At 49.4% G+C, this 115,343-nt stretch carries 99 protein-coding genes and 2 tRNA genes (1 of these 101 only partly in view); 41 read left to right on the top strand and 60 right to left on the bottom strand.

Going from position 1 to position 115,343, the window contains the following annotated elements; genetic code table 11:
- Nucleotides 1-55: 55 nt before the first annotated feature.
- Together BD749_RS01490 and BD749_RS01495 are read right to left on the bottom strand one after the other, a co-directional pair.
- A tRNA-Asp gene (locus tag BD749_RS01490) sits at nt 56-129 on the bottom strand.
- Nucleotides 130-188: 59 nt separating this feature from the next.
- Nucleotides 189-262 (bottom strand) — tRNA-Asp (locus BD749_RS01495).
- Nucleotides 263-485: 223 nt separating this feature from the next.
- Here BD749_RS01495 and BD749_RS01500 point away from each other — a divergent pair.
- The 6 genes from BD749_RS01500 to BD749_RS01525 all read left to right on the top strand — a co-directional run bounded on the left by BD749_RS01500 (nt 486) and on the right by BD749_RS01525 (nt 5,038).
- The gene (locus tag BD749_RS01500) at nt 486-1,436 is read left to right on the top strand and encodes an acetyl-CoA carboxylase carboxyltransferase subunit alpha (protein WP_101442611.1); all 951 of its coding nucleotides are present in this window, start codon (nt 486-488) and stop codon (nt 1,434-1,436) included.
- 220 nt (nt 1,437-1,656) lie between these two features.
- A complete protein-coding gene (locus BD749_RS01505; RefSeq protein WP_101442612.1) occupies nt 1,657-2,499 on the top strand; it encodes an MBL fold metallo-hydrolase in 843 nt (280 codons plus the stop codon).
- Nucleotides 2,499-3,263, top strand: a complete 765-nt coding sequence (locus BD749_RS01510; protein ID WP_101442613.1) for a patatin-like phospholipase family protein — start codon at nt 2,499-2,501, stop codon at nt 3,261-3,263. Before BD749_RS01505 ends, BD749_RS01510 begins: the two co-directional genes overlap by 1 nt.
- A 106-nt stretch (nt 3,264-3,369) precedes the next feature.
- Entirely contained in the window at nt 3,370-4,038 is a 669-nt protein-coding gene (locus BD749_RS01515) for a hypothetical protein (RefSeq protein WP_101442614.1), read from the top strand.
- Nucleotides 4,039-4,131: 93 nt separating this feature from the next.
- Entirely contained in the window at nt 4,132-4,683 is a 552-nt protein-coding gene (locus BD749_RS01520) for a 1-acyl-sn-glycerol-3-phosphate acyltransferase (RefSeq protein ID WP_101442615.1), read from the top strand.
- A 4-nt stretch (nt 4,684-4,687) separates the two neighbouring features.
- Nucleotides 4,688-5,038 (top strand): MmcQ/YjbR family DNA-binding protein, encoded by a 351-nt coding sequence (locus tag BD749_RS01525; RefSeq protein ID WP_101442616.1) that lies wholly within the window; start codon nt 4,688-4,690, stop codon nt 5,036-5,038.
- 134 nt (nt 5,039-5,172) lie between these two features.
- On the opposite strand, the gene smc is transcribed toward BD749_RS01525, so the two are convergent.
- Nucleotides 5,173-8,715, bottom strand: a complete 3,543-nt coding sequence (gene smc / locus BD749_RS01530) for a chromosome segregation protein SMC (RefSeq protein WP_101442617.1) — start codon at nt 8,713-8,715, stop codon at nt 5,173-5,175.
- Between the two features lie 141 nt (nt 8,716-8,856).
- On the opposite strand from smc, the gene BD749_RS01535 reads away from it, so the two are divergent.
- Nucleotides 8,857-9,408, top strand: coding sequence for a hypothetical protein (locus tag BD749_RS01535; RefSeq protein ID WP_101442618.1), 552 nt, complete (start codon nt 8,857-8,859; stop codon nt 9,406-9,408).
- Between the two features lie 114 nt (nt 9,409-9,522).
- Here the strand turns inward: BD749_RS01535 and BD749_RS01540 are convergent, their stop codons facing one another.
- The 3 genes from BD749_RS01540 to pckA all read right to left on the bottom strand — a co-directional run bounded on the left by BD749_RS01540 (nt 9,523) and on the right by pckA (nt 12,679).
- Nucleotides 9,523-10,188, bottom strand: coding sequence for a DUF4159 domain-containing protein (locus tag BD749_RS01540; RefSeq protein WP_101442619.1), 666 nt, complete (start codon nt 10,186-10,188; stop codon nt 9,523-9,525).
- 18 nt (nt 10,189-10,206) lie between these two features.
- Complete coding sequence (locus tag BD749_RS01545) at nt 10,207-10,923, bottom strand: 16S rRNA (uracil(1498)-N(3))-methyltransferase (protein ID WP_101443573.1); 717 nt, start codon at nt 10,921-10,923, stop codon at nt 10,207-10,209.
- Nucleotides 10,924-11,062: 139 nt separating this feature from the next.
- Nucleotides 11,063-12,679 carry a phosphoenolpyruvate carboxykinase (ATP) gene (pckA, locus tag BD749_RS01550; RefSeq protein WP_101442620.1) on the bottom strand — a complete coding sequence of 539 codons (1,617 nt, stop codon included), beginning with the start codon at nt 12,677-12,679 and terminating at the stop codon, nt 11,063-11,065.
- Between the two features lie 209 nt (nt 12,680-12,888).
- Here pckA and BD749_RS01555 point away from each other — a divergent pair, with 209 nt between their 5' ends.
- Both BD749_RS01555 and BD749_RS01560 read left to right on the top strand, forming a co-directional pair.
- A complete protein-coding gene (locus tag BD749_RS01555; RefSeq protein WP_101442621.1) occupies nt 12,889-14,475 on the top strand; it encodes a peptide MFS transporter in 1,587 nt (528 codons plus the stop codon).
- Nucleotides 14,476-14,646: 171 nt separating this feature from the next.
- Nucleotides 14,647-15,243, top strand: a complete 597-nt coding sequence (locus tag BD749_RS01560) for a hypothetical protein (RefSeq protein WP_245868603.1) — start codon at nt 14,647-14,649, stop codon at nt 15,241-15,243.
- A gap of 83 nt (nt 15,244-15,326) precedes the next feature.
- On the opposite strand, the gene groL is transcribed toward BD749_RS01560, so the two are convergent.
- From groL to BD749_RS01620, 12 genes are all read right to left on the bottom strand, one after another.
- A complete protein-coding gene (groL, locus tag BD749_RS01565) occupies nt 15,327-16,964 on the bottom strand; it encodes a chaperonin GroEL (RefSeq protein ID WP_101442622.1) in 1,638 nt (545 codons plus the stop codon).
- Between the two features lie 36 nt (nt 16,965-17,000).
- Complete coding sequence (groES, locus tag BD749_RS01570; protein WP_101442623.1) at nt 17,001-17,291, bottom strand: co-chaperone GroES; 291 nt, start codon at nt 17,289-17,291, stop codon at nt 17,001-17,003.
- A 244-nt stretch (nt 17,292-17,535) separates the two neighbouring features.
- Nucleotides 17,536-17,916: a preprotein translocase subunit SecG gene (gene secG / locus BD749_RS01575; protein ID WP_101442624.1), complete on the bottom strand. Its 381-nt coding sequence runs from the start codon at nt 17,914-17,916 to the stop codon at nt 17,536-17,538.
- Between the two features lies 1 nt (nt 17,917).
- A complete protein-coding gene (locus BD749_RS01580) occupies nt 17,918-19,291 on the bottom strand; it encodes a hypothetical protein (RefSeq protein WP_101442625.1) in 1,374 nt (457 codons plus the stop codon).
- Between the two features lie 29 nt (nt 19,292-19,320).
- Nucleotides 19,321-19,839, bottom strand: a complete 519-nt coding sequence (locus BD749_RS01585) for an LptE family protein (protein ID WP_245868605.1) — start codon at nt 19,837-19,839, stop codon at nt 19,321-19,323.
- Nucleotides 19,829-21,103: a sigma-54 interaction domain-containing protein gene (locus BD749_RS01590; protein ID WP_101442627.1), complete on the bottom strand. Its 1,275-nt coding sequence runs from the start codon at nt 21,101-21,103 to the stop codon at nt 19,829-19,831. Before BD749_RS01590 ends, BD749_RS01585 begins: the two co-directional genes overlap by 11 nt.
- A gap of 88 nt (nt 21,104-21,191) precedes the next feature.
- A complete protein-coding gene (miaB, locus tag BD749_RS01595; RefSeq protein ID WP_101442628.1) occupies nt 21,192-22,631 on the bottom strand; it encodes a tRNA (N6-isopentenyl adenosine(37)-C2)-methylthiotransferase MiaB in 1,440 nt (479 codons plus the stop codon).
- Nucleotides 22,632-22,720: 89 nt separating this feature from the next.
- Nucleotides 22,721-24,034: an anthranilate synthase component I family protein gene (locus BD749_RS01600; protein ID WP_245868608.1), complete on the bottom strand. Its 1,314-nt coding sequence runs from the start codon at nt 24,032-24,034 to the stop codon at nt 22,721-22,723.
- On the bottom strand, nt 24,024-25,499 hold the full coding sequence (locus BD749_RS01605; RefSeq protein WP_245868611.1) for a tetratricopeptide repeat protein: 1,476 nt from the start codon (nt 25,497-25,499) through the stop codon (nt 24,024-24,026). The genes BD749_RS01600 and BD749_RS01605 overlap by 11 nt, the downstream gene beginning before the upstream one ends.
- A 47-nt stretch (nt 25,500-25,546) precedes the next feature.
- Complete coding sequence (locus tag BD749_RS01610; protein WP_101442630.1) at nt 25,547-26,278, bottom strand: zinc ribbon domain-containing protein; 732 nt, start codon at nt 26,276-26,278, stop codon at nt 25,547-25,549.
- A 4-nt stretch (nt 26,279-26,282) separates the two neighbouring features.
- Nucleotides 26,283-27,392 carry a Nif3-like dinuclear metal center hexameric protein gene (locus tag BD749_RS01615; RefSeq protein ID WP_101442631.1) on the bottom strand — a complete coding sequence of 370 codons (1,110 nt, stop codon included), beginning with the start codon at nt 27,390-27,392 and terminating at the stop codon, nt 26,283-26,285.
- Between the two features lie 56 nt (nt 27,393-27,448).
- A complete protein-coding gene (locus tag BD749_RS01620; RefSeq protein WP_143741210.1) occupies nt 27,449-27,829 on the bottom strand; it encodes a hypothetical protein in 381 nt (126 codons plus the stop codon).
- 200 nt (nt 27,830-28,029) lie between these two features.
- On the opposite strand from BD749_RS01620, the gene lpxK reads away from it, so the two are divergent.
- The 3 genes from lpxK (at nt 28,030) to miaE (ending at nt 31,681) form a co-directional block, all read left to right on the top strand.
- Nucleotides 28,030-29,103 carry a tetraacyldisaccharide 4'-kinase gene (lpxK, locus tag BD749_RS01625; protein WP_101442633.1) on the top strand — a complete coding sequence of 358 codons (1,074 nt, stop codon included), beginning with the start codon at nt 28,030-28,032 and terminating at the stop codon, nt 29,101-29,103.
- 66 nt (nt 29,104-29,169) lie between these two features.
- On the top strand, nt 29,170-31,062 hold the full coding sequence (locus tag BD749_RS01630; RefSeq protein WP_101442634.1) for a putative porin: 1,893 nt from the start codon (nt 29,170-29,172) through the stop codon (nt 31,060-31,062).
- A gap of 13 nt (nt 31,063-31,075) precedes the next feature.
- On the top strand, nt 31,076-31,681 hold the full coding sequence (miaE, locus tag BD749_RS01635; protein ID WP_101442635.1) for a tRNA-(ms[2]io[6]A)-hydroxylase: 606 nt from the start codon (nt 31,076-31,078) through the stop codon (nt 31,679-31,681).
- 152 nt (nt 31,682-31,833) lie between these two features.
- Here miaE and BD749_RS01640 read toward each other — a convergent pair whose 3' ends face one another.
- Nucleotides 31,834-33,102 carry an asparagine synthetase B gene (locus BD749_RS01640; RefSeq protein WP_101442636.1) on the bottom strand — a complete coding sequence of 423 codons (1,269 nt, stop codon included), beginning with the start codon at nt 33,100-33,102 and terminating at the stop codon, nt 31,834-31,836.
- Nucleotides 33,103-33,231: 129 nt separating this feature from the next.
- On the opposite strand from BD749_RS01640, the gene BD749_RS01645 reads away from it, so the two are divergent.
- Entirely contained in the window at nt 33,232-34,476 is a 1,245-nt protein-coding gene (locus BD749_RS01645; RefSeq protein WP_101442637.1) for an ABC transporter permease, read from the top strand.
- A 270-nt stretch (nt 34,477-34,746) separates the two neighbouring features.
- On the opposite strand, the gene BD749_RS01650 is transcribed toward BD749_RS01645, so the two are convergent.
- The 3 genes from BD749_RS01650 to BD749_RS01660 all read right to left on the bottom strand — a co-directional run bounded on the left by BD749_RS01650 (nt 34,747) and on the right by BD749_RS01660 (nt 38,753).
- Nucleotides 34,747-35,388 carry an OmpH family outer membrane protein gene (locus BD749_RS01650; protein ID WP_245868614.1) on the bottom strand — a complete coding sequence of 214 codons (642 nt, stop codon included), beginning with the start codon at nt 35,386-35,388 and terminating at the stop codon, nt 34,747-34,749.
- A gap of 73 nt (nt 35,389-35,461) precedes the next feature.
- Complete coding sequence (gene mtaB / locus BD749_RS01655; protein WP_101442639.1) at nt 35,462-36,781, bottom strand: tRNA (N(6)-L-threonylcarbamoyladenosine(37)-C(2))-methylthiotransferase MtaB; 1,320 nt, start codon at nt 36,779-36,781, stop codon at nt 35,462-35,464.
- Between the two features lie 133 nt (nt 36,782-36,914).
- Nucleotides 36,915-38,753 (bottom strand): LTA synthase family protein, encoded by a 1,839-nt coding sequence (locus BD749_RS01660; RefSeq protein WP_143741211.1) that lies wholly within the window; start codon nt 38,751-38,753, stop codon nt 36,915-36,917.
- Between the two features lie 266 nt (nt 38,754-39,019).
- Here BD749_RS01660 and BD749_RS01665 point away from each other — a divergent pair, with 266 nt between their 5' ends.
- Nucleotides 39,020-41,212 carry a glutamine synthetase III family protein gene (locus BD749_RS01665; RefSeq protein ID WP_101442641.1) on the top strand — a complete coding sequence of 731 codons (2,193 nt, stop codon included), beginning with the start codon at nt 39,020-39,022 and terminating at the stop codon, nt 41,210-41,212.
- A 49-nt stretch (nt 41,213-41,261) separates the two neighbouring features.
- Here the strand turns inward: BD749_RS01665 and BD749_RS01670 are convergent, their stop codons facing one another.
- Nucleotides 41,262-41,633: a hypothetical protein gene (locus BD749_RS01670; protein ID WP_101442642.1), complete on the bottom strand. Its 372-nt coding sequence runs from the start codon at nt 41,631-41,633 to the stop codon at nt 41,262-41,264.
- A gap of 284 nt (nt 41,634-41,917) precedes the next feature.
- Between BD749_RS01670 and ispG the strand changes: the two genes are divergently transcribed.
- The 4 genes from ispG to BD749_RS01685 all read left to right on the top strand — a co-directional run bounded on the left by ispG (nt 41,918) and on the right by BD749_RS01685 (nt 45,269).
- Nucleotides 41,918-43,891: a (E)-4-hydroxy-3-methylbut-2-enyl-diphosphate synthase gene (gene ispG, locus BD749_RS01675; protein ID WP_101442643.1), complete on the top strand. Its 1,974-nt coding sequence runs from the start codon at nt 41,918-41,920 to the stop codon at nt 43,889-43,891.
- Between the two features lie 87 nt (nt 43,892-43,978).
- Nucleotides 43,979-44,143: a DUF6728 family protein gene (locus BD749_RS19290; RefSeq protein ID WP_180336291.1), complete on the top strand. Its 165-nt coding sequence runs from the start codon at nt 43,979-43,981 to the stop codon at nt 44,141-44,143.
- A 12-nt stretch (nt 44,144-44,155) separates the two neighbouring features.
- Complete coding sequence (locus BD749_RS01680; RefSeq protein WP_101442644.1) at nt 44,156-44,506, top strand: MmcQ/YjbR family DNA-binding protein; 351 nt, start codon at nt 44,156-44,158, stop codon at nt 44,504-44,506.
- A 256-nt stretch (nt 44,507-44,762) separates the two neighbouring features.
- Complete coding sequence (locus tag BD749_RS01685; protein ID WP_101442645.1) at nt 44,763-45,269, top strand: MarR family winged helix-turn-helix transcriptional regulator; 507 nt, start codon at nt 44,763-44,765, stop codon at nt 45,267-45,269.
- 164 nt (nt 45,270-45,433) lie between these two features.
- Here the strand turns inward: BD749_RS01685 and leuS are convergent, their stop codons facing one another.
- Nucleotides 45,434-48,205, bottom strand: a complete 2,772-nt coding sequence (leuS, locus tag BD749_RS01690; RefSeq protein WP_101442646.1) for a leucine--tRNA ligase — start codon at nt 48,203-48,205, stop codon at nt 45,434-45,436.
- 279 nt (nt 48,206-48,484) lie between these two features.
- On the opposite strand from leuS, the gene BD749_RS01695 reads away from it, so the two are divergent.
- Nucleotides 48,485-49,129, top strand: a complete 645-nt coding sequence (locus tag BD749_RS01695) for a DsbA family protein (protein WP_101442647.1) — start codon at nt 48,485-48,487, stop codon at nt 49,127-49,129.
- A 102-nt stretch (nt 49,130-49,231) separates the two neighbouring features.
- Complete coding sequence (locus BD749_RS01700) at nt 49,232-49,927, top strand: DUF1003 domain-containing protein (protein ID WP_101442648.1); 696 nt, start codon at nt 49,232-49,234, stop codon at nt 49,925-49,927.
- Nucleotides 49,928-49,934: 7 nt separating this feature from the next.
- On the opposite strand, the gene BD749_RS01705 is transcribed toward BD749_RS01700, so the two are convergent.
- On the bottom strand, nt 49,935-50,708 hold the full coding sequence (locus tag BD749_RS01705; RefSeq protein ID WP_245868617.1) for a spheroidene monooxygenase: 774 nt from the start codon (nt 50,706-50,708) through the stop codon (nt 49,935-49,937).
- 83 nt (nt 50,709-50,791) lie between these two features.
- Nucleotides 50,792-51,286 (bottom strand): pyridoxamine 5'-phosphate oxidase family protein, encoded by a 495-nt coding sequence (locus tag BD749_RS01710; RefSeq protein ID WP_101442649.1) that lies wholly within the window; start codon nt 51,284-51,286, stop codon nt 50,792-50,794.
- A 136-nt stretch (nt 51,287-51,422) separates the two neighbouring features.
- On the opposite strand from BD749_RS01710, the gene BD749_RS01715 reads away from it, so the two are divergent.
- Complete coding sequence (locus BD749_RS01715) at nt 51,423-52,010, top strand: acyl carrier protein phosphodiesterase (protein ID WP_101442650.1); 588 nt, start codon at nt 51,423-51,425, stop codon at nt 52,008-52,010.
- 236 nt (nt 52,011-52,246) lie between these two features.
- Here the strand turns inward: BD749_RS01715 and BD749_RS01720 are convergent, their stop codons facing one another.
- The 4 genes from BD749_RS01720 to BD749_RS01735 form a co-directional block, all read right to left on the bottom strand.
- Complete coding sequence (locus BD749_RS01720; RefSeq protein WP_101442651.1) at nt 52,247-52,762, bottom strand: FKBP-type peptidyl-prolyl cis-trans isomerase; 516 nt, start codon at nt 52,760-52,762, stop codon at nt 52,247-52,249.
- Nucleotides 52,763-52,884: 122 nt separating this feature from the next.
- On the bottom strand, nt 52,885-54,825 hold the full coding sequence (locus tag BD749_RS01725; RefSeq protein WP_101442652.1) for an AAA domain-containing protein: 1,941 nt from the start codon (nt 54,823-54,825) through the stop codon (nt 52,885-52,887).
- A gap of 162 nt (nt 54,826-54,987) precedes the next feature.
- On the bottom strand, nt 54,988-55,572 hold the full coding sequence (locus tag BD749_RS01730) for a coiled-coil domain-containing protein (protein ID WP_101442653.1): 585 nt from the start codon (nt 55,570-55,572) through the stop codon (nt 54,988-54,990).
- A 60-nt stretch (nt 55,573-55,632) separates the two neighbouring features.
- A complete protein-coding gene (locus BD749_RS01735) occupies nt 55,633-57,888 on the bottom strand; it encodes an efflux RND transporter permease subunit (protein ID WP_101442654.1) in 2,256 nt (751 codons plus the stop codon).
- Nucleotides 57,889-57,998: 110 nt separating this feature from the next.
- Between BD749_RS01735 and BD749_RS01740 the strand changes: the two genes are divergently transcribed.
- Nucleotides 57,999-58,283, top strand: coding sequence for a hypothetical protein (locus tag BD749_RS01740; protein ID WP_101442655.1), 285 nt, complete (start codon nt 57,999-58,001; stop codon nt 58,281-58,283).
- Between the two features lie 195 nt (nt 58,284-58,478).
- On the opposite strand, the gene BD749_RS01745 is transcribed toward BD749_RS01740, so the two are convergent.
- Nucleotides 58,479-59,858: a DEAD/DEAH box helicase gene (locus tag BD749_RS01745; protein WP_101442656.1), complete on the bottom strand. Its 1,380-nt coding sequence runs from the start codon at nt 59,856-59,858 to the stop codon at nt 58,479-58,481.
- A gap of 206 nt (nt 59,859-60,064) precedes the next feature.
- Between BD749_RS01745 and BD749_RS01750 the strand changes: the two genes are divergently transcribed.
- Both BD749_RS01750 and BD749_RS01755 read left to right on the top strand, forming a co-directional pair.
- On the top strand, nt 60,065-61,168 hold the full coding sequence (locus BD749_RS01750; protein WP_101442657.1) for an AI-2E family transporter: 1,104 nt from the start codon (nt 60,065-60,067) through the stop codon (nt 61,166-61,168).
- A 204-nt stretch (nt 61,169-61,372) separates the two neighbouring features.
- Nucleotides 61,373-61,933, top strand: a complete 561-nt coding sequence (locus BD749_RS01755) for a DUF2062 domain-containing protein (protein ID WP_101442658.1) — start codon at nt 61,373-61,375, stop codon at nt 61,931-61,933.
- Nucleotides 61,934-62,041: 108 nt separating this feature from the next.
- Here the strand turns inward: BD749_RS01755 and BD749_RS01760 are convergent, their stop codons facing one another.
- From BD749_RS01760 to BD749_RS19295, 4 genes are all read right to left on the bottom strand, one after another.
- Nucleotides 62,042-62,899 carry an OmpA/MotB family protein gene (locus BD749_RS01760; protein ID WP_101442659.1) on the bottom strand — a complete coding sequence of 286 codons (858 nt, stop codon included), beginning with the start codon at nt 62,897-62,899 and terminating at the stop codon, nt 62,042-62,044.
- Between the two features lie 43 nt (nt 62,900-62,942).
- Nucleotides 62,943-63,662 carry a tetratricopeptide repeat protein gene (locus BD749_RS01765; RefSeq protein WP_101442660.1) on the bottom strand — a complete coding sequence of 240 codons (720 nt, stop codon included), beginning with the start codon at nt 63,660-63,662 and terminating at the stop codon, nt 62,943-62,945.
- 83 nt (nt 63,663-63,745) lie between these two features.
- A complete protein-coding gene (locus tag BD749_RS01770; protein ID WP_101442661.1) occupies nt 63,746-64,459 on the bottom strand; it encodes a tetratricopeptide repeat protein in 714 nt (237 codons plus the stop codon).
- Nucleotides 64,460-64,462: 3 nt separating this feature from the next.
- Entirely contained in the window at nt 64,463-64,600 is a 138-nt protein-coding gene (locus BD749_RS19295; RefSeq protein ID WP_180336292.1) for a hypothetical protein, read from the bottom strand.
- A gap of 92 nt (nt 64,601-64,692) precedes the next feature.
- On the opposite strand from BD749_RS19295, the gene parS reads away from it, so the two are divergent.
- The gene (gene parS, locus BD749_RS01775; RefSeq protein WP_101443577.1) at nt 64,693-65,121 is read left to right on the top strand and encodes a type II RES/Xre toxin-antitoxin system antitoxin; all 429 of its coding nucleotides are present in this window, start codon (nt 64,693-64,695) and stop codon (nt 65,119-65,121) included.
- The gene (locus BD749_RS01780; protein ID WP_101442662.1) at nt 65,118-65,579 is read left to right on the top strand and encodes an RES family NAD+ phosphorylase; all 462 of its coding nucleotides are present in this window, start codon (nt 65,118-65,120) and stop codon (nt 65,577-65,579) included. Before parS ends, BD749_RS01780 begins: the two co-directional genes overlap by 4 nt.
- 5 nt (nt 65,580-65,584) lie before the next feature.
- On the opposite strand, the gene BD749_RS01785 is transcribed toward BD749_RS01780, so the two are convergent.
- On the bottom strand, nt 65,585-66,964 hold the full coding sequence (locus BD749_RS01785; RefSeq protein ID WP_101442663.1) for an MBL fold metallo-hydrolase RNA specificity domain-containing protein: 1,380 nt from the start codon (nt 66,962-66,964) through the stop codon (nt 65,585-65,587).
- A 154-nt stretch (nt 66,965-67,118) separates the two neighbouring features.
- Between BD749_RS01785 and BD749_RS01790 the strand changes: the two genes are divergently transcribed.
- Nucleotides 67,119-68,378, top strand: coding sequence for an alkaline phosphatase family protein (locus BD749_RS01790; protein WP_101443578.1), 1,260 nt, complete (start codon nt 67,119-67,121; stop codon nt 68,376-68,378).
- 72 nt (nt 68,379-68,450) lie between these two features.
- On the opposite strand, the gene BD749_RS01795 is transcribed toward BD749_RS01790, so the two are convergent.
- From BD749_RS01795 to BD749_RS01840, 10 genes are all read right to left on the bottom strand, one after another.
- Nucleotides 68,451-69,059 (bottom strand): hypothetical protein, encoded by a 609-nt coding sequence (locus tag BD749_RS01795; RefSeq protein ID WP_101442664.1) that lies wholly within the window; start codon nt 69,057-69,059, stop codon nt 68,451-68,453.
- A gap of 353 nt (nt 69,060-69,412) precedes the next feature.
- On the bottom strand, nt 69,413-70,510 hold the full coding sequence (locus BD749_RS01800) for an N-acetylmuramoyl-L-alanine amidase family protein (protein ID WP_101442665.1): 1,098 nt from the start codon (nt 70,508-70,510) through the stop codon (nt 69,413-69,415).
- Nucleotides 70,511-70,661: 151 nt separating this feature from the next.
- A complete protein-coding gene (locus tag BD749_RS01805; protein ID WP_101442666.1) occupies nt 70,662-71,282 on the bottom strand; it encodes a hypothetical protein in 621 nt (206 codons plus the stop codon).
- 112 nt (nt 71,283-71,394) lie between these two features.
- On the bottom strand, nt 71,395-72,447 hold the full coding sequence (locus tag BD749_RS01810) for an FUSC family protein (protein ID WP_101442667.1): 1,053 nt from the start codon (nt 72,445-72,447) through the stop codon (nt 71,395-71,397).
- Between the two features lie 87 nt (nt 72,448-72,534).
- Nucleotides 72,535-73,275 carry a TonB family protein gene (locus tag BD749_RS01815; RefSeq protein ID WP_101442668.1) on the bottom strand — a complete coding sequence of 247 codons (741 nt, stop codon included), beginning with the start codon at nt 73,273-73,275 and terminating at the stop codon, nt 72,535-72,537.
- Nucleotides 73,276-73,336: 61 nt separating this feature from the next.
- Nucleotides 73,337-76,237: a PD-(D/E)XK nuclease family protein gene (locus tag BD749_RS01820; RefSeq protein ID WP_101442669.1), complete on the bottom strand. Its 2,901-nt coding sequence runs from the start codon at nt 76,235-76,237 to the stop codon at nt 73,337-73,339.
- A gap of 122 nt (nt 76,238-76,359) precedes the next feature.
- A complete protein-coding gene (locus BD749_RS01825; protein WP_101442670.1) occupies nt 76,360-76,782 on the bottom strand; it encodes a VOC family protein in 423 nt (140 codons plus the stop codon).
- A gap of 62 nt (nt 76,783-76,844) precedes the next feature.
- Nucleotides 76,845-77,399, bottom strand: a complete 555-nt coding sequence (locus tag BD749_RS01830) for a DUF4287 domain-containing protein (protein WP_101442671.1) — start codon at nt 77,397-77,399, stop codon at nt 76,845-76,847.
- Between the two features lie 83 nt (nt 77,400-77,482).
- A complete protein-coding gene (locus BD749_RS01835) occupies nt 77,483-80,881 on the bottom strand; it encodes a UvrD-helicase domain-containing protein (RefSeq protein WP_101442672.1) in 3,399 nt (1,132 codons plus the stop codon).
- Between the two features lie 174 nt (nt 80,882-81,055).
- Nucleotides 81,056-81,586: a hypothetical protein gene (locus BD749_RS01840; RefSeq protein WP_101442673.1), complete on the bottom strand. Its 531-nt coding sequence runs from the start codon at nt 81,584-81,586 to the stop codon at nt 81,056-81,058.
- A gap of 659 nt (nt 81,587-82,245) precedes the next feature.
- On the opposite strand from BD749_RS01840, the gene BD749_RS01845 reads away from it, so the two are divergent.
- Nucleotides 82,246-84,090: a DEAD/DEAH box helicase gene (locus tag BD749_RS01845; RefSeq protein WP_101442674.1), complete on the top strand. Its 1,845-nt coding sequence runs from the start codon at nt 82,246-82,248 to the stop codon at nt 84,088-84,090.
- A 343-nt stretch (nt 84,091-84,433) separates the two neighbouring features.
- On the opposite strand, the gene BD749_RS01850 is transcribed toward BD749_RS01845, so the two are convergent.
- From BD749_RS01850 to BD749_RS01860, 3 genes are all read right to left on the bottom strand, one after another.
- The gene (locus tag BD749_RS01850; RefSeq protein ID WP_101443579.1) at nt 84,434-84,877 is read right to left on the bottom strand and encodes a ferritin-like domain-containing protein; all 444 of its coding nucleotides are present in this window, start codon (nt 84,875-84,877) and stop codon (nt 84,434-84,436) included.
- Between the two features lie 80 nt (nt 84,878-84,957).
- Nucleotides 84,958-86,187 (bottom strand): BaiN/RdsA family NAD(P)/FAD-dependent oxidoreductase, encoded by a 1,230-nt coding sequence (locus BD749_RS01855; protein WP_101442675.1) that lies wholly within the window; start codon nt 86,185-86,187, stop codon nt 84,958-84,960.
- Between the two features lie 81 nt (nt 86,188-86,268).
- Nucleotides 86,269-87,096 (bottom strand): SDR family oxidoreductase, encoded by an 828-nt coding sequence (locus BD749_RS01860; RefSeq protein WP_101442676.1) that lies wholly within the window; start codon nt 87,094-87,096, stop codon nt 86,269-86,271.
- An 81-nt stretch (nt 87,097-87,177) separates the two neighbouring features.
- On the opposite strand from BD749_RS01860, the gene BD749_RS01865 reads away from it, so the two are divergent.
- Both BD749_RS01865 and BD749_RS01870 read left to right on the top strand, forming a co-directional pair.
- Nucleotides 87,178-88,632, top strand: coding sequence for a phytoene desaturase family protein (locus BD749_RS01865; RefSeq protein ID WP_101442677.1), 1,455 nt, complete (start codon nt 87,178-87,180; stop codon nt 88,630-88,632).
- 187 nt (nt 88,633-88,819) lie between these two features.
- Nucleotides 88,820-89,707 carry a DNA/RNA non-specific endonuclease gene (locus BD749_RS01870; protein ID WP_101442678.1) on the top strand — a complete coding sequence of 296 codons (888 nt, stop codon included), beginning with the start codon at nt 88,820-88,822 and terminating at the stop codon, nt 89,705-89,707.
- A gap of 65 nt (nt 89,708-89,772) precedes the next feature.
- Here BD749_RS01870 and BD749_RS01875 read toward each other — a convergent pair whose 3' ends face one another.
- Nucleotides 89,773-90,177, bottom strand: coding sequence for a nuclease A inhibitor family protein (locus BD749_RS01875; protein WP_101442679.1), 405 nt, complete (start codon nt 90,175-90,177; stop codon nt 89,773-89,775).
- 122 nt (nt 90,178-90,299) lie between these two features.
- Here BD749_RS01875 and BD749_RS01880 point away from each other — a divergent pair, with 122 nt between their 5' ends.
- Nucleotides 90,300-91,169, top strand: coding sequence for an SDR family oxidoreductase (locus BD749_RS01880; protein WP_101442680.1), 870 nt, complete (start codon nt 90,300-90,302; stop codon nt 91,167-91,169).
- 315 nt (nt 91,170-91,484) lie between these two features.
- Here BD749_RS01880 and BD749_RS01885 read toward each other — a convergent pair whose 3' ends face one another.
- The 5 genes from BD749_RS01885 to BD749_RS01905 form a co-directional block, all read right to left on the bottom strand.
- A complete protein-coding gene (locus tag BD749_RS01885; protein WP_180336293.1) occupies nt 91,485-92,141 on the bottom strand; it encodes an SCO family protein in 657 nt (218 codons plus the stop codon).
- A 10-nt stretch (nt 92,142-92,151) separates the two neighbouring features.
- Complete coding sequence (locus BD749_RS01890; protein ID WP_101442682.1) at nt 92,152-92,958, bottom strand: formylglycine-generating enzyme family protein; 807 nt, start codon at nt 92,956-92,958, stop codon at nt 92,152-92,154.
- Between the two features lie 18 nt (nt 92,959-92,976).
- Complete coding sequence (gene nirK, locus BD749_RS01895) at nt 92,977-94,455, bottom strand: copper-containing nitrite reductase (RefSeq protein WP_245868620.1); 1,479 nt, start codon at nt 94,453-94,455, stop codon at nt 92,977-92,979.
- A 400-nt stretch (nt 94,456-94,855) separates the two neighbouring features.
- Nucleotides 94,856-97,183, bottom strand: a complete 2,328-nt coding sequence (locus BD749_RS01900; protein WP_101442683.1) for a S46 family peptidase — start codon at nt 97,181-97,183, stop codon at nt 94,856-94,858.
- Nucleotides 97,184-97,478: 295 nt separating this feature from the next.
- Entirely contained in the window at nt 97,479-97,928 is a 450-nt protein-coding gene (locus BD749_RS01905) for a YkvA family protein (RefSeq protein ID WP_101442684.1), read from the bottom strand.
- 198 nt (nt 97,929-98,126) lie between these two features.
- Here BD749_RS01905 and BD749_RS01910 point away from each other — a divergent pair, with 198 nt between their 5' ends.
- Complete coding sequence (locus BD749_RS01910; RefSeq protein ID WP_101442685.1) at nt 98,127-98,708, top strand: SRPBCC family protein; 582 nt, start codon at nt 98,127-98,129, stop codon at nt 98,706-98,708.
- Nucleotides 98,709-98,744: 36 nt separating this feature from the next.
- Here the strand turns inward: BD749_RS01910 and BD749_RS01915 are convergent, their stop codons facing one another.
- Nucleotides 98,745-100,160: a PhoH family protein gene (locus BD749_RS01915; RefSeq protein WP_245868624.1), complete on the bottom strand. Its 1,416-nt coding sequence runs from the start codon at nt 100,158-100,160 to the stop codon at nt 98,745-98,747.
- A gap of 264 nt (nt 100,161-100,424) precedes the next feature.
- On the opposite strand from BD749_RS01915, the gene BD749_RS01920 reads away from it, so the two are divergent.
- On the top strand, nt 100,425-100,904 hold the full coding sequence (locus BD749_RS01920) for a toxin-antitoxin system YwqK family antitoxin (protein ID WP_245868627.1): 480 nt from the start codon (nt 100,425-100,427) through the stop codon (nt 100,902-100,904).
- Between the two features lie 492 nt (nt 100,905-101,396).
- On the opposite strand, the gene BD749_RS01930 is transcribed toward BD749_RS01920, so the two are convergent.
- Both BD749_RS01930 and BD749_RS01935 read right to left on the bottom strand, forming a co-directional pair.
- The gene (locus BD749_RS01930) at nt 101,397-102,017 is read right to left on the bottom strand and encodes an AlbA family DNA-binding domain-containing protein (protein WP_101442687.1); all 621 of its coding nucleotides are present in this window, start codon (nt 102,015-102,017) and stop codon (nt 101,397-101,399) included.
- Nucleotides 102,018-102,158: 141 nt separating this feature from the next.
- Nucleotides 102,159-102,536 (bottom strand): DUF3127 domain-containing protein, encoded by a 378-nt coding sequence (locus BD749_RS01935; RefSeq protein WP_101442688.1) that lies wholly within the window; start codon nt 102,534-102,536, stop codon nt 102,159-102,161.
- 168 nt (nt 102,537-102,704) lie between these two features.
- Between BD749_RS01935 and BD749_RS01940 the strand changes: the two genes are divergently transcribed.
- On the top strand, nt 102,705-103,631 hold the full coding sequence (locus BD749_RS01940; RefSeq protein ID WP_101442689.1) for an isoaspartyl peptidase/L-asparaginase family protein: 927 nt from the start codon (nt 102,705-102,707) through the stop codon (nt 103,629-103,631).
- Here the strand turns inward: BD749_RS01940 and BD749_RS01945 are convergent.
- A complete protein-coding gene (locus tag BD749_RS01945; RefSeq protein ID WP_101442690.1) occupies nt 103,628-104,524 on the bottom strand; it encodes a cyanophycinase in 897 nt (298 codons plus the stop codon). The genes BD749_RS01940 and BD749_RS01945 overlap by 4 nt on opposite strands.
- Before the next feature lie 350 nt (nt 104,525-104,874).
- Here BD749_RS01945 and BD749_RS01950 point away from each other — a divergent pair, with 350 nt between their 5' ends.
- Nucleotides 104,875-105,378, top strand: coding sequence for a YciE/YciF ferroxidase family protein (locus BD749_RS01950; RefSeq protein WP_101442691.1), 504 nt, complete (start codon nt 104,875-104,877; stop codon nt 105,376-105,378).
- A 147-nt stretch (nt 105,379-105,525) separates the two neighbouring features.
- On the opposite strand, the gene BD749_RS01955 is transcribed toward BD749_RS01950, so the two are convergent.
- Nucleotides 105,526-107,427: a M1 family metallopeptidase gene (locus BD749_RS01955; RefSeq protein WP_245868629.1), complete on the bottom strand. Its 1,902-nt coding sequence runs from the start codon at nt 107,425-107,427 to the stop codon at nt 105,526-105,528.
- 330 nt (nt 107,428-107,757) lie between these two features.
- Here BD749_RS01955 and BD749_RS01960 point away from each other — a divergent pair, with 330 nt between their 5' ends.
- From BD749_RS01960 to ccoN, 6 genes are all read left to right on the top strand, one after another.
- Entirely contained in the window at nt 107,758-109,497 is a 1,740-nt protein-coding gene (locus BD749_RS01960) for a L,D-transpeptidase family protein (RefSeq protein ID WP_101442692.1), read from the top strand.
- A 52-nt stretch (nt 109,498-109,549) separates the two neighbouring features.
- Nucleotides 109,550-110,068 carry a plastocyanin/azurin family copper-binding protein gene (locus tag BD749_RS01965; RefSeq protein ID WP_245868632.1) on the top strand — a complete coding sequence of 173 codons (519 nt, stop codon included), beginning with the start codon at nt 109,550-109,552 and terminating at the stop codon, nt 110,066-110,068.
- Nucleotides 110,069-110,238: 170 nt separating this feature from the next.
- On the top strand, nt 110,239-110,943 hold the full coding sequence (locus BD749_RS01970; protein ID WP_101442694.1) for a Crp/Fnr family transcriptional regulator: 705 nt from the start codon (nt 110,239-110,241) through the stop codon (nt 110,941-110,943).
- A 315-nt stretch (nt 110,944-111,258) separates the two neighbouring features.
- Entirely contained in the window at nt 111,259-113,667 is a 2,409-nt protein-coding gene (locus BD749_RS01975; protein ID WP_101442695.1) for a heavy metal translocating P-type ATPase, read from the top strand.
- A gap of 221 nt (nt 113,668-113,888) precedes the next feature.
- Nucleotides 113,889-114,068, top strand: a complete 180-nt coding sequence (gene ccoS / locus BD749_RS01980; protein WP_101442696.1) for a cbb3-type cytochrome oxidase assembly protein CcoS — start codon at nt 113,889-113,891, stop codon at nt 114,066-114,068.
- Nucleotides 114,069-114,218: 150 nt separating this feature from the next.
- On the top strand, nt 114,219-115,343 hold the 5' portion of the coding sequence (gene ccoN / locus BD749_RS01985) for a cytochrome-c oxidase, cbb3-type subunit I (protein WP_101442697.1). It continues 1,059 nt past the right edge of the window; only the first 1,125 of its 2,184 coding nucleotides appear in the window; the start codon lies at nt 114,219-114,221; its stop codon lies off the right edge, out of view.

Consider the following 115,343-nt stretch of genomic DNA (forward strand, 5'->3'; position numbering starts at 1 on the left):
TTTTAAATGGATCAGAGTCGTACACTCTGAAAGATAAACCGCAGTTTATATGCTGCGGTCCGGACGGGACTCGAACCCGCGACCTCCGCCGTGACAGGGCGGCATTCTAACCAACTGAACTACCGGACCAAAAATTTTAATTTGTAAAGCCTACCGCTTTACTTTGTTAACCGCAGGGGTTTAAACTGCGGTCTGGACGGGACTCGAACCCGCGACCTCCGCCGTGACAGGGCGGCATTCTAACCAACTGAACTACCAGACCAATCTGTTTTCGTTAACGCTAACCGTTAAAGTGTCACAAATGTAGAGGGTAAATTTCGATTCTGCAAGAGCATTGCTATATTTTGCCCCTATATTTTTAGCCTGAAATCATAACTCGCTCAAAACCAAATATTCTTTTTTTGCAATAGACGATAATTTTTCAAGATTCGTCATTCAGTAACTGTAAACTATTAAATTTGTGCTTCAATCAGCAATGAGGATTTATGCTTTTGGATTTTGAACAACCTATAGCGGCCCTGGAGGGCAAACTGCAGGAAATGAAAAAACTGGCCACAGAAAGCCAGGTAGACGTTTCGGAAGCAGTAAAAGCGCTTGAAGAAAAAATAAAGACGCTCAAGAAGGAGACCTATGCCAATCTAACCCGTTGGCAGCGTGTGCAGCTTTCCCGCCACCCGGATAGACCCTACACCCTGGATTACATTGCGGGCATCACCTCTACATTTGTAGAGCTGCACGGCGACCGCACCGTGAGCGACGACAAAGCCATGGTAGGTGGTTTTGGTGACATAGATGGTCGTAGCGTGATGTTTATCGGGCAACAGAAAGGACGCAATACGAAACAACGCCAGCTGCGCAATTTCGGTATGGCCAATCCGGAGGGTTACCGCAAAGCACTTCGCCTGATGAAAATGGCCGAAAAGTTTGGCCGACCTATCGTTACTTTTATTGATACGCCAGGTGCATTTCCAGGACTGGAGGCAGAGGAACGCGGACAGGGTGAGGCCATTGCCCGTAACCTGAAAGAGATGTTTATGCTAAAAGTGCCTGTCATCTGTATCATCATTGGTGAGGGGGCCTCGGGCGGAGCCTTGGGTATAGCTATCGGCGACCGCGTGATGATGCTGGAGAACACCTGGTACTCTGTTATTTCCCCTGAGTCCTGCTCGTCTATCTTGTGGCGCAGCTGGAACTACAAAGAGCAGGCCGCTGAAGCACTTAAACTGACCGCGACCGATATGTTGCAGCATAAGCTGATTGACGGCATCATTAAAGAGCCGCTTGGAGGCGCTCACACCGAGCCAGATAAAATGATGCGCACGCTCAAAAAAGAGATCTGCAAAATGCTGGATGAGCTGGAGACAATTGATGCTGAGGAGCGTATTATGCAGCGCATCGAGAAGTTCTCTGCCATGGGTGTTGTGCAGGAAAGTTAAGAGAAGAAGAAAGGTAGGAAGCAGACTATTTTTAAAGTTTCATCTCTTTCGGGATATAAGAGGTGGTCAAGTGTTTTGCTTGACCACCTCTTTTCGTTTTACTACCTTTAGTCCCTAGGTGAATTAGGAAAATGGAGATGAGGTTACGTGCGTATAATTACACGCGTAAATTACATTTCTTAACTTTCTACCATTCTAACTTTTTAACTTTCTAACTCAAATGAAACTACACGTAATCGATACCGGATTCTTTAAATTAGACGGAGGAGCCATGTTCGGCGTCGTGCCTAAATCGCTGTGGCAGCGTACGAATCCGGCCGATGAAAACAACCTGTGTACCTGGGCCATGCGCTGCCTGCTGATCGAAGACGGTGACCGACTTATTCTAATCGACAACGGTATAGGTGATAAGCAGGATGCCAAATTCTTCAGTCACTACTACCTGCACGGGGACGCTACTCTTGAGAAATCATTGCATGCGGCCGGCTTTTCACATCAGGACGTGACAGACGTATTTCTTTCCCATCTTCACTTCGATCATTGTGGTGGGGGTGTAAAGTATAAAAACAGCGAGGGTGCCCTGGAACTTGTATTCCCGAACGCAACTTACTGGTCTAATGCCGACCACTGGAAATGGGCAACGGAACCTAATGTGCGCGAAAAGGCTTCATTCCTGAAAGAGAACATTCTTCCGATGCAGGAGAGTGGCCAGTTGGCTTTTGTAGATCCTTCTAAACCTTCTCCTTTTCCGCAGTTTGATATTTTCTATGCCGATGGCCATACCGACAAAATGATGGTGCCGATCATTCCTTACAAAGGGCGTAAGGTGGCGTTCATGGCCGATCTGCTGCCCTCAACGGGCCATATCCCGCTTCCCTACGTCATGGGCTATGACACACGCCCCCTGCTAACCATGGATGAAAAAGCCCGTTTCCTGAATATGGCCGCCGACGAGAACCTGGTGCTATACCTGGAGCATGATGCAGTAAATGAATGCTGCACTGTGCAGCAGAGCGAGAAAGGCATACGACTGGCTGCCACTTTTTCTCTAAACGAACTTTAATGAAGTCAGTTGGGCTGGCACTGTCGGGGGGCGCAGCCAGAGGTATCGCCCATTTGGGAGTACTGAAGGCCTTTGACGAATTAGGTATAAAGCCGGCTATACTTTCGGGTGTAAGCTCAGGAGCAATTGTAGCTGTATTCTATGCCGCTGGCTTTAACCCGGATGATATACTGCGCCTTATCAAGGGACTTCGCATCTACCGCATTATGCGACTCGCTATCGGGCAGGTGGGCATTTTGCACCTCGATGAAGTGGAGAAACTGTATTACCGCTACCTGGGCAAACAAGCCACTTTTGAGGACCTGCGCTTGCCTGTTATCATCGGAGCCACCGACATGCACGCTGGTGTTACCGTCCATTTTTCCAGCGGAGAACTGATCAAGCCTTTAATTGCCTCATCGGCAGTCCCTGTGCTGTATAGGCCTGTCCATTATAAAGGGATGTTGCTTAACGACGGTGGTCTGCTCGATAATCTTCCTATAGAAGCATTGGAAGGCAAGTGCGAGTTTAAAATTGGCGTACATAGCAATCCGCTTAACCATGAGGCACGCATAACCAGCCTGCGAAGCATGATCGAGCGAACTGCCCACCTGGCGATCAATAACAACGTGCAATTGCGCCGTCACCAATGCGATTATTTTATAGAACCTCCCGAGCTAAAGTACTACAGGCTCATGAGTTTCAGTAAGGCGGATGCCATGTTTGACATAGGATATAGCTACACCATGAGCATAAAAGAAGAGTTGCTGAAATTAGTTGGGTAATGATGGCATATTTGGACGAAAAAATTTTCTTTATCTAATTTTATTTTCCTAATATTAGCATAGAAAAATCAATCTGTTTTTTCGTTTTGCCCGTACAATCCTTCAAATGCAACTGAACACGACCATGCTACAACGCACCCTTACCCTTATTGTAGCCCTTTTCTTTTTTGCCATTCTTTCTGTTAGGGCGCAGGAAAACGAAAGCTCGCTTATCAGGGCTAAAATCAAACACGGCTCTCTGCTGTTAGGCGGCAACCTGCAGGGCAGTTACCAGCTGACCACAAGCGAGTTAAACAGCACGGGCCAGAAAGTTGACGGCCGGCGGATCGACTTTAACCTGCGCAGCAAAAATGGCTATTTTGTTTTTGAAGACTTTGCAGTGGGCCTCGACGTGAGTGTGTTGCATCAGAGCAGCAAAATTACGGAAGTGTCGGATACCGAGCGTGAAGCAAGCAGGGAAACGTTTGTAATGGCGGGTCCTTTTGTGCGCTATTACATGCTCAACGGTGTATTTGGGGAATTAACCATGCTGGCCGGTCTGAATAACTTTAACGACGTTAACAGGAAGTATAAAGCTCTGGAAGGTGGGGCAGGACTGGGGTATGCCTTTTTCGTAAACAGGCAGTTCTCGCTCGAGCCTGTCATTTCGATGCGCTATTTCCGTAAAGTGGATAGAGACGGTAGAGCTTACAGTGAGTTCGGTCCTATGATTGGCTTTGGTTTGCAGGCCTACTTGCTCCGTCAGAAATCGCATGTAATCAAACGGGCGCTCTAAGATTCTGTTTTTACAGAGAATACACTATATTTGAGATGCTAATCCATTTGCTCTTGCTGAGACATGGATTAGCATTTTTTTATAGCCTCTTATATGTTAGCAAAAGCGATCTCTAAACTTATTTTCAAAATTGCAGGCTGGAAGTTAAACGGCAATCTGGCACCGGACCAGCGCCGCTGCGTTATGGTAGCCGCTCCGCATACCAGCAACTGGGATTTCATATTTGCCCGTGCCGCCTTTTACATGATGGAAGCACCCATCCGGTTCACGATAAAAAGTGAATTCATGAAATTCCCGTTTGGCGGGCTGCTCAGAGCCATGGGTGCTCTCCCCATCGACCGCTCCAAAAACACTCGCATGGTAGATGCCATGATCAAGATCATCAAAGAGACACCCGGTGATATGTGCGTGCTTGTAACACCAGAAGGCACCCGCAAGTACCAACCGCGCTGGCGTATGGGTTTTTACCATGTGGCCATTGGGGCAGGTGTTCCTATCGTGCTTGGCTATGTAGATTATGCTAAGAAAGAGGCAGGTATAGGCCCAACTATTCACCCAACTGGAGATGTGGAAGCAGATCTGGAAAAGATAATGGCTTTTTACAGAACCAAAAAGGGCAAGTTTCCGGAGCAAGGTGTTCGGTAATTAGATGAATATAGAGGAACTAAGAAGCTTCTGCCTGAACCTGAAGGGTGTGACAGAAGATGTGAAATGGGGAAATGATCTCTGCTTTTTGGTAGGGAACAAAATGTTTTGCGTAACAAGCCTGGATGGTGAACCGAGCGTATCTTTTAAAGTAACAGATGCTGAGTTTGATGTGCTGTCGACTTCCATAGGGATAGTACCAGCCCCGTACATGGCGCGTAACAAATGGATACAGGTACAGTCTTGGGAGCGTTTGTCAAGGCTGGAGTGGGAAAATTATGTTAAGCAGTCTTATGAGCTCGTAAAGGCAAAGCTTACAAAGAAGTTACAGCGAGAGATAGAAGAAAGTATTTAAGGGAGGCGCTATGTCACGCCCCACTTTAAAATTTTATGACAATATGCTGTCATAACAGCCATAGATAAAATTAAATGCAAAAGGAGCCGCTTGAATAGAGTGGCTCCTTTTGCGTTTAAGGTATAGCAGTTCGGCTAGGCGATCTGTCTCAGGTCTACAGGTATTACCCTCGATATACCTGCCTCGATCATCGTGATACCGTACATCACGTCTGTTGAAGCCATAGTGCGCTTGTTGTGTGTTACCACAATAAACTGCGACTCGTTGGAGAAAGTGCGGATGATGTTGTTGAACTTGTCAATGTTGGCATCATCCAATGGCGCGTCTACTTCGTCGAAGATACAGAACGGGGCTGGCTTGAGCAGGTAAATGGCAAAGAGGAGAGAGATCGCCGTCAAGGTTTTCTCACCACCCGACAACTGGTTGATCGTCAGCGGTCGCTTACCCTTAGGTTGCGCCATGATTTCGATCCGAGACTCCAGCGGGTTCTTTGGGTCAGTGAGCACCAGGTCACAATTGTCCTCTTCTGTAAACAAGCTGCGGAATACACGGATAAAGTTCTGCTTGATCTCGTTGAAGGAGGCCAGGAACTTCTCTTTCGCCACAGTATCGATCTCGTTGATGGTGTCGATCAGAGCGTTCTTCGCATTTACCAGGTCGTCACGCTGCTCCGTGATGAATTTGTTGCGCTCTTCGATCTCTACATAAGCCTCTGCTGCCATGGCATTTACCGGGCCCATTCTGTCCAGCGAAGACTTAATTTCAGAGATATTCTTGCTTAGTTCCTCATTGCTCAACTGAAACAGACCATCGTGCTCCATTTCAGGTATAGGCTGCTCCAGTTCTTCGGTGGCAATGTTAAATTCGGCGCCCAGACGCTCCTGTACCGACACGAGTTTGATGCGTGTATCGTTGATGGTTTGTTGCATGCGCATCAGGAGCTCGTCAGCGTTCTGGCGCTTACGCTGTAGTTCCCGTATGGTCTTGTCCTTTTCGTCAAGTTCTCCGCGCAAACTGAAGTATTTTTTCTCAACGGCATCCAGTTCGTGGCCAAATTCACGGCGGGCTTCCACCATGGTCTGCACCAGCGCCTCGTTTTCCTCTATAAAGTCAGTCGCTTCAACAGTTTCCTCTTCTGACTTCTGCAGTTCCTGTCGCAGGCCAGCAATGCGTTCCTGGTTCGTTTCCACTGTCTTCTGCTTGTAGCTGATCTCCTGCTGCAGGGAGCCAAAGCGGTTTTTGAGTTGGTGAAACTGAATGTTTTCCTGGTTATACATACCGGAAATCACCGTGATCTGCTCCTGCTGCTGGTTTATCTGCGAGGTAAGAACTGCCAGTTGTTCCTCCAGCTGCTTTAGCTCCTGCATGTCTTCCTCCGCCTGCGGCGAAACCTGCTGGCTCTGCACGTACAGGTCGTCGAGGCGCTGCTGCAATTCTTGCTGTTTATGGACGAAATTTTTGCGGTTCTGCTGGTGCTGCTCGTTCTTAATGCGAACCGTGAGCAGGTCCTGCTGTAATTTAGCTACTTCTTTTTCCAGCTGCTTGATCGCTTCTTTCTGCGATTCACTACGGTAGTTGAGGAGGATCTGCTGCTGTGCGTTAATGCGGCTCTGCATCAGCTCCACTTCCTGCTGCAATTGCTCCAATTCTTCGGCCAGCTGCTCCAGGTTTTGCTTACGACCCAGGCGACTGCCATCAAACAGGCCGACAGAACCGCCTGATAAACTAAGTGGTTTCTTAATAGCCGAGCCGTCTTTCAGAATGATCGTACGGTAATCCTCTTCCGAGAAATCCTCTTCTGATTCGTCGCTGATATAGACATTTCGGAGCATGTACTTGAGCAGGCTGCTATACCTCTTGTCAGCCTTTACGACTTCAAAGGCAGCTTTCAATGCACCGTCACTAAAAGTAGCAGTTGGTTCCAGTTCTTCTATCTCGGAGAGAATGATAAAGTTTGCCCGGCCTTTGTTGTGCAGCTTGAGCAGTGCAATGGCCTCTACGGCATCCTGCAGTTCCTCTACCACAAAGAAGTTCATGTAAGGCTCGAGGTAGCTTTCGATAAGCGATTTATACTCAGGCTCACATACGATGATGTCGGAGAGGAGAGGGGCTGGCCTGCTCCACTCATCTGATTGCGCCAGGTACTTGATCGCCTCCGGAAAACCTTCCATGTTCTCCACCAACGATCTGGTGAGGTTATACTGGTTTTGTCTGGCATCACGCTTACGGTTTAGCGCTACCAGTTGCTCTTTCAAGCCTTCAATGTCAGCTTCTGTCTTCTCAATGTTTTGCAGCAGCGACTCCTCCTTGGCTTGCAGGCTCACCAGAGTAGAGGTTTTATCTTCCAGTTCGGCCTGCGCTTCCTGCAGCTGCTCCTGTAGAATGGCCGCGTCTTCGTCGGCTGTCAGCTGTTGCTGGCGCAGTTGCTCCAGGTCCTGTGTCAGGTTTTGGATTTGTACCTGGCTGATCTCAAGTGATTTGTTGAGCTGGAATACCGCGTTCTGCTTGCTGCGCTGCTCCTGCGACAGCTCCTGAAAGGCCTCCTGCAGGCTTAACTTCTGCTCGTTGGCCTCCTGTAGCTGCTCCTTTAAGGCATTTACCTGTTCTTCGGCGCCTGCAAAGCTGTCCTGTACCTGCATCAATTCATCGCGCAGCTCCACGATGCTTTCCTGGGTATGCTCCAGGTTGGCTGTGTCCTGACTGATCTGCTGACGTAGCTGCGTCATACGTTCTTTCAGGAAGTTGCTGCGTTCCGATTTCAGTTTGATGTCGTTTTCCAGCTGGCGCAGTTTGGCAGTCTGTACCTGCATGGTTTTCTGCATCTCGGCCAGCTGCTCCTGTGTCTGGTTCAGCTCAGCTTTCTGGTCGGCAATGGCATCCTCGGCCTCTGTCACGGCCAGCACATAGCCTTCCTTTAGTTCTGTCTCACGCTGCACATCCTGATCCAGTCGCTCCAGTGTTTGCTGGTACTGGTTGATGTTACGGCGGGCATACTCCAGGCTGAATTTCTTATAGTCATCCTTTAACTGAAAGTACTTAATGGCCTGTTTTGCCTGACGTTCCAGCGTTTTCATGTTCTTACCGATCTCGAAGAGCACGTCTTCTACCCGTTCCAGGTCGGCATCGGTTTCTTCCAGCTTTTTGAGCGTCTGCTTCTTGCGTACCCGGAACTTAGAGATACCGGCGGCCTCTTCGAACAGCAAACGACGCGAGTTCTCCTTGTCATTCAGGATCTCGTCCACCATTTTGAGCTCAATGATAGCGTAACTGTCGGAGCCTATACCTGTGTCCAGAAAAAGCTCGTTGATGTCCTTGAGGCGGCAGGTCACGCCATTGAGCATGTATTCGCTGTCGCCGTTGCGGTAATACTTGCGGGTAACCGTTACCTGGGAGTACTCAGTCGGGAGGATGCCCTTGTTGTTGTCGAAGGTGATGGATACCTCGGCCATCTGTACCGGCTTGCGGGTTTTGGAGCCGTTGAAGATCACATTCTCCATCTTATCGGAGCGCAGGTTTCGCGTCTTCTGCTCACCTAACACCCAACGTATAGCATCCACGATGTTAGACTTGCCACAGCCATTGGGTCCCACTATACCTGTAATTCCCTCATCAAAATTAATGACGACACGGTCGCCAAAGCTTTTGAATCCTTTAATCTCTAATCTTGATACTTGCATTCGCGTCAGCGGAATCTATTCAAACCAAACTCAAAAATAAGACTAATTTGTTTACCACAGCGCAACGGAGCAGTATAAATATGCAGGAAGTATGCAGGCGAAATACATTAATTCTGGTATATTTGGTAAGAGACCGATCGCATGGAAGATTTTAAGCTTATTCTATACATTCTGGCAATTGTGGCCTACTTTATCTATACGGCCTGGCGCAAAGCCTTTAAAACGCCTGAGGACGATGGCCGTCCGCCTGCACCACATAACCAGCCCCCTCGTGAGCGACCCGATCCACGGCCCATGCCAGCTTCACAGCCACAAACAAGGCAGCAAAGACCAGCAGTTCCTGCCACTTCTTTTGAGGATATTTTAAAAGAAATGCAGCGCAAAATGGAGCGGGCAAATGAGACCGAAAGACCATCTGTAGAAAGTCCGAAACCTGTGTTACAGCCTGTAACGCAACCTGTGGCGAAGGATCGTGAGCCCAGACGTACTGCTCTATCCCTTGAAAACCCTGAGCAAGCTAAATTGTATAATCAACAGCGCAGAGAGCGTCAGGCCGCTGCTGACGCCCTGTTTGATGCTAAAAAGTATGAGAGAAAGACAGTTCCTAATGTTTATGGGGAGCTGCTTCATAATCCGCAGTCTGTACGTCAGGCTTTTATTTTATCTGAGATTTTTAACAGAAAGCAATATTAGGATAGCTATACCTGATCAGGTGTGCTAGCAGAGCAGCTGATGAGTATTGACACAGTTGCGTCCTGTTTTTTGAACAAAGTAATTCAAAAAAAGGGTCAGTTAATTAAATTAAAGCTACAGATACTGCGTGAGGGCGTATGCCAGAATGTTGGCCCCCATTTGCAATGCTTCACGTCTTTTGTTTTCAGGGTCGTTGTGCACTTCAGCATCTTCCCATCCATTTCCTAAGTCTGTCTCGTAACTGTAGAAGCAAACTAATCTGCCTTTGTGGATGATGCCAAAACCTTGAGGCGGTTTGTTGTCGTGCTCGTGTATTTTGGGAAGGCCGTTTTTAAAAGTGTATTTCTGATTATAGATAGGGTGGTCGAAGGGAAGCTCCACAAACTCATACTCGGGAAACACTTTTTTCATCTCTTTCCGGATGTACTGATCCAGTCCATAATTGTCGTCGATATGCAGGAAGCCGCCGCTAATTAGGTAACTGCGCAGATTCTGGGCCTCGGCATCAGAAAAAACCACATTGCCGTGTCCCGTCATGTGCACAAAAGGGTAGGCGAATAGCTCCGGGCTCCCAACTTCCACCACACTTTCTTCCGGGGCAATGTTCATGTTGAGGTTTTGGTTACAGAACTTGATCAGGTTTGGCAACGATGTTTTGTTCGCATACCAGTCACCACCCCCATTGTATTTGAGCTTGGCTATTTTAAAACTGTGTTTCTGCTGCGCGGTTAGCACACCACAAAACAGGATCAGGTATAGCAACAGGAGGGAGCGCTTCATGTGTGGTCTTTTTAAGGTTTATAACGGGGCATAGATATCGTGTAGTACGTGCAAGGTATGGCAGGCGACCAGCGCGGCCGTCTCCGTGCGCAAACGACTCTGCCCCAGCGTGACTGGTTTTATACCTAGTTCATAGGCAGCCTTTATTTCATTAATCGAAAAATCGCCCTCCGGACCGATGAGGATGCAATGCTGCCGGTGTGGCTGGTAGTAATCCCTGATCGATTTGGTGGCGTCATCTTCCAGGTGCGCAATAAAAGTGTCCTCAGGTACGCAGGTTTTAATAAAATGCTGGTAAGACGTGAGCTCGTTCAGCAACGGCAGATAACCTTTCTGTGACTGTTTCATGGCGCTGACGGCGATTTTTTCAATGCGGTCCAGACGTAGCTGCTTGCGCTCGGAGTGTTCGCATTCCAAAAACGTGATCGCGCTAACACCGATCTCCACAGCTTTCTCTACAAACCATTCCATCCGATCCATGTTCTTTGTCGGGGCCACGGCAATATGCACATAATAAGGGAGTTTGCCGTACTCAAGATGCTTGTCTATGATCTGTAACTGACAGCGTTTCTGGTGCGCATCCTGAATAATGGCCGTATACCTGCCACCTTTCCCATCAACCAGGTATACCGTGTCCCCTTGATTCAAACGCAGCACGCGGGTGCAGTGCTTCGATTCATCTTCGGCTAAGGTATAGATATCGGAGTGGATGTCGGGGGTGTAAAATAAATGCACGTTGTTGTGGGTTGAATTTGATTTGCCTGTTACAGGTATACGAAAGTAGTCATTTTTGTAACAAGGATGTCGGTTGAAGATCATAAAAAAAGCCTTTCCGCTACCAGCAGAAAGGCTTTTTTGTAGGTATAAAGATTACTTAGTCGATGGATACCTCTACCTGAGGGGCACCAGCCATGATGTCTTCGCTTGCAAAATCAGCGTATTTGCTGAAGTTCTTCACGAATTTAGTGGCCAGGTCAGTTGCCTTCGCATCATACTCTTCTTTATTTGCCCAGGTATTGCGAGGGTTCAGCACTTCGTTAGGTACATTAGGGCAAGAGTTAGGCATTTCTACCCCGAACACTGGGTGCTTCGTGTACTCTACGTTGTCCAGCTCACCGTTAAGTGCGGCAGTAATCATGGCGCGGGTATAAGGCAGCTTCATGCGTGAGCCGATGCCATAAGGACCGCCTGTCCAGCCTGTGTTTACCAACCACACGTTTACATTATTCTCGTTCATTTTCTGACCGAGCATCTCTGCGTATTTTGTTGGGTGCAGCGGCAGGAAGGCAGCGCCAAAGCAGGCAGAGAAAGTTGTCTGAGGTTCTGTTACACCTACTTCAGTACCGGCTACTTTAGCGGTATAGCCAGAAATGAAGTGATACATGGCCTGGCTGGTGTTCAGTTTCGAGATTGGAGGCAGTACGCCAAAGGCATCTGCTGTCAGGAAGAAAATGTTCTTCGGAATGTCAGCTCTGGATGGCTCAACTGCATTATCGATGTGGTTGATAGGGTAGGCGGTACGAGTGTTCTCAGTTACTGATTTGTTCTCGTAGTCAACCGTGCGTGTTCCTTCCACAAAGCGTGTGTTCTCCACGATGGCGCCAAACTTAATGGCATCCCAGATTTGTGGCTCTTTTTCGCGAGTCAGGTCAATCACTTTAGCATAGCAACCGCCTTCGAAGTTGAATACGCTGTCTTCTGTCCAGCCGTGCTCGTCGTCTCCAATCAAGCCGCGGTTCGGGTCAGCTGACAAAGTTGTTTTGCCTGTGCCGGAAAGACCGAAGAAGATCGCCGTGTCACCTTCTTGGCCAACGTTGGCAGAGCAGTGCATCGACAGGGTGTTTTTCTCTTCTGGTAAGATATAGTTCAATACGCCAAAGATACCTTTCTTCATCTCACCTGCGTAGCCTGTGCCACCGATCAGGATGATGCTGCGGGTAAAGTTGATGATGGCAAAGTTAGGCTGACGGGTGCCGTCCACTGCCGGATCTGCTTCAAATTCAGGGGCGCAGATAATCGTGAACTCCGGGTTGTGGTTTTGAAGCTCTTCTTTCTCCAGCCGCAGGAACATGTTGTTACAGAAGAGGTTATGCCATGCCTGCGTGTTAACAATGCGCAGGTTCAGGCGGTAGTCTGGGTGAGCTCCTGCATAGGCATCGCGCACATACAGGCGACGGTCTTTCAGGAAGTCGATCATTTTGTTGTACAGGTTGTCGAACTTCTCCGGGTCGAAGGCAATGTTGATATCACCCCACCACACGGTGTTTTCGGTTTTGGCATCCTTCACCACGAAGCGGTCCTTCGGAGAACGGCCGGTAAATTTGCCTGTGTCACACATCAGGGCGCCAGTGTCAGTGAGTACGCCTTCTCCATTTTTCAGAGCCTCTTCCACTAGCTCGGCAGGCGTGAGGTTCCAGAGCACTTCTTTCGCTTCTTTGATGCCCAGGCTCTCCAGACCTACTGTACCTGATTTAATACCAGATTCTTTCATTTGAAAATAAAGGGTTTAAGTGAACTGTTTGTTTCACAACGGTGCTACAAAAATATAAAATATTAGATATTAAAATAAGATTAGTCGCTTTAATTAAAAAAGAGGTTGTAATGGCGTTCCACCAAAAAAATTTGTCTGTAAGCGTTTAAACCGATATATTTACCTTCTTTGTATGCTCAACTAAACTAAACAATCAACTAATTAACCCTATGTCTTATCAAGATCATACGCTTACTGACCAGGTAAGTGAGCAAAACGCACCGATCGGCGCTGACCCAACCGGACCAGAGATGTTCGGGCATCCGAAGGGACTGTTCTATCTTTTCTTTGCCGAACTCTGGGAGCGCTTCAGCTTCTACGGCATGCGCGCCCTCCTGGTGCTTTATATGGTGAACAACTTGTTTGAGTCGTTCGCCAACCGGGATGAGATCGCAATTGGTATCTACGCAGCTTATGGCGCCTTAGTTTATGCGACTCCTGTAATTGGCGGTATGATTGCCGATAGATTACTGGGTTACCGCAAAGCCATTATGCTGGGAGCCGTGTTGATGGCGCTGGGACACTTTGCGCTCGCGATTGAGCACCCTGTTTTCTTCTACGGTTCGCTGGCCCTTTTGATTGTAGGTAACGGTTTTTTCAAGCCAAATATTTCTACGCTGGTTGGTACGCTTTACAGAGAGGGTGATACACGCCGTGATGCCGGTTTTACTATTTTCTACATGGGCATCAATATCGGAGCCATGGTGGCGCCACTTATCTGCGGTTGGTTAGGTATGGAGTATGGCTGGCACTACGGTTTCGGCGCTGCAGGCGTTGGCATGTTGTTCGGCCTGATCATGTTCTGGCAAGGTGGTCGCAGCGGTGTATTCGGTAACAATGGCTTGCCGCCGGAGCCTGCTGTTATTAAAGAGCGCGTGGCTGGTATCACAAAAGAGGCCTGGGTAACGATCCTGAGCTTCCTGTCACTTCCTGTTTTTGGTCTGTTGCTGTTCAATGGCACACTCGACCTGCCAGGTTTTGGTGAGACTGTGTTCGATGGTTCTATCATGCACATCGTGATGAACTACATTTTGCTTCCTGTTATCACGCTGGTATTGATCTACAACCTGGTGAAGGTGGACAGTGTAGAGCGTCAGCGCCTGTTTGTGGTGATCTTGTTGACCTTCTTTATTACCGTGTTCTGGTCCTTTTTTGAGCAGGCGGGTTCTTCCCTCACGCTATTTGCAGAACGTAACGTGAACTTGACGTTCATGAACGCGGCACAGACAAACTCCATTAACCCATTCTTCATTATTCTGTTCGCATTGCCATTCTCGGCCATGTGGGTGTTCCTATCCAAGCGCCGTGTTAACCCATTCACACCTGTTAAGTTTGCCCTAGGTATAGCGCAGCTTGGTTTGGGCTTCCTAATCTTCGCCTGGAGTGCCAATTATGCTGATGCGGAAGGAAAAGTTTCCATCTGGTTCCTGATCCTGGGTTACATGTTCATCACGACGGGTGAGCTTTTTGTTTCACCGGTAGGCCTTTCAAAGGTTACAGAGCTTTCTCCTAAGAAAATCGTGGCCTTTATCATGGGTATTTGGTTCCTGTCATCATCTTTTGCGCACTACATCGCAGGTCTTATCGCTAAGCTGACTGCAGTGAGCGGTGGTGAAGGAGAAGCTGCTTCGGGTATGGCTTCCCTGATGGTATACACAGGCGTATTCGAGCAGATTGCCTATGTAGCCTTTGGATTTGCTGTATTGGCCCTGTTGCTTACCCCGATCATGCGTAAGTGGATGCACGGTATCCACTAAGCTAAAATATAACATTCATCAAAAAGCCCGCGCCATACCTGGTGCGGGCTTTTTGTTTTTATAGTACAATTTAGGATATTGCGGAAATTTGCGAATCAGCCTCCAAATTCCTGTTATATAGCGATTTGGTATGGTTCGTAGACTTATACTTTTAGCCATATTTCAATTTTAATGCAATTTAAAAATTGGCGTTTCATCTCAGCTGCCGCATTACTGCTGTTATCCTCCTCTTGCGAGGTTGAAACGACTACCACTACTCAAACAGATGCTGCTATACCTGAGCCTCTCAGTACGGTTTACATCATAAAAAAAGGGGAGCACAGTACTCAGAGCCAATTTAAATTTGTCAACACCTCTTCTATCCGATTTGAGGCAACATTTGACAGTTCGGCTATCTATCAAACCACTATAACAAATAATCAGGCTGACATTAACAAGCTGTACGGCCTCTCTGACTGTGACACGGAGCACCATACTAACAGCGCCCGTTACGGGTGGCGCTGGTTTGAAGGTCGACTCGAAATACATGCTTATACCTACAACAACAAGATTCGTAACACGAGCTATATCACCTCGGTGCAGCTTGGCCAAGCCAACAGGTATGAGCTCGAGATGGGAGAGAAGGAATATACTTTCAAAGTAAACGACCAGCAGGTTAGGTTACCACGCTCGTGTGCCACAGCAGGCAGTCACTATCAACTGTACCCATATTTTGGTGGCGATGAAAAGGCGCCCCATGATATCACCATCAAGATAAGAGATCTATAATACCACTGTTCCGACTGAAATAAAACACAAAGCCCCGGACCAAATGGCCCGGGGCTTTGCTATTATCAGACTATGGGAGTCAATTACATCATGCCGCCCATTCCGCCCATGCCACCTGGCATACCGGCAGGAGCAGCCCCTTCTTCAGCAGGCTCTTCAGAAACTACACACTCTGTAGTAAGCAGCAGGCCAGCGATAGAAGCAGCATTCTCAAGCGCAAGACGCGTTACCTTCGTTGGGTCGATGATGCCGGCCGCAAACATGTTCTCGTACTTATCGTCGCGGGCGTTATAGCCATAGTCAGCCTTACCTTCGCGCACAGCCTGTACAACCACAGAACCCTCGCCACCAGCATTGGCAACGATCGTGCGAAGCGGAGCCTCCAGGGCAGTTTTGATGATGCTTACACCTGTCTGCTCGTCGGCGTTGTACACGTCCACGTTGTTCAGTGCATCCAGTGCACGGATCAGGGCAACGCCACCACCGGCTACGATACCTTCTTCCACGGCAGCTCTTGTAGCGTGCAGTGCATCGTCCACGCGGTCTTTCTTCTCTTTCATCTCTACTTCAGTAGAAGCACCGATGTAAAGGATAGCCACACCACCAGACAGTTTTGCCAGACGCTCCTGCAGTTTCTCCTTGTCGTAGTCAGATGTCGTTGTCTCCATCTGCGCTTTGATTTGGTTCACACGAGCCACGATGTCATCTTTAGAACCAGCACCATTTACAATAGTGGTGTTATCTTTGTCGATGATCACTTTCTCTGCCTTACCCAGGTAATCCAAAGTAGCGTTCTCCAGCTTGTAACCGCGCTCTTCAGAGATAACCGTACCGCCAGTCAGGATGGCGATGTCTTCCAGCATAGCTTTTCTGCGATCGCCGAATCCAGGAGCTTTCACAGCAGCGATTTTCAGAGAGCCACGCAGTTTGTTTACTACCAGGGTAGCAAGGGCTTCACCATCCACGTCTTCCGCGATGATCACCAGGCCTTTGCCCGTCTGAACAACCTGCTCCAGTACCGGAAGCAGTTCTTTCATGGTAGAAACTTTCTTGTCGTAGATCAGGATGAACGGGTTGTCGAAGTCAGCTTCCATTTTCTCTGCGTTTGTCACAAAGTATGGAGACAGGTAACCGCGGTCAAACTGCATACCTTCTACGGTCTTCACTTCAGTTTCAGTGCCTTTGGCTTCCTCTACCGTAATCACACCGTCCTTACCAACTTTGTCCATCGCATCGGCAATCATTTTACCGATTTCAGAGTCGTTGTTGGCAGAAATAGTACCCACCTGAGCGATTTCAGAAGAGTTCTCGATCTTCTTAGACTGCGCACGCAGGTTATCAACCACAGCGTGAACTGCCTTGTCGATACCGCGCTTCAGGTCCATTGGGTTGGCACCAGCCGCTACGTTCTTAATACCGGCTGTATAGATAGCCTGCGCCAATACAGTGGCCGTAGTGGTACCGTCACCAGCCTGATCAGCAGTCTTAGAGGCTACTTCTTTAACGAGTTGTGCTCCCATGTTCTCGATCGCGTCTTTCAGCTCGATCTCTTTCGCTACTGAAACACCGTCTTTCGTGATGGTAGGGGCACCAAATTTCTTATCAATAATTACGTTGCGGCCTTTTGGACCCAAAGTAACTTTTACAGCATTTGCCAGTTTGTCTACGCCAGACTTAATCTTGTGGCGCGCGTCAGCATCAAATGTGATGTTCTTAGCCATAGTTATATCTCTTGATTTTTGGTTAATGGGAATAGATTAAAGAATAGCCAGGATATCTGACTCACGCATGATCAGGTAATCGTTTCCGTCGATAGAGATCTCGGTACCTGCGTACTTGCCATACAACACTTGGTCGCCAACGGCCACCTGCGGCTTCATCAGAGCGCCTTGCTCAGATACTTTGCCTTCGCCTACAGCCACGATCTCGCCGCGCTGTGGCTTCTCTTTAGCAGTGTCCGGAATGATGATGCCAGACTTCGTTTTTTCTTCTGCTGCAGCAGGAGCTACAATCACTCTGTCTGCTAATGGTTTAATGCTGATTGACATAGTTTGTTATGTTTTTAGTTTTTGTGGTTAATGATTTAACGTTGAAACCATACTGTCCCTATCATTTCCTGTGCCAAGGCCATTTTTCTGCCAATTTGAGCCATTCTTGCAGTTTTGTCTTGCCAGATGACTGCCATTTTTGTCAGTCTGTGTCAGGTTAGGAGCTAGGCTATACCTGTTGGCAGCGAGCAGGCAAATAAAAAAGCCGGCTTTAGAGGCCGGCTTCTTTTGGTATAGGTTATTACTATTGAGCAGTATCTGTCATGGTCGGGATGTCACCTGCATCAGGTATAGACATATCTTCTTCAGTTTCGGCACCTGGCAGGGCAGGAGCAGCTGGTGTTCCCATTTGACGGGCGCGCTCTTCGTTTACACTACGGATAGTTGTATCGCCGCTTGCATCGCCCAGCATGTGCGTGCCAAGTGTCAGTACTACCAATGCAATGGCAAAACCCCAGGTCAGTTTTTCAAGCAGGTCGCCGGTGCGCTTTACGCCCATGAGCTGGCTGGCGCCACCACCGCCAAACTGGCTGGAAAGTCCGCCTCCTTTAGGATTCTGGGCTAGTACTACTAAAATAAGGAGTACACAAATGAAAAGAATAATACTGAGTAGGGCGATATACATTTTATGTTATGTTTTGTAATTTCTCGATCTGTTCGGCAAAGTAAGACTTTTTTTCCGGATATTTCAAAATAAGCTGTTCATAAATTTTAGCAGCTTTTTTAGGCTTCCCCTGGCTGATAAAGATGTTGGCCAGGCTCTCAGTGGCCATCCCTTTCTTTATTTTTGAGCTTTTGAGCGATAAATCTTCTTGTGGCTCAGGCTTTAGCTTCAGGTTAGCCATGGTTTTTAGTCTCGGATTCAGCTTCAGAAACTGGTCGATGATATCGAGTTGTTTGCTCAGTACATGCGTTGTTGGCTGTATTGCCTTCTCGAGTTCATGGGTCTTGCTATACTCAAGTATAAGCTCCGGGTGGAAGGCTTGAGGACGAGGACGGGTATAATCGTCCTTCAACTGCAAAACTTCGCCCATACGGCTGGAGCCCATCCAATAACCTAGTGCATCTTCCGCGTAGAGGCGGTCTATTTCGTCAAATGAGTAATTGATTTCCGCATCTTCAGGACGAACTGGTGATGGCTCCTCTGCTTCTTCGGCATAAAAAGCATCCTCAGCTTCCTGTTCATCTGCCATCGGCAGCGTGGAAAATTCTGATGCCGGCTCTTCAGTTTCTGTAATTTCTTCAGTTAGAGCCGTTGGTTCAGGAGCCTGTGCTTCTAAGCGATCTTCTTCGTTCGTCTCCAATTCAAAATCAGTCGCCTCTTCCAGATCATGCAGCATATCGGCAGCATCTGCCAGGTGGTTGTGCGCTGTAATCTGTTCGGCTGCCGATATAGAATTTTCCTCTTCGCGATTGCTTAGCAAGTCGGTGGATGAGGAACTGATGCTATTAAAGGTAAACAATAAGGCAAGCTCAGAATCAATCTCTGTATCAGGTGCTTCTGTGTCTGTTTCGATTGCTTCCTCAGTAGGGTAGGTATGGCTTTCGAAAGGAGCGGGGGTATATACCTCTTCAAGCGATTCTTCCGCTGTCTCTGTCACTGACACAGGTATAGCGTCTTCTGCAAGGCCATCCTCTGTCAACGTATCTGTTACAGGAGTCTCGGCTTCAACCTCTTCCGGTGCCAATGCGGTCGCAACAAGTGTTTCCTCTTCTTCAGCAACCGACGACGAATCATATTCCTCTTCATAAACTGTTTCCAGAACAGGCGAGGCGTAGATAAGCCGCTTTAGTAATTGCCGGTCTGTGGCATAGGCCGATGCGCGGCGCAAACGTTGGGTAGAGAGCATGCTGCCCTTGTCGTAAGCTGACTTTGCCAGTAGCAAATGGGCCGTTTGGCAATAGGGGAAGGCGACCGCCACCTGCTCCAGCTCGGTTTGCTGCTGGTCAGATATGTCGGATACCTGCTTGATCAGTTTAAGAAAGGCAGATTTATTCATCTAAGGGTAAAAAGGTAATTAGGTAATGACTACCAATTGGCTACAGTCTTATTAAATACATCGGCTACCAGTCGATCGGTCATACGGTCGATGGCTGCCGGCGGAATATTGGTAATGTCTACCGTAGGAGGGAATTCCTCTGTGATCGTGAACTGCTGATCGAAGTCCTGCTCCGGATCCTTGGCATTTGTAAAGCGAATTTGGATGCCCATTGTCAGCCTGTTTAGCGTAGCCTGGTCAATGTTTCCTTCGCGCACTACAGCGTTTGGAGTCAGTGTAAAAGTAATGATCTGTCCCTCTAATTGCAAGTCGCCATCGCGCTGCAATACGGTAAGGTTTGTGTTGCGCTGGTAATAGTTTCGGAAACTGTTGGTTACCACCTGCGACAAGTTAGATGGACCCTCACCGGCACTGTTCTCAAACGTTTGGATAGAGATGGTTTTGATATCAGGTGAAATAGAGGTGCCTGTAAATGAGTATACCCCGCAGGCATTGCAGCACAGGGCCACTAACACCATCAGACTCAGGATTAGGGATTTAGTTCTCAATATCATATTGCTTCAGTTTGCGATACAGCGTTCTTTCTGATATACCCAGGTCATTGGCTGCGTATTTGCGTTTGTTGTTATGCTTTTTAAGCGCCTTCAGAATCATCTCCTTTTCCATCGACTCCAGCGAAAGGCCTTCTTCTTCTGTCTCGTGCGAGATATCCTCTACCTTCTCCTCATAGTCTTCCTCATGACGCGCCTGCTGTACGGGGAGGTAATACGGCTCAGGCTGTTCGGTGCTCTTGTAAGGGCGAACATGGCTGATCTGTTCCAGGTTCTCAAACAAATGACTGTGTTCCTTTAGCAGCTCACCATCGCCAGGCTGTCGTGTCATCAGCTCGAAAACCAATTTCTTGAGCTCCGATACATCACGGCGCATGTCAAAAAGCACTTTGTAGAGCAGGTCGCGCTCCGAGAAGGACTGGTCAGCACCAGGCTCTTTGGCCATGATTGCCGGCACCTGGCTACCGCCTTGTTCGCGCGGCAGATAATGGCGCAGCTTATTGGCATCCAGTTCACGGTCGTACTCTAGCACCGAAATCTGCTCTACTATATTCTTTAACTGACGAATGTTGCCCGGAAATCGGAAGCTCAGCAGTTCCTCAACTGCATCGGGGGTCAGTGTAATGGGTTTCACACGGTAGCGCTCCGCAAAATCAGAGGAGAACTTCCTGAACAACAGGTAGATGTCTTCGCCACGTTCACGCAGCGGAGGAACTGTGATGGGTACAGTGTTGAGGCGGTAGTACAAATCTTCCCGGAAGCGGCCTTTCTCTACGGCATTGAGCAGATTCACGTTGGTGGCAGCCACCACCCGCACATCGGTCTTTTGTACCTTGGATGAACCTACTTTGATAAATTCGCCATTTTCGAGCACGCGCAACAGACGAGCCTGTGTGCCCAGCGGCATTTCACCAATTTCGTCCAGAAAGATCGTGCCGCCATCCGTCACCTCAAAATAACCTTTGCGTGTATCGGTGGCACCTGTAAACGAGCCTTTCTCGTGACCAAACAACTCGGAATCGATGGTGCCTTCAGGTATAGCACCACAGTTGATGGCAATAAATTGCCCATGCTTGCGCGGGCTCAGCTGGTGTATGATCTTAGAGAAAGATTCTTTACCACTGCCGCTCTCACCCGTAATCAGCACGGTCATATCGGTGGGGGCGACCTGCGCCGCCACCTGTATGGCGTAATTGAGCAAGGGTGAGTTGCCTATAATGCCAAATCGCTGTTTTATACTCTGTATATCGATATTGCGCATGTTTTAAGATTTGAAGATTTGGAAATGTGGAGATTTGAAGATGATCTGAATAAAATTTTCAAATTATGACATCTTCAAATTTCCAAATCTAATCTACCGCTTCGCCGAAGAGGGTTCCTACGGAGCAATCGTTCACAAACACGTTCACGTAGTCGCCTTTCTTATAGTGCTTCTTGTCGAAGATCACGACTTTGTTCTGGTCATTGCGGCCGCTCAGCTGGTCATCCGATTTTTTAGAGAATCCCTCAACCAATACGCGGTGCACACGCCCTACATCGCGCTTGTTACGATTCAGGGAGCATTCGCGCTGTTTCTCGATGATCTCAGCTAATCGACGTTTCTTTACTTCCAGGGGCACATCGTCCTCCAGTTTGCGGGCTGCCAGCGTACCGGGGCGCTCGGAGTAGAAGAACATGTAGGAGTAATCGTACTGCACGTAATCCATCAGCGAAAGTGTGTCTTGGTGCTCTTCTTCGGTTTCGGAGCAGAAGCCGGCGATCATGTCAGAGGAGATGCCGCAATCTTCACCAAGTATAGCCCGAATCGCATCCACCCGGTTCAGGTACCAGGCACGGTCGTAGGTGCGGTTCATGAGCTCCAACACGCGCGAGTTACCGCTCTGTGCCGGCAAGTGAATGTATTTGCAGATATTGTCATACTTTTTCATGGTATACAACACCTCGTCTGTAATGTCTTTGGGGTGGGAGGTAGAGAAGCGCACACGCAGGTTCGGGCTTAGTTGAGCTACCATCTCCAGCAGTTGTGCAAAGTTTACTTGCTCTGTGCCGTCCTCAGAAGCCCACTTGTAAGAGTCCACGTTCTGACCCAGCAGCGTTACTTCTTTATAACCCTGTGCTACCAGTGCCTCGGCTTCGCGTACGATTGAGTGAGCATCGCGGGAGCGTTCACGGCCGCGGGTAAACGGCACCACGCAGAATGAGCACATGTTGTCGCAACCGCGCATGATCGATATAAAAGCGCTCACCCCATTACTGTTCAAACGGATCGGGTTGATGTCGGCATAAGTCTCTTCGCGCGACAGCAGCACATTTACTGCTTTCTGTCCACCATCCACTTCATTGATCAGGTTGGGCAGGTCGCGATAAGCGTCGGGACCAACAACCAGGTCCACGATCTTTTCCTCTTCCAAAAGCGATTTTTTGAGGCGTTCGGCCATACAACCCAATATTCCGATCACCATCTCAGGCTTCTTCTTCTTGAAATAGTTGATCTGCCCCAAGCGGTTACGTACGGTTGTCTCGGCTTTCTCCCGGATAGAGCAAGTATTGAGGAATACCACATCAGCCTGTTCAATTTGAGCCGTGGTGTCAAAGCCCTGCTCGAACATGATCGACGAGACGATCTCGCTGTCCGAGAAGTTCATCTGGCAGCCGTAGCTTTCGATGTACAGTTTGCGGGTCTTGCCTGTGTTGGTCTCAGCTGTCACCTTAGTGTCGCAGGATGCGGCGGCTGTGGCTTGTTCAGGTGTGCGGTTATCTATAAAATCTAAATCAATGATTGGATCCATGCTTCAAAAAATCTCTTAGGAGGTGCAAATATACTATAATCCGGTATAAAACGTGACAGAATGGCAGAGGAATTCTCGAAATATGCGATTTATTCCAGCCCCAGTGCTATGCGTATACCTTGTGCCTTGAGCAGACACTCTTCATATTCCTGCTCAGGTATAGAATCATAGGTAATGGCGCTTCCTACCATAAAAGACAAATATCCGATTGCGGCATTGTACTGCACACTTCTGATCACCACGTTGAAATCGAAATCCTGATTGGGTTTCACATAGCCGAAAGCACCAGAATAAAGCCCGCGCTTGGTTACCTCAAGCTCCTCGATCAGTTCCATGGCACGTATCTTGGGTGCTCCCGTCATGCTGCCCATCGGGAAAGCACCCTTTAGGGCATCGGCTATACCGTTCTCCGGGCGCAGCACTCCTGTTATGGTCGAGATCATCTGCGAAACCTGCCGGAAGCCATAAATGCCGAACATTTCTTCGACCTGAATGGTGCCCGTGGCGCAGGAGCGGCGCAGGTCGTTGCGCACCAGGTCCACGATCATCATGTTTTCGGCTAGCTCTTTCTCGTCGTTTCGAAGCTGTTGCTGTAATATAAGGTCTTCCTCGGGCGTTGTGCCACGCCGGATGGTGCCTTTGATAGGCTGCGATATCAGTTTATGTCCTTCTTTCTTTAAGAAACGCTCCGGTGAGGCGCATAGCAGGTATAGGTCGCCATACTTCAGGAAACCCGAGAAGGGAGTGGGGGAAAGCGCATTGAGCTGTAGGTATAGCGCCAAAGGAGAAAGCTTCACTTCTTCTGCAAAGAATTCCATGCAGTAATTCAGTTCGTATACCTCTCCATCCCGGATATAGTCCCGCACCCTTTGCACATTCCGGATATAGTCTTCTTTGTTTACCTTTTGCCTTAGTACAAGAGAGGGTGTTTCGAAATGGGCAGGTATAGGTGTGGCTCGAATCTGCCCAAGTTTGTCAAGAATATTATCCTTTATGCTAAAGATACTTATGCTATTACTCTGAAAGTTTAGGTATAGCTCTGGCTCGAAGAAAAAAATAGGAGGGAAGCCGACCCGATCTTCGTTTTCACTGCTTAGCTTTTCAACCTGATTTTTGAGATCATAGCCCAGATAGCCGCACCAAATGTTTTGCTGCACAGTCAGTTTCTGCTCCAATTCCTCAAATGAGTTTTCCTGCTTCCATTCAACAGGTTGTCCTGCCGACACAGCGATCAATTCATCAAATCCACCATAGGGGTAAGCTATTCCATTGGAGGTATAGCTTGCCACCAACGGAAACTGCTGTGCCCAGGTCAGCACCTGGCGGCGGAAGACATCCAGGGTAACAGGCAGTTCAGCTATAGAAATTTGGAAGGTATAGGCCATGTGTATGCTACTTATCAAGCGCCTGGAGAGCCAGTTTGGCTTTGCCGTCTATACTGTTTTTATATGTGTGCCCCTTGTAGCCCATCGCCTGGGTAAACCATTGCCGTGCCGTTAGGGGTTTTTGCTCCTCCTGATAAATATACCCAAGCTGTAGCGCAGCATATGGCGCGAAATACAAAGTGGTATTTCGGCTCGCTTCGATGGCCTGTTCGTAATAGAGCTTTGCCTGTGTCAGGTTGTGCACGCCGTGGTAAATGCGGGCCTTCCGGTAATGGTATTCGGCGAGCTCGGCTGGGGGAGTATTGGACTTAAGTGGCATTTGTGCCATCGTTTGCAATGCCTCCTCATAATAACCTCCATCATACTGCAAGCGTGCCAGCATCAGGTAGCGGTTCGGGCTCTGTTCTTCTCTGGCGAACCGGGCGGCGTAGCCATCTTCCTCGCGTTCGGTCAGACCCAGTTGTGCGATCTGCGACAGATGCTTTTGGGCTTGTTGCTGTTTTCCGCCAAGCCAGTTGGCCAGGTATAGCTTGTAGTTTGCTGCCTTTAGGTAATGATCGCCTTTGTGCTGGGCCAGGAAAAGTTGGTTTAATTTAACTGAGTTAGTAAAATCGCCTTTATACAGGTATAGGTCAGCCGCCATGTGATGCAGGTAAGGGAAAGCCAGGTAGCCTGCCTGGTGCGGTCTGCGCCGGTATACCTGTAAAGCCAACTCGCTTTGTCTTGTTTTTTTGAGGACATGCATAGCCGCGAAGGTATAGAGCAGGTTGTCTGGGAAGCGTTGATTTAACTTTAGGACCGATTCAGAAGCCAATGCGTCCGCCTCCGGATTGACAAGGTGTTGCAGCAGCGCCTGCAGCAGTTGCGCCTCTTCGTGGAATGGGTTTTCTTTAGTAGCGGCAGCTTGGATATTCGCCATGCCTGAGTCGATACTGCCCTGCATGCCAATGATGTTGAGCAGCACACGGTACGAATCAGGTACGGAACCTATAAGCACCTGCAGGGCACCCAGTGTTTTGCGATTCGGAAGAAAGTCGGGGTAGCGACGTGAATTGGCACTGTACTGCAGATAAGCCTGCCGCAAGTCCCAGGCGGCGCCTAATTTATTGCCCTGCAGCAGTTTGCTCAATGCGATATGAAGACGTACTTCAGCCAATGCGAAGCCAACCCAAACGGAATTTTCCTTTAAACTGCTGAGTTGCTTCAAGCGGTTTTCCTGTCTGGCCAGTATGCCGGCGTATACCTCCGGATTTTGCTGTATGGCCCAGGTATAGAAATCCTGTTGGTTGGCGATCAGCAGGGCAGCGGCGTTAGCCGGGTTGCTGTTAAGCTCCTGCTGAATCAGTCGGCGGCCTTCGGGTATACGCAAACGAATGGTGGACTCATAGGCCTGCCGCACAGCTGCATTGTAGACGGAATTTGCAAGAACGGGACAGGTAGGTAACAGGTATAGCCACAAAAAAAAAGGATGGGCGATTGCCATCCTTTTTAGGTATGTCGGTAAGCGCATAACGCTCAGCATATCAGCATTTAGTAGATACGCTGCTCCACACCAGCCATCACACGGCCACAGTGCTCGCATACGATCACTTTTTTCTGGGCTGCAATGTCAGCCTGGCGCTGAGGAGGAACTGTGTTGAAGCAACCACCGCAGGCATCACGCTTCACAAGCACCACGGCGAGGCCATTGCGCACATTCTTGCGGATTCGGTTGTAAGCAGTCAGCAGGCGCTCTTCGATCTGACTCGCGGCTGTTTCGCGGTCTTTCTCCAGGTTCTTTTCCTCTTCTTCGCTCTCTGCTACGATTTGGTCAAGCTCGTGCTTTTTGTTGTCAAGGTCTTTGCGACGCTCTTCCAGGCGGTTTTTCGTGCCTTCGATCTCGTTGATCTTCTGCTCGATCTGGTAGTGGGCTTCTTTGATTTTCTTCTCTGCAATCTGGATCTCCAGTTTCTGCAGTTCGATTTCTTTTGTGATGGCGTCGTACTCGCGGTTGTTGCGTACGTTTGTCTGCTGGTCTTCGTACTTGCGGATCAGACCTTCAGCGTCTTTGATAGACTGCTTGCGCTGGGCAATGCTGTCGTTCAGAGCGGCCACTTCATCGTCAAACTTACGAACCCTTACCTCATAGCCCTCAATTTCATCTTCGAGGTCCTGAACCTCTTCTGGTAAATCGCCTCTTACTCGTCTGATTTCGTCAAGCTGCGAATCGATACTCTGAAGCTTTAGCAGTGCTTCTAATTTGCTGGCTACCGTACTTTCCATGTAGTTAATAGGTGTATCTGATAGGGTTTGTGTTTACTTCCGATAAATAGACTGCAAAATTAGTAAAGTTTTTGGAAATTGTATCATAAAAAATCTCCTTTGTAAATACCTCACTTTCATAGTGTCCGATGTCGGCGATCAGCAAACAGCCCTCCGCATCGAAGAATTCGTGGTATTTCACATCGGCCGTTACATAGGCGTCAGCGCCCTGTCGCAGCGCGTCCTTGATCAGGAAACTGCCCGAGCCGCCGCAAACCGCCACCCGCTTAATCTGCTTTTCGCCTACAGCCGTATAGCGCACGCCTGGCAACTGCATGTGTCGTTTCAGGTAGGCCAGGAATTCCTGCTCTGTTAGAGGCGTCTCCAGTTCCCCGATCATGCCAATGCCTACTTCCTGGTTGCCGTTCTCGAGCAGGGTCAGGTAATGGGCCACCTCTTCGTAAGGGTGTGCTTCTAACAGGGCCGTCATAATGCGTTGCTGTTTAAAGGCCGGAAATAGTACCTCCACCCGGTTCTCCTGCACTTGTTCTGGCTTGCCTTTCTCTCCGATGGCAGGGTCAGCATTATCGGAGGGCTTAAAGCGTCCGGTTCCCTGTACCTGAAAACTGCAATCGCTGTACTCGCCGATCTGTCCTGCGCCGGCCTTATGGATAGCGGCCAGCACCTGGTCGGTTTGCGCTACAGGCACGAAAAAGGCCAGCTGCATGAGTGTATGCGGTTTGGAGGTGAGGATTCTGGTGTGCTGCAGCTTCAGCTTTTCGGCGATCTTGGCGTTCACGCCATTGTGCACACTGTCGAGGTTTGTGTGGCAGGCGTAGATGGCGATGTTATTTTGGATGGCTTTGATGATGGTGCGCTCCACGTAGCTCCGGCCAGTCAGGCTTTTGAGCCCTTTGAAGATGACCGGGTGATGGGCTACGATCAGATTGCAGCCTATGGCTATGGCCTCTTCAACAACCGCTTCGGTACAATCCAGTGTCAACAACACGCCTTTAACTTCATCGCTGGCATGGCCTGTTTGCAAGCCGGAATTGTCGTAGCTTTCCTGGTAAGGTATGGGGGCATACTGCTCGAGCACTCTTATTATATCGCCGATGGAGGTATTCTCTTTCATAGTCTGGTTTGTTATTGAAAGCACCAAATTAAGAAGATCAGGCCAAGGCTGGAAATTTAAAGCACCTGGAGTTGCAGATAACCGGTCTCAGGCTGGCGTTTGAGCTCTTTGCCATTAAAGTAAAAACCTGAATAGGTATAGTCGGTATAGCACTTGCCCCGGTTGACGGTATAGGCTATGTCCAGCGTGTCGGTATTATGACTGCTGATTTGTAAGAGCATGCGCACCCGCGACTTGGTATAAATGACGGGGTACGTCTCAAATATCAGGTGGTTTACTTTTTCATCGGTGCCCGTAAAGAGGTAGTTAAACGGCTCTCCATCGAGGATCAGTTGAACAGAATCGGGGTGCAGCCCTGTGCTGGGGTTGGAGAACGGACTGCTGCCTGAGGCATCCACGAGGTAAAAGGAGACAGGTGCGGGCGGCTCTGAACGCATGGTAGCGCAAGGGGTGCAGCCGGCTGCACAATAAAACAGCAAGAGTGAAAATAGAGTAAGTGATCGGTTTGTTTTCATGTGGTGCAATATGGGGTCGGATATAGTCGGTACTAAATATAGTGTTTCTAAGGTATACAAATCAAGTTCTGACAATGCCTTTGCGCATATTTCTATACCTTTGCAAGGTATAGCCACTCCATATGACTTTACTGCGTTACTTGCTATGGCCTTTTTCAATCCTCTACGGCGGCATCATGCTGTTGCGGAACTGGCTGTACGACACAGGATGGTTCCGCTCAGAGCGCTTTGATTTGCCGGTTATATCGGTGGGCAACCTGACGGTGGGAGGTACCGGTAAAACTCCGCACGTGGAATATTTGCTGCGTTTGGTATCGGATAGAAAAACAGCCGTACTGAGCAGGGGCTACCGCCGGAAAAGCAAAGGCTTTGTGCTGGCTGACGAACAAACTACGGCAGAAACGCTGGGAGATGAGCCCTATCAGTATCACCTCGATTTCCCGGATGCCACTGTGGCCGTATGCGAAAGTAGGCCGGCAGGAATAGTGCAGCTGCTACGCTTGCGTCCGGATACAGAGGTTGTGGTGCTGGATGACGCGATGCAGCATCGGCCTGTTACCCCATCGCTGAATCTGATGCTGACAGACTATGGACGTCTTTTTTATAAAGACCATGTGTTGCCAACTGGCTTGTTGCGGGAACCGCGTAGCGGGGCCCGACGTGCGGATGTGGTTATCGTAACAAAATGTCCGGTTGAATTGGAGGCAACTCAGCTTGCTACTGTAACGAAGCAGGTAAAGCAGTACACCCGAGCCGAGACCCCTGTTTTTTTCAGTGCTTTTCGCTACGGCCACCCGGTAGGCATTGGAAATGCTGCGCCGCTCGCCAAACGCTGTGTGCTTCTCACAGGTATAGCCAATCCCATACCCCTGAAAGAGTATTTAACAGATCAGGGTTACGAAATCGAGCAGCACTTATCTTATCCGGATCATTACAACTATACTTTAGCTGATTTGGAAAAAGTTAAAGACTCACTAGAACAACATGCTGATAAGTCTTTAAGTATCATTATGACGCGAAAAGATGCTGTAAAACTGATGGATGGTGCGCTTGCTGCCGTAACAAAACTGTTGCCTGTGTTCTATGTGCCGATCGAGGTCTGTTTTCTGCAGCAAGGTGAGGTGTTTGATAAGCTCATCCAGCAGCACATGAGTGCTTTTCATGCCCTGGGATCGAAGGCTACGGACAAAATTTAAACGAAAACACCGTATACTTCATGGCAGTACGTATACGGGTTGCATGAAAATCACTAATTTTGGCTCGTGAAAAGTAAGCTCTTAGCAGTAATATGGCTCCTGGTGGGTCTGGCTGGCGCCGCACAGGCACAGTCCCAGATCGTTGATGACACAACGAAAGTGCTCTTTAGCCCTAAAACGACATTGCAGTTGTACGAGAACGACGTGTTGGAGGGGCGCTACATCCTGCAGCGCATTGATACCAGCATCAACAACATGCATAATGAGCGATTCTGGTATCATGACACGGTACACTTTCAGCACCTGGGCAATGTGGGTACTGCATCCAAGCCCATCCTTTTCAGAGCACCTCATAAGATTGGCGCCAGACTGGGCAAAAACGTGTTCGACCGCTATGCCTACGACCCTCGCCGCATCAACTACTACGACACCCGATCTCCCTACTCGCACATTTTTTATATTCAGGGCCAAAGAGGGGAGCAGGTTTTTGAAGCTGTACACGCCCGCAATATTACGCCGCGCTGGAACGCAGGGGTTGCCTACCAGATTATTTCGGGAAACCGCCAGTTAGGTGTTTCTAATTTGCGGCGCGACGGCTACTTGAGTAGTCAGGCCGTAAAGGCATTCACCCACTACCGTTCCGAAAACGAGAAGTATCACCTGTTTGCCAATTTTACGCACCTCAACCACGAGCAGATCGAAAACGGTGGGATTGCACCCGGCGAAGCTAACCTTTTCCTGTTCCAGCAGGCGCTTACTAATCTGACGCAGGCATCGACCCGCGAGCTCCGTAACAACTATCACCTGATGCATATCTACAAGCTGGCAGGTGAGAACCTGAAGTTTTTCCACAGCTTTGACTGGGGCTCTCAAAATGATATATTCCAGGACGATGCCATACCGAGGCTGGCAGATAATGCAGGCACTCCAATTTTTTATCCGGCAATTATCAATAATGCCCTAAATCGCACAGATGACCGCACTGCCTATCGGGAAATGGAAAACGTCGCAGGTGTGACTGGTAACAATAAGCTGTCATTCTACAAGGCCTACGCCAAATTCCGAAATTCAAAACTAGATTATAGATCACTGGCCACTGCTCAACAAGATAGTACCGAGTTTTATGCGGAAGGTACTGAAAAGATGAACCAGCTGTTTGTAGGTGGCGAATTCCGCCTGATGTACCGACAGGCATTGCTATCCTTTGACGGGGAGTTTCAGATGACGAACGACTACAAGGTGGGGGCCACGGCTAAATTGGGTCCGCTACAAGGCCGTTTGATGCGGGTGCTACGCTCTCCTTCACTGGTTGAGCAACGCATGATCAGCAACCACTTTGAGTGGAATCCGAGTACAAATAACTTCAACAATTCAGTGACGGATCGCCTGGAAGCAACTTTAGCAACTAAGCTTGGCGAGCGCCAGTTTGTACGCTTAACCGGACACTACAATCATATCAAACGCCATATTTATTTTGATACGGTTGCTGTACCACGTCAGTATGCTGCCAACCAGCAGGTATTTGGCGCCGAGATCCAGCACCATATCCGTTTTGGTAAATTCCACTTCGAAAATTTCATCGCCTACACCAACACGAACGACGCGCCTGTCATCCGTATACCTGAATGGCTTTTCGACTCGAAACTGTACTTTGAGGGAGCACTCTTCAGGAGAGCACTTGTTGGCCAGTTTGGGGTGCAGGTTTACACGCCAACCTCCTACCTGGCAGATGCCTACATGCCTGTCACGCAGCAGTTTCACCTACAAAACGGGTTCACGATTGAGCCATACCCAATTGCTGACGTGTTTATCACCGCCGACATCAAAAACCTGAACGTGTTCCTGAAAATGTCGAACATCGCTTCCGATATTACCGCGCCTGGCTATTTTACAACTCCGTATTACCCGGGTATGCGCACAAGTTTTGTCTTCGGCATCAAGTGGATGTTCTTCGACTAACCAATTTATACCTATGTCTTCCCAGTTTACCAAAACCATATTACGCCTCCAGCTCCCGACCGATCCGCGTTGGGTGAATATTGCCGAGAAAAACATTGAAGAGATTCTGGTAGACCACGCTTATTGCGAACAGAAAGCGGCTACCTCTGGCATTTCCCTAATTGTAAAATACCCCGACAAAACCCGCCTGGTAGAGGAGATGACGGACCTGGTAGCCGAGGAGTGGAGTCATTTTGAGCGCGTGATGGCAGAACTTAAGAAGCGCGGCTGGGGACTGGGCCGGAACCGGCCTGACGAATATGTGGTGGAACTGACAAAGCACATCCGAAAAGGCGGGCAGCGCGAGCGACAATTGATGGATCACCTACTGGTAAATGCCCTGATCGAGGCGCGCAGCTGCGAACGTTTTAAGCTGCTCTGGAAAAACATTCAGGACGAGGATTTGCAGAGATTCTATTATGAACTGATGGTTTCAGAAGCCGGACACTATGTGAGTTTCGTGAAGCTGGCCAAAGAATACATGCCCGCCGAAGTAGTAGACGCCCGCCTGAAAGAACTGCTGGACATCGAAGCCGAAATCATCCGAAATCTGGAACCCCGTCCGGATAGGATGCACTAGAACAGTGAACAAATGCACAGTTATCAGTTGACAATATAATATAAATGAAATCTTCGGTTCTGAGATCCGAGGATTTCTTTTATATGGATACCCTAAGTGAGTGATCAGAATTTGTTAACTGATAAAAAATAACTGATTACCGTTAACTGTTCTCACGTCTTCTGCTTCTTCTTTTTAGCAGCTGGGAAGAGGATATTGTTGAGTATGAGACGATAGCCGGGCGAGTTGGGGTGAAGGGCCAGGTCGGTGGGGTCTTCGCCCACTAAATGCTGATAATCCTCCGGATCGTGACCACCATAAAAGGTCCAGGTTCCGCGGGCGTAGGTGCCGTGCATATACCTGATTTCACCAACTTCTTTATTCTCACCCATTACTACAACCTCGGGTTTTACCAGCCCTTTACGGAAAGCAGTGGTCTGGCCCATAAACCCTTTTATTGTTTTGGCATGATTCTGCGTGAGCATGGTCGGGATGGGGTCCCACTTGGCTGAAAAAGTAAAGAGCTGAAAGAAGTCATTCGGTTCTGTCAGGCCGCGCTCCTGCGGCTGCATATCGATATTGGAGTACTCGTACTCGAGTGGGTTGCGTACCAGCGAAAAATCCTTGAAGGCAAATGTCTTCCCGAAGTCGAGCTTGCTCTGTGCATTCGGATCTGCTCCATCGCCGTCGTACATCGCTTCTACAAAATCAATTCCTTCTGCAGCCAGGGCAATATCATAAGTGTCGGTGGCAGAGCACATGGCAAACAAAAAGCCTCCTCCGGCACAAAAGTCACGGATGGTGCGCGCCACGGCTCCTTTAAGGTCGGATACCTTGTTAAAGCCAAGCGATTTGGCCGAAGCCTCTGAATCGCGTTGCTGCTCCTGGTACCAGGGGTAGTGGCGGTAGCTTGAGTAAAACTTGCCGTACTGGCCCGTAAAATCTTCGTGGTGAAGGTGTAACCAATCGTACTTGGGAAGGTCGCCGCGCATGATTTCCTCGTCGTATACCTTGTCGTAGGGTATTTCGGCATAGGTCAGCACCAGCGTAACAGCATCATCCCAGGGCATTTTAGATTTGGGGGTATAGACAGCGATCTTGGGTACCTTCTCCAGCTTCATCACATCCATGTTCGCTTCCGGGTCGCTGATCTGGGTAAGGATTGTGTTGTATTGCGCATCTGAGATAACCTGGTAGCTGATGCCCCGCACGATCAACTCATTCTCGAGCTGCGGCGCGTGCTGAAAAGCAAAACTCCCTCCTCTGAAATTAAGCAACCAATCCACTGACACGCTTTTTGTAAGAACCCAATAGGCCGCCCCATACGACTTCAGGTGATCCTTCTGCGTCTCGTCCATCGGTATCAAAACAGTGGAGCTGAACGCATGAAAGGGGAGCACCAGGTATGCGGTAAGCAGAAAAATGAGACGGAATAATTTCATGGGCTTAACATATGGTAACAAATGTATCGAAATTGGTTCTTTTTTCAGATATTGGAGAAGAATTACAAACCAGAGGTCTCTTCTTATACTTAACGCAGAGGGGAACGTTTCGCATATAAAACCTGAACTATGGACCAGTTAGAAAATATACGGGAAAGTATTCGAGCCATCAAGAGTAATTTGCTCCGTACCGTCCTTACTGGCCTGATCATCTCGATCGGGATTATGTCGCTGGTAGGCATACTCACGGCTGTCGATGGCATGAAGCACTCCCTTAACCAAACCTTTTCGAGCCTGGGTGCCAACTCTTTTGACATCCGGAAGAAATTTAACAGCGGACGCGGCAACGGACAAAGCAGGACCGAGAAAGTATACCCGGACATCACCTACGACCAAGCTACCAAGTACAAAGAGCTCATGGGCACGAAATCGCAGGTAAGTCTTTCAGCCAACGTTTCGGGAGCTACAGTAGTGAAGAGCACAACCGATAAGACCAACCCCAACATTAATGTGATTGCCGGCGATGAACATTACCTGGCCGGACAAAACCTCAACCTGGAGCGCGGGCGCGCTTTTTCTTCCTACGAACTGGAGCTCGGGTCGAACGTAGCTATTATAGGCAAAGAGATCTCTGACAAGCTTTTCCCAAAGACGGACCCTATCAACCAATACATCACTTTTTTGGGGCGACGCTTTAAAGTTGTGGGCGAACTGGAGAAACGCGGTAGCAGCATGGGCGGCAATGGCGGCGATCGCATGGTCCTGATCCCGTTGGAAACGGGCCGCCAGATTCCGCAGACTAATAACGCAAGCCTTACTTTCAATATCAAGACATCTATCTCCAGACCCGAAGAGCTTACTTATGTGATGGGCGAGGCGACAGGGGTGATGCGTAACGTGCGGCAGGATAAGTTAGGTCAGGAGGAGTCTTTCGAGATCAGAAGAAGTGACTCCCTGATTCAGAGCCTGAATGAAATTTCGGGTTACTTGAAAGTGGGCGGCTTCGTTATTGGTTTCATCACCTTGCTGGGTGCCTCTGTTGGTTTGATGAACATTATGATGGTGTCAGTAAACGAGCGGACACGCGAAATAGGTGTGCGCAAGGCCTTGGGAGCAACGGCGCAGCAGATACAGCAACAGTTTTTGATCGAGGCGATCGTGATCTGCATCCTGGGTGGTATAGTCGGTATTTTTCTGGGTATACTGATGGGCAACGGCATCGCCTCGCTGATTGGAGAGGGCGGTTTTATAGTGCCCTGGATCTGGGTGTTCGTTGGCTTAACGATCTGTGTGCTGGTGGGCGTACTGTCAGGCTTTTACCCAGCCCGTCGTGCCTCTAAGCTCGACCCAATTGAATCGCTGCGCTATGAATAAGGTATAGTAGCTGTAATAACAATGTAACAACTTATAGTTGCTCCTACCTGTCTACCCTTGAGAGACTGCTTTTTAAAGTGTTAATGCAAATAGCGTAAAGTCTATTGACTAAGTTAAGCAGAACACAGGGATATAACCATAGACAGGTATAGACTGCATTTTCAGGGCTCAAGTTTAAGGTTAGCGTGAGTGCTTTGCTACTAAAGGGAAATAAAAAAGGCGGGTTTTATGCCCGCCTTTTTTATTGCTATACCTGTATGTTGTGTCAGGTTATTTTTTCTTGGTAGCAGTTGTATCCTTTGTTTTGGCTGCTTCTTTTTCCTGATCGTATTCGCTGTTCAGGCCGGTCAGTACTTCTTCTGTTATATCCAGTGAGTTGTCGCCGTACAGAATCGCGCTTTGGCCTCTTGAATAAGTAAGCACCATTTTGTAGCCTCTTTCCTGGCTCAGCTTCTGCAGATAAGCTTCTACACGATCGTAGATCTTCTTCATCTCTTCTGCCTCTTCAGTTGCCAACTGGTTGCCGGTGGTCTGGCTTTGCTGTTGCAGCTGCTGCTGGCGCTGGGCCAGTTTCTGCTCCGTAGAAGCACGCTGCTCCACGGTCATACTGCCTCCGTTACGCTGGTAGCTCTGCACCTCTCTTTCAAACGCGGCTGCCTTTGACTGAAAATCTTTCTCAGCCTTCTCCGTTTTGGACTGGAAACGAGTACGGGCATCTTTGAAATACTCGTATTTGCTCAGAAGCGAGTCTGAGTTGATGTACACGATTTCAGCTGTGCCGACAGTGGCCAGGGTGTCTGAGCTTGAAGATGAAGTAGTGGCTGTGCCGGTTGCCTGAGGCTTCTGGTCTGTGTTACAAGCAGTTACTAGAGCGCCCAAAGCGACTCCCAAAACGATTCTAGATAGGTTCACAATTAGATAATTAAGCTGTTATTGATTGTTTCAGGCTGAAAATATAGGGCTTATTTTTAAAAATTCAGAATTTTTAATGTTTAAGCACCTCCGTATAAGTTTCCTCGGCCTCCATCAGGCCCTGGTCGTTGATGCCTGTCAGTCGTACATGCTTTGTTTCGTTTACCAGCACTGGGTCGTATTTGGCAGCTACACGCACATAGTTTTCGGTCCAGCCCTCCATCACGCCGTCTTTCACATCGTCCTCAAACAGCACTGTAAATTCGCGGCCAACGTTTTGCTCGTAGAAGAAGCGCTTCTTCTTCTCTGAAAGGATGCGCAGCATGTCGGCCCGGCGGTTGCGGTCCTTGATGCTCACTTTGCCTGGCATGTCAGGAGCCATCGTATTTTCGCGCTCAGAATAGGGAAACACATGCAGGTAGCTCACATCCAGCCCATTCAGGAAGTTGTAAGTCTCCAGGAAGTCCTCTTCCGTTTCACCAGGGAAGCCCACGATTACGTCCACGCCGATGCAGCAATGTGGCATTAGCGACTTGATCTTGGCAACGCGATCGGTATATAGTTCGCGCAGGTAACGGCGGCGCATCAGCTTCAGAATCTTGTTGGAGCCAGACTGCAATGGCACATGAAAATGCGGCATGAAACGCTTGCTCTGGCTCACAAACTCAATAATTTCATCTTTGAGTAGGTTCGGCTCGATAGATGAGATGCGGAAGCGATCTATACCTTCCACCTTGTCCAGTTCCTGTACCAGCCCGAAGAACGTCTCCACGCGCTCGCCATCCTGCAGACCGAAGTCGCCGGTGTTCACTCCAGTTAGCACGATCTCCTTCACACCAGATTCAGCAATTTCGTTGGCAGACCGCACCACATTGGCAATGCTATCGGAACGGCTGTTGCCGCGTGCCAAGGGAATGGTGCAGAATGTGCAGGAGTAATCGCAACCGTCCTGTACCTTCAAAAAGGTGCGGGTACGGTCGCCGAAGGAGTAAGAGTTATGGAACGTGTTGGCTTCGCTAATGGCACTGGCGTATACCTGTGGCTGCTCTTTCTTTTCGAAGGTGTCCAGGATGTCCACCAACTGAAATTTCTCGGCGGCACCCAACACGGCGTCAACACCCGGGATCTCGCTGATCTCTTTTGGCTTGAGCTGGGCGTAGCAACCCACAATCGTTATAAACGCGTTAGGGGAGAACTTTTGCGCCTCCTTCACGATCTTACGGCATTTCTTGTCTGCGTTGTCGGTGACAGAGCAGGTATTGATCACGTAAATATCGGGCGTATCGGTAAACTCAACCTTCTCAAAGCCACGCTCCTGGAATATTCTTCCGATCGTGCTGGTTTCAGAGTAGTTCAGCTTACAGCCCAGGGTATAAAAAGCAACCTTTTTCATAAGTAGGGTGCAAAGATAATAATTTAAAATTTGAAAGTCGCCTAAAGCGCTGTTGTAATAAAGCTGCTGCTAACCAGGTATATAACGCATTTCCAAATGCTGTCTATCAGAAAGCGCTATACCTTGTTTTATTTTACTTTCTGACAAAGTCTTCAAATGAATACTGCATATAAGCCTTCCCGTATTCGAGCTGCTCGCGCGTGACGCCTTTGCCTTTAAGGATGGGTTTCTTCCCTATATTATCATAGGACACCACTTTGCCGGGGGTGATGAACGTAAAGCCATCCCGAAAAACATAAAATGCAAAAGGATAAGAACTTTTCGCCATCAGGTTGCGCCCCCACTTGAAATCCTGGTAGGGGAGGTCTAGCTGATAAAGTAATGTCGTGGCGATATCAGTCTGGCTTCCGATAGTCTCGATGGTGTGACCTTTTTCAGCCAAGGCACCACCCGTCAGGATAAATGGAATCCGGAACTTGGTGCTGCGGTAGTTCGGGTCGTCGTAAGGCAGCGGGTGCCCGTGATCAGCCACCAGTACGACCAAAGTCGAGTCCCACCAGGTTTGCTGTCGAGCCTGATCTATAAACTGACCCAAGGCCCAATCGGTATAGTAAACAGAGTTTTTGAACTTGTCGCTGGTTTTGTCTCCTTTGAACTTAGCAGGAATCGGAATCTCAAAAGGCTCATGGCTGCTCAGGGTATAGACCGTACTAAAGAAGGGCTGCTTCTCAGTATTCAGATCCTGCAGCACACGCTCAAACAACACATGGTCATGTGCTCCCCACTTCGAGTTATAGCTTTCGGCCGGAAAATCATGCTTGTCGATCAGACGGTCGTACTTGCCGTTTTGCAGGTATGAGCGTATGTTGGCGAACTCCAGCTCTCCTCCATAATAATAAGAAGTGCCATAGCCTGCCTGCTTAAATACCTGACTCAGGTGTGGCAGCTTCTCTGTTTTCTTTGGGTTTTTAATAATAGAGGTAGTCGTCTGCACCGGGTATCCGCTCAGCAGCGCCACCATGCCTTTTTCGCTGCGGTCGCCACTGGAGTAAAGTTTAGTAAAGCTGATGCCCTCCGATGCCAGTTGGTCGAGGTTAGGCGTAACGCCCGGTTCTCCTCCTAAGCTTTCAATAAACTTGGCAGTGTAGCTTTCCAAAATAATGAAGAGCACATTAGGGCGTTTCACCCGAAGGATCTTTTCAGAAGAGTCTGCCGTCGCGGTATAAAGTTCAGCCACTTTACGCGCTGCTTCTTCATGGTCCATGTAATGATAAGGATTGCGCGTTTCCTCATTGTACTTCAGCATGGTATCCATCAGGTTCCAGGGCATGTTGAGACCCGCGTGATTGGCGTATGGGTTCTCTGAAAAATAGACTACGCTCTGGTTGATTGGGATCTGTTGCCAACCACCCCGCATGGGCAGAACCAGCAAGGCTGAAAACAAAAGGGCTATACCTGCATAGGTGAATTTAGAGAAGTTGAGGTGGTAGTTCTTATAATCGAATGTGAATCGGAACAGCAAGGCAAAGACCAGACTGGTGGCCAGCGCAATTATACTGAGCAGCAAAATAGGAGCCCCCGCGGCGGAAGCAGCCATCTCACCCGGTGTGTTCAGGTATTGCATAGGGGTGGAGTCGAGCCGGAAGCCCCAGTAGGTATATAGCTCTAAGTCTGCTACCATTAACACCGATAGCAAGACCAACACACTATAGGTATAGAGGCGAATAAACTTACGCACCAGCAATCCCGGAAAAAGAGTAGTAGCCAGAATAGCCAGAAAAGGGATGGCACTTACATAGGCACTGAATGAGAAGTCGAGACGAAGGCCTTTCGTAAAAATAGTCCAGAGGTCGTTTTGTGACAGTTCCTGAGTACGGTTATCGTGGTAAAGTAGGAAAATTGTTCTGGCAGCAATAAAATAAAGCACCCAGAACAGAAAGTAGAGTGGTTGGTATAAAAGGCTTCGTTTCACGGCTGCAAATATACGATTTAAGTACCCTCTCTTAAACGTACCGCGTCCGATTATAATTCATATAGATAAATATTGGGTATAGTATCACAACTGTCAGCCGTAAAATTTAGCACCAAATTCAAATCACCCCATTAATTTGAGGGGGGTATAGAGTATTATTATTAAATTTATTGATGACACCCCTTAAATTTTATACCCCTTCCGGTACAAGTAATTAATTTTGTCTTTACCTTTGGTCCGAAATCATACCCTAATCCCTTTAACCCATGGCAATTCTTCGTTTCAAAGCGCTCGAACTGGTAAGTCAGCGCAAACCGGCAGAGGTAGTGCTGCCCTCCAGCAAAATCTCGGAGTATTTCGGTGAAAACGTTTTCGGTTTCTCGGCCCTGCGTGCCACCATGTCTACCGAGAATTTCAAAAGACTTTGCGCCACCATCGATGCCGGCGACAAAGTAGACCGCAACCTGGCGGATGCCGTGGCAGCTGCTATGAAGACTTGGGCCATGAGCAAGGGTGCCACGCACTACACGCACTGGTTCCAGCCCCTGACTGGCTCAACTGCCGAGAAACACGACTCTTTCTTTGACCTGACCAACGAAGGCGATCCAATTGAAAGCTTCAAAGGAAGCGCTTTGGTACAGCAGGAGCCCGACGCCTCTTCGTTCCCGAGTGGCGGCATACGCAATACCTTCGAGGCTCGTGGCTACAGTGCCTGGGATCCATCATCGCCGGCCTTCCTGATCGAGAATGCCGGAACACGCACGCTGTGTATACCTACCATTTTCGTTTCCTATACCGGAGAAGCCCTCGACTACAAAACACCTCTTCTGAAATCGCTGAACCTGCTAAACCAGGCGGCTATACCTGTTTGCCAGTATTTCGACAAGGATGTGGTGAAAGTGAACACCACCCTAGGTATAGAGCAGGAATATTTTCTGGTAGATCGTGCGCTGTATGAAGCTCGTCCTGACCTAGTAATGACCGGACGCACTTTGTTTGGACACGCGCCGGCTAAGGGCCAGCAGCTCGAAGATCACTATTTCGGTGCTATACCTAGCCGCGTACACTCCTTTATGGTTGACTTCGAAAAATCGGCCCTGAAGCTGGGTATACCTTTGCGAACCCGTCACAACGAAGTGGCACCGAACCAGTTTGAGTGCGCTCCCACTTTTGAGGATGCCAACCTGGCCGTGGATCACAACCAGCTTCTGATGGACATCATGGACCGCGTGGCCGAGCGCCATGGCTTTAAAGTATTGCTGCACGAAAAGCCCTACAAAGGTGTAAACGGCAGCGGCAAGCATAATAACTGGGCCATGAGCACCAACACAGGGGTTAACCTGCTTTCGCCCGGCAAGAAACCAAAAGAGAACCTGCAGTTCCTTACCTTCTTCATCAACACGGTTATGGCGGTTCACAAGTACGCCGACCTGCTGCGTGCCAGCATCGCCTCTGCCAGCAACGACCACCGTCTGGGTGCCAACGAAGCGCCTCCGGCCATCATGTCGGTGTTTGTAGGGCAGCAACTAACTGCGGTTTTAGAGGAACTGGAGCGCACAGCCAAAGTGCCGATGGAAAAAGGCGATAACATGTACCTGAAACTAGGTATAGACAAGATCCCGGAAATCCTTCGCGACAACACCGACCGTAACAGAACATCTCCTTTTGCCTTCACAGGCAATAAGTTCGAGTTCCGTGCTGTGGGTTCGTCAGCCAATAGCTCCTCTTCCATGACCGTGCTAAACACGATTGTGGCCGACCAATTGATCGACTTCCGTGTGGCAGTAGACCATCTGATCGATAATAAAGGCATGAAGAAAGAGCTGGCGATCATCCAGGTGCTGCGCGAGTATGTGGCGGCATCCAAAGCGATTCGCTTCGAGGGTAATGGCTATTCTAAGGAGTGGGAAGAAGAAGCTGCTAAGCGTGGCCTTTCGAACATTAAGTCTACACCGCGTGCGTTGGATGTTTACCTGCGCGAAGAAGTTCAGGATCTGTTTACACGCCACGGAATCCTTTCCAGGGTAGAACTGCATGCCAGACACGAGATTTTACTGGAAGAATACATCAAGAAAATCCAGATCGAGTCGCGTGTGATGGGGGATCTTGCTTTTAACCACGTCATTCCGACAGCAGTTGCGTACCAGAACAAATTGATCCAGAACATCCGTGGCCTGAAAGAGCTGGGGCTGGAAGATGAATTCACGGAATCCACGTTGGACTCGATCAAGCGTATTTCGCGCCATATTAAAACGATCCAGACCAACGCGGTGGATATGATCCAGCAGCGCAAGGTGGCCAATAAGATTGAGGATGTACGCGAGAAGGCGATCTTCTACAATGAAAAGGTGATGACCTATTTTGAGGCTATCCGTACAAGCGTTGACAAATTAGAGCTGATGGTGGACGACGAGGATTGGCCGTTGGTGAAGTACCGCGAGCTGATGTTCAGACGCTAATTAGAGTAATACCTACAAAAAGAGCACCCTACAAAGGTGCTCTTTTCGTTTAGCTACGGTTTCGAATCCAACCGATGACCTCTCCAGCCACTTTAGCCAGTATGATCGGCAGGAGCACAATAACGAGGGCTGTGGCAATGACAGGTCGAAGTCCCATGCGCATGATCAGTTTGCGGACAGCTTTGCTTCTTAGTTCGCCGAGCATGTACCTGCCCGCCTGCGTCATTGGTTTCCCTTTAAGCACCTCCAGCACACCTCGCCAGTTACCGTGCTCTATCTGGCGTTTCAGGAATCCCAATACAGTCTCCTTTGTGATTAAGAAGGCATCACTCACTTGTTCCTGTCGTAGTTTGCCCCATTGCAGGAGTGATCGGAGCTTTTCGTCGGCATTTTTAGGTATATAAGCACTCATGTGTATCATTGTTGTCGGGTTGAATAGTTAAAATACTAAACATATTCATTCACTCATCATTACTTTTAAACGTTGCTTGAAAATATCGATACAACAATTTACCAATAATTTCTATACCCGGCTATACCTGTACTCCGGATGATTATTCGGAATAAAATCGATTGCGGCTACAAAACTGGCGGCGCATACTTCTCTTTAAAATAATGATGCTAAATTTACGCTCTGTGCCTGTTGAACAAAGCGGGCTCGAATTAAGTTAAGATAACGAAGCTTTAGCGAAGGCCTTATTATATATGAACAAGATCTATTGCCCCAGCCTGACGGAGTACAAACGCAGAGAAACCATTGAAGTAAAGATCGGCGAAGTGCCAATGGGCGCCCATCACCCGATCCGGGTGCAATCCATGACAACAGTGGATACGATGGACACACTGGGTTCAGTGGAGCAGTGCATCCGCATGATCGAGGCGGGCTGCGAGTATATTCGTATTACAGCACCTAGCATCAAGGAAGCCGAGAACCTGCGCCATATCAAGGCAGAACTTCGTCGTCGCGGCTATGACACCCCGTTGGTTGCCGATATTCACTTTACTCCGAATGCTGCCGAGGTGGCTGCCCGTATAGTAGAGAAGGTACGCATCAACCCAGGGAACTATGCCGACAAGAAGAAGTTTGAGGTAATAGAGTATAACGACGAAACCTACCAGGCAGAACTGGACCGCATCCGCGAACGTTTTGTTCCGCTCGTGCGCATATGCAAGGAGCATGGCACAGCCATGCGTATCGGTACTAACCACGGCTCTTTGTCTGACCGTATCCTGAGCCGCTACGGCGACACCCCACTTGGTATGGTGGAAAGTGCTTTGGAGTTTCTCCGCATCTGCGAAGACGAACAGTACTACAACATTGTCATCTCCATGAAAGCCTCTAACACACAGGTGATGGTGCAGGCCTACCGTTTGCTGGTGCAGAAACTGGAAGAGGAGGGGCTAAAGCCTTATCCACTGCACCTGGGCGTAACGGAAGCCGGGGAGGCCGAAGATGGTCGCATTAAATCTGCCGTAGGTATAGGTACCCTTTTGGAAGATGGACTGGGTGACACGGTGCGCGTATCTCTGACGGAGGCGCCGGAGGCTGAGGCTCCCGTGGCCAAGGCCTTGATCGATCGCTATACCCATCGAGCCCAGAAAGCACAACCCATCAAGCCGCTTTGCAATGTTCCGATCGACCCGTTTCAGTACCATCGCCGCGAAACATTGGAAGTGGATAATGTAGGGGGACAAAATGTGCCACGTGTTATTGCTGACCTGAGTCAGCTGCGGGATATTCAGTATGCCGACCTCAAAAGCGTAGGACATTTGTATTCCATGCTATTGGATAAGTTTAACATGAACGACCTGGGTGCAGACTATATCTATACAGGTGATCACGCAATCAACTTCATGTTGCCCAATGGCTTGAAAGAGATCATTAATTACGTGCCCTGGCAATTAGTTGAAGATCAGGAGCACCGTCATCCATTACTCACAGTCAAACAATACCTATCTGCTTCACAGCTTCACCCGACACTCAACTTTATCGAAACGGATGTGCATGGCCTTACCGAAGAGTTAATGGAGCGACTGAAACAAGATACGTCGGCTGTATTGATTCTTTATACCTCCAATGAACATGCCATGCCGGAGTTACGCAAGTGTTTCTTCCGTCTCATGAACAACGGCATAGCAACACCGGCTATCATCAAGCGCTCTTACGGGGCGTTATCTGCTGATGAGGTACAATTGTATGCTTCTACCGATGTGGGTGGTTTGCTTATTGACGGACTAGGGGACGGTGTTCTATTGGGCACTGAGCTTTTGCCTGCACAGGAGAAACAGGATTGGTTAAAGACGATTGACAAGCTGAACCACCTGAGCTTTGGCATTCTGCAGGCAGCACGCACCCGCATGAGCAAAACCGAGTACATCAGTTGCCCAAGCTGCGGCCGTACGTTATTCGACTTGCAGGAAACAACCGCTATGATCCGTAAAAGAACGGATCATCTGAAAGGCGTGAAAATCGGTATCATGGGATGCATCGTTAATGGTCCCGGCGAAATGGCGGATGCTGACTATGGATATGTAGGCGTTGGCAAAGATAAGATCGCCCTTTACCGTGGCCAGACAGTTGTGAAAAAATCCGTGCCAGCGGATAGGGCAGTGGATGAACTGATTGAGTTGATCCGGGAGGACGAAAAGTGGATAGAACCGATGCAGATGGAGGCTTAGTCTGTTAATACTGGCTACATTAATTGTAGTTAAGTCAGTTTATTGATACATCCGGCAACATCTTTTTAAATTTATTTACCGCACTTTATGAAAGGCTTATTTGATTTTACAGAAGTAGCGACATACTTCTTTCGCAAAAAGGACGCGAATCGGAAAACTAACTTTAACCTGCGTGCCATGCACAGCATCAATAAAATTTCGATTCTGATGTTTCTGGCTGCGATGATTTACTTTGCCATCAAGCACTGGTAAAAGGGTATTTCAATGAACATCGAGGATTTCAGGGATTATTGTTTAGCAAAACCGGGGGTTACAGAAGGTTTTCCCTTTGATCAGGACACACTCGTTTTCAAAGTGGGTGGGAAAATGTTTGCGTTCTGCAGTCTGTCTGACTACGACAAGGGTGTAGCGTTAAAATGTGATCCGGAGCAGGCGATACTACTGCGCGAGCAACATCGGCAAATATTACCCGGCTATCACATGAATAAAAAGCACTGGAATACGGTCCTCCCCGAGGCTGGTCTGCCGCAGCACTTGTTTGAGTCGTTAATAGATCATTCGTATACCTTGGTAGTGGCAAAACTTCCGAAGAACCAGAAACCTGCTTTTTTTTAATCCAAAAACACTTGATCCAGAAAAATTTTTTTCAAAGTAGATCAAAACAAACACCTCCTAATCCGGCACAAAAACGCATTGGATTGTAACATAAGATATACTGGTTTGCTTGTTTGTAAGTGTTTTGGATAAAAACCTGCTCTCAGCATTTCTTTGAGGTCATTTAGAGTGAAATAAGGTAAGCGGAATTTGCAACATATATAAAACTTTATATGTATATTAAGAGCAATTTCGCAACTATTCACCCTATCTCACTATGCAATCTCAACGCAATGTAGGTGTATTTACCTACAGAAACGAATGGCAAAACGCCAGTCTAAACATCATCCTAACAAACAGTTTACTGCTTAACAGCTACGAGGAGTTTTTTAAGAAACATGACCTGACGGGCCAGCAGTATAATATTTTGCGCATCCTTCGGGAGCACCACCCAAAACCGGTATCAACTTCGGTGCTACGAAATAACATGCTCGACAAAATGTCGGATACCTCCCGATTGGTTGGACGTCTGAAAACAAAGGGCCTGGTAGACGTAGAGCGTAACATATCCGACAAACGCCTGGTTAATATCGTGATATCTGACAAGGGGTTTAGACTTCTGGAAAAGATCGGGAATGACCTGTACCGACTCGATAACCTCCTCCAAGGTCTTACCGAAGAAGAAGCTACTACGCTAGCAGGTCTATTGGCTAAAGCGAGAGAATCTATCTCAACAGCAGAAGAACGGCTAACTGCAGCCCTGCAATTCAACGAAGCAGTATAAAAATCCCAATAAACCTACAGCGAAAGGATAGCTTAACCGGCTATCCTTTTTTTATTTATATCTATGTGAACTGGTGGCTCAGTGGGTGATAGGTGAAAAAACCAAAAGCCGCCAGATTTGGATTCTGAGCGGCTTTTGGAAAGTTAGTGGTAAGATGGAACTCCTTATACCACCACGTTGATGATTTTGTTAGGGACGATAATAATTTTCTTTGGTGTTTTTCCTTCTAAAAACTTCACGATCTGCTCATCTACCAAAACAGCTTTTTCCATCTCTTCACGGGGAGCGTCGGTAGCAAAGGCAATTTTGCCGCGCGTTTTGCCATTCACAGATACAGGATACTCATAGGTATTTTCTACCAGGTATTTCTCATCCCATACAGGGTACGAAGCAAAGGTTACGCTTTCGTTATGGCCCAATTTCTCCCATAGTTCCTCCGCTATGTGCGGTGCATATGGTGCCAGCGCAATGGTTAGAGGCTCCAGGATCGAGCGTTTGTTTGTCTTCAGGGCAGTCAGCTCGTTTACACAAATCATGAACGTAGCAACGGAAGTGTTAAATGAGAAGCGCTCGATGTCTTCTTCCACCTTCTTCACGGTCTTGTGCAGTGACTTCAACTCAGCGGCTGTTGGCTGATCATCCGAAACAGCGAAATTGCCATCGTTGTCATGGAATAGTTTCCAGAAACGCTTCAGGAATTTAGTAACGCCATCCATGCCATTGGTATTCCAAGGCTTAAACTGCTCCAACGGTCCCAGGAACATCTCATACATACGCAAAGTGTCTGCCCCGTTTCGCTCTACCAGGATGTCTGGATTTACTACATTATACTTCGACTTCGACATCTTCTCGATCTCTACGCCGCATATGTACTTACCGTCCTCCAGTATAAACTCCGCATTGGTGTTTTCAGGACGCCAGGCTTTAAAGGCTTCCAAATCCAGCTCGTCATTCTCCACAATGTTCACGTCTACGTGCAGTGGTGTGGTATCGTATTGCTTGCGAAGACCATATGATACATAAGTATTGCTATCCTTCACGCGGTACACGAAGTTTGAGCGACCCTGAATCATACCTTGGTTGATCAGTTTTTTGAACGGCTCTTGTTCCACTACCAGACCCAGATCGCACAGGAACTTGTTCCAGAAGCGGGAGTAGAGGAGGTGACCGGTTGCGTGCTCGGCACCACCCATGTAAAGGTCCACATTGCGCCAGTACTCAATTTTAGCTTTGTCAGCAAAGGCGTTGTCGTTCTGCGGATCCATGTAGCGGTACCAGTACCAGCTGGAACCAGCCCAACCCGGCATGGTGCTCAGTTCGTACTCGTACTGCTCCTGATACCTCCAGTCCACTGCGCGTCCAAGCGGTGGCTCACCTGTCTCGGTTGGCAGGTAGGCGTCGATCTTAGGCAGCTCCAGCGGCAAATCATTTTCGTTTAACAACTGCGGGATGCCGTCTTTAAAGTATACCGGCACCGGCTCGCCCCAGTAGCGCTGACGGCTAAACACGGCGTCGCGCATACGGTATTGGGTTCGTCCTTTGCCTACACCAAGCGCTTCAGCTTTGGCTATACCTGCGGAAATGGCTTCCTTCACATCCAATCCGTTTAAGAAACCAGAGTTGATGATTTTGCCTTCTTTGGCAGCATAGGCCTCTTCTTCTAAATTTCCACCGGCTACAACTTCTCTGATTGGCAAATTAAAATGCTTGGCAAATGCATAGTCACGGGAATCGTGGCCCGGAACGGCCATGACAGCACCGGTACCATAGCCTGCCAGTACATAGTCTGCGATCCAGATCGGTACACGCTCTTCGGAGATCGGGTTAATGGCATAGGTGCCTGTAAACACACCGCTAACAGTCTTCACGTCGGTCATCCGCTCACGCTCCGAGCGGTTTTTGGCTACGTTCACGTAAGCTTCCACTTCAGTACGCTGGGCATCCGTGGTGACCTCGTTTACCAGTTCATGCTCTGGTGCCAGCACCACAAAGGTGGCGCCATAAATGGTATCAATGCGGGTCGTGAAAACTTTAATCTTTTCGGAAGCACCGCCCTCTACAGCGAAATCAAGTTCGGCACCAACCGATTTACCAATCCAGTTGCGCTGCATTTCCTTCACCGGCTCTGGCCAGTCGATGGTGTCGAGGCCTTGCAATAGGCGCTCGGCGTAGGCGGTAATGCGCATCATCCACTGGCGCATCAGTTTGCGTTCCACAGGGTAGCCGCCACGCTCCGAAAGACCGCCAATTACTTCATCGTTGGCTAATACTGTACCCAACGCAGGGCACCAGTTCACCACGGCATCAGCAATGTAGGTTAGTCTGTAGTTTAAAAGTGTATGCGCTTTTTCCTGCTCGCTCATGGCTTTCCAGTCAGCGGCTGAGAAGGAAGGTGTATCTTCGTCGCAGGCTGCATAGATGTCGGCATTGCCGTTAATCTCAAAAGCAGCTACCAGTTTGTCGATAGGCTCAGCTTTGTCGGAAGTGTAATCGTAGTAGCAGTTAAAGAGTTGCATGAAGATCCACTGCGTCCACTTGTAGTAGCTTGGGTCGGAAGTGCGCACTTCACGCTCCCACTCGTAGGAGAAGCCGATGTTTTTGAGCTGCTCGATGTAGCGGGCAATGTTCTGCTCTGTTGTGATGGCCGGGTGCTGGCCTGTTTGAATCGCATACTGCTCGGCAGGCAGGCCGAAGGAGTCGAAGCCCATTGGGTGCAGCACGTTAAAGCCTTTGGAACGCTTGTAGCGGCTCACGATATCAGAGGCGATATAGCCCAGTGGGTGCCCCACATGCAAACCCGCACCAGAGGGGTAGGGGAACATATCCAGCACATAGTACTTCGGCTTATCGGTGTTTTCGGTGGCCTTAAAAGTCTGGTGTTCTTCCCAGTAACGCTGCCACTTCTTCTCAATCTGATTGAAATTATACTCTGACATAGTTTCTCGTGTAATCGCTTGATCTAAACAAGCTGCTAAGATACTTTAAATGGTTGAATTGTTGAATGGCTAAATAGTTGATTGTTTTTGCCGGCCGTTCGGTCGCTAACATGCCAGTGCCGGCAACATGGCAGTATGGAGAGAACAGGTATATTTTCAATCCTCAAAGTTTTTCCTAAAAGTGAAGAGGTGACTCACAGTTTAAACATCCAACAATTTAACAATTTAGCCATTTAACAATCAATAACTACCTTTGCACTTTGAAGTAAAAACAACGACATGGAAAAATACGACTTGCTGGATGTGCCGCACCTGATTTATGTGATGGACACGATGTGCTCGTGGTGCTATGGCTTTGCGCCGGTGCTCCATCAACTTAAGAAGGAACAGGAAGGTAAACTCAACTTTAAACTGGTGCTTGGTGGACTTCGTCCGGGTACGACGGAGCCGATGGATGATCAAATGAAGGCAGCAGTACAGCAACACTGGCAGGAAGTAGCAAAAGCGACAGGTCAAGCTTTCGATTTCAGCTTTTTTGAGCGTGAAAGTTTTGTATACGACACAGAACCGGCTTGCCGCGCTGTCATTACAATGCGCTACCTGCAAGCTGAGAAAGAACTGGAAATGGCAGAAGAAGTTCAGCGCGCCTTCTATGCCCGCAACAATGACGTAACCAAACCTGAGGTACTGGCTGAAATTGCCTTGGGATTGGGTATAGCCGAAGATATATTTTTGGAGAAGTTTCACTCCGATGAAATGAAGGAGAAGACAAAGCAGGACTTTCTGATTGCCCGTCATTTGCAGGCCAATGCCTTCCCGAGCGTTTACCTGCTCAATGGGCACAACGTAAGTTTGCTGAGTCGTGGCTACCGCCTGTACGATGCCTTGAATGCTAAACTGCAGGAAGCACTGAAAGGCGTATAGCCATAAGCATCAGCATGACTCAGAAGGAGGCTGGCATTTTTTTTATACCTGTATAGTAAATTACGTACAATTCTGTGTCAGTCTCTAAACAATTTCCGTGCCTTGAAAACAGCCCTCTGTCACCTCACAAAAAGGCAACTCCCCATCAACCAGTTGGTGCAGGGAGCCACCATCCGGCGTCCCATTTTTAAGCTGATTCAAGCCGATTACCCGGACTTTACGGATGCATCATTTGTAGCAGTGGGTAATCTGAACAAGTACCGCAAGAAGTACCTGGAGCAATTGCTGGAGAAAGAACTTGGTGAGATTTCTGAGTTAGAGAAAGAGGTTTTGGAGAGTATTCAGGAAAATGAATTGCTCTCTTCCAACATCGAAGAGGAACTGCAGGAAAACCTGACGATTGGCGACAGGATGGCGGACCGGATAGCGAGTTTTGGAGGTAGCTGGACTTTTATCGTAGCTTTCTTCGGCTTCATTCTGCTTTGGATGATGGTGAACGTATACCTGCTTGCAACGCAGCCTTTTGATCCATACCCCTTTATACTACTTAACTTGATTCTCTCTTGCCTGGCTGCCATCCAGGCGCCCATCATCATGATGTCGCAGAACCGAAAGGAAGCCAAAGACCGACAGCGATCACAGTACGACTATAAAGTGAATCTGAAGGCGGAGCTGGAAATAAGGCTGCTGCACGAAAAGATTGACCACCTGATCGTGCACCAGAACCAGCGCCTGCTCGAAATCCAGGAAATTCAGATTGATCTGATGGAGGATATTCTGAATCGCTCCAAGCGATAATTACAGTTTATTCACTTATGCTCAGAACAGACGCCAGCGGGTTGACACCGTTCCATAAGCCCTGGCTTTCGACAGGTATAAAGCGCGCGAAAAGTTCTTCGCTATACCACTTTTCGGCGCGCGTGCGTTTAATCACTTCTTTGTGCAAGTCACCACGATAGGCATAGGCTTTCATAGCTTCCACCGACTCCCAGACACTGAAAGTCGCCTGCCTGATGAGCGGAATCTCACCCAGGCCAATGGAGCATACTAATCCCTCAGCTTCTTCAAGCGCCTTGCTTACCTTCGGGGTAAAGCGCCAGAACTGCGGCAATGCGCGCCAATTTATAGAAGCCCTCGTCAGTATGGCAATTGGCCCCTCGTTTTGTTTTTCCGATAATTGGGGTGTGAAGGGCTGCACGCCATCCCAAAGCCCGTGTGCCTGCGTGGGCAATAACTTGACCGTCCAGATCTCATAAGCATGCAGCCGGTATTCGAGCATGAGGTCGGAGCGTTCCAAAAACTCGTCGGCGGCCTCTTCACTTTCCCAGGTGCACATCAGACCATACCTTCTGAAATTTGGTTTGATGCTAAAGCCTTTGCCCTGGCCACTGCCCAGCAGTTTGTAAAACTGTAATCCGGGAACATGATCCAATTCGGCGCCTTTGGTGCCCATCTGGGCCAGACCCCAACGGATATGGCCTTTCCGAAAACCAAAAAGCGTCAGGGTAGTAAGTCGGTCAGACTGTTGTGAATTTTGTCGCACGGGTTCGGACTTGATAAGGTGGTACGTTAAATGCAATCTACAAAAGGTATAAAACAAAAACACCTGCCATACGGAAATGTTTGGCAGGTGTCTCAGGCTATTTTATACTGAGGCTATACCTACAGGTTGATTTTCTTGTTTTCGCCTGGATCGTAACTTTCACCTGACAAGGTTGCTTTCACAAATCCGATCAGGTGGGTGACGGCACTATTGGGAGAATCCCAGTATTCAGCCTTTTCTATGTCCACTCTGATCAATCCAATGTTTGGGTCATCCTTTCCGCCCGGGAACCAGGCTTTCAGTTCCGGAGACCAGAGTTCTTCTATCTTGGCTCTGTCTTTTGAAAGAGTGGCTCTTCCTGAAACAGATACAAATGAGTTATCGGATGGCTTTGAGTAACTCAGATTCACGTGCGAATCGTTTTTAATCTCATGCGACTTGCCCGATTCATAACCTGTAAAAAACCACATCACCCCATCTTCACTTATTTTTTGGGTACTCATGGGGCGGCTTCTCAGACTCCCGTCATCATCGATGGTCGTCATCATGGTGAAGTCTATGTCCTTTACAAGGTCTATCAGTTTATTCAGATTCTCTTTTCGTTCGTTATTCATAGTGATATGTTGTAAATTGGATTTGTATTTGAGTACGGCTGCTTTCCGTAAAGAGTTTGTTAGCCCTTACTCATACTCCTAACAACAAAGCATCAAGCAAGATGTTTAGACAGATATATACCCAAGCTAAATTGATTTGAACTACCTGGCCCATATTTTTCTCTCCGGCGATGATGAAGCACTCCTGATTGGTAATTTTATTGCCGATGCCGTGAAGGGAAAACAACAGGATCTATACCCCGAAGGTATAGCACGAGGCATTAAACTGCACCGCCTAATCGATACCTATACCGACTCACATCCGGTCGTGAATGAAACCAAAGCCCGCCTGCGTCCCCATTTCCGGAAATACGCCCCAGTTGTAGCAGATCTGTACTTCGACCATTTTCTGGCCAACCGTTTCGCGGAGTTTTCTTCCGAACCTTTGGAGGCCTATACCTCCCGCATCTATACCTTGATTAACCAGAACCTGCCGAATTTACCGGAACGGGTGCAGTATTTCTTCCCATACATGATGCGACAGAACTGGCTCGTGTCTTATGCCCAGGTATCAGGTATAGCGCAGGCCTTGGGCGGTTTGAGCCGACGTACAGCTTTTGAATCAGGTATGGAGAGGGCGGGAGAGGAGCTCCTTCAAAACTACGCGCTGTATGGGCAAGACTTCACCCTGTTCTTCCCGGAGCTGATCGCTTATGTGGAGGAGGTGCTGCCGGAGCTGAAGTGATTTTTTGACAAAAGACTGAGTGACAAAAGACAAAGGACCTTTCGAGAGATCCTGAATGGATTTAGAAAGGTATAGGACCAGAGTTTAGGTTGATCGAGTTACTAGTTGCTATACCTATAAAAAAGAGCCGCTATACCTGCGGCTCTTTTTATTTGTTTAACAATTCGGCTTTTCACAAAGCGAACTATGGTGTGAAAAGTCTTTTGTCCTTTCAAAAAATCCTTTGTCAAAAAGAATTAATGGTGATGCACACCGCCTTCGCCGTGCACGTGACCGTGGTCCAGTTCTTCAGACGTAGCCTCACGCACCTTTTCCACTTTGCCTTTGAAGTATAGTTCTTTGCCCGCTAGTGGGTGGTTGAAGTCCATCAGGATAGAGTTGTCTCTTACCTCAGCCACACGGCCCTGTAGCTGGTTGCCTTCGCTGTCTGCCATCGGGATAAAATTGCCTACTTCCAGCATGTTGTCAGGTATACCGCCTTCCACTTCGAAAACACTCAACGGCAGTTCTACTACCGCGTTCTGGTCAAATTCACCGTAACCGGCGTTTGAGTCCAGTTTAAAGTCGAACTCGTCACCAGCGCTCTTGCCATCCAGGTTCTCTTCGAACTGGTCTGGCAGGCCGCTCATGCCGTATATGAACACCATTGGATTTTCTGTATTGGCAGTTTCAACGAGGGTTTGCTCACCGTTTTCGTTCTGTATACGAAGTTCGTAAGAGAGCGTCACCACTCTGTTTTTCTCAATTTTCATAATTGTGTGTTTTGGTTTGGTATCAGAAAGGTAGAAAGATTAACCGGAGATGCATAGCCGACCCGGTTTTATTTGAACAACTCTCTGATGATGAATAAATAAAATATAAACTTATACCTACGCTAAGGCAGGCTCTCAGTTAGCTCCCAAGCACTTTTATAGGCCCCAATGCGCTCCACATAAGCAATTAGTTCTGCAAAAAACGGGTTGGTTGAAAGGGTGGCGCTGTCACCCACGATGATCAGTTTGCGGCGGGCGCGGGTCATGGCTACGTTCATGCGTCTTTCGTCGGCCAAGAAACCAATTTCGCCGCGTTCGTTGCTGCGCACCAGACTCATGCAGATGATGTCGCGCTCCTGTCCCTGAAAACTGTCCACGGTACCGATGCTTAACTGCCGCTTCTGATGCAGCTCGTGCAGACGCGGGGTATGCTCCACTTTGTCCTGCAGGTAGTTTATCTGAGCTCTGTAAGGCGCGATCACCCCGATCTTCAACGGCGCCACTTCCTCTTCCTCGTCATACTCCTTCAGAAGGTTGGAGAGGTGGTTGATCAAAAGGTCTCCCTCTTCCGGGTTGGCAGAACTCTGTGTGTCGGGCATTTCGGCCTCGTTATACCCACAACCAGCCGTATCTATAAACTCCACGGCCATGTCAGGCGCGAAAATGGTGTTATACCCGTGCAGTTCGGCGCTGTGCACGCTTTCGTGTGCCACCAGCTCACCGCCGTAGAATTGTTGGTTTGAGAACTGCATGATGTGGTGATGCATGCGGTACTGCGTTTTCAGCATCACCGAAACTTCGGGCTGACGGTTGATGCACTTCTCAAACAAAGTCACGCTCAAGCCGCCTTTGTCCGCCTCCAGTGATTTGATGGTAGGAGGCAACTGGCAATGGTCACCGGCCAGCACGACACGGTTCGTACGGCTGATCGGGATCCAGCAAGCTGGCTCGAGAGCCTGTGCCGCCTCATCGATAAACACGGTGTCGTAAGTCAGGTGGCGGATGGCTTTGTTGGCCGCGCCGACTAAGGTACAGGTAATCACCTGCACGTTGTCTAGTAAGTCATCCGTGATGTAGTGCTCCACATGATCGGCCTCGTCGAGCAAGCGTTGACTCTCTCCTTTGTACAGCTGGCGCTGTGCCCGCTCCTGGTGGCCGAACTTACGCTTGAACTGGTAAGCCATGCGCTTGTACTCCTCGGCCGTCTTCCGCAGATTCTTAAGATCTTTATAAGCCCGGTGCGCCATTACCTGCGCATCCAGGGTGTGCTCCAAGAGCACATCCGACACCCGCGAGGGATTACCGATGCGGATCACGTTCACGCCTTCATTGGCCAGTTTCTCAGTAAGCAAGTCAACCGCTGTGTTGGAAGGAGCCGTTACCAGCAAGCGCTTCTGCGATTTCAAGGTATGGAGGATAGCCTGCACCAACGTGGTGGTTTTGCCTGTGCCCGGAGGTCCGTGAATGATCGCCACATCCCTAGCCTGCGCAATTTTCTGCACGGCCTCGTTCTGCGATTCGTTCAATACCTGTATCTCCTCTAGCTTTTCGTCCGTGAAAGCGGCAGGCTTTATACCTAGCAAGATGTCACGCAACTCGGCCAAACGGGTACCTTTGGCTTCCTGCACCTTTTTGAGAGCGATCTCCATTTCACGGTAGCTGATCTCATCGAAGGTCAGCTCAATGCCCAGTCGACCAAAATATACCCAATCGGGCAGGTCTTCTTTGTTGGTGGCCAAAATGACCTTGTTGCGTTTAATGCCCAGCACCACGCCGTTGAGGCTGGCTTTTTCACCGCTGTTCGTGAAAAGAGAGGCTGTTTTGCCGGGCTGGAAAAGGTGCAGCTGGTCACGGTCGGTGGTACGCTCTAACTCGATTACCACCTTGTTACCAAATCCGAGTTCTTCTTTGGCGATCACGACCGGATACCAGCAAAGACCCATTTGCTTGCGCTCCGTAATCGTGCTCTTGAGTGCCTTCAGCTTGTATTGCTGTCGGTCTTCTTCCTGTTCAATTTTCAGCAAGTCCTGTACCTGCCGTAGTTCTTCAAAAATATCCGTCATGTATCTCTAAAAAAGAAAGGCTGGGTACAAAGCGCCAGCCTTTTCCGTAGCTTTTGTCTTATTGGTGTATACCTGAAAAGGTATCGTCTTATAACAAAAAGCGTGTGCTAAATAATTCCGCTGGAACAGGCTGTTTGCTATACCTGTGGCAGCTATACGGCCTTAGGCCTTCTTCCGTTTTTTAGGCGTCTTTTTGGTGCTCAGCCTGATCTGCAGGAACACCGCGTAAAGGAACATGATGAACGCGGCTGCACCCAGAATGGCGATCACGCGGTCTTTGCCGTAGCGTACCTCGTCAGTGGCTTTCAGTTGCTCTTTCAAATCCAGGATAACACGCTCACGCTTCTTGGCCTGACTCTCGAGGGTGCTGATCTGTCCTTTGAGGTCGCTAATCTGGTTATTGATCAGGCGCTCGTCCTGCTGAATCATTTTACCGGCCCGCTGACTTTCTACTGTGCTCTCGGCAATCTTGCGCACACTGGCTTCTTTCACGGCCGAGATCAGCTCGGAGTCTTTACGGATGATCTCTTTGAGCGTGTCGATGATGTTGAGAAGGTCCTTTTTTGACTGCTTGCCCCAGAAATTGCTGTTTTGCCCGCTGTAGTACTGGTACTCCAGAATCAGCTGCTCACGCTCGCCCATTAAACGGTTGATCTTATCTTCTTGCGGTGGAGTTTGTTCCTGTGCCTGCGCGCCCACAAACCAAAGGCAGCAAAAGCAGATAGCCAGTAGTTTCTTCATCATCATAAAAAGGAATGCTTTACTCTAACACGCAAATATGGCCATCCTTATTGGATTAGCCACAAATTATTTTCGATTTGGCCTGTAAAAGTAGAGGATCAGCACGGGCAAAAGCAAAAGGTCAGCTACCAATGCAAAGACTAGCGTAAGACTCACAAACACCCCCACATAAAAGGTAGCGTCGAAGGAAGAAAGCACCAAGGTCAGGAAACCGGCCACCAAAATGCAGGAGGTGATGATGATGGCCTTGCCAGCCGAAATGATGGTCGTTTTGATGGCATAGGGCAGCGACTTTCCTTTTCGCAATTCTACTTTTAGTTTGCCGAGGAAGTGAATGGTGTCGTCCACGGCGATGCCGAATGCGATGGTGAAGATAATAGAAACCGACACAGTCATATTAATGCCCAAGAAGCCCATGATGCCCCCGATCATCAGCAAAGGGATGATATTGGGCACAAGCGAGATTACCACCATCCTGAGCGAGCGGAAAATCAGGCCCACCAGTAGCGCTACCACCAGAAAAGCGATCAGCAAGCCCTGCAGCATGTTACTCACCACATAATCGTTGTTCTTGTCGAGCATGACGGCACTACCGGTAATGCGTGTCTGCAGCAAATCGGGATTAATGTGCTGATCAATGAAGGCTTGCAGCGAGTCATTGAGTTGAGCGGCCCGAACGCTGCCTACATCCGTCATTTTGCCAGCCAACCGACCTTCCTGTTGGTCCGCCGTCACGACCGCCCGTAGTTCGCTTCGTTTACTGAAAGCAGCCAGCCGCCTCTGTACCTGCTGCATCTCGCGCTCGTTGGCAGGCAGGGTATAGTAGTCGGGCAAGCCGCCGTTCTGGGCGCGGTGTATGGTGCGTACCACAGTGGCTGGAGAAGTTATGAAGTTGAGGCCGTAGGTCTGGTAGAGGTAAGTCTCCAACTGATCGATCTCCTGCAGCACTTCCAGATCGTATATGCTTTTGCTGGGGCCGGCGATCAGGTGCAGCTCAAAGGGACGCACGCCGGAGAACTTCTCTTCGAAGTACTGGAAGTCCTTGATGATTGGGTCATCATCGCCGAGATCTTCCAGTAAAGTAGTGTCGACTTTGATCATACTGATGCCGATCAGGGAGACCAGCACAATGCCCATACTGGTGTAGAGGATCGGGTAGGGTTTGCGCAGCACGAAGGTATAGACCCGCCGCAAAAGCATTGGCCATGACAAGTCGGTGCGGCGCGCCCTACGCGGATTGGGCTTTTTGTTGAGGAGAAGAATAGCCGGTAGCATGGTGAAGGCCAGAACAAAAGCCAACGCAATGCCAATAGCCGTGAACAGGCCAAACTCCCGGATGGGTACGATGGAAGTGGTGAGAAGCGTCAGAAAACCGACACAGGTGGTGAGCGAGGTAAGTAGGGTAGCCATACCTACTTCCCTTACCGTGACACGGAGCGCCTGTATTTTGGTTGAACTTTGCCCTATTTCGGTGATGTAGCGCGACATAATGTGAATGACATCCGACATCCCGACCACAAACATGATGGTGGGCAGGAGTACCGTCATCACATCAATGGGTTTATCGAACAAGCCCATAACGCCCAGGCTCCAGATAACGGAAAGAAGCACAACCACAAGTGGCACCAGCACCCCCCAAACCGAGCGAAAAGCGACCCAGAGAAACAGAATAACGAGGAGGATGGAGGCTGACATGAATATGGCCAGCTCGATTTTCATCTTCTCAATAAAGACCGACTGCGCCAGTACCTTGCCGGCCACATGATGCTCTAGTAAACCCAGGCGCTCGATTTCGCCATACATGGCAGCAATCAAAGTATCACCGGGCTGTTTGGCCAGGTTGTCGCTGGTTTGCACAAAAAGGGAAACAGCGGTGGCATCCTCCGAAAACAACGTACCTACTAACTCCCGGCTCTGGTAGACCATCAAAGAGTCCTGAGTATAGCGCTCGGGCTCGCCAGGGTGCAGGTAGGGGATCTCGAAATAACCGAACTGCTCGATGATCGGACTTTTAACAGTGGTGGGAGAGAGCACTGACTCCACATGCGGCTGCCGTTGCATAAAGCGGGTCAATGTATCGACCTTCTGAAGAAATTGCTGGTCGAACGCACTGCTGCCATTGTCGAGGCCGATCAATAAATAATCATTGTCGTTACCGAACTTATCACGATAACTGAAATAGTAGGCCAGATCCGGGTCGCCTTTCGGGAAAAAGTTATCGAAGTTATAGTCGAAACGCAGGCGGGATGCGAAGAAGATGCAAAGCGCTGTCAGGATAGCGATGACAGAAAGTACAAGTAAACTGCTGGTTTTGTGACTCAAGGGACTAAAAAGTGAGGATGATCATTTTGACGATTGGGGAGATCGTGTATATTTACTCACTCAACAACAAAGGGTTGATTTCTGTTTAAACAATCTATAAACCAAGAGAAATGAAAAGATTAGTTTTAGCGCTCGCACTGGCAGGATTTGTAAGTGCCGGTGTGGCTACACCAGCCCTCGCCTGCGAAGGCGGCAAATGCAAAATGGAGCACGCAGACAAAGACGCCAAAACGAAGAAAGGCAGGAAGGGCGATAAAGCTGCCTCCTGCCACATGACAGCCGCTACCAGTGATGCGAAAGACGACAAAGCCTCTGCCGCCGCACCAATGTCCTGTTGTGCTAAGAAAGATGCTCCTAAAGCTGAGGCTGCTAAAGAAACAAAAGCGCAACGCTAGTCGTGTTTAATCTTATTGAAAGGGGCTTGCTGAGGATTCGGTAAGTCCTTTTTAAGTTTATAGGTATAGCTTGGTGTCGAACTGATTCGCTTGCTATAGCATATTGTCATTTCGAACCTAAGTAAAAAATCTGGATCCTGGTTACCATGCATTAAATAACCAGATCTCTCCATTCTGTCGAGATGACATTTGCGCTTACTTCACCAAGCCAACCCTAAACTTCCTCCCCTTAATTTTCCCATTCGATAGCGCCTCTGCAATCTCACTAGCCCGATTCGCAGGTATAGCCACGTAGCTGGCTTTATCCTGCACTTCAATACGCCCGATCTGGTCGGCTTTTAATCCAGCTGCGGCAATCAGTGCACCTACGATATCGCGTGGACTCAGCTTTTCTTTCCTACCGGCATTGATGTGGAGCGTAGCGAATATTTCGGTGGATTCAGGTTCCGCTTTTTCAACTCTAGAAGCCAACTCGGCGAAGTTTAGCCATTCATCCATGCGCACCAAGCCCCAGTCACGCAGTTTTTGCTCGTCGCGGGCGGTGGCAAAGGTATAAACCTCGCCGCTTCGGCCGGCACGACCGGTGCGGCCGCTTCGGTGCAGGTAGGCAGCTTCGTCGTCAGGAAGTTCGTAGTGGATGATGTTTTTGAGTGCGGCAATGTCGAGCCCGCGGGCGGCCAGGTCGGTGGCGACCAACACTTGTGTGGTGCCGTTACGGAAGAGCGTCATGGCTTTGTCGCGGTCCTGTTGCTCCATGCCGCCGTGCATTGAGCGGGCCCCGAAACCATGCTTAGCTAGCATAGCCGCCACATCGTCGGAAGCGCCGCGGGTGTTGCAGAACACAACCGTTCCGGCCGGGTTAATGCTTTGCATAAGGTGAAGCAAGGCTTGCTGCTTTTCGGGCTGCGTCACTTTTATACCTGTAAGCCACACCTGATCAGGTATAGCGTTGGGCGACACCTGAACAAACTGCGGATTTTTAAGCGAATCTGCAATCAGCTGCTTTACCTCGTCGGGCATGGTAGCCGAGAAAAGCACGGCCTGCCGCTTTTTAGGTATAGCTTCCAGTATCTGGTCTATTTCATCGGCAAAACCCATTTCAAGCAGCTTATCGGCCTCGTCGAGCACCAGCATGCGCACCTGCTTCAGGTCGAGCGTCTGGCGGTAAAGGTGATCGGTGAGGCGGCCAGGCGTGCCGACAAGCACCTGCGGCGGAAAAGTCAATGAGGCTCGCTCCTGCGAAAATGAATGGCCACCGTAAAAAGCGCTGATCTTGAGGTTTTCGATCTTCTGGGCCAGTAGCTTTAGCTCATGCCGCACCTGCACGGCCAGTTCGCGGGTTGGAACCAGCACCAGCGCCTGCACCTGCTGCTTTTTCGTGTCGATCTGCTGTAGCAACGGCAAGCCAAAGGCTGCCGTTTTTCCACTGCCCGTTTCGGCCTGCCCGGCTACATCATGCCCTTTGAGCAGTGCAGGTATAGCAGATTGTTGTATAGGAGTAGGCGTGTGAAAATCCATTTCAGCAAGGCGCTCCAGTAGCGCAGGGGAGAGTCCCAATTGATCAAAAGTAGCCATAGGTATGCGTACGTGAGGCCCAAAGGTACGGATTTATACCTGCATGACGCTTCAAATATTACAGCTATCCCCAATCACACCATAGGCCTGTACCAACCTTGTAACCCACACTGCTACGCACCCTCCAAACCAAATGCCTAACTTCTAAACTTTCTTTCTTCTAAACTCCAATATATCCCATTAACTATTTTTTCAGTAAGAGGAGTATGGCAAAGGATTACAAGCGCATCAAGAAGCTGACATACTGGTTACTTTTTTTAGTGCTGCTCGTCTTTGTATTGGTGGAGGCCCGTGAGTTTCTATACCCACTGGTCATGGCCATGCTTTTTGCCTACCTGCTATACCCTGTTGTAAAGCGACTAGAACAATGGGGCGTGCCCCGGCTACTGGCCAATTTTGTCACCATCATCACCTCCATGGCTCTTTTTGCGGGTTTGCTGGTGCTGCTCTACAAGCAACTTTCTGTGTTTCTTACCGATTTTCCGGAACTGAAAGATAAAGCCCTGGCGAACATCGATCTGCTGCAGGCCCACATCGATCGTAAGTTTGGCGACGATAACCAGAGTAATGAAAGGTGGTTGCGCATGCAGGTCAACAATGCGCTGGACCTAAGTGGCAATGCCATCACAAGCATACTGCTCGCCACCACCAGTACCGTCACCAAATTTGCGCTCATGCCGGTTTACATCTTCCTGATGCTGTACTACCGCAACAAATTCGAGGTTTTTCTCTTCAAAGCCTTGCCCTCTCATCGCCACGGGAAGGTAAAGGTGATGATTGATGAAATATCGAGTGTGACCAAGCGCTACATGGGCGGTGTTGTTATCGTTATCCTGATTTTATGCTTTCTCAATTCGGCCGGTTTGCTGATTATTGGGGTTGAGTACGCCATCTTATTGGGAATCGTCTCGGCCTTCATCAATTTTATACCTTATTTTGGTACGCTCATTGGTGGGGCCGTGCCCCTGCTCTATACCTTGGTGGTGCAGGGAGATCCTCAGAAAACACTGGCTGTGCTACTTTTCTTTCTGGTCGTTCAGTTTACCGAAAACAACATCCTCACGCCAAATATTACAGGCAGCCGCGTGAACATCAATCCGCTTTTCACGATTCTGAGCATTATTGTAGGCGGGATGCTCTGGGGGTTGCCGGGTATGTTTGTGGCCGTACCTGTCATGGGGATGTTCAAAATATATTTCGACAACAGTCCGCAACTGCAGGCTTTTTCATACCTGCTTGGCACAGAGGGCACCGAGGAACATGCGCTTACAATTGATAAGATCCTTCGCTTTCTGCACTTCAGGAAGTGAAATAAAGGAAGATATGCATCAGATTTGCTGGCCGGAAAATAACTCCAACAAATCGGGTTAGGTGAGGTTACTTTTAGAAGATACCGGGCATTAAGAAAAAGAGAAGTTTCGGCATTTTTTATGCTATGGCACATGCAACTCTTTTACGTTTCAGGGCGTCTTCTCTGTAATACATTCAATCAAGATTTATTTAAGGCCAAAGGTTTGTCTACCATCCTCTCTGCTTTCTACAAACGTCGCATCGCGCAGCCTGTGTTCAACCTGCTCCGGCAGGGCATGACCCCACACAAGTTGGCGGTGACGGTGGCGCTTGGCACAGTGGTGGGTATATTGCCTGCACTTGGCGTTACAACTGTGCTGGGCACTGCGCTGGCCGCCCGTTTCCGGTTAAACATCGCAGCCACGGTGCTGGTGAGTTACCTGGTGCATCCGCTGCAACTGGTGCTTATCATCCCCTTTATCAGGGCGGGCATTTTTGTGTTTGGTTTGGATGAATTACGCCTGACGTTGGATGAAATGTTGGCCATGTTCCGGTCCGATTGGCTGGAAGCGTTAAGTAAACTCTGGGTGGCAAACCTGGCGGCCGTTTCAGCCTGGGCAATTCTGGCATTTCCAATTGGTGTTGCGCTATACTATGCACTGCTTCCTATCCTGCGCCGCGTTTTGCCAAAACCTTTAACCCCAGTTGATGACAAAGCTATTCCTGCCGAGCTTATACCTGAGGTCATCATACCTGTTACACCGGAAGCCGAAGTCCGCAGCTGATTTTATAAACGTTGCGATTTTTAGCAGAAGATAGATCCTATACCTTAATCATAAAAAGAAGAAAGCCAGCTCCTTTACGAAGCTGGCTTTCTTCTTTCCTAAACCGGATCAGGCTGACTCCAGAATCTGGAATAGTTCGTCCAATTTAGGGGTCAGTATGATCTCAGTACGGCGGTTTTTCTGTCGGGCCTCTTTTGTTTTGGCGTTGTCGAGCGGCACATACAAGCTACGTCCGGAAGGGGTTACGCGGTCGGGTTGTACGCCGGCCTGCGTCAGGATGCGGGTGATTTCAGTTGCGCGCAATACGCTCAGGTCCCAGTTGTCTTGCATGCCCACTGTGCCGCGGGCAATCGGCACGTCATCCGTATGGCCTTCTACCACTACGTTCACATCCTGTTGCTCTTTCAGCACCGCTGCAAGCTTCTTCAGGGCGTCAACTCCCTTAGGGTCCACTTTGGTAGAGCCGGAGTTAAACAGCAACTGCTCCGCCAGCGACACATATACCTTGCCATTGCGAATGTTCACGGTCAGGTCTTTGTCGTTGAAGCCAAGCAGGGCGTTGCTTACTTTAGAGCGCAAGGCATTCACGGCTTTGTCTTTATCGTCGAGTATGCGCTGCAGTTCCGCCAGACGCTGCTCACGTGCTTTCAGATCGGCGTTCAGTTTATCGATCTGCGACTTGCTCATGTTCAGGTTATCGCCCAGTGCTTTGCCCTCTTTCAGAGCCTGCTGCAGACTCTGCTGGTATTCGGCTTTCTGCTTTTCCAGATCGGCGCGTTCCTGCTCCAGCTGTGCTTTCTCTTTCTCAAGTGAGGACTTCTGCTGCTCCAGGTCCGACTTGTCGAGCTCCAGCGCGTTTTTGCGGGCCATCAGGTCGTCGTATTTCTTCTTAGAAACTACGCAGGACGATAGCGACATCGTGCCTACCAACAGCAGGAGGGAGGCTCTGTAAAATTGTCTTTTCATATCAATCTGTAAGGTTGAAAGGTGCTTGTGAATTGTTCTTGTTTTAGTTGGCGGCCTCAACAGCTGCGGGTTCGTTGCGGAACATGCCTTTCGGGTCTGGCATGTGAGTCATCAGCTCTGACAGGTAATTGTAATCCAGGGACATAATGTTGAGGTCGCGGCCGCGGTGCAGGTAGTCCCAGGCTTCGGCGTATTTCTTGTTGTGGAAATAAACCTGCGAAAGACCTGACAAGGCAAATGCATTGTTCGGGTCCGCCTTCACGGCGCGGTCAAGGAGCGCAGCGGCCTGCTTCAGATTCTTCTTTTTCTTGTCGTTTATGTACTGCTGCACATAAGCCAGACCAATATCGGAAAGGAGCATGGAGTTGTTGGGCTGGTACTTCAGGGCGCGGTCGAACATGCTGATCGCTTCGCCGGTCTTGCCTCTGTTGAACTCCACCACCCCAAAAGCCCAGTAAGTATTGAAGTTATCTGGGTTAAGAAGCCAGGCCAGGTTAAAGCGGTACGCAGCCGTATCTACCTGCCCCTCGTTAAGGAACTCCCAGCCACGCTCCATGAAAAAGTTACTGGCCTCGGTACGGCTTTCGAAGCTTTTGTCGCAGCTGGTCAGGAATTTTTCGTCGGCTTTCTGTTGGGCATCCGTCTTGGCAATCTGACCGAACATTGGCAGAACTTTTGGGTGCAAAGCAGGTTGCTGCTCCTGCGCAAAGGCCATAGAGCCGCTCAATAATACTGTGGCCGCAGCCAGCAAAATTCTTTTCATGTGTTAGTGTCGGCTATTGTTATTGTCCTTACTGGTTTAAAAATACGCCACCGGACTCTAAATAACAAATGCCATACGGTCAATTACCTGTATTTGCCTGCCGGATCCTCCTCCTTTTCAAGCAGGGCGGCAATGAAAGCGGCATCTGCTATACCTTTGTCCTTGCTGATGCTCTTGTGCAGGTAGCTCCACGCTTTGCCGTACTCTTGCAGGTAGTAGTAGTTGATCGCCAGTTTATAATAAGCATCTGCCGCATCAGGTGAGTAGCGAACGGCGCTTTCGAGTAGTTTGCGGCTTTGCATCAAGTCGTCCGGGTTGCTTTCGGCATAAAACCTGCCCAGGTGGCTGGTGGCCAGGTCAGTAAGCAGACGGGGGTTATGCTGATCCTTCTCCAGGGCATGGTAGAGCAGAAACAAAGCTTTGTCAAACGCCTTCTGCTGGCCATATACCAAGCCGTAACCCCAATATACATCGTTGTTAGTGCTGTCCATCAGCCAGGCCCGCCCGAACAGGATATTGGCAGAGTCTAGTTTTTGTTCGTTGAAAGTACGCTTGCCCTGGAACACATAATAGGCTGAGGCCGCGTTGCGATTTTTAAAACGTTTCGCATCCTTGTCCAGCATTTTTTTCTGCTGTTGCTTTTCGGCAGGGGTGAGTGTTCTTTTAGCAGGTATAACATCAGCCATCGTAAATTCTGGCCTGGGCGATTCCCTGTTTTCTGTGATGGCATTTTGTGAGGTGCAGGCGGCCATTGTGCCGGCTATCAGTAATCCAAGAGCGATGAGTTGGCTTCGCATGTATCAGTAGGTCGATTCTGGCTTCAAACGATGTGCCGCGCAAAATAGTGCCTCTACCTCCTTCAGCTGCCTGATAAAGGTCTTATTATCCATTTTTGCAAAGGTATAGCCCAATTCCCACACGCCTCGTAGATTTGCCATGCGGCTCGAGTAAGGTATAGCTGATCAAATTATTTTGCAACTTGTCGGTTAAATTGCGACAATGTTCGTATATTTGAGAAAGAGAAATGAACATGGCAAAGGCACTCAAAATAAACGGCGGCATTAACTACAGTTTGATCGATGACAGGGATGTTTTCATGCTGATCACGACTGTGCGGGAAGGTATCAAATATGCCACTTTTCAGAACATCGCCAACAAAATCCCCTTTAGCCTGGGTGAGTGGTCGGAGTTTCTGCACCTGTCTGAGCGTACTTTTCAGCGTTACAAAAAAGAGCAGCGCAAGTTCGATTCGCTTCATTCCGAAAAAATCCTCGAGATCACGCTGGTCTATAACAAGGGCGTAGAGGTGTTCGGCGAGAAGGAAGATTTTGATGCCTGGCTGGAGGCGAAGAATGTGGCGCTTGGAGGTATACGTCCCAAAGAACTGCTCGACAGTACGTTTGGCATCGGCCTGCTGCGCGACGAACTGACGCGGATCGAACACGGTGTGCTGGCATGATCGTATATCGACTCAGTAGAAAACAGTATTGCAACGACCTGTCCGGCAAAGGCGCCGAACTGGCAGGGGGGCGCTGGAACAGCAAAGGCACTGCGGTGCTCTACACCAGCGAATCCATTGCCCTCTGCACAGTAGAAATAGCTGTGCATATGCCGCTGGGTATCGTTCCCAAAGACTATTACCTGGTCACCATCGAACTACCAGACGATGCCCCATTTGGCGAAGTGCACAAAAAAGACCTTGCCCCGGCCTGGAAATCATTTCCACATAGCAGTGTAACCCAGCAGGTCGGCGATGACTATATTAGAGACGGCGTATTCCTGATCCTGAAGGTGCCATCTGCTACCGTACAGGGCACCTTCAATTATTTAGTCAATCCACACCATCCGGCATTTCACAAGGTACGCATTGTTAAAACGGAGCCCTTTGTATTTGACAAGCGCCTGTTTATCAAATAGCCTGCTTAGTGTAGATCATAGGTTGCGCCCATTTCGGCAATGGTACAGCCCCAACCCAGCGTGTCCGTTATTTTCAGACGGAGTGCTTCAAGCGCCTGCGCTTCACCGTGGTTTAGGAAAACCTGCAGTGGCGCTTTCTTGAAATGGCCCAGCCACCAAAGCAGATCCGCCTGGTCGCCGTGCGCAGAGAGCGACGAAATTTGCTGTATCTCCGCCTGCACCGGGTAGTAGTTGCCTTGCATTTTTATCTCCGTGGCGCCACTCAACAGTAAACTTCCCCTCGTGCCTGGTGCCTGAAACCCAACCAGCAGCACAGTGTTCTTCGCATCACCGATCAGGCGTTGCAGGTAATAAAGAACGCGCCCGCCCGTCACCATGCCACTTCCCGCAATTATGATCTTCGGACCAGGCTTGTCCAGCACACGGAGCGTCTGATTAAAGTCCCGTATCACATGCACATTGTTCATCATGGTGCGGCACTCGGCATCGCTGAGGCTGTGCCAGTCACGGTGGTGCAGGTACAGTTCCGTTACATCAATGCCCATGGGCGTGTCGAGGTAGATTGGCACATTCGGGATAGAGCGATCTTCTCGCAGCGTGTTAAGTATTAGTAAAAGCTCTTGTGCACGCTCCACGGCAAAGCTTGGAATAACCAGCACACCGCCCTTTTCCAGGGTATGGTGCACATAAACCTGCAGTTCGTCGTAAGCAGAAGCCTGTTCATGCAGCCGATCACCGTAAGTTGACTCCAGCACCAGGTAGTCGGCCTCTCTTACAAAAGCAGGCGGGTCCATCAGCAGCGGCTTGCATCGCCCAATGTCGCCCGAAAAAATAATGGTGCGGCCCTTGCACTTCAGCTCTACGAACGCAGAGCCCAGAATGTGCCCGCTTTTCCGGAAGCAAAACTTGATGTCCTCGTTGATAATGACCCATTCGTTGTCCGGATGAGTTTCAAAGAGCGGCATTGTCTGGTCCACATCATCGGAGGTATAGAGCGGCTTGGCCGGGTGGTGTTTGGAGTAGCCTCCGCGGTTGGCTTCAACGGCATCTTCTTCCTGTATCTTGGCACTATCACGGAGTATGATTTCGGTTACGTCGCGGGTGGGTGTGGTGGCATAAATCGGGCCGTTATAGCCACTTTGGGTGAGCACCGGCAGATAGCCGCAATGGTCGAGGTGGCCGTGCGTGAGGATGACAGCGTCCAGCATTTCTACATCCAGGGGCAGCTTTTGCCAGTTGAGCAGGCGCAGCTGTTTGAGTCCCTGAAACATTCCGCAGTCGATGAGCACCTGGTGCCGATCTGTTTTGAGCAGGATTTTGGAACCGGTTACCGTACCGGCAGCACCAAGAAAAGTCAGTGTGAAAGGAGGGGTTTCGTGTAGCATCTTTATACCGGCTTGTGAATGGGACAATATAGGAAATACTGGAAAGCGCAATAATGATAAATATTAGTTTTTAAAAAACCTTGGATTAATTGCTTAACACTAATTTAAAGCTAACAAGCTGGTAGCTACGTAGCATTTGCTGTATCTTTGCGGCATGAAACAGATTCTCGTTCTGCTGGTTTGCCTGCTTGGGCACGGACTGGCATCCGCACAAGTCGATACGGTACAGCGTGTCGTTGCGGACAGGTATAACAGCCCCGCACAGCAAGAAAAGCCTTACGTCATTCTGATCTCGGCTGATGGTTTCCGGTACGATTACGCCGATAAATACGATGCGCAATTCCTGAAGTCCATCCGGGCACAAGGCGTGCAAGCCGAATCGATGCTGCCGGCCTTCCCGTCCAAAACGTTCCCGAACCATTACTCCATTGTAACGGGACTATACCCAGCCAGCCATGGCCTGATCAACAATTACTTTTACGATCCGCAGCGCAAAGAGCACTACACCATGCGCGACCGCAGCAAAGTGGAAGACGGCAGCTGGTATGGCGGTACGCCCCTCTGGGTGTTGGCTGAGCAGCAGCAAATGGTAGCGGCCAGCTTTTTCTGGGTGGGTTCTGAGGCGCCTATACAAGGTATACTGCCCACTTACCATTACCAGTACAGCGAAGTGATGTCGTTTGAGCGGCGCCTGCAGACGGTGGTCGACTGGCTGAATCTGCCGGACGAAAAGCGCCCCCACCTGATCACCTTCTACCTGCCCGAAGTAGACCACGCCGGTCATCGCTATGGTCCGGATGCTCCCCAGACAAAACAGGCGGTGCTGGAGCTCGACAAGCAAATGCAGATGCTAACAGAAGTTGTAGCCAAAACAGGGTTGCCTGTGAACTTTGTTTTCGTATCTGACCACGGGATGCTGGGCGTCGATACCCAAAACACACTGCCTTTGCCAGCTGCCATCGACACAGCCCAATTTATGGTATCGGGTGGAGGTATGGTAGTAGAGCTTCATGCCAAAGATAAAAAAGCCGTGAGACCGACCTACCGCAAGCTGAAGAAGGAAGCAAAGGACTACGAGGTATACACACGGAAGAAGTTGCCCAAGCATTTACACTATGGCACAAAAGACGACAAGTATGGTCGCGTAGGTGATATCCTGCTGTTGTCGGATGCACCCAAGGTGTTTCATTTCTCATCGCGCCCGCCCTCACCAGGCCAGCACGGTTACGATGCCACCAAAGTGAAGGAAATGCATGCTGTTTTCTACGCCTGGGGCCCTGCCTTTAAACAAGGCCTGAAAGTGGGATCATTTGAAAACGTGGACGTATACCCGCTGATAGCAGAGATTTTGGGCTTGCCCTATACCCATAAAATTGATGGCAGCAGACATCTGGTTGAAAAAGTATTGAATTAATCTACCCATGAAGCAAAAGAAAAGCCCGTCACTACATAAAAGACGGGCTTTTTTATTGCCGGTGTGTGGCAACTATAAATTTCCGCGACCTGGCAGGTAGATCTGGAAGCCAACTCCTACGGATAGCCCAGATGTACTGGTGTCGACCGAAATATCGGCACTGGTTCTGGTATAGTTGAGTGTAGCTTCAAGGGCTACATTACGGGCCACGAAATGCGCATAGCCGGCACGCAAACCAAGTACAGAGCTGAAAATCCGGTCACCATCGCTGTCTTTCATCGAGCTACCGGCAAAACCCGCCAGGGCTTCACCAAACCATCGGCTATTAGGCGAGGCACCCTCCGGAAAATAATAACGCGCAAACGGCGTGAGGCCATAACTAAAGTTTTCGCCACCATCATACAGGGCAAGTCCCAGCTGTGCCTGCGCACCAAGCACGGCATTGTCACTGATAAAATAACCTGCTCTCGGTTCCAGTACCAGTAGGAAAGTCTCAGACTTAAAGTTATAGCCCAGAGAGCCAACGCTGGCACCCACCAGCCAGTTGCCCTGCCGTACTGACTCGTTGGCCACATCAGCTGAAGTCTGTGGCTTTTCGATATTCAAATCAGTGTCCTGCGCCACAAGAGTCGTACTGCTAATTACAGCAAGAAAAGTAAAAAGGAGGTAAAATCGTTTCATGATAATAGTATTTGAAGTTTAAAGAAATTTGCACTTAAATTATTATTAAATACATATTATAATTAACGACGACTAGGTTATTTTGTTCCTAATAGCTCATTATCAAGCAATTACTGTTACTATGCGCAGATTGTGTAATAGGAATAGGATTGGATCTGTTTTACTAATGTGATGAAATGAATCGCTGCCAAAACGGAGGGCAAACCAAGGAACGCCAAAACAATGCAGGTCAGCTAGCGACAAGTTTCAGGAAAAAGGAGACGTTGGTCAAAGACAGCGACGCGTGTATGCGCTTTTGTGTAGCGGGAAAAAGGAAAAGAGGCAGGAGATGCTTACATCGCCTGCCTCTTTAGCTATTGGGAGGTATAATCAGAGAGCAAGCCCTCGTAGATCCAATTGGCCAGTGCCTGCCGGTTGTCTGCTATGACGAAGCGGCGCTGGTCCTTCACGTTCCGGATATTGCCGAGCTCAATGAAAACGGTAGGTGGGTTGCTGTACTTGATGACATACAAACTACTACGTTGCGTTACATTGCCAGAATAGTCGCGGTTTGGCTGGTAGCGCTTGTACTTGTTCGTAAAAGTCTGGTGTATATTCTTGGCCAGTTGTTCGCCATCTTTGCTGTTTTCGTGGTGGTAGAAAAACACATCGATGTTCTGGCTTTCGCTGCGGCTGTCTACATGGATGGCCAGCATGCGCTGGTAGGCACCCTTGTGCTTCAGGTATAGCCCATTCACTGCCTCAGTGCGCTGGCGCAAACGGGCGCTATGGTTAAGCGGAATCTTTCTGTTAGGGTATACCATCTCGTCACGGTCCATTTTGAGTACCCCCTCATCGCGAATGCCATCGTCAGGGTCCTGCACAATCATGTATACAGTGGCGCCATGTTCCATCAGTACCCGGGCCAGGCGGATGGTCACATCGTAGGCATACTCGTCTTCAGCCAGATCGTTGCTGCCATACTTGCCTACTGCTCCTGGGTCAGGGCCACCGTGGCCGGAACTCAGGTAGTACACGGCTCCCTGCAGTTTGCTCGACTTTACTTCCACGCGCGCATACTTTTCACCAAACAACGGCATTTCAAGCACGCGGGCAGACACTTTGGCTGGGCCAGCTGTTACATCATTTCTGGTTTTAGTCTCCACAGTAGCTACCCTGGTATTGTCAGTGGCGACGGTCGTGTTTTCAGCTAAAATTGCACCCTCAGGCAAGGTATAGGTTTTGCCCACAATCAGGCCATTGTCTTTACCAAAACGGTCTTTGTTTATCTCCACAAACTTCTGAAGATGCTCTGAAGGATTGAGTCCATGACGGCGCAGCAAGGTATAGATTCCGTCGCCGGGCATGGCGACTGCTTCCAGAAGGGAACTCTGCCCAAACGCGGCCAAAGTTGAAAGTGCAAGAAGTAGGGTGAGAATAGAGGTACGCAATGCAATCTGTTTTATCGGCATGTGTCAGGAATCCGATATTACTAAAAATGTATGAAGTAAAAAAGACCCATGTATGAGTTCAACGCAAAATATCGGAGGCTCTATATACGGGTATATGCATTTTTTACTGCGCTAAAACTCAAGTATTATCACCTTCCAACTAAAATAATCCTTATTGCACGCGGTAACTGACTAATTCATAGCGTTTCATCAGTTTGTCGGAGTCGGCGTAAAACCAGTCCGTCCGGATCATGCCAATCTCCGGGCTCACATATTCTTTCACCCAGGTTGTGCTAAGGAAGGAAGATGCCTTTTGTTCTGTCTGCCTTTCAAAACTGAACTCAATAGCCTGGCTGGCATGCGGCGAATCAGGTATAGATACTTGGCCCGTCGTTCTTCTGTGAAAAATCCATAAGGTATAACTCGGATACTGATAACCGTAGGCAATGCCTGACATATCCGGGCTAGGGTAGGTAATGTACTGTTCCCTGGCATCCTTTCTGTAATGGACATAGCCATCCTTGTCATTACGCACGATCATGCCGTTGTTCAGAATATACCAGGTCTGTTTACCGATCAGGGTATCTTTCACAACTTCGCGCCTGAACGAAGTGGTCGAGAGCACATCCCCGTCGCTGCTGTAATCGATCACTTTATATACCCATTCGTTCCCAACCTGCAAGGGTACGATCACCTCGACTGGCTGAGCTACTTCCACTTCTTTATCGCAGGAAAAGAAGCAAAGCGATAACGATAAAAAGGCGATGACTTTTAGAATGTGTGGTTGTTTCATAGCATGAGGCATTAGCGTTTTATGGTAGGATGCCGCAAAACGCGGGAACGTTGCATGGTACTCTCAAATAATATTATATAAATAAGATATATGCTCATATTGGAAAGGAAGTCTACCTTTCTACTTCCGTCAGAATCCGTTTCAGGTCGGTGAGGATGCTGCCTACGTCGCGGAGCATTTCCGGGGAATTAATGTCTTTCAGGTATACCAGGCAGTTGTCCTGCTCCAGGCGAGCCTGACGTATTAATTGCTTCAACTGTACGATGTCCTCCTCGGAAGATGCGACAACGCTTTGCCCGAAAGCGGCAATACTGTTGGCAGTGGCCTCCATGGCTACCTGCAGCTGTTCTTTTACGGAAAAGGACGAGCGGAAGGGCTTTATACGTTGCAGGTCGGCCAGGCTGCGGCGAATGCCTCTGATCTGGATGGTGATGCTTTCGAGATTGTTGATGTGTACAGCCAGGCGGCTCAGTGCGATGCGTTTATGCGTCAGAAGCAGGTTATACTTCAGGCTTTGCTCTGCCAGGTCGAGGGTTTTGCGACTGTCAACCGACTCTCTGATGAGAGCATCTACTTCGCGACGGCCAAACTGCTTGCGCTTGCTGGAGGTATCTATTAGTCTGCTGAGGCTGATGAGCGTTTCAGCTGATAAATTGCTATACCCAACTACGCTTCGCTCTACATCCGGAATTGCGTTCTGCGGCACGATCAGAGCATTGATCAGGACCGCTATACCTGATCCCAGCACCGTTTCGATGATACGTTCAAAAGCATAACCCTCTTCCGTGTGGCCAAAAGCCAGTACCAGCAGCGAGCTGATAGCGACCTGAGAGATGATTTGTGGGTTCATGCGCAGTGCCTTGGAAATTCCCATGCCCAGTAGTATTACCAGGAAAATAGAGAAGGCATTGATGCTGAGCCAATGCCCAAGCAGCATGCTCAGCAACACCCCCCCGATAATGCCCACAATGCGCTGCGTCGCTTTGTTCACTGAGTCGAGCACGGTTACCTGCACCGTAATGATTGCAGCAATGGGTGCAAAATAAGGATACTCTGATTGCAGCAGGGTAGAGGCCACAAACCATGAAAGCGAAGCGGCAAAGGCCGTTTTCACGATCTGAAGGGTCAGGCCCATCTTGTCCAGTATGTTCAAAAATTTGACCATTACCGTCTATTTATCCATCAATTGTCTTGAGCTACACAATTAAATCTGCTAAGGGTAACTAATGCTGTGCAGGAAGAAGCAGGTAACCTAATCTTTCGCTGCTTTCTTTTTCCGTTGTGGGAGGCTCAGGTTGATGGGGACATTGTAGGCAACATGCACAGCCTTACCATTTTGATAGCCCGGCACCCATTCAGGCATACTCGTAATGATGCGAACTATCTCCTGGTCCAGGTCCCATCTCACCCCTTGTTTCACTTGTACGTTTCCAATCTTACCGTCATTCTGCACGACATAACTAACTATGACTTTGCCTTCCACTCTGTCACGAAGCGCAGTGACTGGATAGTTGAAGTTTCGGGTAATGAAAGCAAGCATCTGACTTTCACCTCCGGGAAATTCGGGAACGCTTTCGGTATAGGTATAGACATCATTGTTATTGGTAACAGCGACATTCCCAGGAAAATCAGGGTTGGGCGTTGATACATAGGGCTCCTGCAGCTTATACAAGTCTGCCGCTATAGCGAAGCAACCCCTACCATTGGCTGGTGACTTGATGAACGTGACATAGATCGCATTCGCACCTTTTTCGACTGCCTGTTTTTTTGCCAGAGACAGTAAATCATGAATATCACAAGGGGTATTTCGGCCTTTCGCGAATTTAATTTCACCCAACTTTTCTCCAGTTGCTGGTAGACTTTCCTGCTTGTAAATAATCTCTACCTCAGGCAGCACCAAGGCCATATTGGCAAGACTGTCACTTTGTTGGGCCTGGGTCTGATAATCTGTCAATAGGAAGATAGAGAAAAGTAGTGTGATCGCGTTTTTCAATTGAACAGGATAGTTTAAGGTCAGAGAATAAATTACGACGTATTTTTTTGGCCAGTGGGGACTACCGCGCACAAATGCCCCTGTATGGACAGTATTGGCAAATTTCCAGCTCCTTTGTTTTCCGGATCACTTCATTCGGGTCGAGCAGCTCTTGCACGAAGCGGGAGAGGAGGGCCTCCGATGAGGAGATAAAATCTTCTCCGGTTGCCTGCTCAAATGGGAAGTCAGCAGTGAGTACGCCGGCATCGAGGTTGCGAAAAGACAGTATACCTGATTTTGCCACGATACGGGCCGGATCCAGATGACTGGCGTTGCGCAGCAGCAGTTCAGGCTTTTGCTCGAGGTTACGCTGCAAAATGTACTCGTAGAGCCACAACTGCCGTGCCTTGTCATACTTAGGTGAGGTAATAAAATGAAGCTCCACATCATCCGGCTTCACATTCACCTGGTTGCGCTCTACTTTTCCGGTCTTGTAGTCGATCACGCGGAGTTCAGCCCCTTTCAGATCGATGCGGTCGGCCTTGCCTGCCACTTTCACAGGTATAAGCTCATCACCAACCTGCACCTGCAGGATGGTCTCCAGTTGCTCCTCAAGGCGTAGCACGTAGAGCGGCAGTTCGTCCTCAGATTTCAGCAGACTCTCCAGATACTTCTCAAGCACCTGCACCGCTACCTTGAAGAGCAGGAAATTCATGCCTCGTTCCGGCGTGGCGCCACGTGTCACTTTCTTGAACTCAGCTTCCACCATAGCTGGCAGCTCTTGCAGCATCTGCTCCACATGCGGTTTCTCGATCGGCTTTCCGTTCTGCTCAAACGGCCTGAAAAAATCCTCCAGCACCTGGTGCACGATGGTACCGAACTGGTCTGCTCCAAGCTGTTCTTCCACTTCATCAATCTCCCTGATCTTGGCAATGCGGCTGAAATAGTATTGCAGCGAGCAGTTGATGTACATGTTCAGATGCGAAGGGTAAAGGCCGCGCTTCAGTTCCTGTTTTAGCTGTTCCAGTGTCTGAGCATCCTTGTGAATGACGATATCTTCGTCATACTTTTTCTGGTCGCGCAATTCGACGGAGGCAGTCAGGTCCCGGAACTTGATCTTCGGATTGCGTAGCACCAGGTCGTTTTGCAGCTGCAGGATAAACCGGCTTTTTTCGCCCGAGCCATAGGTGTCGGACGGCAGCACGTAGAGCAGATTCACCTGCTTAGCACGCTGTAGCAGGCGGTAAAAGTTATAGGCCATGGCGCCTTCGGTTTCGGCGTAAGTTGGCAGCCCGAACTGCTTCAGCACATCATAAGGCATCAATGACTCGTGCCGTTTCGGGGCGGGCAGCGTGTTCTCGTTCACCGACAAAATGATCAGGTTCTCAAAGTCGAGCGCACGGGTCTCCAGCATACCCATGATCTGCAGGTCGGAAATAGGCTCTCCACTGAAGGGCAGGCGCTGTCTTGCAATCAGTTCGTTGAGGAACTTACGGAAACTGCGCACCGATATCTTCTGTTCCCGGCAATCAAAAATGGTGTCGAGGCGCTTAACGATGGTATAGAAAATATAGAGGTACTCGGTTTCGATGGTGCTGGGCTGGTGGCTGTACATTTTATGTAGCAGGTCGATCAGCTGGTAGAGCGAAGCGATGATGTCGTCGCAATCACGCCAGGACTTGAACAGCACTTCGAAAAGCGGCTCGTGCTTGCCCATTTTGAGCAGGTCGTTGGCCGTGATGAGCACGCGGTTATCCTGCACGATCTGATCGAGCACGCGCTGCACAAAACCGTGGTATTCCTGCTTATCGGGCTGCTCGTTCAGGTATAGCTCATACCTGCGGATAAAAGGGTGGGAGAGTAGCTTGGTCACAGTCAGGTGGTGGTACTGGTATACCTTGTAGCCCGACTCCTGCAGTTGCGTCACCCCTGTCAGGTGCACATCAAAAAGCAGGTCAATCAGGTTGTAGAGCGGAGTGCCTTTAAAGCTGAGGCCCATGGTCACGTTATAGTTCGGAACCTCGTTAGGTATAGAGTGCAGCACCGGAAGCAGGAGCGTTTCATCGGGCAACACCACGGCCACTTGCGCATGCTTGTCCCGTTGGCGTATATCCTGTATGAGCTGACCGGCCAGTTTACCCTGCATACTTGCATTGGCTACCCCAATCACGTTGATCTCCTTTTCGTCGGTCAGCAGCATGTTCTGTTGCCAGCGCCAGTCCGGCAGATTCCAGGTACTCTTATACTTGCGCAGAAAGCTCCCAGCCCGGTTAGGCGTGCCCTCCTCCATGTAAAAGTCGTCGGAGTCGAACAGCACTTCGGCCTTGTTATGTTTGAGCAATGTGCGGATGATCTTTTCCTCTGAACTGGTGAGGGCGTTGAGACCAATAAAAAGGTATTGGGCGCATTCCGGCGACTTGGCCAATTGCTCAATGTTTTCAGATACCATCCGGAAAGCCATACCTGTATAGGCCTGCTTGCGCTCCTCCAGGTGGTTTTTTAGGTTGTGGTACGTCTTCTCAATATTATCCCAGAGGCTGAAGTATTTTTTGACAGCGGGCGTCAGCTCTTTGCCCAGGTGCGCCGGGTCCCAGCGCTCAATCGCCTTGGCTTCGCTTACGTAGTCGAACAGTTTGGCAGTATCGACCAGGTTCTGATCGATGCGGCTGAAATCGTCGAGCAGGGTACCTCCCCAAGTGATGAACTGGTCGAAATCCAGGTTAGGATCCTGCTCACGCATCAGGTCATAGAGCTCGAGCTGCAGGTTGATCGGCTCCAGCACATCCACTCTGGCCAGTTTGGTAATGAAGTCCTCCATACCTGCCACCTCAGGCGACCAGATCGGCTCCGGTGCTGCCTGCGCCAAGGCATTCTTAAAAAAGAAACTCGCACGACGCGACGGCAGCACAATGCACAGCTCGCTGATGTTCTCTTTATACTTCTCGTAAACGTATTTTGCCGCTAGCTCAAGAAAGGTCTGCACTGTTGTTATTGAGTGAATGAGTGGTTGAGTGATTTAGTGAATAGTTGTATTGTTAACAGCATGATTCTGCTAGGTCATGACCTGACCCTACAGGTGAGCTAACTTTTTAACATCCAGCCTCTTTAACTTAAAACGTTTCCCTTTTCATCCATGGGCAGGAAGGGGTTGTAGGCGATTTCCCAGAGGTTATCATCCGGATCGGCAATGTAGCTGCTGTAGCCTCCCCAGAATACTTTCTCGGGGTGTTTGAGCACTTTCACGCCTTTCTCCTCCAATTCAGCCACCAACTGATCAACCTCTTTCTCGGAGCGCATGTTGTGGGCCAGCGAAAAACTTTTGAAGCCCTTGCCATCAGCTTCCAGGCCAGCATCATCTGCCAGCGACTCTTGTGGGAACAGGGCCAGCTGCAGGCCATTCAGCTGAAAGAAAATCACGCTCTCCGTGCTGCTCTCCAGTGGCTGCCAGCCAAAGACGTTCTGGTAAAACTCCTTCGAGCGCTGCAGATTCCTGACGCCCAGCGTGATTAATGTAATTCTCTGTTCCATAATTTCCCTCTCAATCTATTAAAACTATCTCATTTCCTGATACTATACCTAGCGGCTATACCTTACTTAGCTTCTTCGTAGGCGGCTTTCAACCAACCAATCAGTTCTGCATCGATCTCTCCTGCGTTCTGAAGCCGCACCCGATGGGAGCACATGGCGTTGAAGCTGCCTGATTTCTCCAGTCTGCCTTCCGGATCCTGACCTTTCAGGTTGATGCCCACATCGAGCCTCGTCTTTGTGGAGGGCTGTATCAGGGCAAACTGCTTTTTGCTGCGCACGCTCACATAGGCGTTTTTAGGAGCCAGTTCCACGTCGTTCCCAAACTGCTTTAGCCTGGCAACAAGTGTTTCATAGATGGGCAGCAGCTGCTCTTTGCCTTTATACTGCTTCTCCACCAGGTCTTCCGGCTTTTCGGCTGAACCGGCATCAGTGCCTTTGGCTTTGAGCGCTACCATGTTGGCAAAACCATGCGTAAAGCCGTGTTCTGTTTTCAAATACTTCACAATCTCACCGTGCTTCTGCAAGCCGGTGCTTTGTATGATCTGTATCCATCCCTCAAGCGACTTACCTGTGTTCTTCTGCAGGTTGTCGATCATGGTTTGTGCTGCTTTGTCCATGGTGCTGACAGTTTTTTTTATGGCGTTATGATTGTTATGATTCTCTAAGAGCCGCAAAGGCCTGATTTATTAACTGTTTATACCTACAGCGCCAGTCCCATTTGCAGGCTTTTGCCGCCATAGGACCATTCGTACAACTCTTCAGTATCGAAGTAGTAGAGGATACATTTCACATTTTCGAAACCCAGTTGCTTAAAGCGCACGGCATAGTGGTCCAGCTTGTTGCGGTGCTCTTCCAGAGGAGGCGGCAGCTTAAACTCCAACAGCACGACCTGGTCACCGTCAAATACCACCCGGTCTGGCTTATAAAGGTAGGCGCGGGCATCAAGCAGCTCTTTTTCGTGCTCTACCACCACTGCCTCCGAAAAATAACGGCTGATCTTTGGGTGATTGACCACCTCCTGCAGACGCTCCTTCAGTGCATTTTTCTCCCGGTCGCTGATAATGCCCTGGTATACCATCTGGCGCAGCACATCATCAAGCTGGGCTGCTGTCAGGATGCGGGAGAGGGCATAGTGCAGTTTCTTGTTCTGGATGCGCTGCTCGGTCTGCGTCTCGAAGTCGAAGACGTTGTTGGCATGCTGTTTCAGCTGCAGGCGCTGTGCCCAGTTGTTTGTCTGCAGGTAATCCAGGGTATAAACCGGGCCGAGTTCGCGGCGGCTGCTATCCTGCTTCCTGTCCTCGCCGGCGTATACCTGGTAGCACAGTTTACCATTCTCCCAGAGCCCCTCCGCCACCAGGTAGCGGTAGAGCAGATGGCTCACATTTTTGGCTGTTCCTTCCATCGCCTTCTGCGCCTTCCTTTCCTCGAGCAGGTCCTTGCCGTTGCCGATCAGGTATAGTCGGTCTTTCGGTCGGGTAAGGGCCACGTACAGCATGTTCAGGTTTTCGATAAAGGTTTTTTCTATCTCGGTGTTGTACTGGCCGGCCAGTTCGGTATGCTCCAGGCGGGAGCTGATATTCACCGCCACACTGCGCAACTTGCCCATCACCTTGTTTTCATCTGACAAACGGCTCCACATCAGGGCGCGTGTTTGCGGCTCGGTACTCCAGTCGGCGAAGGGAATGATCACGATCGGGTAGGCGAGGCCTTTGGCCTTGTGAATACTGGTGATGGTGATGGCGTTGCGGTCCTTGGGTGTGTTGATGCTCAGCTTTTCCTTCTGCACATCCCAGTAAGCCAGGAAATTGTTCAGGTTATTACTGTTCTTGAGGCTATACTCCAGTACCAGGTCCAGGAAGCGGAACAGGTATTCGCATTCGTTGTTGTGCCCCAGCAGGTTGAAAATTCGGATCAGCTGCTCGGTGAGTTCATAGATGGATAAATTGCCCGTTTCACGCTCCTTCACATCGAACTTTAGCTCACGCAGGTAGTCAAAAAATTGCTGCGGGTCTGCACCGTTGGCGATCTGGGCTATCTTTTGGGCTAAGGCTGTTGTAGGCACTTTGCCGCTGGTTACGGTATGGATCAGGTATAGCGCCTCTGATTTGGCCAATGTGTCGTTGGGACGGTTAAATACCCGGAACATGTCAATGATCAGGTTGATCACTTCGGCAAACTGCAGCGAGAGCGAGTCCTGCGAAATAATTTCGTATTGCTTCTCCTTTAGAAAATTGGCGATCAATTTGCTCTTCGCATTGGTGCGGCAGAGTATAGCCATATCCTTTAAGGTATAGCCATCCGCCAATCCCTGGCGCACGAGCTCCAGCACCATATTCAGCGTACTGGCATCGTAGCTAAGTTCCTGCGCATGGGTATAGTCATCGTAAAATTCTTCGGTGCGAACGCAGCTGCTCAGGTCGTATTTGTAGTTCAGGTCATCGGGATAGGTGAATATGATCTGCACCAGGCCACCTGACTTAGCATTCTCTGGTGCCTCCTGCACAAACTTATCGTCGTAGATGGAGGTGAAGGTGCCGTATACCTTGTGTTGTTCACTAAAGTAGGTAAACAACTTATTGTTGAACTCAATGATCTCGCGGCGGCTACGGAAGTTCTGCTGCAGCACATCAGGAGCCAGATTCTCACGCACCGATTCGTAGCGCTCCCGAATCATGTGACCGTGGCGCCGGTCTTCATAGAGCAGGTGTGTGTTCTTTTTGTACAGGTGCAGGATCTGCTCCATTTCGCCACCGCGCCAGCGGTAGATCGCCTGCTTGGCGTCGCCCACCACCATGCTGAAGTGGCCGGATGCCAGTGCATTGTCGACGAGCGGCAGCAGGTTGTTCCACTGCAGCACCGAAGTGTCCTGAAACTCATCGATCAGGATGTGGTTATACTTTTCGCCGAGGCGTTCATAAATAAAAGGCACCGGCTCCTGCAGCACAATGTCGATGATGCGCTTGTTGAACTCTGATATGTGCACCGTGTTACGGTCGAGCTTGATCTCCTGCAGGCATTTCTCCAACTCGTTCAGCACAGACACCTTATACAGATGCGGCACAACTGCCGAGATCAGGGTAAAGGTACCCACGTATCGTTCTTTGATCGATTCGATATTATAGTAGAGGTCCGTGAGCAGCTGGCGGATGCCGTCGATCTGGTTTTTAGTGGCCGTTGAGGTCTTGCCGGCATACCATTTGTCTTCCTCCACTGTCTGGCGGGCGTAGTTGTTGCCGTAGGTCAGGTCGGCTTCGCGGTTAAATTTGGTGAAATAGCCATAGAGCCCGCGTGCACCCTGGTAGAAATCGGCGGGGGAGAGGCCGGCCTGCTCAATAGCCACAAGTGCCTTGCCGGCATCTTCCTGTAATGCACCCAGTATACCTTCCTGCAGCTCTTTCAGCTGTTTCCGGATCTCCCTGAAATCCTCCAACGTCAGTCCCTGCAGGTCTGTCACGGCTTCGTATACTTGTTCGTTCAGCAGGTTTTTGGCAAAATCGGCCAGGTCGTCTGGCAGGGTGTTCCAGCTGCGGCCTTCGCGGGCTTTCTCCAGGGCGTACTGCTCCAGGGTTTCTGAGAGCAGGTCGTCCTTTTGGTTGCTTACCTTATCCAGCAGCAATTGCACGGCGGTGCTCACCAGCGTCTGGGAGTCCAGGTCAACCTCGAAGTTGTAAGGTATGTTGAGCTCCTTTGTAAAAGCCTGCACGATCTTATTAACGAAGCTATCGATGGTGCTGACCGAGAAGTCGCTGTAGTTGTAGAGGATCTGCGTAAACAAATGCCCGGCACGCTGGCGGAGCTGCTCCTTGTCAAACCTTTCTTCCGGAAAGCGTTCCTGCAGTTCAGAGGTGATCTTCTCCAGCAGGTCCTCACTCTTGCGCAATTCCCCTTCGCATATGTTAGGGTTGTTGAAATTATGAAGGGCGCCCAATATACGCTCCTTCATTTCGGCGGCCGCATCGTTTGTAAATGTAATCGCCAGAATAGATCGGTAATAGTCCGGATTGGAAGTATGCAGCGCCAGCTTCAGGTATTCTTTGGTCAGGGTATAGGTTTTTCCGGAACCAGCCGAGGAAGAGAGTATTTTAAAGTTTGGCGACATAGCTGAAGGCTTTTATAGGATTCTAAAGATACACCGACGACACGGCTTATGCCAGAGTTACCTGTAAAATAAAGGGCTGAAGGAAACCATATATTTGAAGGTCAGGGTATAAAATACAAAAAGCTCCCCCGCCTGCGCGAAGGAGCTTGATGCCTTTCTAAGTCTAAATAAAGGCTATGCGTATACGATCTGCCCTTTCTTTTCCTCTTTTGCCGGCGCATGTTCTTTCACACACACATTACGCATGATGCGCGCCATCGAGATGGAGTAGTCTGTGATAATGCAATGCTGCTGCTCAGTGCTCATCAGGGCTTTGCCGCCACCCAGTGTCAGTTTGTTCAGTTCGATTACTTCATCGAAATTCTGGCGCAGCATTTTGAGCGCCTTAAATGATGGCTCGTTGTAGTACATCGGGATAACCTGGCACACGGCATAGCTACCTTTTGCGCGCTCTTTCGCGATCATGTTACACAAATTGGAAGCATTCATCTTGTCCAGGTCCGAGATGATCACAAAGAACACCTTGGCGTCGCTCTTGTCAGATTTTATGACGGCATTGCTAGGCAACAGATTGCGTGAAACCTTGGCACCCTTCATAAAGTCTTCGTCTTTGAGAATCTTGTTGTGAATTTTGAATGCCAATGCTCCTGAGGCAATCAAATGAAAGTCCTTGCTTTGAGTTGTGATTTTGGAGAAGTGTAACATAATTAGAAAGGATTAAAGGGTTAAAGATCGAGTGTTTTTATAATTTCAGTGAACTGCTACTGCGTTGCAATCTCTATAAGTATACTGCTTTCAGAGTACAGGTAGGGCGAGGGCAAAACGAGCTACTCAAAATAATCGCACAGATCGATCATTTAGTATCACTCAGATTACTATCATTAAACTTTAACTGGTAATGTTGATGCAATACACTAAACTACGTGCAATAACTTGGATATACCAATGAAAAATTTCAATAATAGTTAATGGCTTGATTTTAAGTGTGAATGTAGTGTTATAACGGGTAAACGAGAACGTTGTTTCTTATTTCAATAATAATTTGCAATATTTTTAAGCAAAATAAAAAAGAATTTGAAATAAATATAATCGTTCGCCATTTATTAAAAACAATTTTATAATCCAATAATACAGAATACTTTATAGAGGCCTGTTTTACATTAAGTTGCCATACATAATGAAGGTTTCATAAATTATGCGTACCTTTGCAGCCGATTTGGAATCAGTCTGATTTAAGTAAAACTGGATTCACCGCTTTTTAAGCAAAACCTGGTTGATTTTATTCTTGTCGGACTTCTTTTTCGTAAAGAAGGGTTTATGGACAGGCTGTCTCCAGACGAAGTGTAAAAAGTTATTATAACAGAATGAACAAAATCAGATTTGACGAGCTTCCGCTTTCGCCGGAAGTACAGCGAGCTATCGCTGACATGGGCTTCGAAGAAGCTTCACCCATCCAAACAGAAGCAATCCCGGTAGTTTTAGAAGGACGCGACATTATTGGCCAGGCCCAGACGGGTACGGGCAAGACGGCGGCTTTTGGTATTCCTACCATTGAAAGCATCGACGAAAACGATCGCAGTGTGCAGGCCCTTATCCTGTGCCCAACGCGTGAACTGGCTATTCAGGTAGCCGGAGAAATCCAGAAACTTATCAAGTATAAGCCAGGCATCAGCATTGTGCCTATTTATGGTGGTCAGGCTTATGACCGTCAGCTGCGTGCCCTGAAGCAGGGTGTGCAGATCGTGATTGGTACTCCGGGCCGCGTGATGGACCACATTGAACGTGGTACCCTGAAACTGGACAAGATCAAAAAGATCATCTTGGATGAAGCAGACGAAATGCTTGACATGGGCTTCCGTGACGACATTGAGTTTGTATTAAGCAAAATGCCGGAGGAGCGTCAGACGATCTTCTTCTCGGCCACGATGTCCAAGCCGATCATGGACCTGACCAAGCGCTACCAGAACGATCCGGTAATCGTGAAAGTGGTGCACAAGGAACTGACCGTAACCAATATCGACCAGGTATACTTCGAGGTGCGTAACTCGATGAAGCAGGAAGTGCTTTCCCGCATCCTGGACATGCACAACATGAAGTCGGTGATCATCTTCTGCAATACCAAGCGTATGGTGGATGAATTGGTGACCAACCTGCAGGCCCGTGGCTACTTTGCCGACGGTTTGCACGGCGACCTGAACCAGAATCAGCGTTCTAACGTGATGGGCAAGTTCCGTAATGGCATGCTCGAGATATTGGTAGCGACAGATGTAGCAGCCCGCGGTCTGGACGTAGACAACGTGGAAGCGGTATTCAACTATGACCTGCCGCAGGACGAAGAGTCTTACGTACACCGCATTGGCCGTACAGGTCGTGCCGGTAAGTCAGGCAAGGCCTTCTCTTTTGTAGCCGGTCGCTCAGACATGTACAAGTTGAAGGACATCATGCGCTACACGAAGGCGAATGTGCAGCTGCAGCAGGTACCTACTTACGAAGACGTAAACGAGATCCGTACCAACCTGTTCCTAGAGAAAGTACGTGAGGTGCTGGAGAAGGGCAACCTGACCAAGCACATCAACACAATCGAAAAATTGGTTAATGAAGACTTCACTTCGCTTGAAATTGCGGCTGCCTTGCTCAAAATGAGCCTCAAGGAAGCCAAAACGAAAGAAGCGGGTAAAGAAGCCGAAAAAAGCATGGGCGGACCGAAAGCCGGTTTCGACCGCCTGTTCATCACGATCGGTAAGAAAGACCGCGTGCACCCGAAAGACCTGATCGACCTGCTGAGCCAGAACGCCGATATACCGGCTTCTAAAGTAGGCGACATCGACCTGTATGACAAGTTCAGCTTCGTGGAGGTTCCTACTGAATACACTGCTGACATTCTGCAAAAAGTAGGCAGAATAGAGGTGGATGGCCGTATGGTAATCGTGGAGAAATCACAGAAAAAAGAAGGTGGCGCCGGTGGCGAGAAAGAAGACTTCGGTTTTAGCAACCGTGATCGAAGCGACCGTGGCGGCAAGCGCTTCGGCGGCGGAGACCGCGACCGTGGAGGCTTCGGCGACCGTGACCGTGGTCCACGCAGAGACGGTGGCGGGTATGGAGGCGGTGGAAGCCGTTTTGGTGGCCGTGGCGACCGCGACTCTTTCAGAGGCGGTGACCGTCGCAGCAGCGGCGGCGACCGTGGCGGATTTCGCAAAAAAAGATTCTAAAAGGTAAACCTGCCTGGCGCAGGCCCGTAAAAGAAGATATACAAAGCTTGAAGAGTAAAATCCTTCAAATTGTAAGAAAAGGCTGACTTGAAACGTCAGCCTTTTTGTTTTAAAAATATTTTTATTCAATTCGCAACCTTGGCCTGAACCATGCGTTAAAGAAGGTATCATAAAAAGGTTGGAAGATTATTCTACTGTTTTACGCAGTTAGAACTGATAAGCCTGACATCAGACGGATGTCAGGCTTATTATTTTTATACCTATACCTGTGGCTTTACATAAGGCACAAAAAAAAGGAGCTTTAATGGCTCCTTTCTGTATTTTAATGTGCTTCAATCACTCATCAGGCGCTGTCACGCAGTGAGCGGATGTGGTCGTGTGCGTTTTTCACGTCCTGGTATTGCTGGGCAATGATTGGGTTCAGTTCGCCGGGCAGATTTTTCTGCACAGCTTCCTCGTAAGCTTTTACGGCATAATCCTCTCCACGCTCACACTCCTCCAGAATACGTTTTCTGTCTTTGGAAGAAAGAGCGGCTTTAATATCGATCCAGGCGCGGTGCAGGGTACCTTCGATAGAACTGGACTCGTCATCGGTCTTGCCCATTTTGTGCAGTTGGTCCTGCAACTCGGTGATCATGCTGTCGCGCTGCACGGCGTATTTGCGGAACAGCTCTTTCAAGTCCTGATCCTCTACGTCTTCGGCAGCAGTTTTATAGCCTTTCACACCGTCCTTGCATCTTTCGATGAGGTGATGCACGGTTGAATAAACTTCTTTATTAATTTCCATAGTGATATTTTTATTTGGTTTTGTATGCTGATGTACTGCAATCAACAGCATTTTGTTTCCAAAATGGATATATCGCTATGCTAGGATATGGAAGAGGCCATTGCCCTGCCTGCCAGATAGCCGGTAGTCCAGGCCGCTTGAAAATTAAAACCACCTGTAATACCATCAATATCAAGCACTTCGCCAGCAAAATACAAACCCGGATGCAAGCGGCTTTCCATCGTTTTCGTATTGATTTCGCTCAGATCAACACCGCCGCATGTCACAAACTCTTCTTTAAATGTGGTTTTGCCATCTACTTCAACCGGCATGCGCAGCAGCGCCTCCACCAGTTTGTTCGTGTTTTTAGCGGGAAGTTCGGCCCACTTTGTTTCTTCTGCTATACCGGCTATACCTGTCAGGGTTTTCCAGAGTCGTTGTGGCAGTCCGAAAAAAGGATTGGTGGTGACAACTTTTTTGGGATGTGACTGACGGTAGCTTTGCAAATGCTCCCGCAGACTTTCTTCTGTTTGATCATGCACCCAACTGATTAGGGCGGTAAAGCGGTAGTTCATGTCATGAAACAGGCGGGCACCCCAGGCGGAGAGCTTAAGCACGGCCGGTCCGCTATAGCCCCAGTGCGTGATGAGCAGGGGGCCTTCGTATTCCAGTTTCTGACCAGCGATGCGTACCCTGGCCTGTGGCACGGCTATTCCTTGCAATTCCTTGAGTGGCGAGCCTGGTACGTTAAAGGTAAAGAGGGAAGGGACTGGTTCTTGAACGGTGTGCCCCAATGCCCGCAGCCAATCGTAGTTCTGGCTTTTGGGACTGCCTCCGGAGCATATCAACACGCGGTCGGCCTGCACTTCCTTGTCATTGTTCAGGTATAAGGTATAGCCTTCTTTGTCTGGATGCGGCACGATACGCTCCACCGCTATACCTGTTTTTACGCTTACACTCACATGAGCGGCTTGTCGCTGGAGACAGTCAATAATGGTTTGGGAGTTATCCGTCACCGGAAACATGCGTCCGTCGGCCTCCGCCTTCAACTTCACGCCGCGACGCTCAAACCACTCCACCGTTTCTGCGGCTCCAAAAGCCTTGAAAGCTTCCTTAAGTTGCTTGGCGCCGCGTGGATAATGCTGGGCAAACACCGACGGTGTAAAGCAGTGGTGGGTCACATTGCATCGTCCGCCCCCCGAAACCTTAACCTTAGACAGCAGTTTGTTGCTCTTCTCCAGGATGGTAACCTGTACCTCCGGATTGGCCTGCGCACAGGCAATGGCCCCAAAGTACCCGGCCGCGCCGCCGCCTATTACGATTATATTCATTTGACTGTTAATTGTTAATTGTTGATTGTTTGCTCTAAAAGGGAATAACAATTAGCAATCAGCAATTCTACCGCAAAGATACTAAAAGAATGCCATGGGGTTGGGGTAGGAGAAGACGTAGGCCAGGTCATCTTTCACTTTCTGGCTGTTGATGAGTTTGAAGCTTGTCTCTTCCATGTCCTTGAATGTGGGGGCCTCCAGGTGGAGTGCCTTGGCGGCTGCCACATAAAAATCACGTCGGCTTGGGTGTTCGTCGGCGCAGGCGTTATATACCTGCCCCCATTTTTCCTCTGTTATGATGCGCTCCAGTATATTCAGGCAGTCCTCGAGGTGGATCAGATTGACAGGTGCATCACCGTTTGGCAGATCGTGCTTGCCGGCCATAAACCGACCAGGTTGTCTGCTGTCGCCAACCAGGCCGCCAAACCTAACCACCGTGCATACCCAGCTTTCACTATTCTGAAACATGCGTTCTACCTTCAGGAGCGTGTTGTCCGGATCTCTTTCGTCTGTGAAGCTGGTATCCTCTTCAGTCACAATCCGGTTCAGGTCAGGGTATACGGAAGTGGAGGAAACGAAAAGCACCCGGCTAACCGTTGATTGCAATAGCGCTTTTTGAAGCACAGTCATCTGTTGCAGGTAGCTCTCGCCACCATCAGCGCGAAGCTTGGGCGGGATATTCAGTATCAGCACATCCGCCTGAAGAAAATCCTTCAGCGTATCGGCACTTAATAAGGGATCAGCAAGGTTGACCTGAAAAGGTTGAATACCTGACTGGCGCAGGAGCTCCAGCTTTTTTTCGGAAGTTGTGGAGCCATTAACGCTTAGCCCAGACCGGACCAGTCTCTCAGCCAGCGGAAGCCCCAGCCAGCCGCAGCCCATTACACTGATATCCACTTTATTTTGCATCGCTCTGGTGTTTTGATCTTAACATTCCGTAAGCTCACTTGTTATCGCTTGCGACAAAGGTAAGCCTAAATTTATTCATCCATGCAGTACGACGTCATCCTGGTCGGTTCCGGATTTGGTTCACTCACAGCCGCAGCGCTGCTCGCCCAACGAGGATTAAAGGTTGCGGTGCTGGAGCAGGCCAAATATCCCGGTGGCTGCGCATCTTCTTATAAACGCAAAGGCTTCTGGTTTGAGACAGGCGCCACGACACTGGTTGGGTTGGATGAATACATGCCCCTGCGCTATCTGCTGGACGTGACAGGTATAGAACTGCCGCTCATAAAACTCGATATTCCCATGCAGGTGCATCTGCCAGATGGTCACGTTATAACCCGCTATAATCAACTGGGAGATTGGATACAGGAAGCTGAGCGCGTGTTCGGAGCGGAAGGTCAGCGGCCATTCTGGGAGCACTGTTACCGTATGAGTCAGCAAGTATGGCGCACCTCGCTGGAGCAACAGGCCTTTCCTTTTTCAAATCTAAAGGACCTTTGGCAATCCTTCAAGCAGGTTCGCTTCCACCAGCTATCGTTGTTGCCTGGTGCCTTTCGTACCATGCAGGACCTGCTTGCCAGGTATGGTCTTCATGAAAACGAGCTGTTTGTCGACTTCGTGAACGAGCAGTTATTGATCACAGCCCAAAACCGTCTAGAAGAAGTAAATGAGCTTTTCGGTGCTACCGCCCTGTGCTATACCTTGTTTGGTAACTACTATGTCGAAGGAGGCATGATCGCGCTGGCCCGTGCTCTTGAGCGATACCTACACAGCAAAGGCAGCACGATCCTGTACAGGCGAAACATACAGGCCATTATACCTCAACCTGATGGATATGAGGTAAAGTGCCTGGCCGGCAATTACCAGGCCCGCTTTGTGATCAGTGGCATTCCGCTCAATGATACTTTCCAGTTGTTTCAAGAAACAAAGGTGAAGCAAAAGCTGAAGCCATACCTGTTGCCCTCCGGAAAACTGAACGGGGCTTTCACGATGGCCATTGTGCTCCGCAACGCGCCGGCTATACCTGTGCTGCATCACCAGGTACACATGCCTGAGGGTTTACCAGTAATTGGCAGCAAGAGCTTTTTTGTTAGCTATAGCCACCCAAAGGACAAGGTAAGGGCAGGAGAGGGCGAGCGAGTAGTGGCAGTGAGCACACATGTACCAGATCCGGCTAACTTAAAAATTGAAGATAAGCACATAATTGAAGAGGCGATCATCAGCAGAATGGAAAAGTCAAGTATGCTGCACCGATCGGATATCCTGCACCTGGACTCTGCCACGCCTGGCGCCTGGATCTTCTGGACGCAGCGAGCCTATGGTATGGTGGGGGGCTACCCTCACTACCGCGACATTAAACCCTGGCAAATGAAAGACGCGCGCCTGGACCACAAAGGAGCTTACGTTTGCGGCGACTCTGTATACCCGGGTCAGGGCATTGTCGGCGTTTGCCTGAGTGGCATCATCGCAGCAAACAAGCTCCTTCAGGATCACTTTTAAAGTATTCGATTTAGGGAAATGCTTCATCATTCTGTTTTGCGGTTCAACAGGCAATTTGTGATTATAACAGGGTGGTCTATACCTGATTAATGAATTTACATTCACGTATGAAAATATAATAATCTGATAATGTTTGAATGAAGCTGGTGTTGCATCTTTGCTTTGTAAAACATATAAACTTAAAGCTATGCTAACACACTTAAAACGCATCCTATACCTATCGATGGTTGGCTGGATGCTGGTTTCCTGCTCGGAAGAATCTGTAATCTCGCCAAAGGATGAGGCCAATGTTGGTACGCCTGACAGCATTGCCAATGCCACTGCCACGAAAGATGGTAACCTGGCAATGGGCAACCCAAGCGGGGCCAACACCAGTTACTCCAATTACCTGATCAACAAGTCGCAGTTTTCGATGTCCTATAACTCTTACCGAGGCACACCAAACTGGGTTAGCTGGCACCTGAGCAGTGCCTGGTTGGGCAGCACACCGCGCCAGGATGATTTCCGGGCGGATAACTCCCTGCCAAGTGCTTTCTACAGGGTTCAGCCGTCCGACTACACTGGTAGTGGTTTTGATCGTGGCCACAATACACCTTCAGCTGATCGTACACTTACCGTGTCGGACAATTCGGCCACATTCCTGATGTCGAACATGATTCCGCAGGCACCTACCAACAACCAGCAGGCCTGGGCGAACCTGGAGAACTATTGTCGCAAATTGGTCAGTCAGGGCAATGAACTCTATATCATCATGGGGCAGTACGGCAAAGGCGGCACAGGCAGCAATGGCTATAAGGAAACCTTGGCCAATGGAAAGGTAACAGTGCCGAACCGTATCTGGAAGGTGATTGTAGTATTGCCCGTAGGCACTAGTGACGTAAGCCGGGTGACCACCAGTACCCGTGTCATCGCGATTGATACGCCCAACTCCAACAATATCAGCACCAGCTGGGGAACGTACCGCACCACCGTGGACGCTATCGAAGCCAAAACAGGCTATAACATCCTCTCCAATGTATCCTCTTCTGTTCAGAGTGTAATCGAAGCGCGGGTAGACAACGGACCAACATCTTAAGGTATAGCTTGATAAGCTATATAAAAAAATCCCCGGCTGCTCTAGTCGGGGATTTTGCTTTTTTCTCAGGTTTCCACCACCATTGTTTTGAGGCCGGCTATCTCGCCTCCCGGTGTGCGGCCAAGTATGAGCACCAGTTTCTGGGTTTCACCAATGCGGTACACCTTCACGCCCTGCAGGAGCTCCTGTAGTTTTTTCTCCAGGTTCTGAAAACGGTTGGCCTGCTGCAAACCCTTTTCGCCCGCGTCCGGTCTGGCTTGGGTCATATTTCGAAAAAAATACCCTAGTTCCATTTCCTCATAAGGATAATCGGCAGGCATGCCGGCCAGTTTGAGTACCGTTTCTTCATTCAGTTCTTCTCCCTGGAAATTCTCGGCTAAGTAAAATTCAAAAGGAGCGTCGGTCTCACTCAACATGAGCAGTCCGTCGGTCGCCGCTTTCAGTTCAGTTTCAATTTGTTTTAGATCCATAGTTTTAAATGCTTCAGCAAAAGAATGCTTCTTTTACTCTTATTTTCGCCGTAGGTTCTTATCTTTAGCTAGTCAGCCCTGACAATTATACGTTAGCTTTTTAAAACATACAAAATAAGACCATGAAGGCAGAACCAATGCTGAAAGAAGGTGCCCTGAGGGGCAAAACCATTGTGGTAACGGGTGGCGGCACCGGCCTTGGCCGCTCTATGACAAAGTATTTCCTTGAACTCGGCGCCAATGCCGTGATCTGCAGCCGCAAACAGGATGTGCTCGAAAAAGCCGCCGATGAACTGATGCAGGAAACCGGCGGGCAAGTGCTCCCAGTTGTCTGTGATGTGCGCAAGTACAGCGAAATTGAAGCCATGCTGCAAGCTACGCTCGACAAGTTCGGCAGGGTAGATGTGCTCGTCAACAATGCTGCCGGTAACTTTGTGAGTCCCACAGAGCGCCTCAGCCATAAAGCCTTTGATGTGATCACCGATATAGTACTTAAAGGCAGCTACAACTGTACGCTGGCGTTGGGCAAATATTGGATAGAACAGAAGCAGGAGGCAAGCATACTCAATATCGTAACCACTTACGCCTGGACCGGTTCCGGCTACGTAGTGCCCTCCGCCTGCGCAAAAGCCGGTGTGCTCGCCATGACGCGCTCGCTGGCTTCTGAATGGGCCAAGTACGGTATCCGCTCCAACGCCATCGCACCCGGCCCTTTCCCTACAGAAGGCGCCTGGACCCGACTATTTCCAAAGCAACTTGCTGATAAGCTGGACCCGGTGAAGCGTATACCTGTCGGTCGTTTCGGCGAGCACCAGGAACTGGCCAACCTGGCTGCCTACCTGGTGTCCGACTACGCCTCGTTCGTGAACGGCGAAGTGGTGACCATAGACGGCGGCGAATGGCTCTACGGTGCCGGTGAGTTCAACGCCTTTGATCAAATTCCGCAGGAAATGTGGGACGCGATGGAGAAGCAGATGCGAGGGAAGGGGTGATTAAATTAGTGAATGAGTGATTTAGCGAATGAGTGAGTGATTAAACCGTTGATTGTTAAATTGTTGTTGTAGGGATTAGTCGTGCCCCTTTTTTGTCATCTCGACTATAGAAGAGATCCGGGGCATTTTGGTACCTGAACAATACTCCAGATTTCTCCCTAGGGTCGAAATGACAGGTAAGTGCTTATGTTGGCGGCATCAGAAGGCAGGGGCTCTCATTATCGTGAACATTCTGAAGCAATGTATTTGCAAACAAAAAATCCCTGGACTGCATGCAAATGCATCGTCCAGGGATTTTGGTTTATGAGCTATACTTTAAATTTTCTGCAACAGGCTCTTGATCGCGTTGACGGTTTCGTCAGGTTCAACGCCTAAACCTTCTGCCTGGTGGATGATCTCACCATTTTCATTCAGCACAGAAATGATGTTGGAGTGAGAGATTTCGCCGTCCAACTCCATTTTGTACTTCATGTTTAGGAGGGCGGCCAGCTCCCGGATGTTATCCTGCTCGCTTGTAAGTAGCGTCCAGCGTTTTGGGTTTAAGTTGTTGGACTCCGCAAACTGCAGCAAACGCGCTGGTGTGTCGCGGGCAGGGTCCATGGTTACGAGCACAATCCCGATATCTTCCTGCTTGTACTGTTCCAAACCCATTTCGATGCGCTTTAAGTCGGCGACAATACGCGGACAGGCGTAGCTGCAATGGGTATAGACCATGGCCACTAGCTGCACTTTGCCCTGGAAATTCTGCAACTTAAGCTCTTCACCGCGTTGGTTCTGCCAGTCCGAATCGAGGTTATAAAGCGACATATCGGTTAGGGCAGCTGCAGGTATAGCAAGCGTACCGGTGCCATCAGGCAGGCCTTCAGCAACTGGCTTTGCGCAGCAGCTGTCATCTTCGTGTGCCACTTCCTGCTGGCAGGCAGTCAGGCCAAGCGCGATAAGCGTGAACAGGTATAAGGTAAAGCGTTTCATAAGATTCGAATTATTTTTTGGCTGTAGTCTGTACGGGTACGTCCTGCACGCATCGGAAGCCCAGGTTCGCCACGGTGTAGTTGGCCTTAAGGCTGGAGCGGAAGGCGTAGCGCATAAAGGCCACATAGTTTTTCACGTCACTGGCTCCGGTAGATCCGGCACCGCAGAACAATTGCCTGTCCAGGCTGGCATTTTGTCTCGACTCGCCTACGATCAGGGCAGAGTTAAAGTCAGAGGTCCATTCCCATACCAACCCGATCATGCCGTAAAGACCATAGTAGTTTTTAAAGGCGCTCTGCACTGGAGGCAGGTACTTGGGGTTGGGCTGGCTGTACCAGTCGAGGCTGCGCTGGTAAAAGCTGGGCTCACTGGAGGCGTCCTTTTTCGTTTCGCTGGCCAGTGCGGCAAACTCCCATTCGTTTACGGTTGGCAGTCGCTTGCCCTGGCACTCGCAATAGGCCTTGGCCGCAAACCAAGATACATTGATCACAGGGCTGTCTTTCAGCTTATCTGCTGCAGGGCCCACGCCCAGCGGGCTGGCCCAGTGCTTCAGGTAGCCGGCGTCGGCAAACAGTGCTTTCACCTCCGACTTCCGCCATTTTGGATATTTGGCTAAAAAGTCCTCATATTGGGCATTCGTGACCGGGTATCTGTCCATCCGGAAACTCTGCACAGTCACGGTTTGGTTGTTGCTGCCGTACAGCGGCACAAAAGTGCCCCCCTTTACAGGAACCATATCGGTCGGGGTGCTCTTTTGTGCTTGTGCTATACTGCAAGCTCCGATCACCAAAACTAGGGTCAGAAGTCGTCGGAACATGGTACTAAGTATTAAGGATTAGTGCTTATACTTGTCTTTGGCTTTCTTCACCTGCTCAGGTGTTACTTCGCCGCCTTTGTTGCTCCAGCTGTTGAGCACATAGGTCATTACATTGGCAATTTCCTCGTCACTCAGTTTCAGCTTTGGCATGGTGCTGTTGTATACCTCTCCATTTACTTTGATCTGACCTTCCAGACCGTGTGCCACCACCCCGATAGAGCGATCCACGTCAGCGTTCAGGTAGTCAGACTTGGCAAGCGGCGGGAAGGCGCCTTTTATGCCTTGGCCTTCGGCCTGATGACAAGCCTGGCAGTTTTGGGCGTACAGTGTCTTACCCAGTTCCAGGCGCATGTCCTTGTTATTGGCAATGGCAGCTTTCGGAGCGTTAGACTTTGGCATTTCCTGTACCACTGAGCCCTCTGGGAGGTATATTTTCTGCTCGGTCTGTCCGGAGAAGATGGCCAGGTTGTCCGGGCCTTCTACTTTAAGCATGCCCAGGGCACCCTTGTTGAAAGTACGGAAGATGGAGTGGTCCACGAGCACGTAGTTACCCGGAACGTCTACTTTAAACTCTGTGATGGCAGAACCACCGGCAGGTACAAGGGTTGTCTGAACGTTCTTATTCACGTTTGATCCGCCCTCTACATACACATTGTCGAAGATCTCACCGATCACGTGGAAGCTCGATACCAGGTTTGGACCGCCGTTACCAACAAACAGACGCACTTTGTCGCCTACTTTGGCAGTGATGGCATTGTCGCCTGTCATAGAACCTACAGAACCGTTGAACACCACATAAGAGGGTTTCTCGTCAAGGGCTTTTTCCATATCGAATGGTTGCAGGCCAGGGGCACCGAAGGCTCCTTTGGTGTAAAAGTCACCCTGCATCACGTAGTATTCTTTGTCAACCGGCTCCATACCTTCTTCCGGCTCCACCATGATCAGGCCGTACATACCGTTGGCGATGTGCATACCTACCGGTGCTGTAGCGCAGTGGTATACATACAGGCCAGGGTTGATCGCTTTGAAATTAAACACCGTCTCCTGACCAGGTGCTGTAAAAGTAGCGGCTGCGCCACCACCTGGGCCTGTTACGGCGTGCAAGTCAATGTTGTGTGGGTTTTTACTGTCAGGGTGGTTCATCAGGTGAAACTCCACCTCATCGTTCTGGCGCACGCGGATAAATTTACCCGGCACCGAACCACCGAAGGTCCAGAAGGTATAGTCCACGCCGTCAGCAAGCTTTTTCACCACTTCGGTTACTTCCAGGCGTACCACTACTTTAGCAGGGTGCTTGCGGGTGATCGGGGCGGGAACAAGGGGAGCGTCGGTCAACTCAGCCTCGATAACAGGCATCTCCGCGGGAGCGGCCGTTTCGTTGAGGGAGTTGAGTATCTCGGCATTTGTGGTCTTGGTACCACAGGAAGTAGCCATTCCGAGGCAGAATATGCCTACTATGGCCAGCCGTATTGCTTTTGGTAAATGTGACCGTTTCATAAGAATTGCTGTTAGAGTGTCTTTATGGTTACAAAAGAACACCACACACTCTTTTATTTTTATGACTGTAGTCAGTCGCAGAAGTGACTTTCATCACTTGGGTTATAACGCCTATTCTAAATGGGTCTGTTTTTAGAAATTAGCTGCATTCCCTGCAGCGAGTATTGCTAGTCAAATCAAATTTGGGCTTTATTATAGGGCAAAAGTAGGTATAAAATATGCATCAGCGCAGATTAATACTTACCAAAGTTATAAGCCTCTGTATTTGCTTATTATAATTTGACTCCGGTGCAAGCGGCAAAATAGGTGAAGGCATGACCCTGGGAGGTATAAGGCCCAACAAAAAGCCCCATCTGGTTAAGCAGACAGGGCTTTTGAATAATAAATATAATGACTGAGACTAGTTTACAACCTCTGCAGCTTCTTTCTCTTTCTTTTTAGCAGCTTTTTTAGCGGCTTTCTCGGCTTTGCGCTGCTCCTTTTTGGAGAGTTTCGTAGCTTCTGCCGGTATTTCGGATTTGCGACGGGCATCGATCTGCGGCAGACCGGAAGTGTTGTCCGTTACCAGTGTCATCTCTTTTACGAGGTGACCGGCACCAGCAAACTTGTCTACAATAAAAAGCATGTAGCGCACGTCCACGGAGATGTTACGAACCTGATCCGGGTTGTAAGTCAGGTCACTCATGGTGCCTTCCCAGTTCCGATCGAAGTTCGTTCCGATCAGCTGACCGTTAGCGTTGATTACCGGTGAGCCGGAGTTACCGCCAGTGGTGTGATTCGATGCGATAAAAGCCACCGGAAGCTGACCGTTCACGCCATAAGGGCCGTAGTCCTTCTTGTCGTACAGCTCCTGCAGACGGGCAGGTATAGCATAGTCTTCGGCGGCACCAGAGGCAGCTTTTTCGATAATGCCTTCGAGGGTAGTAAAGTACTTATACTTCACGCCATCCACAGGTTCGTATGGCTCCACTTTGCCGTAAGCCACACGCAGGGTCGAGTTGGCATCCGGGTAGAACTTACGGTCCTGCTGCATCTCGCGTAAACCGGTCATGTAGGTTCTATAGAGCAGGTTTAGGTTATCGTTCACCTTGTTGTAGGTAGGGAGCACATTGGCACGGTAATAATCGTTTATGCTGCTTGCCAACTGGAAGCCCGGGTCATTTTTCAGTGGGTTTGGCTTACCTGCTTTTATATCGGCTATAGCCTTGCGCACACCCGCTTCAGAAGTGAAAAGCGACTTGCTGTATACTTCATCTGCATACTTCGAGAAATCACCCTTATATTTCTGGCGTACTACTGCAAAGGCCGCCGGATGCAATTTCTGATCCAGGTTCTCGTAATACATAATCAGCAGGGCAGCAAACAGCTTCTTGTCGGTAGGGGCATTGTAGTTCTTAAAGTAGCCCGCTACGCCTTTCTCCAGACGGTCGAGTTGTGCGTTGATCTCCTGTTGCGGAGCCTTGGCTTCGATCAGCTCGTTCAGCCTTATGAAGTCATTGGCATAGCGCACCAGTTCCACGCCCCAGGCGGCTTCCATAATATAATCACGGGCAATGGTGATGCCTTCCAGCTGCCTGTAATTCTTTTCAAATTCGGAGATCAGGTTTCCATAGGTCTGTTTGCGGCTCGCATCGGCATTAGCCCAGGCGGTAAACTGCTTTTCGAGCTCCTGCTTGCGTGCAATGGTATTGGCTTTGCGGAGACCACGGCTCTCACCGATCCATTTCTTCCAGGCATTGGCTACGCTCGCGTGCTTGGCGGCATACTGGATGCGCACAGCGTCTGAGGCTTTCATGTCCTCGTCCAGCACGGCCAGTTTCGTGTCGCGTATCTTAATTTTGTGCGGGTTGGAGGTTTCGTAGATTTCCTGGATGGCGTGTGAGGTCAGGTACTCGTTCGTGCGGCCCGGGAAGCCAAATACCATCGTAAAGTCATTCTCCTGCACACCACTCAGCGAAATAGGCAGGTGGTGCTTCGGCTTGTAAGGCTTGTTGTTCGGAGAGTATTCGGCCGGGTTGTTGTTCTCGTCGGCATAAATGCGGAACATGGCAAAGTCGCCGGTATGGCGTGGCCACATCCAGTTGTCGGTATCGCCACCGAATTTACCGATAGATGATGGGGGAGCACCCACCAAACGGATGTCGCGGAAAGTCTCCGTCACATACATGTAATATTCGTTGCCGTAGAAAAACGGGCGGATAATGGCGTCGTAGTGCGTGCCTGCAATGGCCTGCTGACGCACCTTGGCGATGTTCTGCTGCACCATTTTCTCGCGTTCGGCTTCTGCTACATTGGCCGGTATACCTGCCAGCACCTGCTGCGTCACGTCTTCCATGCGCACGATAAAGGTAGCGAAAAGGCCTGGGTTCGGAAGCTCCTGTTCACGATTCATGGCCCAGAAGCCATTGGTCAGGTAGTCTTTCTCAACGGAGCTGTGGCTCTGAATCTGGCCGTAGCCGCAATGGTGGTTGGTAAGCAGAAGACCTTCAGAAGAGATCATCTCGCCGGTACAAAAACCGCCAAACGAAACAATGGCGTCTTTCAGGCTCGACTGGTTGATGCTGTAAATGTCTTCGGCAGAGAGCTTCATGCCCTTTTTCTGCATTTCCGCCTCGTTGAGCTGCTTGAGGAGCATAGGCAGCCACATCCCTTCGTCAGGCTTGGCCGTGCTTATACCCAGACTCAGGCAGGCGGCAGCAAAAAATGCTATAATGCGCTTACTGATCATGGTTTATTATTAGAGTTGGTTTTGTGAGCCGAAGATACGGAAGAAATATGAGTTTAGGAGTTTGGGAGTTGGGGAGTTGGCGAGTTAAACAAATATGTCATTTCGAACTGGGCGTAGGGGCCCTCTATTAGAGAGAGAAATCTGAATTATTGCCATTGCTCTAAATTGATCCAGATCTCTCCATTCTGTCGAGATAAAAAATTGGGAATGTTGTTGCTTAAGTTGACGGCATTGAGTCAAGACCTGTCCTTACAATTTAAACTCCTTACCTCATCAACTCTCAAACTCCTAAACTTTAAAGCGTTCCCATTGTCGGCTCGAACCCCTTGTTGCTTTCCCAGGTTTTAAAATTGGTAATCTCTTTCTGGAACGAGTCGATGAACCAGGCCATCAGGCTAATATCGTCGAGGAAGCCGATGACAGGTATAAAGTCAGGGATCACGTCGAGGGGTGTGACCAGGTATAGCAGCACGGCTACGCCCGCGAGCAGCGACTTATTGGAAACCTCCCGGTACGAACCGTTGATATAGGCTTTTACCAAACGGATGAACGTCTGCATTACTTCCTTTACCTGGGCGAAGCCGCTTTTATCACTCTCTACATCCACTAATTTGCCATAGGCCGTGGTGAGCAGCATGCCCAACTTGACAGGTTTGGAGACAAGACCACCCGCCTTGCCCAAAAAACGCTTGAAGATAGTGTGCTGCGATAGCTGCAGCCCTTTATTTATAAGATCCTGAATCATGTTTTTGTCTTTAGTTTGGCCCTTATACGGCTAAAAGCTACGAAATGGTGTTGAGCCGGACAACAAGGTATGGACCATCAGGACCTGGCCAAAAAATAATCTTGGCAGCTTGCTTGACAGTGATGTTTTTTCTCCTTTAAATTGGTGTACCTTTAGCATTAAATTATCCCATACACATTCAGGCATGTCGCATCGTTTATGAAAGCGCCACACTTCGTGCTGGTGTCGTTGCTGGTAGCTTCGGCCGCAGTTTATTTTGGTTCTTTTCTTCTTCCTGACTCCTATGAGGTCAGACGGTCCATTGTCGTTCCTGCCAAACCAGAGCAGGTGTTCCCATACCTGAACAACCCAACCGAATGGGAAAAGTGGAACGCCTGGAACAAAGCCTACGACCCTACCATGATCCGACTTTATGGTGGCCCGCTTACCGGCAAAGGAGCCTACCAGGAATTAAACGGAGATAAAGTAGGCCTGGTGAAAGTTCACTTTACCGACAGTACACCACCCAGCGAACTTTACTACAAGCAGCTCATCAAAGGAGATGCGTTTGAAACAACCGGCATCTTCAGCCTCGAACCGCTCGAAGGCGGTACGCGCGTGGTATGGCAGCAACGAACGCGGGTGACAGATGATTTGTATAATAAGTACAAAGGCTTTTTCAAGAAACTGAAGACGGAGCAGGAAACAGAACAGAGCCTGCTATCACTAAAAAACCTGTTCGACCCCGCTGCTAAATCTGACACCAATAACCAAATTGCCAATAGAAAAGGCCGCAGCTAGGTATAGCAGCGGCCTTTCGCTTTCATACAGGTATAGCTAGAGCAGTTCGTTCGCCAGATTGGCCAGTTCAGACCGTTCCCCCTTCAGCAACGTGATGTGTGCATACAACGGGTGGTTTCGTGCCCGGTCGATCAGGTATGAGAGGCCATTGCTCTGCGAATCGAGGTAAGGCGTGTCGATCTGGTAAATATCACCTGTAAACACAATCTTAGTGTTCTCGCCTGCTCTGGAGATAATGGTCTTCACTTCATGTGGGGTCAGGTTCTGCGCTTCGTCCACAATGAAATAAATGTTTGAAAGGCTGCGCCCCCGGATGTAGGCGAGCGGCGTGATCACCAGTTTCTCCAGTTCCACCAGTTCCCGGATCTTCTGGTACTCTTTGCTGTTCTCCGCATATTGATTCTGAATGTATTTCAGGTTGTCCCAAAGCGGCTCCATGTACGGGTTCAGCTTCGACTTGATATCGCCGGGCAGGTAGCCGATATCTTTGTTGCTGAGCGGCACAATAGGACGTGCGAGGTATATCTGTTTGTAATCCCGGCGCTGCTCCAGGGCACTGGCCAGTGCCAGCAGCGTTTTGCCTGTTCCGGCCACGCCCTGTATACTTACCAGCTTGATGCGCGGATTTAACAAAGCATGCATGGCAAAAGTCTGCTCGGCATTGCGCGGCTTCACCCCATAGGCACTCTGCTTGTCTACCCGCTCAAATTGGTCCTCGGCTGGGTTATAATAGGAGAGGATCGAATTCTTAAAGCTCTTGAGGACATAAAAGTGGTTGTCGGCGGGCGTTTCCTTAATAACCTTGCCACTTTCCGAGCTTCCCTTATCATATAGATCATTGATCACACCCGGATCAATTTCTTCGAGTGTATCGCTGCCGGTATAGAGCCCCGCCACGTCCTGGATCTTACCGGTTTCGTAGTCCTCTGAGATCAGATTAAGTGAGCGGGCCTTCAGGCGCAGGTTAATGTCCTTGGTAACCAACACAACTTTGCTTTTAGGAAAATCCTGTTGCATCTGCAGGGCAGAGTTAAGAATGTGATGGTCGTTCTTGTCGCCGAAAATCTTGGTGGCATCCAGCTTGGCGCTGCCATTCATCATCACCTTAAACTTGCCTTTGGTCTTACCGTTGAGCGGGATCCACTCCTGTAGCATGTGCTCCGAAGAGAGTTTATCTATAAAACGGATAAATTCACGGGCCTCAAAATTTTTAATATCGTTGCCTTTTTTGAAGTTATCGAGCTCCTCCAACACGGTGATAGGTATGGCTACGTCATGCTCCTGAAAGTTCTGCACCGCGCTGTGGTCATACAAGATAACCGAAGTGTCAAGCACGAATATCTTTTTACCTTTCGAGTCAGCTGCTTTACCAGGTGCCGGTTCTTTTACCTTACTGGCGGTGCGGGATATTTTTTCTGGTTTGTCTTGTGCGGTCTTCGTTTGTTTGGGCATAAGGGTAGGGCTAAAGAGGTGTATTTAATCTTTTTACGCAAATACATAGCGCTCAGTCTATCTATAGAATCAGCACAAAGTGGTTTCACACAACTTATGTTACTGCTATAAATTCAAACAGAAAATTACTGCCTTGATTAAGAACAATTTACAATATTTATGAGTACAACTAATTAATTAGTTGAAACAAAAAATATTTTTATATTTGCCAGGCTGCATCTGCTTCGGCCAACTATGAGTTAACCTATCACTTAGCTATCGTCTATGAAAGTCAGCTATACCTTGTATTTTCTTTTGCTCTTCTTCATCCCATTCAATTCGCAGGCACAGACCAAGTCTAAAAAAGGAATATGGCCCTTCCAGATCAATCGCTTTGATAAAGAAGGGCGGCATCATGGTCGCTGGAAACTATACCTATCGGATAATACCACCTTGTTGCGTGACGGAAGATTCAAACACGGCGAGGAGCGGGGCAAATGGCGCTACTACTATCCGGACGGCAGCATCCGTAAGATCGAATACCACAAACCAAACAAAGAAGAGTTTTTGGTAAAAATCTTTCATGACAATGGACAACTCCAAAAGCAGGGTATGGCCAGAACAGAGGAGACGGAGCGCGTAATTCACTATTATTGGTTTGGTACTTGGCAAGTATACAATCGCGCCGGACAGCCCACCCACACCGAATACTATGAAAAGGGAAATGAAAAGACACTTGACTTGAGCAGGAGTTTCAGGGAATAAGGAAGCGGCTGATATACTTTTGTCTTAATAATCCGCTTTTGCAGGGGGATTCCAGCTCCAAAATCAAGGGAAGGAACTGTGCTCGATTAACATACCTCGTTCCCTTCTTAGTTGAGGGCCCAAACCCCCAAGGGGAACTTCTGCTATTACCATTTCCAAGGTATAAGATCTGTTGCACATGACCACTGGCAGGTATAGCAGACTAACTTGTCCCTTGAGCAATGAAATAAGTAGCTGTGCCAATTGCACGAATGACGATTTTTTTTGAGCGGTCAGCGAGTGGGAGTAGGGGCAATCTTTCTTTTCATCAAGGAGAAAAGTAAGTGCCCGCCCGGCCAAGCTATAAAGCAAAAAAGCTTAAGATATAGAAAAGCTGAAGCTACGCTTGTATAGGTATAGCCATGTGGCCAGGTATACCTGGGGCAGAGGCCTCTCTATACCTGGCACAAGTGAGGACGATCGCGTCATAACCATCAAAATACTTCAACACGATTAACTTAAGGTATAATATTCCTCCTTCTCCTTATCATGCAGCCGCAAATACCCATGAATCACCAGCTTCACCAGCATCCGGTACGCCCGTCTTTCAGATAGATTCGCGATCTTCATATACTGACGGAGCGTAACGCGGCGGTTGAGCGCCAGATAGTCCAGCACGGCACGCTCGTGGCGGTCCAATGGGATGCGCTCGAAAGTAGGTTCCTCAGCCAGCATCGACTTCTCCACCATTTTGCTTGTCTGCACACTGGTATCCTTTACCCGCACGTAGCCACGCCAGTCATCATCCTTCACTTTGGCAAAGTGGGGCTTACGGTCACTTTCTGGCACAGTCACCTTCAGGATGGTATGGTTGTCCAGTTCTACTTCTTCATAAAGGAGTTGCAACGGCGGATCGCAGTAAAAACTGGCAGCCAGTTCCAGGGTATGCTTCTCTTCATCCGGATCGATGCCAACCACTTTGCCATCGTCTTTGACGCCGATGAGGATGGTACCACCACGGGTATTAGCGAAGGAGACCAGGGTGCGCGCAATTTTATCGGGCTGCGTGACGCGTTGTTTGAAATCAACCTGATCGTTCTCACCCTGCCAGATCAGGCGCTGTAAATCGTCCATAGTCAGAAGGCTTCAGGTATAGTGGCTATACCTTGTTACAGTATAAGAAGAGCAGGAAGCCTCATTTTGTTTAGGTCCGCTCACAAAAGGCATAAAAAAAGCGAGCCTGTGGGGGCTCGCTCTGTTTATACGCAATATATATTAGAAAGGCAGATCGTTGTCTGCATCGCTGCTGTAGAAAGAAGGAGCTGCTGATTCCTGAGCAGGAGCACCAGCCGGAGCGCCATAGCCACCAGAGGCAGCGGCACCCTCAACACGCCAAGCCTGCAGGTTGGTGAAGTACATGGTCTGGCCATTCTTGGTGAAGGGCTTGCCCGTCAGGTTGAAAGTAACTTTCACTTCGTCGCCTTGCTTGTAATTGTCGATCAGGTTACACTTGTCTTGCGTGAGCTGGAACTTGCAGTATTGCGTGAAAGAACCGTCCGGAATCTCCAGCACAAACTCACGCTTTCTGAATTTTTCACTTACCTGCTGTTCCTCAAACACTTCGTACAGCTTTCCTTGAATATCAAACGACATAAAATAAACTTTATAATGAATACATTGATCTAAGGACAAATATACGAAATCTTTGGTTTCGGCGGGGATGAAAAATGAAGTCCTTTTTAAATCTTTACTCTAAAATCAAGCTGGCAAAACAGCTGAGGCCCTGCAGGCGTAGGAGTTATTTTAACGCACCCAAACCCTATGCAGAACCTAGCCATTGCCATACACGGTGGGGCAGGCACCATTACGCCCGCCTCTATGACCCCAGAACTAGAAAAAGCCTACAAGCAGGCGCTCTCCAAGGCCCTCAACCAAAGCTACGAAGTACTCGAAAAAGGGGGCACCGCGCTCGATGCCGTGGAGTTGGCCGTTGTGCTGCTGGAGGATTCACCTTTGTTTAATGCAGGTCGTGGCTCTGTATTTACAAAAGAGGGCAAGCATGAAATGGACGCTGCCATTATGTGCGGCAGAACGCTGGAGGCCGGCGCGGTAGCAGGTATACGGAACATCCGCAACCCGGTGCGTCTGACACGCGCCATCCTGGAGCACTCCGACCATGTCTTCCTGAGCGGCTATGGGGCAGAGGAATTTGCCCGAAAGTATCAAATCGACTTTGAGCCGGAGGAGTACTTTTACGACCAGCACCGCTATAAGCAATGGCGAGAGGTGCGCGACACCGACATCTTCATGCTCGACCACACCGAGGAGCGGAAGTTCGGCACAGTAGGCGCCGTTGCCCGCGACGCGAACGGCGACCTGGCCGCTGCGACCTCTACCGGCGGTATGACAAACAAAAACTACAACCGCATCGGCGACAGCCCCGTGATCGGCTCCGGCACTTACGCCAACAACAAAACCTGCGCTGTTTCCTGCACCGGGCACGGTGAGTATTTCATACGAGCGGTGGTTGCCTACGATATCTCGTGTCTGATGGAGTACAAAGGCTATACCTTGCAGCAGGCCTGCAACGAAGTGGTGATGAACAAACTCGTAAAATTTGGGGGAGAGGGAGGTCTGGTTGCTGTTGACAGCAAAGGAGAACTGGCCCTGCCTTTTAACTCTGAAGGAATGTACAGGGGTTACCGCACCAGCGGCAAAGAAGGTATCGTGGCGATTTACAAATCTTAACTGCGCGACTCTGAGGCCAGTTCGTTCTTCTCCACGTCTTGCATGTCTTTATAGAAAGCGCGTGAGTTGATGTTGAACACGTTTCCTTTCGCCAGCACATGCATCATCATGCCGGCGATGGCCACCGGTCTTCCGGGTTCTATATCATTTATGTTGGTATACTCCACACCATAGCCGTCTACGATCACAACCAGGTTCGAACCGATGGTCTCGATCATGTGCCCCTCCGTGATCAGTACACCTGTGTCTTCGCCCAAGCCGATACCGACTGTTTTGGGGTGAGAAACAACCGCTTCCATTAACCGGCCGAAACGACCCCGGATCACAAAGTGAGAATCGATGATAACGCCATTAATGAGGCCAAAGCCATGACCTATTTTAACGGAACCGCGCAATAGCGATTCCGTGGAGCTACCGCCCTTGATCATAACCTCCGACATGGCCATAGCCCCGGCACTGGTTCCGGCCACTACAAAATCTTCGTTCCAATACCTGTCATGAACGATCTGCAGAAATTCCGTGTCTCCGAAGATGCGGGTTAAACGGGACTGGTCTCCTCCGCTAAACATAATTCCGTCGGCTTTGCGGATGCGCTCCAGGTATTCAGGCTTCAGGGCATCTTCTTCTTCGCGTATGTGCATCATGTTCACGTTCTCACAACCCAAAATGCCGAATGCACTCTCGTAGCGCTCGCCTACTTCTTCAGGTATAAGCGAAGCAGTGGTGATGACTTCGATGGTGGGATTGGAAACAGGTATCTCGTTCAGGAAACGCTTAAGTATACCCAGCTCAAAGAAATCCAGGTAGTATTTCTTTTTGTGTTTGGGGTTTGGGTATGAGCCTTTGTCTTCATTTCCGCCAATGGCAATGAGCTTTCCTTTTGGTTTATCCACGGGTGCTTCAGTTTTATGCTAATTTGTATACTTACACTTTCGGAACGATGTCGAATACCAAAACATCATCCCCACTAAGATTACCTATATTTTTGAAAATCGTTACGGAAGAGCAGTCATTATTATGATTTAAGGTATAATATACCCTAGCTGAAAATTGCATAGTAAAGCGAGATAAGTGGAAACTGAGATGAAAATTATAGAAATTATATATTTAACTGCTAGGCAAATTCACTATATATATTTTATCTAATAAAAATTATATTTTTAAACCTCCGCCACATCATCCCGTATAGTAATCACACAAGCTTAGGCTTGCAATTATGTACGACGCTAAACCTTTCCAAGCTATGAAACTTAACAACCTGAACGACTTATTCATCCACGAACTCAAGGATATTTACAACGCTGAAAAGCAGATCACCAAAGCGCTTCCTAAAATGATGAAGGAGGCTTCTTCTTCACAGTTGAAGAAAGCATTTGAGATGCACCTCAGCGAAACAGAAAAACAAATTGAGCGACTGGAGCAAGTCTTCGACCTTTTGGGCATGAAAGCCTCCGGAGAGAAGTGTAAGGCGATGGAAGGCATCATCAAGGAGGCGCAGGACATGATGTCCGAAAACGCTGACTCTGATGTAATGGACGCCGCCCTGATCGCTTCGGCCCAGCGTGTGGAGCACTACGAAATTGCCGGTTACGGCACTCTTTGCACCTATGCCAAGCAGCTAGGTCACAAGGAGATCCTGAAATTGTTGCTCATGACACTGGAGGAAGAAAAAGCCACAGACTTAAAACTGACTGATCTGGCAGAGAGCAAGATCAACGTGAAAGCTGAACACAAAGGGGCAAAGTAAGCCTTTTAAAGACATAAGGAAAAAAATCTGTCCTTTCCCCATGCTAACCAAGCTGGCCAGAAGGAGACAGATTTTTTTCTTTTATACTTATGCCAACAAAAAAGCCCCGCATTGCTGCAGGGCTTTTTTGTTTAGGTATGTCTATACCTATTTGAGCATAGCATCCAGTGTGTTGGTTGATACAGCATGGTAGTTTGGTTTGGCCCGCACGTAAATTTCCTGCGCCTTTTTCTTACCGGCAGGCGTAGCCACCAGCGTCTTGTAAATCGGCACCAAAAACTTGCGACGCCCCACATTGGTAAGGAAGTTATCGAGCGCCTGGTCTGCCGCAGCATAATTATTGCGGATCGTATGGATGAACCAGGCAGCCAGTACCTCAGAGTTACCGGACTTCGTAAAGCCAAAGGCCTTGTCCAGGTCCGCCATTTGCTGTTGGCTCATTTGCTCAGGCAGCATACGGATAAAGTGCAGCCACTCGTGGCTCGACCAGTCTTTGGTCTGTAGTTGGCTCGCTGGCTTACCGCCCTGCCATGCCTTAAAGGATTCTTCTACCTGGGCAAAACGCTTGGAAGTCGGCTTCTGGTGATCTTCCGGAAGACCTGGCGTATAGACCCAACCTTCAATATTGATTTGCTCAGCTATTTTCTCATCGCCCTGTATGAGCTCTTTTCGCAGAAAATCCAGGAAGAGGTCTGTGTTCGTGCTTTGGAAAGCGAACGTCTGGAAATACTTGTTCAGGAACTGATCGAAGCGCTCACGGCCCACTACGCGCTCTATGTTCTGCAAAAAGAAATTGCCTTTCTCGTATGCGATATCCGTAAGCCCTTCATCCGGGTCACGGCCTTCCAGGTCAAGTTTCAGGCGGGTATCGTCGCTCTCAGGTCCAATTTCCTGCAGCGTGTTCTGTAAGTCCTGGTAGCCCAAAACGTTGAGCATGTCTGCATAGTCTTTTCCGTAAATCTCTTCCATTATGCGGCGCTCGAAGTAAACGGTAAAGCCTTCGTTCAGCCAGAAATCATCCCAGGTGGCGTTGGTCACGAGGTTGCCGCTCCAGCTATGCGCCAGTTCGTGCGCGATCAGGCTGGTAAGCGAGCGGTCTTTGGCCAGCACGGTAGGCGTCACGAACGTGAGGCGCGGGTTTTCCATACCTCCGAACGGAAAGGAAGGAGGGAGCACCAGCAGATCGTAGCGATCCCAGCGGTATTTGCCATAAAGTTTTTCAGCGGCAACCAGCATTTTATCCATCTCCGCAAACTCGTACACGGCAGCATCAATAGTGGCTGGCTCGGCGTAAATACCCGTCTGCTGTCCGATCGGCTTAAATACCATATCACCCACAGAAAGGGCCATGAGGTAGGAAGGGATTGCCTGGCGCATTTCGAAGGTATAGCTGCCGGTGTTGTTTCTCTGCTGCGGGTTTTCGGCACTCATCACGGCCATCAGCTCCTTGGGCACCTGCACGTTGGCACTGTATGTAATGCGTATGCCTGGGCTGTCCTGTATCGGAATCCAGGTACGGGCCAGGATCGCCTGCGACTGTGTGAACAGGAACGGGTACTTTTTGCCGGCGGTCTGCTGTGGGTTGAGCCACTGCAGGGCATCTGCATTGGCCGTGGTGCGGTACTGGATGGTCACGTAATCTGTCTCCGGCTGAATATCGATGATCAGCGGACGACCCAAGAATTCCTTTTCGTCACCGAGCCTGAAGGTAGTAGGCGTTTGCTCCTTGCCCAGGAATACCTGCTCAATCTCAAGCCCGCGGGTGTCAAAAACAATCTCGTTGCCTTTGGCAAGGTTCTCGATCTGGTACGAGGCCTTACCGGAAATCACTTTTTTGTCGAAGTTCACGGCGATGTCCAGGTCGAGGTGACGCGCTACCGCCTCAGTTGGCTTAGCGTAGCTGTGTACGTCGGCTGGCGTGTTGGCCATACTTTGTTGTTCTGCTGTCATAGTTTCATCTGTCGTAGTGGTGGTTTGGGTGGAGCAGGCGCCAAGCTGCAGGCTGCCGGCCAAGCCCAGTCCAAGTAAAATTTTACGGTATGGAGTCATGGTTAACTTTAGTTATGGAGGGGTAAGATACATTTTTTGTCTGCAACTGAAAAGTAGCGGCACATATATGAATCGGCAGTTGAAGCCCATACGTAGAATGTTATAGTAGTATTCACTGTCATTCCAATGAACCTACCTCACACTATTGAACTGCGCACTGGTGTATCCGACGCGCTTCGGAGACATGTATACAACATTTTGTGCCAGATTAAAGTACATAAGCAAAATCGAAGCGAGAAGGTATAGACTACAGAGAAATAGCACAATTTTAAGCGAGACTTAATATAGCCTCTTTCCAACCGATCGCCCTAAGCCATTAAACCAACAAACATGAACCCTTTCATCCAAGAGAAGTTACGACCAATAGCTTTGGTCATACTCTGTCTTACAAGCCTTGCCTCCTGCAACAAAAGCGGTGATAAAAAAGAAGAAGGCGGTGTAAAAGAAATACTGGGCCTTAACACGCTGGCTGCCAGTGAAACAGACAGTCTGTACATAAAGAATTACATCAGCAAGCACAAGCAGTTTAAAGAGCACGAAGACCTGATCTACCTCTTTTACGGCGACCGGGATTACAAACTGGGCTGGTTCAAGGGCTCGGACCTGGTGCCTGAGTCAGAGAAGCTCATCTCGACACTGGACAACGCCGCCCAGGAAGGACTTGACCCGAAAGAGTACAAAGTAGTCGCCCTCGACGAAATGATCAGCCGGTACAACGAAATGGGCCGCAAGGACTCAGCCCGATTGGACCTACAGCAGCAAATCGATATCGCCCTGACGGCTACCTATTTTAATTACGCCTCAGACTTTTATAAGGGGCGCATTAACCCGAATGATGTGAAACAGGTGCAGTGGGGCGTTCGCAACAACAAAATAAAACTGCATAAAGCCCTGCAAACCATCCTGAAAGAGCGGGAGAGCACATATCCGTACTACGAGTTTGAAGCGCTACACAAAGGCTATGCTGACCTCCGGAATGCCCTGCAGCAATACCGCGCTTTAGAAGAAAAAGGAGGATGGGCCAAAATAGAACTGGGCAACCGCAAAATGCTTGAGAGGGGCGACACCGGAACAGTAGTGTTGTCGCTGCGCAAGCGCCTGAACCCAGATGCACAGATCAATGCCAACGATCCGGCCATGCGCCAATATGACGACAAGCTGGTAGCACAGGTAAAAACGTTTCAGGAACTACATGGCATTGTGCCAGATGGCAAAGTGGGCGGCAACACGCTGCGCATGATGAATGTACCGGTAGAGGACCGCATCCAACAGATCATGATGAACATGGAGCGCTGGCGCTGGATACCAAAACGCCTCGTTCCCAAAAGTTTGGATCAGAAATACATCTGGGTAAACATACCGGAGTATAAGCTCTACGTGTACGAAGACCCAAGCAACAGCCCGGAGGCAGAACGCTCATACAAGAAGACACTGGAAATGAACGTGATCGTGGGGAAGACCATGCACTCCACGCCCATTTTCAGCGATAAGATGGAATATGTGGTACTGGCTCCTTTCTGGAACGTGCCCAACAGCATCGTAGAAAAAGAGATCGCCCCAGCCATGCTGCGCAACCCCGGCTATCTCGCCGGGCAGAACATGGAGGTGGTCACCAAAGAGAAAAACCCGAAGCAGATTGATCCTTCGTCCATCGACTGGTCTTCAGTCACGGAAAAGGACTTTCCGTATATGGTCCGTCAGCGTCCGGGACCAAAGAATGCGCTGGGTACCATGAAGTTCCTGTTCCCAAATGAGCACGCCGTATACCTGCACGACACGCCTTCAGGCTCTTTGTTCAGCCAGACCCAGCGCGGGTTCAGCCATGGCTGCGTCAGGCTGGAGCGCCCGATGGACTTGGCGCAGTATGTGCTGAAAGACATGCCTGAGTGGAACGAAAGCCGCATTCAAGAGACAATCCGTGGAGGAGAGGAGATCTGGATTACCTTACCGAAGAAGGTGCAGGTATACCTGGTTTACTTTACCAGCTGGGTTGACGATGACGGGAACGTGCATTTCCGGGATGACATCTACGGCCATGACAAGCGGTTAGAGCAGGAGCTTTTCAGCTAATCTAAAGGTATAGACTGTACCGCTTAACACACGCATTATGAAAATATTAAATATGTTATATATAGTTCCTATAGTCCTGCTGACTTGCTCATGCGGAGGAGAGACGGGAACAGGAGAGAGTCAGGAGAAAATAACGGACCAACCCCTGACACAGCAAGAGGAAACGCAAGACACTACGCTGCAGAATGTGGCGGAAGTTAGCATCCGGGCTACCGGGGGCGAAGAACTGGAGAGCATGGACTATGACCAGGACACCATTGAGGTAAAAACCGGGACATTGGTTAAACTAACCTTCACAAACGAAGGCAAAGACCCGAAGATGATCTATAACATGGTGTTTACCAAAGAAGGGTATTCCGCTCAGGCAGCCCAGAAAGGAGGGAGGGCAGGCGCCTCTGGCAACTACCTGCCCGACAGTTCGCTTCTGCTGGCAGCTTCCCCACTCGCTTTGCCTGGGCAGACGGTGACAATGGAGTTCACAGTGCCCGACACAGCCGGTGTTTTCGAATTCGTGAATACTTACCCAAGCGAAACACCCCTGATGAAAGGAAAGCTCATTGTTAAAGAGTAAGCACGACGTCAGGAATAGCAAACTGCAAAGCCTCTGCCCACCAGCGGGGGCTTTCTTTTTGAAGACTAAACACTTACACGTATAACCTTAGAACGAATTGCAAAAAAAGCATGTTGTAAGGCATACGATATAGCAGGCGATTGCATACTTTTGTAGCATCCTGATTGCTTATGAAATTCACTAACCCTGACTGTCTGAACTGTTCGAGCCGCGCACACTCCCTGATGAGCTGCTGCAGGGCTTCTGAATTGTCGCACCTTTCTGAAACAAAATCCTGTTTCGCCTACAAGAAAGGGCAGATGATCTTTCATGAGGGAGGCAAGCCCACAGGACTTTACTGCATTAACTCGGGTAAGATCAAAATAGGCAAGTTAGGAAGCGACGGCAAGGAACAGATCGTGCGCCTGGCCAAACCCGGCGATCTGATCGGTTACCGCGCCCTGATGGCCGACACGAACTACTCTGCGTCTGCTGTCGCGCTGGAGGATGCTGTGATCTGTTTTATTCCGCGTTCACAGTTCCTGGAGCTGATCAGCCAGAATGTGGAGTTTGCTGGTGGCCTGATGAAGCTGATCTCGAATGCCTTGGGTGAGGCAGAGGAACGTATGGTGCAAATGGCCTACAAGCCGGTGCGCGAGCGATTGGCAGAGGCCCTGCTGCTTCTTCAGAAAACGTACCAGGAACGGGAAGGCGACGACCAGTTCACCATCTCCATTTCACGCGAAGACCTGGCTTCCATCGTCGGCACAGCCAAGGAAACCACTATCCGACTGCTTTCGGAGTTCAAAGACGAAGGTCTGATTTCCGCCAAAGGCAGTTCCATTACCATTCTGGACCAAGAAAAGCTGTACAAGATCAGCCACATGTACGATTAGGCGTCTAGCGCTTTTTAAACAGGTATAGGCAATAAAAAACGGCAGCCGTATGACGCCTGCCGTTATTGTAGCTCAGTCTCTCCTCTAAGCTAAATCACCTTATACTAAACACTAAACTTTAATCACAAAACATTATCTTAAAGAGGCTCGCAGCGCTTTGCCGCCTGCCTTATTTGTCATTCTTGATGATACAAAGGTCGAGCATCGGGCCGGTCTTTGCACTGAGGTATATCAGTTCAGAAAGTGACATGCATCATCTTTTAGGCTATACCCGCCAATTACCTTTGTACCAGACATTAATAAAGGATAATTGTGATGGAAGCCGCACTCCAAACCAATATTCAGAACTGCTACCACTGCGGGGATTCCTGCGGTGACGAGCCCATCATAGCACATGAAAAAGCTTTCTGCTGCAATGGGTGTAAAGCTGTTTATGAACTTCTCGAAGAGAACAACCTCTGTACATACTATAACCTGGAAGAGAGCCCGGGCCTGTCTGGCAAAAAGCCAGTTTCGGAAGCTCGTTTTGCTTACCTGGATGACCCGGGTGTAGAAGCCCAACTGATCAATTTCCGCAGCGACAAGATCTGCAAACTGACCTTTTACATTCCGCAGATGCACTGCAGCTCCTGTATCTGGCTGCTGGAGAACCTGTTTAAGCTGAACCCAGGTATAGCCGATACAACGGTGAACTTCATGCGCAAGGAAGTAGCCTTGACCTATTTTCACGAGAAGACCTCGTTGCGCGAAGTAGTGGAGTTACTCACCCGCATTGGCTATGAGCCTGCTATAACGCTGGCCGATACCGACGGCAAGAAAACCACTAAAAAAAGCCGTACCATTATCTATAAGCTAGGTATAGCCGGTTTTGCCTTTGGTAACGTCATGCTGCTGGCCTTCCCGGATTACCTGGACTTTACGCAGGGGCTACAGCACAGCTTCGGTTCCTTCTTTGGATACCTGAGTATATTGCTGTCTATACCTGTTTTCTTCTACAGCGCCCGCGGGTTTTTCACCTCTGCCTGGGAGGGTATCAAGCAGCGCATGGTCAACATCGACCTGCCGATCTCAACCGGCCTGTTGGCGCTTTTCTTCGTATCGCTGTTTGACATCATTACCGGCCGCGGCCCGGGCTACCTGGACTCATTTACCGGTCTGGTTTTCTTTATGCTGATAGGTAAATATTTCCAGCAGCGCACTTACGACACACTCTCTTTCGACCGCGACTATACCTCTTATTTCCCGGTTTCTATTACTGTGCTGAAAGAGGACGGAGAAGAGTCCTCCACAGCTGTACGAAACCTTCAGGTAGGCGACCGCATCCGTATTCGCAACCAGGAACTTATACCTGCCGACGCTATCTTACTTCGTGGTAGAGCCATGATCGACTACAGTTTTGTGTCGGGTGAGTCGGAGCCTGTGGAGAAGGTAGTGGGAGAAGTGATTTATGCCGGTGGTCGCCAGGTGGGGGAGAGCATTGAGCTGGAAGTAGTCAAAGAGGTGTCGCAGGGTTATCTGACACAACTTTGGAACGACACTGTCTTCTCAAAGAACGAAGAGCAGTACCTGCATACTTATTCCAACATTGCCGGCAAGTGGTTTATCATCGTAACCCTGATGGTGGCTGCCGGAGCCCTGATCTACTGGGTGCCCCGCGACATGGACATTGCCATGAAAGCCTTCACATCGGTGCTCATCATTGCGTGTCCTTGTGCCCTGTCGCTGGCCACGCCCTTTGTGCACGGCCATACCATGCGGGTATTCGGGCGTAACAAGTTCTACCTCAAAAACACCGGCGTAGTAGAGCGACTGGCCAAAATTGATACAGTGGTATTTGACAAGACCGGTACGCTGACAGAGCCAAGCGAAGCTGAAGTAACCTACACAGGCAAAGCCCTTTCAGATGAGCAGGAACAAGCGATATTTTCAGTCCTGCGTCACTCTACACACCCGCTCAGCCAGCGCATCAGCGCGAATATGAAGGGCAGCACAGCACCGGTTTCCGCATTCCAGGAATTTACGGGCAAGGGTTTGGCTGGCGAGGTAAATGGGAAACTGGTACGGGTCGGTTCTGCCGCCTACCTGGGTGTGCCTGCCGATAAGCAGAAAGATACGCTCAAAACCACTGTTTATGTCTCTATCGATGGGGTAGTGCTCGGCTACTATACCTTCTTTAACGTGTACCGCGAAGGGTTGAAAAAAGTACTGAGCGATCTGAACGACAAGAAAATAGCAGTACTCTCCGGAGACAATGACCATGAGGCCGCCCGTCTGCGGGAGTTACTTGGTAACGAGGCCGAGCTGAGTTTCAACCAGTCGCCTGTTCAGAAACTGGAGTACATCCAGCGGTTAAAGGAACAGGAGCATCGCCAGGTGCTCATGGTAGGGGATGGCCTGAACGATGCCGGCGCCCTGAAGCAAAGCGATGCAGGTATAGCGCTGAGCAACAGCGTGACTAACTTCTCACCGTCCTGCGACGCCATCCTGGATGCCAGTTCTTTTGACAAGCTGAGCACGTTTCTGAACTTCTCCAAGAAGACCATGACGCTCATCCTCCTGACCTTCGCTGTATCGCTGGTTTACAACGTGGTGGGTCTGACTATGGCTGTTATGGGGCTCTTCACACCGATCGTATCCGCCATCCTGATGCCGATCAGTACGCTCAGCGTGATGACCTTCGCTACACTTTCCGTGAAGTACGCCGCCAAAAAAGCGGGGCTTTAATTATTTGTGAGTGAGTGATTGAGTGAATGAGTGATTAATGAATAGTGCATAATAAGGAGATAAATGATTGGTAAGCCGCAGCCGGGAACATTGAGTCAGGGATCTGCTTTACTAGCCACATCACACCCATTAATCATTAATCATTAATCACTACTCATTATTAATTCACAAACTCAATCGCTAACTCTCTCATTCGCTAACTCACTAAATCCCAAACTCCCATGTATATCATCTTTATTCTTATCGCCATTAGTGTGCTCGTAGCAGCTGGATTTCTGGCAGCTTTCCTGTGGGCGGTCCGATCCGGGCAGTACGACGACGACTATACCCCGGCAGTTCGCATGCTCTTCGAAAACGAGGTGAGTGGCGGACCGAAAACCAAGAAACCAGGACAGAAATAGCCTTAAGCCCCTTAGATTACTGATGACTATCACCTGGAAGAGTGACATTGGTCATCTTTTGGGAGAGGCTGATTTATCAATTTTGCACATGATTAACAAGCAAACAAACAGTATTACAAACCACATCTTAACAAATGGAGGACACCGCACATGTCAACTAATGTAGGAACCGTCTTAGAGCCGAACCCGAAGCGGGTAGGGCAGGACACCGGGGGTACAGAATCCTTCTTCTACGACAACAAGATCGTTCGCGACTTTGGTATTGCCACCGTGTTCTGGGGCGTAGCCGGTATGATCATCGGTACCCTGATCGCGTTCCAGCTTGCCAACCCGGATGTGAACATGGGTAACCAGTACACAACTTTCGGCCGTATCAGGCCACTGCACACCAATGCGGTGATCTTTGCCTTTGTTGGTAACGCCATCTTTATGGGGGTGTATTACTCGCTGCAGCGCCTTTGCAAGTCACGCATGTACAGTGACTTACTGAGTAAAATAAACTTCTGGGGCTGGCAACTCATTATTGTAGCCGCTCTCATTACCCTTCCACTGGGTATCACAACATCTAAAGAGTATGCCGAGCTGGAGTGGCCAATCGACATCGCCATCACCCTGATTTGGGTGGTATTCGGCTGGAACATGTTTGGCACCATTGCCAAGCGCCGCGAAAAGCACATGTACGTAGCCATCTGGTTCTACATTGCCACGTTCCTGACAGTAGCGGTGCTGCACATTGTAAACTCTTACGAACTGCCTGTTACCTTCTGGAAAAGCTACTCTGGCTATGCCGGGGTGCAGGATGCGCTGGTGCAGTGGTGGTATGGCCACAATGCGGTGGCGTTCTTCCTGACCACGCCGTTCCTAGGCCTGATGTATTACTTCCTGCCAAAGGCTGCAAATCGTCCGGTATATTCTTACAGACTATCCATTATCCACTTCTGGTCGCTGATCTTCATCTACATCTGGGCTGGTCCGCACCACTTGCTGTATACCTCTCTGCCTGACTGGGCACAGTCACTGGGCGTTGTGTTCTCGGTGATGCTGATCGCTCCAAGCTGGGGTGGTATGATCAACGGTCTGTTGACACTGCGTGGCGCCTGGGACAAGGTGCGTGAAGAGCCGGTGCTGAAATTTATGGTAGTAGCAGTTACTGCCTACGGTATGGCTACTTTCGAAGGCCCGATGCTGTCTTTGAAAAACGTAAACGCCATTGCGCACTTTACCGACTGGATCGTAGCGCACGTGCACGTAGGTGCTCTGGGCTGGAACGGCTTC

This window comes from Pontibacter ramchanderi, assembly GCF_002846395.1.
GTDB lineage: Bacteria > Bacteroidota > Bacteroidia > Cytophagales > Hymenobacteraceae > Pontibacter > Pontibacter ramchanderi.

Bases quoted from the DNA above. Each gene is read 5' to 3' on its own strand.
- BD749_RS01910 (WP_101442685.1), top strand. From the start codon at position 98,127: ATGAAAGCGCCACACTTCGTGCTGGTGTCGTTGCTGGTAGCTTCGGCC.
- miaE (WP_101442635.1), top strand. From the start codon at position 31,076: ATGTCTTCCCAGTTTACCAAAACCATATTACGCCTCCAGCTCCCGACC.
- BD749_RS01680 (WP_101442644.1), top strand. From the start codon at position 44,156: ATGAACATCGAGGATTTCAGGGATTATTGTTTAGCAAAACCGGGGGTT.
- pckA (WP_101442620.1), bottom strand. From the start codon at position 12,679: ATGAAAGAATCTGGTATTAAATCAGGTACAGTAGGTCTGGAGAGCCTG.
- BD749_RS01975 (WP_101442695.1), top strand. From the start codon at position 111,259: ATGGAAGCCGCACTCCAAACCAATATTCAGAACTGCTACCACTGCGGG.
- BD749_RS01620 (WP_143741210.1), bottom strand. From the start codon at position 27,829: ATGCGTTCAGAGCCGCCCGCACCTGTCTCCTTTTACCTCGTGGATGCC.
- BD749_RS01865 (WP_101442677.1), top strand. From the start codon at position 87,178: ATGCAGTACGACGTCATCCTGGTCGGTTCCGGATTTGGTTCACTCACA.
- BD749_RS01965 (WP_245868632.1), top strand. From the start codon at position 109,550: ATGTTATATATAGTTCCTATAGTCCTGCTGACTTGCTCATGCGGAGGA.
- ispG (WP_101442643.1), top strand. From the start codon at position 41,918: ATGAACAAGATCTATTGCCCCAGCCTGACGGAGTACAAACGCAGAGAA.
- BD749_RS01885 (WP_180336293.1), bottom strand. From the start codon at position 92,141: ATGAAACGCTTTACCTTATACCTGTTCACGCTTATCGCGCTTGGCCTG.
- miaB (WP_101442628.1), bottom strand. From the start codon at position 22,631: ATGGATCCAATCATTGATTTAGATTTTATAGATAACCGCACACCTGAA.
- BD749_RS01940 (WP_101442689.1), top strand. From the start codon at position 102,705: ATGCAGAACCTAGCCATTGCCATACACGGTGGGGCAGGCACCATTACG.
- BD749_RS01520 (WP_101442615.1), top strand. From the start codon at position 4,132: ATGTTAGCAAAAGCGATCTCTAAACTTATTTTCAAAATTGCAGGCTGG.
- BD749_RS01905 (WP_101442684.1), bottom strand. From the start codon at position 97,928: ATGATTCAGGATCTTATAAATAAAGGGCTGCAGCTATCGCAGCACACT.
- BD749_RS01930 (WP_101442687.1), bottom strand. From the start codon at position 102,017: ATGGACGATTTACAGCGCCTGATCTGGCAGGGTGAGAACGATCAGGTT.
- BD749_RS01955 (WP_245868629.1), bottom strand. From the start codon at position 107,427: ATGACTCCATACCGTAAAATTTTACTTGGACTGGGCTTGGCCGGCAGC.
- mtaB (WP_101442639.1), bottom strand. From the start codon at position 36,781: ATGAAAAAGGTTGCTTTTTATACCCTGGGCTGTAAGCTGAACTACTCT.
- BD749_RS19295 (WP_180336292.1), bottom strand. From the start codon at position 64,600: ATGGCAAATCTACGAGGCGTGTGGGAATTGGGCTATACCTTTGCAAAA.
- BD749_RS01510 (WP_101442613.1), top strand. From the start codon at position 2,499: ATGAAGTCAGTTGGGCTGGCACTGTCGGGGGGCGCAGCCAGAGGTATC.
- BD749_RS01915 (WP_245868624.1), bottom strand. From the start codon at position 100,160: ATGCCCAAACAAACGAAGACCGCACAAGACAAACCAGAAAAAATATCC.
- BD749_RS01670 (WP_101442642.1), bottom strand. From the start codon at position 41,633: ATGATACACATGAGTGCTTATATACCTAAAAATGCCGACGAAAAGCTC.
- BD749_RS01770 (WP_101442661.1), bottom strand. From the start codon at position 64,459: ATGCGAAGCCAACTCATCGCTCTTGGATTACTGATAGCCGGCACAATG.
- groL (WP_101442622.1), bottom strand. From the start codon at position 16,964: ATGGCTAAGAACATCACATTTGATGCTGACGCGCGCCACAAGATTAAG.
- BD749_RS01555 (WP_101442621.1), top strand. From the start codon at position 12,889: ATGTCTTATCAAGATCATACGCTTACTGACCAGGTAAGTGAGCAAAAC.
- BD749_RS01950 (WP_101442691.1), top strand. From the start codon at position 104,875: ATGAAACTTAACAACCTGAACGACTTATTCATCCACGAACTCAAGGAT.
- BD749_RS01845 (WP_101442674.1), top strand. From the start codon at position 82,246: ATGAACAAAATCAGATTTGACGAGCTTCCGCTTTCGCCGGAAGTACAG.
- BD749_RS01615 (WP_101442631.1), bottom strand. From the start codon at position 27,392: ATGAAAGAGAATACCTCCATCGGCGATATAATAAGAGTGCTCGAGCAG.
- BD749_RS01850 (WP_101443579.1), bottom strand. From the start codon at position 84,877: ATGGAAATTAATAAAGAAGTTTATTCAACCGTGCATCACCTCATCGAA.
- BD749_RS01535 (WP_101442618.1), top strand. From the start codon at position 8,857: ATGGAAGATTTTAAGCTTATTCTATACATTCTGGCAATTGTGGCCTAC.
- BD749_RS01665 (WP_101442641.1), top strand. From the start codon at position 39,020: ATGGCAATTCTTCGTTTCAAAGCGCTCGAACTGGTAAGTCAGCGCAAA.
- BD749_RS01640 (WP_101442636.1), bottom strand. From the start codon at position 33,102: ATGAAATTATTCCGTCTCATTTTTCTGCTTACCGCATACCTGGTGCTC.
- BD749_RS01695 (WP_101442647.1), top strand. From the start codon at position 48,485: ATGGAAAAATACGACTTGCTGGATGTGCCGCACCTGATTTATGTGATG.
- BD749_RS01515 (WP_101442614.1), top strand. From the start codon at position 3,370: ATGCAACTGAACACGACCATGCTACAACGCACCCTTACCCTTATTGTA.
- ccoS (WP_101442696.1), top strand. From the start codon at position 113,889: ATGTATATCATCTTTATTCTTATCGCCATTAGTGTGCTCGTAGCAGCT.
- nirK (WP_245868620.1), bottom strand. From the start codon at position 94,455: ATGAAACGGTCACATTTACCAAAAGCAATACGGCTGGCCATAGTAGGC.
- BD749_RS01740 (WP_101442655.1), top strand. From the start codon at position 57,999: ATGAAAAGATTAGTTTTAGCGCTCGCACTGGCAGGATTTGTAAGTGCC.
- BD749_RS01890 (WP_101442682.1), bottom strand. From the start codon at position 92,958: ATGTTCCGACGACTTCTGACCCTAGTTTTGGTGATCGGAGCTTGCAGT.
- BD749_RS01880 (WP_101442680.1), top strand. From the start codon at position 90,300: ATGAAGGCAGAACCAATGCTGAAAGAAGGTGCCCTGAGGGGCAAAACC.
- BD749_RS01500 (WP_101442611.1), top strand. From the start codon at position 486: ATGCTTTTGGATTTTGAACAACCTATAGCGGCCCTGGAGGGCAAACTG.
- BD749_RS01720 (WP_101442651.1), bottom strand. From the start codon at position 52,762: ATGAAAATTGAGAAAAACAGAGTGGTGACGCTCTCTTACGAACTTCGT.
- BD749_RS01870 (WP_101442678.1), top strand. From the start codon at position 88,820: ATGCTAACACACTTAAAACGCATCCTATACCTATCGATGGTTGGCTGG.
- BD749_RS01580 (WP_101442625.1), bottom strand. From the start codon at position 19,291: ATGAATAAATCTGCCTTTCTTAAACTGATCAAGCAGGTATCCGACATA.
- BD749_RS01920 (WP_245868627.1), top strand. From the start codon at position 100,425: ATGAAAGTCAGCTATACCTTGTATTTTCTTTTGCTCTTCTTCATCCCA.
- BD749_RS01790 (WP_101443578.1), top strand. From the start codon at position 67,119: ATGAAACAGATTCTCGTTCTGCTGGTTTGCCTGCTTGGGCACGGACTG.
- BD749_RS01835 (WP_101442672.1), bottom strand. From the start codon at position 80,881: ATGTCGCCAAACTTTAAAATACTCTCTTCCTCGGCTGGTTCCGGAAAA.
- BD749_RS01785 (WP_101442663.1), bottom strand. From the start codon at position 66,964: ATGCTACACGAAACCCCTCCTTTCACACTGACTTTTCTTGGTGCTGCC.
- BD749_RS01860 (WP_101442676.1), bottom strand. From the start codon at position 87,096: ATGCAAAATAAAGTGGATATCAGTGTAATGGGCTGCGGCTGGCTGGGG.
- BD749_RS01610 (WP_101442630.1), bottom strand. From the start codon at position 26,278: ATGGAAAGTACGGTAGCCAGCAAATTAGAAGCACTGCTAAAGCTTCAG.
- BD749_RS01795 (WP_101442664.1), bottom strand. From the start codon at position 69,059: ATGAAACGATTTTACCTCCTTTTTACTTTTCTTGCTGTAATTAGCAGT.
- BD749_RS01805 (WP_101442666.1), bottom strand. From the start codon at position 71,282: ATGAAACAACCACACATTCTAAAAGTCATCGCCTTTTTATCGTTATCG.
- BD749_RS01540 (WP_101442619.1), bottom strand. From the start codon at position 10,188: ATGAAGCGCTCCCTCCTGTTGCTATACCTGATCCTGTTTTGTGGTGTG.
- BD749_RS01505 (WP_101442612.1), top strand. From the start codon at position 1,657: ATGAAACTACACGTAATCGATACCGGATTCTTTAAATTAGACGGAGGA.
- BD749_RS01875 (WP_101442679.1), bottom strand. From the start codon at position 90,177: ATGGATCTAAAACAAATTGAAACTGAACTGAAAGCGGCGACCGACGGA.
- BD749_RS01935 (WP_101442688.1), bottom strand. From the start codon at position 102,536: ATGTCGTTTGATATTCAAGGAAAGCTGTACGAAGTGTTTGAGGAACAG.
- BD749_RS01560 (WP_245868603.1), top strand. From the start codon at position 14,647: ATGCAATTTAAAAATTGGCGTTTCATCTCAGCTGCCGCATTACTGCTG.
- lpxK (WP_101442633.1), top strand. From the start codon at position 28,030: ATGACTTTACTGCGTTACTTGCTATGGCCTTTTTCAATCCTCTACGGC.
- BD749_RS01960 (WP_101442692.1), top strand. From the start codon at position 107,758: ATGAACCCTTTCATCCAAGAGAAGTTACGACCAATAGCTTTGGTCATA.
- BD749_RS01855 (WP_101442675.1), bottom strand. From the start codon at position 86,187: ATGAATATAATCGTAATAGGCGGCGGCGCGGCCGGGTACTTTGGGGCC.
- BD749_RS01780 (WP_101442662.1), top strand. From the start codon at position 65,118: ATGATCGTATATCGACTCAGTAGAAAACAGTATTGCAACGACCTGTCC.
- BD749_RS01745 (WP_101442656.1), bottom strand. From the start codon at position 59,858: ATGGCTACTTTTGATCAATTGGGACTCTCCCCTGCGCTACTGGAGCGC.
- secG (WP_101442624.1), bottom strand. From the start codon at position 17,916: ATGTATATCGCCCTACTCAGTATTATTCTTTTCATTTGTGTACTCCTT.
- BD749_RS01725 (WP_101442652.1), bottom strand. From the start codon at position 54,825: ATGACGGATATTTTTGAAGAACTACGGCAGGTACAGGACTTGCTGAAA.
- parS (WP_101443577.1), top strand. From the start codon at position 64,693: ATGGCAAAGGCACTCAAAATAAACGGCGGCATTAACTACAGTTTGATC.
- BD749_RS01840 (WP_101442673.1), bottom strand. From the start codon at position 81,586: ATGTTACACTTCTCCAAAATCACAACTCAAAGCAAGGACTTTCATTTG.
- BD749_RS01825 (WP_101442670.1), bottom strand. From the start codon at position 76,782: ATGGAACAGAGAATTACATTAATCACGCTGGGCGTCAGGAATCTGCAG.
- BD749_RS01730 (WP_101442653.1), bottom strand. From the start codon at position 55,572: ATGATGATGAAGAAACTACTGGCTATCTGCTTTTGCTGCCTTTGGTTT.
- BD749_RS01750 (WP_101442657.1), top strand. From the start codon at position 60,065: ATGGCAAAGGATTACAAGCGCATCAAGAAGCTGACATACTGGTTACTT.
- BD749_RS01810 (WP_101442667.1), bottom strand. From the start codon at position 72,447: ATGGTCAAATTTTTGAACATACTGGACAAGATGGGCCTGACCCTTCAG.
- BD749_RS01645 (WP_101442637.1), top strand. From the start codon at position 33,232: ATGGACCAGTTAGAAAATATACGGGAAAGTATTCGAGCCATCAAGAGT.
- BD749_RS01900 (WP_101442683.1), bottom strand. From the start codon at position 97,183: ATGATCAGTAAGCGCATTATAGCATTTTTTGCTGCCGCCTGCCTGAGT.
- smc (WP_101442617.1), bottom strand. From the start codon at position 8,715: ATGCAAGTATCAAGATTAGAGATTAAAGGATTCAAAAGCTTTGGCGAC.
- groES (WP_101442623.1), bottom strand. From the start codon at position 17,291: ATGTCAATCAGCATTAAACCATTAGCAGACAGAGTGATTGTAGCTCCT.
- BD749_RS01590 (WP_101442627.1), bottom strand. From the start codon at position 21,103: ATGCGCAATATCGATATACAGAGTATAAAACAGCGATTTGGCATTATA.
- BD749_RS01710 (WP_101442649.1), bottom strand. From the start codon at position 51,286: ATGAATAACGAACGAAAAGAGAATCTGAATAAACTGATAGACCTTGTA.
- BD749_RS01765 (WP_101442660.1), bottom strand. From the start codon at position 63,662: ATGAAAAGAATTTTGCTGGCTGCGGCCACAGTATTATTGAGCGGCTCT.
- BD749_RS01970 (WP_101442694.1), top strand. From the start codon at position 110,239: ATGAAATTCACTAACCCTGACTGTCTGAACTGTTCGAGCCGCGCACAC.
- leuS (WP_101442646.1), bottom strand. From the start codon at position 48,205: ATGTCAGAGTATAATTTCAATCAGATTGAGAAGAAGTGGCAGCGTTAC.
- BD749_RS01800 (WP_101442665.1), bottom strand. From the start codon at position 70,510: ATGCCGATAAAACAGATTGCATTGCGTACCTCTATTCTCACCCTACTT.
- BD749_RS01760 (WP_101442659.1), bottom strand. From the start codon at position 62,899: ATGAAAAGACAATTTTACAGAGCCTCCCTCCTGCTGTTGGTAGGCACG.
- BD749_RS01605 (WP_245868611.1), bottom strand. From the start codon at position 25,499: ATGGCAATCGCCCATCCTTTTTTTTTGTGGCTATACCTGTTACCTACC.
- BD749_RS01685 (WP_101442645.1), top strand. From the start codon at position 44,763: ATGCAATCTCAACGCAATGTAGGTGTATTTACCTACAGAAACGAATGG.
- BD749_RS01830 (WP_101442671.1), bottom strand. From the start codon at position 77,399: ATGGACAAAGCAGCACAAACCATGATCGACAACCTGCAGAAGAACACA.
- BD749_RS01525 (WP_101442616.1), top strand. From the start codon at position 4,688: ATGAATATAGAGGAACTAAGAAGCTTCTGCCTGAACCTGAAGGGTGTG.
- BD749_RS19290 (WP_180336291.1), top strand. From the start codon at position 43,979: ATGAAAGGCTTATTTGATTTTACAGAAGTAGCGACATACTTCTTTCGC.